Source organism: Streptomyces sp. MAI_2237, from assembly GCF_054189285.1.
In genome coordinates, this window is record NZ_JAJPGQ010000002.1 from 1 (window position 1) to 114,166 (window position 114,166).

Here is a 114,166-nt window from a genome sequence, read left to right on the forward strand (position 1 = left end):
CCGAAGCGCGTGCGTCGTCCGCCGTCTGTTGACGACCGTGCACGATCGCGCCGCGCGCGTGCAGCACCGTGGCCGCCGGGTATGCCGGAGACGCCGAGCCCGGCGACGGGTGACGTGCTTGCCCTGGAACTCCGAGGATCCTTCAGGCCACCGAGGAGTCACTTTCGCTTGCCCATTCCCCGCGAGAAGAGGCCCAGTCCGGACGATGACGCAATTGCCCTGGATGATCCAGAAGCGGACCACGACCAGGGACCTCGACCAGCCCTTGAGTTTCGAAGTGGTGCGGCAGGGGCGCCATCCGGAATGACGCGCTTGCGGTGAGGCCGAAGGAGCCGACTGGATGACGACCGACTCATGTGATGAGGACGAACAGACCGCCCATTGGATGCAACCAGCAGCTCCGTGCGGGATCAGATGGCCAGGACCGGTCAGGACCAACCGCCGAGGGCGATGCGAACCGGTTCGCCTATGAAGATCTTGGCCGGCGAGGTGTTCCACCACAGGAAGCCGAGACAGGGCGCCCATCAGCGCGGAGGCGATGACCGCGAGGTCCAGCGGGTCGCGCACCTCGTAGCAGGCGCCCGGGTTGGTGAGGGTCTGCGCGTTGGCGCAGGACTCCTGGAACTGCCAGACGCCGATGAAGGTGTAGGCACCGAAGACGAGCACGGAGGCGCCGGTGGCCAGGCCGTCCAGACCGTCCGTCAGGTTCACGCCGTTCGACATCGCGAGGATCATGAACAGCGCCCAGACCACGAACAGCACCGGCCGATGGTCCAGCCGAAGTCCGTGATGAACGACAGCTTGGTGGACGCCGGGGTGTTGCCGCGGGCGTCGGAGAACTGCAGCGCGAGCACCGCGAAGCTGATGCCGACGATGAGCTGGCCGGCCATCTTCGCCTTGGCCCGCAGGCCCAGCGAAACGCCGCTTGACGATCTTGATGTAGTCGTCCAGGAAGCCGACCAGACCCATGCCGCACATCAGGCCGAGCACCAACAGCCCGAGTAGGTGGGCGGCTGACCGGTGATCACCTTGGACAGGAAGTAGGCGGCGACGGTGGCCAGGATGAAGGCGATACCGCCCATCGTCGGCGTACCGCGCTTGCTGGCGTGCTCGCGCGGGCCGTCGTCACGGATGTACTGGCCGTAGCCCTTGCGCGCCAGCAGCTTGATCAGCAGCGGGGTGCCGACCAGCGTCAGAAAGAGACCGATGACGCCCGAGAACAGGATCTGCTTCATCATCGGGCATCAGCCCCACCCGCGGCACCGGTCTCGAGCAGCGCCTGCGCCACGCTCTCGAGCCCCACCGACCGGGACGCCTTCACGAGCACGACGTCCCCCGGGCGCAACTCGCTGCGCAACAGGTCGATCGCCGCCTGTGCGTCGGACACGTGCACCGACTCCTCACCCCACGAACCCTCGTTATATGCGCCCAGTTGCAGCCAGGACGCTTCCCTGCCCCCGACCGCGACGAGCTTGCCGACATTGAGCCGGACGGCGAGCCGTCCGACCGCGTCGTGCTCGGCGAGCGCCTCGTCCCCGAGCTCGGCCATCTTGCCGAGCACCGCCCAGGTCCGGCGTCCTTTGCCCATGGCCGCGAGCGCGCGCAGGGCGGCTCGCATGGACTCGGGGTTCGCGTTGTAGGCGTCGTTGACGATGGTCACGCCGTCCGGTCGCTCGGTGACCTCCATACGCCAGCGGGAGAGGGAGTCCGCCTCGGAGAGCGCGGTGGCGATCTCTTCCGCGGACATGCCCAGCTCATGGGCGACGGCGGCCGCGGCGAGCGCGTTCGACACGTGGTGCTCACCGTACAGGCGCATGGTCACGTCGCTTGCACCGGAGGGTGTGTGGAGCCTGAACGCGGGCTGTCCCGTGTCCGTGAGTCGCACGTTCTCGGCGCGTACGTCCGCTTCGTCGCTCTCACCGAAGAAGACCACCCTGGCCTTCGTGCGGGACGCCATGGCCCGTACGAAGGGGTCGTCCGCGTTGAGGATCGCGGCGCCGTCCTCCGGCAGGGCCTCCACGAGTTCGCCCTTGGCCTGCGCGATCTGCTCGCGTCCGCCGAACTCCCCGATGTGGGCGCTGCCGACGTTGAGCACGAGGCCGATCCGCGGCGGGGTCAGCTCGGTGAGGTAGCGGATGTGGCCGATGCCGCGGGCGCCCATCTCCAGCACGAGGAACTTCGTCTCCTCGGTGGCGGACAGGGCGGTGAGCGGCAGGCCGATCTCGTTGTTGAGCGAGCCGGGCGTGAACACCGTCGGCGCCTTGCGCTGGAGGACCTGGGCGATCAGGTCCTTGGTGCTGGTCTTGCCCGCCGAGCCGGTGAGGGCCACGAGGGTCGCGCCGAGCCGTCGTACGACATGCCGCGCGAGGGCGCCGAGGGCGCTCTGGACGTCGTCGACGACGATCGCGGGGACGCCGACGGGCCGGGACGCGAGGACGGCGACCGCGCCCGCCTCCACGACCTGCCGGGCGTAGTCGTGGCCGTCGACGCGTTCGCCGACGAAGGCGACGAACAGGCTGCCGGGCTCCACCTGGCGGGAGTCCCGGACGACCGGAGCGGTGACCTGGACGGCCGGATCCGGTATGTCGTGCGTCTGCCCGCCGACGACTTCTGCGATCTCGGCGAGAGAGAGGGCGATCACAAGTTCATCCCTGGGTCTGCTGGATGGCTTCTCGAAGCACCTGGCGGTCGTCGAAGGGACGGACCACACCGGCGATGTCCTGGCCCTGCTCGTGGCCCTTGCCCGCGACGAGCACGGTGTCACCGGGCTGCGCGCGGGCGACGGCTGCGGCGATCGCGGCGGCCCGGTCCTCGAAGACCTGCACCTCACCGCGTTCGTGTGCTGGTACGGACGCGGCGCCCTCGAGCATGGTTGCAAGGATGGCGAGGGGGTCCTCGGAGCGGGGGTTGTCGGAGGTCAGTACGGCGGTGTCGGCGAGGCGGGCCGCGGCGGCGCCCATCGGCGCCCGCTTGGTCTTGTCGCGGTCGCCGCCGCAGCCGAGCACGACGTGCAGCCTGCCCTCGGTGACCTTGCGCAGGGCGCGCAGGACCGATTCGACGGCGTCCGTCTTGTGGGCGTAGTCGACGACCGCGAGATACGGCTGTCCGGCGTCCACGCGCTCCAGCCGGCCCGGCACGCCCGGCACGGCGGCGATGCCGTCGGCGGCGGCCTGCGGGTCGAGGCCGGCCGCGGCGAGGGCGGCGATCGCGGCGAGGGTGTTGGCCACGTTGAACCCGCCCGGCAGGGGCGAGGTGGCCTCGATCCGCTCGCCCGCGGGGCCGACGACGGTGAACGTCGAGTCCATCGGGCCGATCCGGACGTCCTCGGCCCGCCAGTCGGCGTCCGGGTGGCCCTCGGCGGAGTAGGTGACGACCGGGACGGTGGCCTCCCTGGTCAGCCGGCGGCCGTACTCGTCGTCGACGTTGACCACGCCGAGCCTGCTGCGGCGGGGCGTGAACAGCTGCGCCTTGGCCCGGAAGTAGTCCTCCATGTCGGAGTGGAACTCCATGTGTTCCGGGCTGAGGTTGGTGAACACGCCGATGTCGAAGACGCAGCCGTCGACCCGGCCGAGGACCAGCGCGTGGCTGGAGACCTCCATGGCGACCGCCTCGACCCCGCGCTCGCGCATCACGGCGAACAGGGCCTGCAGGTCGGTGGCTTCGGGGGTGGTGCGCTCGGACTTGATGCGCTCGTCGCCGATGCGCGTCTCCACCGTGCCGATCAGGCCGGTGTTGTTCTTGGTCTTCAGACCACCCTCGACGAGGTAGGCGGTGGTGGTCTTGCCGGAGGTGCCGGTGATGCCGATCTGGAGCAGGTCCCGGCCCGGGTGGCCGTAGATCGTCGCCGCCAGCTCGCCCATCAGGGCCCGCGGGTCGTCGACGGTCAGGACCGGCAGGCCCGTGGCGGCGGCGCGCTCGGCTCCGGTCGGGTCCGTGAGCACCGCGACCGCGCCGAGGCCCGCGGCCTGGGTCACGAAGTCGGCGCCGTGCAGGCGGGCGCCCGGCAGGGCGGCGTACAGGTCGCCGGGGCGGACGGCACGCGAGTCATGGGTGATGCCCGTGACCTCGGCGGTGCTCTGCGGCGCGGCGGCACCCAGCTGATCGGCGAGTTCCGTCAGTGGTGTGGCGGAGACCTGAACCGGTCGTGGCGGCCCCGGGTATGTCACGGAAACGCCCTTCTGGGTGGTTTGGGACTGATCAGCGTGTGGCACGGCGGTGAGCGTACCGGGCGTACCCGCCTGCGGGCGAAGCGAGGGGCGGGGGGTGTCCGGCTTGCCGGAGTCGGGAGTGATCATGGTCACGGAGCGTTCCTGACTGGTTGCGCTGATCAGGGAGTGAAGGTGACGGGCAGGCGCGCGGGCTGGGCGCCCGTGGGCGGGACCTGGAGGGTCTTCAGTGCGAACTCCATCACCTCCTTGAAGATGGGGCCGCAGATCTGGCCGCCGAAGTAGTTGCCCTTGGTGGCGTTCTGGATGGCGCAGTAGACGGTCACGCGCGGGTTGTCCGCAGGGGCGAAGCCGGCGAACGAGGACGTGTATCCGCGGTACTTGCCGGTGGCCGGATCCACGCGGTTGGCCGTACCCGTCTTGCCCGCCACCCGGTAGCCGGGGATGCGCGCCTTGGCGCCCGTTCCCTCCTGGTCGTCCACGACCGACTCCAGCATCTGGGCGAGCGTCTTCGCCGTCTTCGCGCTCACGACCCTTGTCTTCCGGGGCTTCGCGGCCGGTACGAACCGTCCGTCGGGTCCCTTGGTGCCGCGTACGAGGGTGGGGGCGACGCGGACGCCGCCGTTGGCGATCGTCGAGTAGACCGACGCCGCCTGAAGCGCGTTGAGCGACATGCCCTGGCCGAAAGGAATCGTGTACTGCTGCGAGGTCGACCACTTGTCGGGCGGGGCGAGGATGCCCTTGGTCTCGCCGGGGAAGTCCAGTCCGCTGTAGTTGCCGAGGCCGAAGCCGCGCAGGTACTTGTAGAGGACCCTGTTGGCCTCGGCCTGCGTCTTGCCGAGCTGGCCGGTGGCCAGGATGGTGCCGATGTTGCTGGACTTGGCGAGGACGCCGTTGAGCGTGAGGTCCCAGGTCTTGTGGTCGATGTCGTCCTTGAAGAGGCGGTCGCCGCGGTGCAGCCGGTTGGGCACGACGACGTGCGTCAGCGGCGTGGCCACGTTCTCCTGCAGCACGGCGGCCATCGACATGATCTTGGCGGTGGAGCCGGGCTCGTAGGCGTCCTCGACGGCCCAGTTGTGCAGGGCGTTCGGGTTCGCCTTGGACAGGTCGTTGGGGTCGAAGCCGGGCGAGTTGGCCATCGCGAGGATCTCGCCGGTGCGGGTGTCCTGCACTATCACGTAACCGCGGTCCGCCCCGGACTTCTTCACCTGCTCGCTGATGGCGCTCTGGGCCGCCCACTGGATGTCGCGGTCGATGGTGAGCTCGACGTCGCTGCCGGGCACGGCGGGGGTCTCCGTGGAGCCCGCGGTGGGGACCAGCCGTCCGCCGGACTGGGCGTAGCGGATCTTGCCGTCCTTGCCGGACATTTCCTTGTTGAGCTCCTGCTCGATGCCGCCGCCGCCCTTGCCGTCGGCGTTGACCCAGCCCAGTATCCCGGCGGCGAGGGCGCCGTTGGGGTAGACCCGCTTGCTGCTGGGGGTGGAGAGGACGCCGGCCAGCACGTCGGCGGTGTCCGACTTCTTCGCCAGCGCGGCCTTCAGGTCCTTGATCTGCGTCCACACCTGCGGCGTCTGCCGCTGGGCGAGCAGGGTGTAGCGCAGCGCCTTGTTCTTCGGCCGGAGCTTGTTGACCAGGGTGTCCTGGTCCACGCCGAGGATGGGCGCGAGCAGCGCGGCCGCCTGCTCGGGACCGTCGTCGATCTTCAGCTGCTCGCGGGTGAACATCGTGGGGTCGGCGGTGATGTCGTAGGCGTCCACGCTGGTCGCGAGCGCCACGCCGGCACGGTCGGTGATGCCGCCGCGCTCGGCGGGCAGGACCTGGCCGACGTAGCGGTTCTGGTCGGCCTGGGCGGCGTAGGTGCTCGCGTCCACGGCCTGGACCTGCAACAGCCGTACGACGAAGGCGATCAGGACGAGGGCGAGGGCCAGGCCGACCAAGCGCAGCCGGGGACGGGGGCTGCCCAGGCGCAGCGGCTTGGGGGCGGCCGGGCGGGCCGGTGCGGGGCGGCGGGCCGCCGGGCGGGCGCCGGGGCCCGGGCGCTGCCGGCCGGCGGCGGGGCGGACGGGACGCGCGGGGCCGGGCACGCGGCGGCGCGGCGGTTCCCTGTCGGACACTTCCGTCACCTGCCGGGGGTCGTGGGGGTCAGGGAGGCCGTGGGGGTGCCGGCCTGCGGGACGGTGTCGGCGGGCGACTGGGCGACGGCCTCCGGCGGGCGCAGGACCAGCGGGATCTGGGCGGCGGACCGCTGGGCGGCGGCCGAGGGGACGCCCTTGACCTTGCCGTCGGGGCCGAGGAAGGCGGGGTCGCCGCCGGGGACCATGCCGAGCTCCCTGGCGCGGCGCTGGAGGGCGTCGGGCGCGGAGTAGGCGTCGATGTCCCGCTGGAGCGCCTGTTCCTCGTCGGTGAGGTTCTTGGTGTCCCTCTGCAGGTCGTCCTGCTTGAACGAGCCCTCGCTGAGCGCGGAGTTCAGCACCAGCAGCCCGATCAGACCGCCGCCGAGGAGAAGCACGACGAGGAGCACGAAGGGCGTGCGGGCCGCCTGCCCGGAGCTTCCCGGGCCGGGGAAGAGCCGGGCGAGACGAGCGGCCCGCCCCCTCAGTTCGGGTTTCCTACTCACTCGGCCTCCAGTGAGTACGGTTTCCCAACTCACTCACGCCCCTCATTGTTCGGCGTCCTCCCTGATGCGCTCGGCCCCGCGCAGCCGCGCCGGTGCCGCACGCCGGTTCTCGGCGACCTCTTCCTCGGTGGGAAGTTCGGCACCGCGCGTGAGCAGCTTGAGCCGGGGCTGGTACCGCTCGGGGACCACCGGCAGCCCGGGCGGCGCGGTGGTGGCCGCACCGGCCGCGAAGACCTGCTTGACCAGCCGGTCCTCCAGCGAGTGGTACGACAGCACGGCGATCCGCCCGCCGACGGCGAGCGCCTTCACCGCGGCCGGGATCGCCCGTTCCAGCACGGACAGCTCACCGTTGACCTCGATCCGCAGGGCCTGGAAGGTCCGCTTGGCCGGGTTGCCGCCGGTGCGCTTGGCGGCCTGCGGCAGGGCGTCCCGGATGAGCTCGACGAGCCGTGCGCTGTTGTCGAACGGCTCCTTCTCGCGCTCGCGCACGATGGCGGACACGATCCGCTTGGCCTGCTTCTCCTCGCCGTACGCGCGCAGAATCCGGACGAGTTCGCCGGGCGGGTAGGTGTTGAGGACCTCGGCGGCGCTGATGCCGGTCGTCTGGTCCATGCGCATGTCGAGGGGGGCGTCCTGGGCGTAGGCGAAGCCGCGGCCGGCCTCGTCGAGCTGCATGGAGGAGACGCCGAGATCGAACAGCACGCCCTGCACGCGCGCGATGCCGAGCCGGTCCAGCACGCCGGGCAGTTCGTCGTAGACGGCGTGCACCAGGGTGGCGCGCTCGCCGAAGGGCGCGAGCCGCTCGCCGGACAGGCGCAGCGCTTCCTTGTCGCGGTCGAGGGCGACGAGCCGGGCCTCCGGGAAGCGCCGCAGAAGAGCCTCGCTGTGACCGCCGAGTCCGAGGGTGCAGTCGACGACCACCGCTCCCGGCCGCTCCAGCGCGGGCGCCAGCAGGTCCAGGCACCGCTGGAGCATCACCGGGACGTGTCGACTCTCGCTCAAGGGGCCCTCTCAGATCCGGCTGGGCGATACGCACCGCCGGGTCCCCGCCCGCTCGTGAAGGGGAGGCCTGCCGGCGCCGGAAGCGTCAGCCGGCCGTGAGCGGGAGGAGGCCGAGCCGTACGTACGCGCCGCGCACGTGGGGAGAGCCCGGAAAATCGCCGGGTCTCCGGGATGTCAGTCCAGCAGGGAGAGCCTCGCCTCCCGCTTCGCGTCACTTTAGTCCACGGTGTCTCGCGGTCAATCAACCGGCCTGCGCGTCGCGCCCCGAGGTGCATGTGAAGCGGCATATCGGGGAAAATCACCCGTACGGCTTTCCGCCCGCCACCTGTGTGGGTTACCTCACACGAGGACCGTGATGACGCTCTTTTCCCTCTCCCACCCGCAGACCAGATCGGCGGTGACCAGTAACGTCATGAGTATGACGACTTCCGCATCCGTTTCCACCGAAACCGAAGGCGCCATACGAGGCGGCACGGTCACCGACCGCCTGGTCGAGGCGAACGAACACTACGCCGAGGCGTTCACCGACCCCGGGATGGACGCCCGTCCCGTGCTGCACGTGGCGGTCGTGGCCTGCATGGACGCCCGTATCGACCTGCACAAGGCGCTGGGTCTGCAGCTCGGCGACTGCCACACGATCCGCAACGCCGGCGGCGTGGTCACCGACGACGTGATCCGCTCCCTCACCATCAGCCAGCGCAAGCTCGGCACCCGCAGCATCGTCCTCATCCACCACACCGGCTGCGGCATGGAGACGATCACCGAGGACTTCCGCACCGAGCTGGAGGAGGAGGTCGGCCAGCGCCCCGCCTGGGCGGCGGAGGCCTTCGCCGACGTCGACCAGGACGTCCGCCAGTCCATGCAGCGGGTGCGCACCTCGCCGTTCCTGCTGCACACCGACGACGTGCGCGGCTTCGTCTTCGACGTGAGGACCGGCCTGCTGCGCGAGATCGACCCTGCGTGATCGGTCCCCGGCCCTTCTCGTTCCTCGCGCAACGCGCGCATGCTGGAGCCCAAGCACCGTAAAACCCGACATATCGCGGCCACTTGTCCACAGTCGAGTGACACGAATCGGTAACGGCAGCAAGAATGCGGGGTGTGGCGCCGCGCGGGACGTTTCCCGCGTGGTGTCCGTGATTCGGGGTGGGCCGGGGCGAGCAGCTGAGCATCGGCCCATGAAAGAACGGGCCGAGGAGGGCCGGGTGACGACCTATGACGATCGAGCGAGCCTTAGTGATCTGACTGCCACTGTGGAGCGCGTCCGCAGTTCGGTGGAAGGAGTGATCGAGGGCAAGCCCGAGGTCGTACGGCTTTCGCTGACCGTACTGCTCGCCGAGGGACATCTTCTGATCGAGGACGTCCCCGGCGTGGGCAAGACCATGCTCGCCAAGGCACTGGCGAGGTCCATCGACTGTTCCGTGCGGCGCATCCAGTTCACCCCGGACCTGCTGCCCTCGGACATCACGGGCGTGTCGATCTGGGACCAGCAGCGCCGCGACTTCGAGTTCAAGCCCGGAGCGATCTTCGCGCAGATCGTGATCGGCGACGAGATCAACCGCGCCTCGCCCAAGACCCAGTCCGCGCTGCTGGAGTCCATGGAGGAGCGCCAGGTCACCATCGACGGGCAGACCTACGAGCTGCCGAGCCCCTTCATGGTGGTGGCCACGCAGAACCCGGTGGAGATGGAGGGCACCTACCCGCTGCCCGAGGCCCAGCGCGACCGTTTCATGGCCCGCGTCTCGGTCGGCTACCCGAGCGTGGAGGCCGAGCTGCAGATGCTCGACGTGCACGGCGGCGTGTCCCCCCTGGAGGACCTGCAGCCGGTCGCGCACGCGCACGACATGGTCAAGCTGATCGAGGCGGTCCGCTCGGTGCACGTCGCCGAAACGGTCCGGCGCTACGCGGTCGACCTGGTCACGGCCACCCGTACCCACCCCGACCTCAGACTCGGCGCCTCCCCGCGCGCCACGCTGCACCTGCTGCGCGCGGCGAAGGCCTCCGCGGCCCTGAGCGGCCGGGAGTACGCCCTGCCGGACGACATCCAGGCGCTCGCCGTCGCCGTCCTGGCCCACCGGCTGCTGCCCACCGCGCAGGCCCAGCTCAACCGCCGCACCTCCGAGCAGGTCGTCCAGGAGATCCTGCAGCGCACGCCGGTGCCCGCGACGCCGCAGCAGGGCGGCTTCGGCGGCCTCGGGCGCGGCACGCCGGCCTACGGCCAGCAGCCGCCGCGGAGGCTGTGATGACCACCGGGGCGGGCGGGCCCGCGGACGCCGACCGCGGTGAGAAGGGCGGCATCCGCACCGCCCTGGCGGGTCTGACCACCCGCGGACGCTCCTTCCTGGCGGCCGGCATCGCGGCCGCGATCTGCGCCTACGTGCTCGGCCAGAGCGACCTGCTGCGGGTCGGCCTGCTGCTCGCCGCGCTGCCCCTGGTCTGCGCGGTCTTCCTCTACCGCACGCGCTACCGGGTGGCCGGCAGCCGCCGGCTCTCCCCCGCGCGCGTGCCCGCCGGCAGCGAGGCCCGCGTCCATCTGCGGATGGACAACGTCTCCCGGCTGCCCACGGGCCTGCTGATGCTCCAGGACCGGGTGCCCTACGTCCTCGGCCCGCGCCCGCGCTTCGTGCTGGACCGCGTCGAGCCGGGCGGCCGCCGCGAGGTCTCTTACCGCGTCCGCTCCGACCTGCGCGGCCGCTATCCCCTGGGCCCGCTCCAGCTGCGCCTGACCGACCCGTTCGGCATGTGCGAGCTGACCCGCTCCTTCTCCTCGTACGACACCCTGACGGTGATCCCGCGCGTGGAGGCGCTGCCTCCGGTGCGCCTCAGCGGGGAGTCCAAGGGGTACGGCGACGGGCGGCAGCGCTCGCTCGCACTGGCAGGCGAGGACGACGTCATCCCGCGCGGCTACCGCTACGGCGACGATCTGCGCCGGGTGCACTGGCGCTCCACCGCCCGCTACGGCGAGCTGATGGTGCGCCGGGAGGAGCAGCCGCAGCGCGCCCGGTGCACGGTGCTGCTGGACACCCGAGGCATCGGCTTCCGGGGCGCGGGCCCCGACTCGGCCTTCGAGTGGGCCGTCTCGGGCGCGGCGTCCGTCCTGGTCCACATGCTGGAACGGGGCTTCTCGGTACGGCTGTTGACCGACACGGGCAACTCGGTGCCCGGCGAGGGCGCCGACGGGTTCGCGGGGGCGAGCCAGGAGACCGCCGACGCGGCCGGGCTGATGATGGACACCCTCGCGGTCGTCGACCACTCGGACGGCGCGGGCCTGTCCCGGGCGTACGACGTACTGCGCGGCGGCAACGAGGGGCTGCTGGTGGCCTTCTTCGGCGACCTCGACGAGGAACAGGCCACGATCGCCGCCAAGATGCGCCAGCGCAGCGGGGGTGCGCTGGCCTTCCTGCTGGACGGTGACACGTGGGTGCGGGAACCCACCGATGTGCCCGGGCCGATGAACCGGCGTGCGGAGCGGCTGCGGATGCTGCGGGAGGCGGGCTGGACGGCCCTGAGCGTGCCGCGCGGCACCGCGCTGAGCGAGCTGTGGCGGCAGGCGGACCGCGAGCGCGCGGGCCTGGGCGTGGCCGCGGCCAACGCGGCGACCGCTGCGAACGCGGCCGATGCTGAGGGGGCGGGCTCATGAGCGGGCGGGCACGACTGGCACTGTGCGCCTGGGCGGCCACGCTGATGGCGTCCTGCGCCCTGCTGCCTCTGGTGACGCCCGCCACCTGGATCCTGCAGGCGGCCCTCATGCTAGGCGTGCAGAGCGGTGTGGGCGCGGCGACCCGGCGGGTGCCGCTGGCGCGGCCGCTGACGGTGGCGGCGCAGGCGCTCGTCACCCTGCTGATGCTCACCCTCGTCTTCTCCCGGCAGCAGGCGTTCCTCGGGATCGTCCCCGGCCCCGAGGCCTTCCGGCACTTCGCCGATCTGCTGCAGCAGGGCGGCGACGACATCGCGCGGTACGCGATACCGGCGCCGCTGGAGTCGCACGGCATCCGGCTGATGCTGCTCGGCGGTGTCATGATCATCGGGCTCGCGGTGGACACCCTGGCGGTGACCTTCCGCAGCGCGGCCCCCGCCGGGCTGCCGCTGCTCGCGCTGTACTCCGTCGCCGCCGGGCTGTCCGACGGCGGCACCGACTGGCTGTGGTTCCTGGTGGCGGCGGCCGGCTATCTGATGCTGCTCCTCGCGGAGGGCCGGGACCGGCTGTCGCAGTGGGGGCGGGTGTTCGGCGGGGCGCCGCGCACCCCGGGCGGGGAACCGGGCGCGGTGGCGCCGGTCCGTACCGGGCGGCGCATCGGGGTGCTCGCCCTCGGGCTCGCTCTCGTGGTGCCGGCCGTCCTGCCGTCGATGAGCGGCGGTCTGCTGGACGGCGCCGGGACGGGCGTGGGCGCCGGCAACGGCAGCGGGGGCACGATCTCCGCGGTCAACCCCCTGGTCTCGCTGCGCGACAGCCTGAACGTGGACGAGGACCGCCAGGTCCTGTCCCTGAAGACCAACGGCGACGTCGCCGACCTGTACCTGCGGATCGTGTCCCTGGACGACTTCGACGGCAGCACCTGGAAGCCGTCCAAGCGGCACGTCACCGGCGTGCCGGACAAGCTCCCCACCCCGACGGGCCTCGGCCCGGACGTCAAGCGCGCGGAGATCGAGACCCGTGTCTCGGCGGCCGACTGGTACGCCCAGGACTGGCTGCCGATGCCCTACCCGCCCAGCGGTGTGCAGGTCGGCGGCAAGTGGCGCTACGAACCGGTGGGCATGACGCTCGTCGGCGACCACGGCGAGACCACCCGGGGCAAGACGTACCTGGTCAAGAGCCTCGACGTGCAGCCGACGGCGGAGCAGCTGGCCGACGCGCCGGAGCCGCCCAAGGCGCTGAAGGACGAGTACACCCAGCTGCCGAAGTCGCTGCCCGACGTGGTGCGGACGACCGCCCGCAAGGTCACCGAGGGCTCGACGAGCCACTACGAACAGGCGGTCAAGCTCCAGGACTGGTTCGCGGTCAACGGCGGCTTCCAGTACAGCACCCAGGTGCAGGTCGGCACCGGCTCGCAGGCGATAGCGAAGTTCCTGAAGGACAAGGAGGGCTTCTGCGTCCACTTCTCCTTCGCGATGGCGGCGATGGCCCGCAGCCTGGGCATCCCGGCCCGGGTCGCGGTCGGCTTCGCGCCCGGCACCCCGCAGTCGGACCGTTCGGTGTCGGTGGGCCTGAAGGACGCCCACGCCTGGCCCGAGCTGTACTTCGAGGGCGTGGGCTGGACCCGCTTCGAGCCGACCCCCAACCGGGGTGTGACGCCCTCCTACACCCAGTCGGACACGCCGGGCAGCAGCCTTCCGGATCTGCCGCGGACCTCGCAGTCGGCGGGAGCGTCCGTGTCCGCGGCGCCGTCGGCGACCACGAGCTGCGGGGTGCAGCAGAAGAAGCTCCAGGAATGCGGCAACGCCCTTCCGGCGGACACGGCCATCCCCGGTGGCGGCGGTCCGGCCTGGTACGAGATCGCTGGGTGGACGCTGCTCGGTCTGCTCGCGCTCGTCGTGCCGCTGCTGCCCATGCTGTGGCGCATCCGCCGGCGCACGGTGCGGCTCGCCTCGGCCCAGCACTCGGCGTCCGGCACGGTGTCGGCCCGCGGCCGCGACGAGCGGGCGGCGGACGGCCTCGCTCCCGGTGAGGTCACGCTGACGGGCGCCTCGACGACGGTCGAGGCGGAGGCGCGGTACGCCGCCGAGATGGCCGCCGGGCATGTGCTGGCCGTCTGGCGCGAGCTCACCGACACGGCCTGGGACTACGGCATCGTGCCGGACGACGCCCTGACGCCGCGGAAGGCGGCGGCGCGGATCGTACGGCTCGGGGAGCTGGAACCGGCGGCCGCGGAGTCGGTGCACCGGGTGGCGAGCGCGGTGGAGCAGGTCCTGTTCGCGCCGCGGCCGCACGCCGCTCCAGGGCTGGCCGACGACGTCCGCGGGCTGCGGACGGCGCTGCGGGCACGGGCGAGCCGGACGACCCGGGTGCGTGCGGTGCTGGCGCCGCGGTCGGCGGTCCGCGCGCTCTGGGACGCCTCGGACCGCTGGAACGCCTTCAAGAGCCGCACGGCGGAACGCTTGACCGCACTGGTCCGCCGCCCGTCGGGCCAGCAGAGCGGCTGACGGGCGGCGCAGGCGGTGAGGGGCCGCCGCCGCGCATACGTGAAGGGGTGACCACCCGGTGGGTGGTCACCCCTTCATCGTTATGGGGAGCGCTAGTGGCCCTGCTCGTCGCGGCGCCGCTGCCAGCGCTCTTCGATGCGGTCCATCATGGAGCGCTTCGGCCGTCCCTGGCGACGCGCGTGCGGGGCGCCCGCGGCGGGCTGTTCACCCGGCTTGGGAGCCTTGCGCCAGCCGGTCACGGCCAGAACCGCACAGCCCAGCATGACGAGGAAACCCACCACGCTGAGCCAGACCTGCTTGGCGACCATTCCAGCCATGAGGAGCGCGATACCCACGAGGAAGCCCGCGACCGCCTGGTAGACCCGCCGCCGGGTGTACGTACGCAGCCCGCTTCCCTCGAGCGCCGACGCGAACTTGGGATCTTCGGCGTACAGCGCTCGCTCCATCTGCTCGAGCATGCGCTGCTCGTGCTCCGAGAGCGGCACGGAGTCCTCCTCATCGTGCAGTCGCCGGGGCGACCCGGGGGTCCCTTCAGGATAGGCAGGGAATCGCCCCCGTGAAACCCGCCCCTCTGCGCCAATTGGCCAACCGGATTCCGTCATCGACGTCCCGGCTCGTTGAATCTTCCATTCCCCAGCGGCCGACCCGTCATGCCGGGTGATCTGCCTCGATCATACGGCCCCGAGCCCCCGAACGGGGGGCCTGTGGCGTACTCCATGCGCCGCCAACGCGCTGATCAGCGGCGCGCCCCGGGAGGAGGCTCAGGCCCCGTCGGCCCCTCGCGTCTCACCGAACACATGAAGCTGGGTGGCCACGGAGTGGAACGCCGGGAGTTCGGCCGCCGCCTCCTCCAGCTTCAGCAGCGCCTCCAGGGCACCGGGCTCGGTGTCGACGAGCACGCCCGGGACGAGATCGGCGAAGACCCGCACGCCGTGCACGGCGCCGACCCTGAGGCCCGCGCCCTCGACGAGCGCGGTGAGCTGCTCGGCGGTGAACCGGCGCGGCACGGGGTCGCCCTCGCCCCACCGGCCGTTCGGGTCGCCGAGCGCCTGCCGGGCCTCCTTGAAGTGCCCCGCGAGGGCCCGCGCGAGCACGGCGCCGCCGAGGCCGGCCGCGAGCAGGCTGAGGACGCCCTCGGAGCGCAGGGCGGCGACCGCGTTGCGCAGGCCCTCCGCCGGGTCGTCGACGTACTCCAGGACGCCGTGGCACAGCACCACGTCGTGGCTGCCGCGCTCGACCACGTCGAAGAGGCCGTGCGCGTCGCCCTGCACACCCCGCACCCGGTCGGCGACGCCGGCCTCGGCGGCGCGGCGCTCCAGCGCGAACAGCGCGTTCGGGCTGGGGTCGACGACGGTGACGCGGTGGCCGAGGCGGGCCAGGGGCACCGCGAAGTTGCCGCTGCCGCCTCCGGTGTCGAGGACGTCCAGCGCGTCGCGGCCCGTGGCCTTGATCCGCCGGTCGAGGGCGTCCTGGAGGACTTCCCAGACCACGGCGGTACGGAGAGAGGCGCGAGGTCGTAGCGGGTCCGACACGGCAGTTGACTCCTCGGCGCGGCACCGCCTGTTGCACGGCGGAGCGAACGGGCTGCCTTCCCGGCCCGGGGGTCGCGGCGGGAAGACTTCAGGCGTTCTCCACCCTATTGCCTCGGACGCCCTGCCTGGTCACCGTGCGGCGTGCCCTGCGGAACGTTTCGTACGGCGCCCTCGATCGCCCCGCATCGGGCCCTTCGCGTCGGGCCCTTCGCGTCGGTATCTCGCGTCGGTCGCACCGGGGCGGTCAGCCCGTGTCGGGGAAGTCCCGGCCGGTGTCCGGGTCCGCCTCGGGGTGGTCGGCGTCCTGGCGGGGCTGGGGCAGGACCGGCTGGAGGACGAGCATCCGCTCGACGAGGCGCAGGAACATCGCCACGTCGCGTATGAGGTCGTCGGCGTCCCGGCGGGTGGCCGCGCCCTGGATGCCGGCCTCGGCCCGGGCGCGGCGCCGGGCCCCGGAGGCGAACAGCGCGCTCCACTCGGCGAGTTCGGGCGCGATCTCGGGGAGCACTTCCCAAGCGCTCCGGATGCGGGCCCGGCGCCTCGGGGTGAGCTCCGGGCGGCCTCGCGCGGCGAGGACCGCGGCGGCCGTGCGCAGGGCGGCGAGGTGGGCCGTGGCGTAGCGCTCGTTGGGCGTCTCGAGGACCGCCGCCTCGTCCAGTCCGGCGCGGGCCTGGGCGAGCAGGTCGAGGGCGGCGGGCGGGGCGGCGGCCCGGCGGAGCACCGGGTGCACGTCGCTGGCCGGTCCGGTCAGTGAGGGGGCAGGGCCGGTGGCGCGGCGCCGACGGGCGGCTGCTGCGTGGTAACTGGCCATGACGAACCTCCTGTCGTCTGCGTGACGGCATGCCCACATACGGGATGCCGTATGTGCCCATCGTGGGGTATGGCACTGACAATCCGTTCCGACCTGGGCTTTTGCTTCGATCGAAAGTTCGGAGTAGTTTTTGCACTGACCAGTCAGTTCAATTGCAGTACACATCGAGGGATGGGGGGAACCGTGCCCGGAATCGGTGTCACGGCCCGCGGACTCGGGCTCAAGGGCCCGCGCGGCTGGGCCTTCCGCGACATCACGTTCGACGCGGAGCCCGGCACGCTGATCGCGATCGAGGGCCCGTCCGGGTCCGGCCGCACCTGCCTGCTGCTGGCACTCACGGGCCGGATGAGGTCCACCGAAGGAGTGGCCACGGTCGGCGAGTGCAAACTGCCCAAGCACCTGGCGGCCGTCCGGCGCGTCGCGGCGGTGGCCAACGTCGCCGGGGTGACCGACCTCGACCCGGCCCTGACCGTCGGCGAGCACCTGCGCGAACGGGCCCTGCTGCAGCGCCGGTTCGGCGACTCGCTGCGGGAGCTGCTGCGCCCGCGCGCCGAGCGCCTGCTGGAGGCGCGGCTGCGGATCGACGCCGCCCTCGCGGCCGCCGGCCTGGACACGGAGACGCTGCCCAAGGGCTCGCGCACCGCCGTACGCGACCTGGAGCGGCTCGAGGCGCTGCGCCTGTCCGTCGCCCTCGCCCTCATCGGCGGCCCGCGGCTGCTGGGGGTCGACGACACGGACCTCAAGCTCTCGGACGCCGAACAGGCCGAGGTCTGGGCGCTGCTGGGGTCCGTGGCCCGGGCCGGGACCACGGTGCTGGCCGTCTGCAGCCAGGCCCCGCGGGACATCGTGACCGTGAGCACGTCGGGGAAGGAGAAGGCCGATGCGCTCGCCGAGACTGGCCGCTCTTGAGCTGCGGCGCTTCGGCAGGGGGAAACTGCCGCGCGCCGCGCTCGTCGCCCTGCTGGTGCTGCCGCTGCTCTACGGCGCCCTGTACCTGTGGTCGTTCTGGGACCCCTACGGCCGCCTCGACCGCATCCCGGTGGCGCTCGTGAACGACGACAAGGGGGCCACCGCCGACGGCAGGCGGATCACCGCGGGCGACGATCTGACGAAGGGGCTGCGCGACAGCGAGGTCTTCGACTGGCACGAGGTGAGCGACGCGCAGGCACGCGCGGGCGTGGAGAACGGCACCTACTACCTGTCGCTGACCATGCCGGCCGACTTCAGCCGGCGGATCGCCTCCAGCGCGGGCGACTCCCCCGAGACGGGCGCGCTCCGGGTGCGCACGAACGACGCCAACAACTACATCGTCGGGCAGATCTCCAAGACGGTCTTCAACGAGGTCCGCACGGCCGCGTCCACGAAGGCCTCGCGCTCGTTCCTGGACCGGATCTTCATCTCCTTCTCCGACATTCACGGCAAGACCGTGCAGGCCGCGAAGGGCGCCGACCAGCTCCACGGGGGCATCGGGAAGGCGAAGAAGGGCTCCAAGGACCTCGCCGACGGGCTGAAGGACGCCGAGGGCGGCAGCGGGAAGCTGGTCAAGGGGCTGACGAAGCTCCACAAGGGCGCCGGTGACCTGGCGGACGGCTCGCGGCAGGTCGCGGCCGGCACGCAGACGCTCGCGGACAAGGTGAACGCGGTCGACAAGAAGGTGGGCCCGTTCCTGAAGGGCAACGAGAAGACCATCGGGGACACCGCCCGCCTGGTGGCCCACTCCGCCCAGGGCATCCGCGACAACCTCGACGTCCTGGTGCGCACGGCCCCGGCCGCCGCCAAGGGCGCCCACACCGCCTCCGACGCGCTCGACGCCGTCTACCGGGCGCGCTGCGAGGACCCCGTGCTGCCCGATCCGGCGTGCTCCGACCTGAAGAAGGCCAAGGTCGCCGCCGCCGACGTGGCGACGATCGCCGACGACCTCAACACGCTGATCGACGACCAGGACGGCGACCTGAAAAAGCTCGACGCCAACCTCGCCACCCTCCAGAAGCAGGCTCAGGCGCTCGCCGACCGCGCGCCGCACCTGTCGGAGGACCTCACCGACGCCGTGGCCAAGATCAACAAGCTGAACGAGGGCGCCGGGAAGGTCGCCGCGGGCGCGAAGAAGCTGAACCAGGGGCTCGGTACGGCGGCCTCCGGAGCCTCGGCCCTGGACAAGGGCATCGGACAGCTCGAGACCGGCGCGCAGACCCTCAACGGCGGCATGTACAAGCTCGCCGACGGCTCCGGGAAGCTCGCGGGCGGCCTGCACGACGGTGCGGGCAAAATCCCCGACTACGACAAGAAGGACCGCGATCAGCGCACCGGGGTGATGGCCGACCCGGTCGGGCTGGTCTCCAAGGACCTGCACAAGGCGCCCAACTACGGCACCGGGTTCGCCCCGTACTTCATCCCGCTCTCGCTGTGGGTGGGCGCGATGGTGGCGTACATGCTGATCGCGCCGATGAACCGGCGCGCGCTCGGCACGGGCGCCCCGGCCTGGCGGATAGCGCTGGCCGGCTGGCTGCCGGTGGTGGCCGTCGGTGTCCTGCAGACGGTGGCCCTGATGTCCGTCCTGCACTGGGCGATCGGCCTGGAGATGGCCCGGGCGGCCGGCACGGTGGCCTTCCTGTTCCTGGTGACGGCGTGCTTCGCGGCGATCGTTCAGTGGCTGAACGCGCGCTTCGGGGCGGCGGGCCGGATCCTGGTGCTCGCCCTGCTGATGCTGCAGCTGACGTCCGCGGGCGGCACTTATCCGGTGCAGACCAGCCCCTGGTTCTTCAACGCGATCCATCCCTTCCTGCCGATGAGCTACATCGTGGAGGCCCTGCGCAGGCTCATCACGGGCGGCGGTCTGGTGCCCGTGTGGCACGCGTGCGTGGTGCTCCTCGCCTTCACGGCCGGCTCCCTCGCGCTGACCGCGCTGTCGGCGCGCCGCCGGCAGGTGTGGACGCTGGACCGGCTGCACCCGGAGCTGACCCTGTGATCCCGAAGAAGGCCCTGCACACGCGCGTACCTGTGACAATCGGGGCCATGGAAAGCAGCAGTCCCACGACGGGCGGCAGCACGCGCCGCGAGGCCACCCGGCAGAAGCTCTACGAGGCGGCCGTCACGCTCATCGCCGAGCAGGGGTTCTCCGCCACCACCGTGGACGAGATCGCGGAGCGGGCCGGGGTCGCGAAGGGCACCGTCTACTACAACTTCGCCAGCAAGTCCGTCCTCTTCGAGGAGCTGCTGCGGCACGGCGTCGAGCTCCTGACCGCCTCACTGCGCCAGGCGGCGGAGCAGACCGCGCGGGACGGCGGCGGCAAGGTCGACGCCCTGGACGCGATGGTCCGGGCGGGCCTGGTCTTCATCGAGCGCTATCCGGCCTTCACCCAGCTCTACGTCGCCGAGCTGTGGCGCACCAACCGGGCCTGGCAGTCCACGCTGATGGTGGTACGCCAGCAGGCTGTGGCCGTCGTGGAGGACGTGCTCCGGGACGGTGTGGCGGCCGGCGAGTTCAGCGAAGAGATCGATGTGCCGCTGACCGCGTCGGCCCTGGTCGGCATGGTCCTGGTGGCGGCCCTGGACTGGCAGTCCTTCCAGCCGGAGCGCTCCCTGGACGACGTCCACGCGGCGCTGTCCCGGCTGCTGCAGGGCCGGGTCAGCGGCCGCGACCGGGACTGAGGCACGACGAAAGCGCCGGTCCGTCGTGGCCGCGTCCCCCGCGGGCCACCTCGAACCGGCGCCTTTCCGTGCTCCCCCCGTCGGGACCCTCGTTACGGTCGTTCCCTCGGGCTCCCCCGTGCCTCGCTCCCGCCGACCTCGGCCGGCGGAAGGAGCGGATCGTGGGCCGCTGCGTTCCGGCGCCCCGTGTCGCCGGTGCCGCAGCCGCGCCCCTCTCCGTGCCTCCACCTTCTCGTTCGCGCAGGTCCGCCCCCATCCGCGCGCGTACTCATCTCGCCCACTAGGTACGGATACTCAGCTCTGCGTGCTCATCCCCAGGACGCGGTGCCGCCCACTGGTTACGATCGCGTCCGTGTCCGTACTCCCTCTCGTCTTCACCAGCGGCTGGGCCAGCGGCATCAACGCCTACGCCGTGGTGCTGCTGCTCGGCGTGTTCGGTGCCACCGGGGTGAGCGACGACGTCCCCGAGGCGCTCCAGCGGCCCGAGGTCCTCGTCCTTGCGGGCGTGCTGTTCCTGTGCGAGGCGGTCGCCGACAAGATCCCGTACGTCGACTCGGTGTGGGACTCGGTGCACACCGTGGTCCGCCCCGTCGCGGGCGCCTGGGTCGGTGCGCTGCTCGCCGGGCAGAGCGGTTCGCTGAACGACGTGGTCGCGGGCCTGATCGGCGGCTCCACCGCGCTGGCAAGCCACACCGTCAAGGCCGGAACGCGGATGGCGGTCAACACCTCGCCGGAACCGTTCAGCAACATCGTCATCAGCATCGCCGAGGACCTCGGGGTCGGCGGGATCGTGACGTTCGCGATGTTCCACCCCGTCGCGGCGGCCTCACTCGCCGGCGCCCTGCTGCTGACCGGTCTGGTGGTGCTGGTCTTCCTGGTCTCCCGGATCCGCCGTTTCCTGCGGCGCAGGGCCCAGCGGCGGGAGGAACGGCGGCTCGCCGCCGAGCCGGGACCACCTCCCGTTCCGTGACCGTCGGTGGCGGTCGATAAGGTCGCGGGCATGGGACGGATTGCGGTGATCGGCGCCGGGCTGGGCGCGATGGCGGCCGCCGCCCGGCTGGCCGTCGCGGGCCACCGGGTGACGGTGTACGAGCGTACGGAGACGTACGGCGGCGCGGTGCGCCGGTTCGAGCGCGACGGCTTCGGCTTCGACACCGGTCCCGGGTTGCTGACCCTGCCCGCGGTCTGGCGCGATCTGTTCGTCAAGACCGGCAAGGAGCCGCTGGAGGACCGCGTCGAGCTGGTCCAGGTCGACCCGTCCTCGCAGCACGTCTTCGCGGACGGCACGCGCGTCCGCCTGCCCAACGCCTCGCGCGCGGGCGTCGTCGCCGCCCTGGACGAGGCGCTCGGGGCGCCCGCGGGCGAGCGCTGGGGCGACTTCCTGGTACGGGCCCGCGAGGCCTGGGACCGCACCCGGCGGCCGCTGCTGGAGGAGCCGCTGTGGCCCAACTGGTCGGTGCTGGCGGAGCGCGAGCCCTATCCGGCGGTGGCCCACAAGCGGCTGCTGCGCACCCGGCGGGCGAGCACGCTCGGTGAGGTCGGCGCCTTCGAGCTGCGGGACGCCCGGCTCACGGCGCTGTTGGAGAGCCACGCCCTCGCGTACGGCCTGGACCCGCGCGTCACCCCGGCGAGCGCGACCGTCCTGCCGTACATGGAGCACGCCTTCGGCGTCTGGTATGTGCGCGGCGGCATGAGGGAGTTGGCGCGCGCCGTCCACGAGCGGTGCGTGGCGCGCAGGGTCGAGTTCCGCTTCGGCGCCGAGGTGACGGGGGTGCTGGAGAAGGACGGCCGGGCGACGGGGGTGGAGTTCGCGGACGGGACGGTCGCGGAGGCGGACTTCGTGGTCGCCGGTGTCTCGCCCGGAACCCTGAGCGGTTGTGTACGGGGTTCGGCCGTCCGGGGCGACGGCGAGGTCCTGCCGCGGCGCGGCCTGCCGAGCCGTCTCACGGTGCTGCTGGCGCTGCGCGGCGGCCGCCCGGAGGGGACGGCGCACCGGACCGTGGTGCACGCGGCCGACCGGGACGCCGAGTTGGACGCCCTGTTCGGCACCCCGGCGGCGATGACGGACCGCCCCACGCTCACCGTCCTGCGCCCCGACGACCCGCGGCTGGTCCCGGATGCCGGCCATGAGGCGATCACGCTCACCGCGGTGGTCCCGGCCGGGCCCGGGGGAAGCCGGGAGGACCACACCGATCTGGCCCAGAAGCTGATCACGGTTGCCGAGCGGGCCGTACCGGATCTGCGTGAACGGCTGCTGTGGCACGAGGTGCGCACCCCGGCCGACATCGCGGAGGCGACCGGCGCCGAGGGCGGCGCCGTCCCGCCGCCGGCGCTCGCCGCGGGCAAGGGGGGCCTGCTGCACCCGGCCAACACCACCGCCGTTCCCGGCCTGTTCACCGTCGGCGGGTGGTCGCACCCCGGTGGCGGGCTCCCGCACGCGGGCATGTCGGGCGCGCTGGTGGCCGGACTGATCGTGGAGGGGCCGGAGTTCCGGGGCTCGCAGTGACCGGCCTGCGCTGAGGAGTCCTCAGAAGCGGTACTGCTCGTCGTACCCGGCGCCGCCCTGCTGCTGGCCGTCGCCCTGGTACGGGTACTGCTGCTCCGGCGGGAGTTCGCCGCCGTAGGTCTCGTCGGTGCGCTGCTGCGGGACCCAGACCCCGGCGGACGGCGTCTCGCCGTACCCGCCGGTGCCGTACTGCTCCTGGCCGTAGCCCTGCTGGCCGTACTGGTCGTAGCTCGCGTCGTACCCGCCGCCGTAGGTCTGGGTGCCGATGTAGGGATCGGAGTAGGCGGCGTACTGCTGCTGGCCGGTGGTGTCGTAGCCGTACTGCTGCTGACCGTAGCCGGAGTAGTCGTAGCCGTAGCTCTGGTCGGCTCCCTGGGCGGCCGTCGCGTACTGGTCCTGGGCCTGGCCGGCGTTGGCGTACGACGGGTCGGCGGCGGCGTACGAGGTGTCGCCGTAAATGCCGTAGGAGCCGGTGTCGTCGGGCAGGGGCTGCGGCTCGTAGACGGCGGTGCTCTCGGCGGCCGCGGGGCGGGCGGGAGTGAAGACGTCGTCGCGGTCGTAGTCGTCGTCCGCGCCGTAGGAGGCGGGGTCCTGGGTGTAGGCGGCGCGCTCCGGGCCGTAGTCCGTGTCGGCCTCCGGCTCGGACACCTCCAGGGTCGGGTCGCGGCGCTCCGCCTTGCCGCGACGGCCCTTGAGGCCGGCGCCGAGGCCGTCGCCCTCGGGGCGCTTGACCGCCCAGCCCGCCGAGAAGCCGCGGCGGAACGACAGCGTGACGAAGGTCTGGCCGACCGCGAACGCCGCGGCGCCCAGGCCGATGACGATCACCGAGGGGATCAGCACGCCGAGCACGACGCCGAGGAATCCGGCGAAGGCGAGCAGCCGCCAGCGCAGCCGCGCCTTGTACTGCAGCAGCACCTCGCCCAGCAGCCACAGCGCGACGATGCCGAACGCGATGTAGAGGACCGTCCAGCCCATGTACGCCCCTCTCCCAGTCGCCGCTACGCAGTGTGTCGTATACCCGTGCGGCCGGTCTAGGCCTGCGGGGGGTGATGCAGGCCCAGGTTCTCGTAGATTTCCAGCGTCGCCGTGGAGTTGTTGAGCGTGATGAAGTGCAGTCCGGGCACTCCCTCGTCCAGCAGTCGCGCGCAGAACTCCGTGGCGAATTCGATGCCAATGGAGCGTACAGCGGCCGGATCGTCTTTTGCTGTGAGGATCCGCTCTTTCAGGACGGAAGGGATGCGAGCGTTGCTGAGCTGCGGCAAACGCTGCAGCATCTTCACACTCGTGACCGGCATCACTTCCGGGATGACGGGGGTCGCGCAGCCCGCCGCGGCCACCCGGTCGCGCAGCCGCAGGTACGACTCCGACTGGAAGAACATCTGCGTGATGGCGTAGTCGGCGCCGGCCCGGCACTTGTCGACGAAGCGGGCGACGTCGGTGTCCCAGTCGGCGGAGCGCGGGTGCATCTCCGGGAAGGCCGCCACGCCGACGCAGAAGTCGCCCGACTCCTTGATGAGCTGGACGAGTTCGGCGGCGTAGGTCAGGCCCTGCGGGTGCGGCACCCAGTCGCCCATGGGGTCGCCGGGCGGGTCGCCGCGCACGGCGAGCATGTTGCGGATGCCCGCGTCCGCGTACTGGCCGATGATGTTGCGCAGCTCGGCGATGGAGTGGTTGACGGCGGTGAGGTGGGCGACCGGCGTCAGCGTGGTGTCGGCGACGATCTGCTCGGTCTCCTTGACCGTGCCGGCGCGCGTGGAGCCGCCGGCGCCGTAGGTGACGGAGACGAAGTCCGGGGCCACGGCCTCGACCCTGCGCAGCGCGTTCCACAGGTTCCGCTCGCCCTTGGGCGTCTTGGGCGCCGAGAACTCGAAGGAGTACGTCGTCTTGCCCGCGGCGAGCATGTCGCTCACGGTGCGTGCGCGATCAGTCCTGGTGGATGCGGTTCCGAGGGCCATACTCGCAGGTTAACCAGGGGCGCCCGGTCCCCCAACCGAGAGCCGGGAATTTGCCCGTTTTGCCGCGCTGTTGTCCACCCCTTGGACACCGGGGCCGCTCAGGGGCCCGTCAGGGCTGCCGCAGCCGCTTCGCGAACTCCGCGGCGGCCGCACCGGGGTCGTCCGCCTCGGTGATGGCCCGCACGACCACGACCCGGCGGGCCCCGGCCTCGATCACCTCGTCGAGGTTGCCGAGGTCGATGCCGCCGATGGCGAACCACGGGCGGTCGGTGTTCAGGGCGGCGGTGTGCCGGACCAGGCCGAGCCCGGGGGCGTGGCGGCCGGGCTTGGTGGGGGTCGGCCAGCAGGGACCGGTGCAGAAGTAGTCCACGCCCTCCTGGACGGCGGCCGCCTCGGCCTCCGCCTCCCCGTGAGTGGAGCGGCCGACGAGTACGTCCTCGCCGAGGATCGCGCGGGCCGCGGGGACCGGGAGGTCGCCCTGGCCCAGGTGGAGGACGTCGGCGGCGGCCGCGTGGGCGACGTCCGCGCGGTCGTTGACCGCGAGGAGCCCACCGTGGCGCTCGCAGGCCGCGGCGAAGACTTCCAGGTGCTCCAGTTCCTCGGCCGCCTCCATGCCCTTGTCGCGCAGCTGCACGATGTCGACCCCGCCCGCCAGGACGGCGTCCAGGAACTCGGGCAGGTCGCCCTGGGCCCTGCGGGCGTCCGTGCAGAGGTAGAGCCGGGCGTCGGAGAGCCGGGCGCGGGCGTCGGCGCCGGACGTGACGGGCATGCGGGTGTCCCCCGGGTGTGGAAGGTGTACGGGCCGCGGGCCGGTGCGGCGGGCCGCGGTGGTCCGCGGCCGTGGCCTCACCGGCCACGGCCCGTACTCCGGACGGTGTTCGGTTCGTTCTGGCTGGTTCAGACGGCGAGCGCCTGGGCCCGGCGCTTCACCTCCGTGCCGCGATTCTCGCTCAGGGCCTGCGCGGGGGTGCCGGGCAGGCTCTCGTCGGGCGTGAAGAGCCACTCGAGCATCTCTTCGTCGGTGAAGCCGTCGTCCCGCAGGAGCGTCAAGGTGCCCGACAGGCCCTTGACAACCTTCTGCTCGGCCCCGTCGATGAAGGCGGCGGGGACGTGCAGCGCGCGGTTCTCACCCCGGCGTACGGCGATGAGCTGGCCGTCCTTGACCAGCTGCCGCACGCGCGTCACCTCCACGTCGAGCATTTCGGCGATGTCGGGCAGGGTGAGCCAGGCGGGGACGAGAGCATCGATCTTTGCGTCAATCTCGGTCACGGAATCAAGCCTGCCATCCGGGACCGACAGTCGGAAGTCGGGGCGCCCGAGCCGTGGCGTACGGGCTACGCCGTCGCCGCCTTCAGGGGCTTGGCCGGGTCGGCCAGCAGCGCCGCGTCCATCGGGGTGCCCGCCTCGATCAGCCGCCGCCCCTGGGCCAGGTCACGCGGCCTGCCGACGGCGAGCAGCGCCACCAGGCGGTTCTCGCGCAGCCAGCAGACCGACCAGGCCGGTCCGGCGGGGTCGCCCCGCCACACGGCCGTGTCGGCGGACGCGTGGTGCCCGGCGTACTGCACGAACCGGCCGAACTGCTCCGACCAGAAGTACGGGACCGGGTCGTAGACGGCCGGCGGTTCGTCGGTGGCCTCGCCGACGATGTTCGCGGCGACCGTGCGCGGGCCCTGGAGGGCGTTGTCCCAGTGGTGGACGAGCAGGCGCTCGCCGTACCGGGCGGAGGGGAAGGAGGCGCAGTCGCCGACGGCGTAGACGTCCGGCACCGAGGCGCGCAGGCGGTCGTCGGCCAGGACCTCGCGGTGCGCGCCGAACTCGACGCCGGAGCCGGCGAGCCAGGCGGTGGCGGGGCGGGCGCCGATACCGACCACGACCGCGCCCGCGGGCAGGCGTGTGCCGTCGTCGAGGACGACCGCACCGGGTTGGACGCGCGCCACGCGCGCGTGGGTGCGCAGCTCGACGCCGGCGTCCCCGTACCAGGCGGCCATCGGGGCGGCCACCTCGGCGGGCAGCGCGCCGGCGAGCGGCCGGTCCGCGGCCTCGACGACGGTCACCGCGCAGCCGGCCTCGCGGGCGGCCGTGGCGAACTCGGCGCCGATCCAGCCCGCTCCGACGACCACGATGTCGTGCTGCCGGGCGAGCACGGGCCGCAGCCGTTCGGCGTCGTCCAGGGTGCGCAGCAGGTGCACGCCGGGCACGCCCTCGGCGCCCGGCAGCATGACGGGTTCGGCGCCGGTGGCCAGGACCAGGACGTCGTACGGGACGGGGCCGGCCTCGGTGTCCAGCCGGTGCTCGGCGGGGCGCAGGCCCAGCGCCTCGCGCCCCAGCCGCAGTTCGATGCCGAGCGCCTCGAAGTCGACGTCGAACGCGGAGCCCTCGGACTTGCCGAGCAGGACGGCCTTGGACAGCGGCGGCCGGTCGTACGGCTGATGGGGCTCGGCGCCGATCAGGGTGACGGTGCCGGTGAAGCCCTGTTCGCGCAGCGCGACCGCGGTCTGCACACCGGCCATGCCGGCGCCGACCACGACCACACGCCGCTGCGCCTGCGTCGTCTGCTCGCTCACCTGATCACCATAGACACTGACTACCCGTCAGTCAGGGGTCGTGCTCCGTGAGCTGTTCCACACCGTCGGTGAGCGCGCCGGGCGCCGGAGGCTGTCTTACCGAGGCGCGCGGGGTCGGGCTAGGGTGGCCCCCGTACACGCACTCGCGGGAGCCCGGACGCACCGGGCTGAGAGGGAGGCTGGCGGCCTCCGACCGTACGAACCTGATCCGGGTCATGCCGGCGAAGGGAGGGGCTGGACGCCCATGTCGTCACGTACGTCAGACGTCCTCGTCATCGGGGGCGGGATCATCGGCCTGGTCACGGCCTGGCGGGCCGCGCAGCGCGGTCTCACGACAGCCGTGGTCGATCCCGAGCCGGGCGGCGGGGCCGCCCAGGTGGCCGCCGGGATGCTGGCCGCCGTCACGGAACTGCACTACGGCGAGCAGACCCTGCTGGGTCTCAATCTGGCCTCCGCCCGCCGGTACCCCGACTTCGCGGCCGAGCTCACCGAGGTCACCGGTCACGACGTCGGCTACCGCCGGTGCGGCACGCTCGCCGTCGCACTCGATGCCGACGACCGCGCCCACCTGCGCGAACTGCACGCCCTGCAGCGGCAGTCGGGCCTGGAGTCCGAGTGGTTGTCCGGGCGCGACTGCCGGCGCCTGGAGCCGATGCTCGCGCCGGGCGTGCGCGGGGGGCTGCGGGTCGACGGCGACCACCAGATCGATCCGCGACGGCTGGCGCACGCGCTGGTGGCCGCGTGCGAGCGGGCCGGCGTGGTGTTCCACCGGGTGTGGGCCGAGCGCTTCCACGTCGCACGGGAGCGGGCCGCCGGCGTCGCCACGGCCGACGGCACCGAGCTGGCCGCGGGGCAGGTGGTGCTGGCGGCCGGCAGCCTCAGCGGGCGCCTGCCGGGCGTGCCGGACGACGTGCTGCCGCCGGTGCGTCCGGTCAAGGGGCAGGTGCTGCGGCTGACCGTGCCGCAGCGGTACGCGCCGTTCCTGAGCCGTACCGTGCGGGCGCTGGTGCGCGGCAGTCACGTCTATCTGGTGCCCCGCGAGAACGGCGAGCTGGTCGTGGGCGCCACCAGCGAGGAGCTGGGCTGGGACACGACGGTCACCGCCGGCGGGGTGTACGAGCTGCTGCGCGACGCGCACGAGCTGGTCCCCGGGATCACCGAACTGCCGCTGACGGAGACGCGCGCGGGCCTGCGCCCGGGCTCCCCCGACAACGCGCCGCTGCTCGGGCCGACCGAGCTGCCCGGGCTCGTGCTGGCCACCGGCCACTACCGCAACGGCGTGCTGCTCACGCCGGTCACCGGCGACGCCATGGCCCAGCTTCTGGCCACCGGCGAACTGCCCGAAGAGGCCCGCCCGTTCACCCCGAAGCGCTTCGCGCGCGTGGAGCAGCCCGCATGAACGTCTCCGTCAACGGCCAGGCGCGCGAGTTCGCCCCCGGCACGGCTCTGGACGCCGTCGTCCGCACCCTGACCCCGGCCGCCTCCGGAGTGGCCGCCGCCCTGAACGAGACCGTCGTCCCGCGCGCGCAGTGGCCGGCGACGCTCCTCTCCGAGGGGGACCGCGTCGAGGTCCTCACCGCCGTCCAAGGAGGCTGACCCATGGCCGACGATCCCTTCGTCATCGGCGGTACGTCCTTCACGTCCCGCCTGATCATGGGCACCGGAGGTGCCCCCAGCCTGGAGGTGCTGGAGCGCGCGCTGGTCGCCTCCGGCACGGAGCTGACCACGGTCGCCATGCGGCGGGTGGACGCCTCGGTGCACGGCTCGGTGCTGTCGGTGCTGACCGGGCTGGGCATCCGTGTCCTGCCGAACACGGCCGGCTGCTTCACGGCCCAGGAGGCCGTCCTGACCGCGCGCCTGGCACGCGAGGCGCTCGGCACCGACCTGGTCAAGCTCGAGGTGATCGCCGACGAGCGCACCCTGCTGCCCGACCCGATCGAGCTGCTGGACGCCGCCGAGACCCTGGTGGACGACGGTTTCACCGTGCTGCCGTACACGAACGACGACCCCGTGCTCGCACGGAAGCTGGAGGACGTCGGCTGCGCGGCGATCATGCCGCTCGGCTCGCCCATCGGCTCCGGCCTGGGCATCCGCAACCCGCACAACTTCCAGCTGATCACCGAGCACGCGGGTGTGCCGGTGATCCTGGACGCGGGCGCGGGGACGGCCTCGGACGCGGCGCTCGCGATGGAGCTGGGCTGCGCGGGCGTGATGCTCGCCTCGGCGGTGACGCGGGCACAGGAGCCGCAGTTGATGGCCGAGGCGATGCGGCACGCGGTGGAGGCCGGCCGGCTCGCGTTCCGGGCGGGCCGCATCCCGCGCCGGCACTTCGCGGAGGCGTCCTCGCCGCAGGAGGGGCGCGCGCACCTCGATCCGGAGCGCCCCGCGTTCTGAACGCACGTTCGATCAGATCCGGACGGCGGTGCGAGGTCCGTCACAGCTCGGCTGCAGTACCGCCCCGATCTCACCCGAACCGACGGCTCCGTCAGTCTCGGCTCGTACACTCACCTGCGTGGATACGACCCTTCAGGACCCTCTGGTCGGGCAGGTGCTCGACGGCCGCTATCGCGTGGACGCGCGGATCGCGGTCGGCGGGATGGCCACGGTCTACCGGGCCCTGGACACCCGCCTCGACCGCGTGCTCGCGCTGAAGGTGATGCACCCCTCGCTGGCGGCCGACGGCTCCTTCGTCGAGCGGTTCATCCGGGAGGCGAAGTCGGTCGCCCGGCTCGCCCACCCGAACGTGGTGCAGGTCTTCGACCAGGGCACCGACGGGTCGTACGTCTATCTCGCCATGGAGTACGTCGCCGGGTGCACCCTGCGCGACGTGCTGCGCGAGCGCGGGGCGCTGCAGCCGCGCGCCGCCCTGGACATCCTGGAGCCGGTGCTCGCCGCGCTGGGTGCCGCGCACCGGGCCGGGTTCGTGCACCGGGACATGAAGCCGGAGAACGTCCTCATAGGGGACGACGGCCGGGTGAAGGTCGCCGACTTCGGGCTCGTGCGTTCCGTGGACACGGTCACCAACACCACCGGGACCGTCCTCGGCACCGTCTCCTACCTCGCGCCGGAGCAGATCGAGCACGGCACGGCCGACCCCCGGGTCGACGTGTACGCGTGCGGTGTCGTCCTGTACGAGATGCTCACCGGCGACCGGCCGCACGAGGGGGACTCCCCGGCCACGGTCCTGTACAAGCACCTCCACGAGGACGTCCCGCCCCCGTCGGCGGTCGTCCCGGGGCTGCCGTACGCGCTGGACGAGCTGGTCGCCTCGGCGACCGCGCGCACTCCCGACGTCCGCCCGTACGACGCGGTGGCGCTGCTCGCGCAGACCCGCGAGGTGCGCGCCGCACTCAGCGTCGAACAGCTGGACGCGGTGCCGCCGAGGGCGGTCCCGGCGGACCACCGGGACATCTCCGAGGACCGTACGAGCGTCATCCCGCGCGCGCTGACCACGCCCCGGCCGCTGCCGGCGGACGCGGAGTCCGCGCTGCACCGCACCAGCCGGCTGGAGTCTCCCCCGCCGCTGCCGCCGCGCCCGCGCGAGGGGCGCTCCCGGCGCGGGCCGCTGGCGATCGTCGCGGCGGTGCTGCTGATCCTCGGCGTCGGCACGGGCGTGTGGTACATCAACTCCGGCCAGTTCACCAAGGTCCCGCCGGTGCTGGCGAAGACCCGGACGCAGGCCGAGAAGAAGCTGAGCGACGCCGGGCTGGACCTGGGGGCGGTCAAGCACGCCTACAGCGACACGGTGGCCCGGGGCACGGTCATCAGCTCCGACCCCGAGCCCGGCGCCCGGGTCCGGGACAACGCCTCCGTGTCGATCACCCTCTCCGACGGCCCCGAGACCGTGAAGGTGCCCGACGTCCAGGGACGGGCCCTGGCCGAGGCCAGGGCCCAGCTCAAGAGGAGCGGGCTCGAGGCGGGCATGGTCACCCGGGAGTTCAGCGACAGCGTCCAGCGGGGCTCCGTGATCTCCACGGACCCCGGGACGGGCGTACGGCGGCACGCGGGCTCCGCGGTCGCGCTGACGGTCAGCAAGGGCAGCCCGGTGGACGTCCCGGACGTCACCGGCGAGGACCTCCAGTCCGCACGGTCCGACCTGGAGCAGGCGGGCCTCACGGTGAGGGTCGCCGCCGAGCGGATCAACTCCGACTACGACAAGGGCCAGGTCGCCGCGCAGACCCCCAAGGGCGACGGCCGGGCCGCCGAGGGCGACACGGTGACGCTGACGCTGTCCAAGGGCCCCGTGATGGTCGAGGTCCCGGACGTCACCGGTGACAGTGTCGACGACGCGCACAAGGCCCTGGAGGGCGCCGGATTCAAGGTCGACGAGGACCGCGGCCTGCTCGGCCTGTTCGGCGACACGGTCAAGGCGCAGTCCGTGAAGGGCGGCGAGACGGCGCCCAAGGGCTCGACGATCACCATCAAGATCCGGTGACGGAGGGCTGCCGGAGGCATGACACCCTGAACGGGTGAAGAGCCGGTACCCCTCCCTCCCCCGCAACCCCGTCGGCGGCCACGTGCCCGTGGCCGGCGGTCTGAACTCCGTCGGTCTGAGCTACGCCCGCGACCTCGGGGCCGAGACCGTGCAGGTCTTCGTCGCCAATCCGCGCGGCTGGGCCACGCCCGTCGGCAATCCGCGGCAGGACGAGGAGTTCCGCGCGGCCTGCGCGGCCGAGGCGATCCCGGCGTACGTCCACGCCCCCTATCTGATCAACTTCGGCTCTCACACCGAGGCGACGGTCGAGAGGTCGGTGGAGTCGCTGCGGCACTCGCTGCGCCGCGGGCGGGAGATCGGGGCGCTCGGTGTGGTCGTGCACACCGGCAGCGCGACCGGCGGCCGGGAGCGGTCCGTGGCCCTGAAGCAGGTGCGCGAGCATCTGCTGCCGCTGCTCGACGAGCTGACCCACGACGACGACCCGTTCCTGCTCCTGGAGTCGACCGCCGGCCAGGGCTCCTCCCTCTGCTCGCGGACCTGGGACTTCGGGCCGTACTTCGAGGCACTGGACGCCCATCCGAAACTCGGGGTCTGCCTGGACACCTGCCACATCTTCGCCGCCGGGCACGACCTGACCGGCCCCGCCGGCATGCACCAGACCCTCGACCTGCTGGTGGACACGGTCGGCGAGGGCCGGCTGAAGCTGATCCACGCCAACGACTCCAAGGACGTCGTCGGTGCCCACAAGGACCGGCACGAGAACATCGGCGCCGGTCACATCGGCGAGGACCCCTTCCGCGCCCTGATGACGCACCCCGCCACCGAGGGCGTTCCGCTGATCATCGAGACCCCCGGCGGCAAGGAGGGGCACGCGGCGGACGTGGAGCGGCTGAAGAAACTCCGGGATTCCTGACACAGGAAGGAATACCCCCCGGGGGTATGCGGTTCTGTCCGGTGCAGGCACCCGTCATCCGCCGTTGGGGGCAGACATGCAGCACGAGGCGCACACCGCACCCGCCCACCACCACGAGGGCCACGCAACCCACGGGCACGGCCCCGCGAGCTGGTCCATGGCCGCGCAGGCCACCCTCCACTGCCTCACCGGCTGCGCCATCGGCGAGGTGCTGGGCATGGTGATCGGCACCGCGCTCGGCTGGGGCAACCTCCCGACGATGATCCTGGCGATCGTCCTCGCGTTCTTCTTCGGCTACTCGCTCACCCTGCGCGGCGTACTGAAGGCCAGCGTCGGCTTCCGCACCGCCTTCCGGGTGGCGCTGGCCGCGGACACCCTGTCGATCGCCGTGATGGAGCTCATCGACAACGGCGTGATCGTGCTGTGGCCGGACGCCATGGACGCCGGGCTCGCCGACGCGCTCTTCTGGATCTCGCTGGCGATCTCCCTGGCGATCGCGTTCGTGGTGACCACGCCCGTCAACAAGTGGATGATCGGCCGCGGCAAGGGCCACGCCGTGGTCCACGGCCACCACTGAGCGGCCGGGGGCGGGCTCAGAGTTCGGGGCCCTCCCCCGGTTCCTCCTGGTAGGAGTACCGCTGCTCCTTCCAGGGATCGCCGATGTTGTGGTAGCCGCGCTCCTCCCAGAAACCGCGCCGGTCGGCGGTCATGTACTCGATGCCGCGCACCCACTTCGGGCCCTTCCAGGCGTACAGGTGGGGCACGACCAGGCGCAGCGGGAAGCCGTGCTCCGCCGTCAGGAGCTCGCCGTCCTTGTGGGTGGCGAACAGGGTGCGGTCGGAGGCGAAGTCGGCGAGGCGGAGGTTGGAGCTGAAGCCGTACTCGGCCCAGACCATGACATGGGTGACGGCGGGAGCGGGCGGGGCGATCTGCAGGATCGCGGAGGCGGGGACGCCGCCCCACTCGGCGCCGAGCATGCTGAACTTCGTGACGCAGTGCAGATCGGCGACGACCGAGGTGTACGGCAGCGCCGTGAACTCCTCGTGGTTCCAGCAGTGCTTCTCACTGTCCGCGGTGGCGCCGAAGACCCGGAACTCCCAGCGCTCGGGCCGGAACTTGGGCACGGGTCCGTAGTGCGTGACCGGCCAGCCGCGCTGCAGGCGCTGGCCGGGGGGAAGCCCCGGGTGCACGGGATCTCCGGTTTCTCCTGATGCGCGTTCCACCGGCTGACCCATGTCTCCATCCTGACAGACCCGGGGCGATGCCCATGACCGGCCTCCGCGCGATTCGGGCAACTCCTACTAAGCGTGAACTTACTGGACGGCCTCGCACACCGGTGCAATCATGCGGCGCAACCTGCCCGTTCCCCCGGTCGGAAGGAGCCTCTGCGATGCAGGGCGACCCCGAGGTCATCGAATTCCTCAACGAGCAGCTCACCGGCGAGCTGACCGCGATCAACCAGTACTTCCTGCACGCGAAGATGCAGGAGAACTTCGGCTGGACGAAACTCGCCAAGTACACCCGGCACGAGTCGTTCGACGAGATGAAGCACGCCGAGGTGCTCACCGACCGGATCCTGTTCCTGGAAGGACTGCCCAACTACCAGCGGCTGTTCCACGTACGGGTGGGCCAGACCGTCAAGGAGATGTTCGAGGCCGACCGGCAGATCGAGGTGGAGGCGATCGACCGCCTCAGGCGCGGCATCAAGGTGATGCGCGACAAAGGCGACATCACGTCCGCGAACATCTTCGAGTCGATCCTCGAGGACGAGGAGCACCACATCGACTACCTCGACACCCAGCTGGAACTGGTGGAGAAGCTCGGCGAGGCGCTGTACATCGCCCAGCTGATCGAACAGCCCGAGAGCTGAGCGGGCCGGGCTAGGCCGCTTCGTCGAGGTCCGCGAGCTCGGCGAGGACCGGGCGGCCCTGGTCCGCCGTCTCGCGGCGCGGGCAGGCGCCCCGGCCGAGGATGGCCTGGATGCGGCGTACGCACGAGCCGCAGTCGGTGCCCGCCTTGCAGGCGGAGGCTATCTGGCGGGGAGTGCAGGCGCCGTCGTCCGCATGCCGCTGGACCTGCGCCTCGGTGACGCCGAAGCAGCTGCACACGTACACGCGGACTCACCTCCCACCTGAATCACTAAGGATAACCTAACCTTACCCGGCACCCGGGGGCCGCAAAAGAGGGAAGGGGCGCGGATCGCATGTGATCCGCGCCCCACTTCATGCCCTGGTGACGGGCACCGCCGTCACTGGTCCCGGTACATCTCCGCGACGAGGAACGCCAGGTCGAGCGACTGGCTGCGGTTCAGGCGCGGGTCGCAGGCCGTCTCGTAGCGCTGGTGCAGATCGTCGACGAAGATCTCGTCGCCGCCGCCCACGCACTCGGTGACGTCGTCGCCGGTGAGCTCCACGTGGATGCCGCCCGGGTGGGTGCCGAGGGCCTTGTGGACCTCGAAGAAGCCCTTGACCTCGTCGAGCACGTCGTCGAAGCGGCGGGTCTTGTGACCGGAGGCCGCCTCGTAGGTGTTGCCGTGCATCGGGTCGGTGATCCAGGCGACGGTCGCGCCGGAGGCGGTGACCTTCTCCACCAGCTCGGGCAGCTTGTCGCGGACCTTGTCGGCGCCCATGCGCACGATGAAGGTCAGCCGGCCCGGCTCACGGTCCGGGTCGAGGCGCTCGATGTACTGCAGCGCCTCCTCGGCCGTGGTCGTCGGACCCAGCTTGATGCCGATCGGGTTGCGGATCTTCGAGGCGAACTCGATGTGCGCGTGGTCCAGCTGCCGGGTGCGCTCACCGATCCACACCATGTGCCCGGAGACGTCGTACAGCCGGCCGGTGCGCGAGTCGACCCGGGTCAGCGCCGACTCGTAGTCGAGCAGCAGCGCCTCGTGCGAGGCGTAGAACTCGACGGTCTTGAACTCCTCCGGGTCGGTGCCGCAGGCCCGCATGAAGTTCAGCGCGTTGTCGATCTCCCGCGCGAGCTGCTCGTAGCGCTGGCCGGAGGGGGAGGACTTCACGAAGTCCTGGTTCCAGGCGTGCACCTGGCGCAGGTCGGCGTAGCCACCGGTGGTGAAGGCGCGCACCAGGTTCAGCGTCGAGGCGGACGCGTGGTACATCCGCTTCAGCCGCTCGGGGTCCGGGATGCGGGCGGCCTCGGTGAAGTCGAAGCCGTTGACGGAGTCGCCGCGGTAGGTCGGCAGGGTCACGCCGTCGCGGGTCTCGGTCGGCTTGGAGCGGGGCTTGGAGTACTGGCCGGCGATGCGGCCGACCTTCACGACCGGCACCGAGGCGGCGTAGGTCAGGACGGCGCCCATCTGCAACAGCGTCTTGAGCTTGTTGCGGATGTGGTCGGCCGACACGGCGTCGAACGCCTCGGCGCAGTCGCCGCCCTGGAGGAGGAACGCCTCTCCCTTGGCGACGGCCGCCAACCGGGCGCGCAGCTGATCGCACTCGCCCGCGAAGACGAGCGGCGGATACGACTCGAGCTCCGCAACGACTGCGCGCAGAGCCTCAAGGTCGGGGTACTCGGGCTGCTGCGCCGCGGGCAGATCTCGCCAGGTGTTGCCAGCGCTCGCGCTGGTCTTAGCGTTCACGGTCACCCCCCAAACACTACGGGGTCGTGTCACGGCTCCAGGACCATGCCCAACAAATGAGACACCGCGTACACGGTACGGACATGGGGTAGGGTGCGTCGCATGTTCGCGCACTCGACCCAGAACTGGTGGTGGACCGCTCATCCGGCGGCCCACTGACTGCGCGTACGCAAGACTTCGCGAAGGCCGCCCGAGGGGCGGCCTTCGGCGTTTCCCGGGGGTCCGTTCCTCTCCAGCGAGAAGGAAAACGGACTCATGCATCTGGCCGACCTGCTCGACGATCCCCGACCGTTCGCCCTGCTGCGCCGCCGCACGCCGGGCCACGACGAGAACACCGTGGAGGTGCTGCTCGGCCCGGTCGCCCCGTACGACCGGCTCGCCGACCTCCCCGACGAGGGCCTGGCGCTCGTCCCCTTCCGGCAGATCCGCGAGCGCGGCTTCGACGTGCGGGACGACGGCACGCCGCTGCTGGTGCTGACGCCCGAGGTGGTGGGTGCCATGCCACTCGACGAGGCGCTCGCCGCCCTCCCCTCCCACGACGTCCGCGTCGACCGCGGCGGCTTCGACGTGGACGACGCGGAGTACGGCGAGATCGTCGGGCGCGTGCTGCGCGAGGAGATCGGGCAGGGCGAGGGCGCCAACTTCGTCATCCGGCGCACCTACGAGGGCGAGATCGCGGGGTTCTCCCGGGCCGACGCCCTGGCGCTGTTCCGGCGGCTGCTGGAGGGCGAGCGCGGGGCGTACTGGACGTTCGTCGTGCACACCGGGGACAGGACGCTGGTGGGCGCCAGCCCCGAGGTGCACGTGCGGATGTCCGGCGGCACGGTTGTGATGAACCCGATCAGCGGGACGTACCGCTATCCCGCCGAGGGACCCTCCCCGGAGCACCTGCTCGGCTTCCTCGCCGACTCCAAGGAGATCGAGGAGCTGTCGATGGTCGTCGACGAGGAACTGAAGATGATGTGCACCGTCGGTGACATGGGCGGGGTCGTGATCGGGCCGCGGCTGAGGGAGATGGCCCATCTCGCGCACACCGAGTACGAACTGCGCGGCAAGTCCTCGCTGGACGCGCGCGAGGTGCTCAGGGAGACCATGTTCGCGGCGACCGTGACCGGCTCGCCCGTGCAGAACGCCTGCCGGGTCATCGAGCGGCACGAGGTCGGGGGGCGCGGCTACTATGCGGGCGCGCTGGCCCTGCTCGGCCGCGACTCCGGCGGCGCCCAGACCCTGGACTCCCCCATCCTCATCCGTACCGCCGACATCGACGCCGACGGCCGGCTGCGGGTGCCGGTCGGCGCCACCCTGGTGCGGGGTTCGGACCCGGCGAGCGAGGTCGCGGAGACCCACGCGAAGGCGGCGGGCGTGCTGTCGGCGCTGGGCGTACGTCCCTCCCGGCCGCGTACGGAGCACACGCGCGCGCGGCTCGCCGAGGACCCCCGCGTGCGTGCCGCCCTCGACGGGCGCCGGGCCTCGCTCGCCCCCTTCTGGCTGCGGATGCAGGAGCAGGCCGCGGAGTTGAGCGGGCACGCCCTGGTCGTCGACGCCGAGGACACCTTCACGGCGATGCTCGCGCACGTCCTGCGGGCCGGCGGGCTGGAGGTGACGGTCCGGCGCTACGACGAGCCGGGTCTGCGGGAGGCCGTGTCCGCGCACGCGGGGCCCGTGGTGCTCGGGCCCGGCCCCGGCGACCCCCGCGACCTGGACGATCCCAAGATGCGGTTCCTGCGCGAGCTGACCGCCGAGGTGATCGGCACGCACCGGCACGGCGTGCTGGGCGTCTGCCTCGGGCACGAGCTGATCGCGGCCGAGCTCGGGCTGGACATCGTCCGCAAGGAGGTGCCATACCAGGGCGCGCAGACGCCGATCGACCTGTTCGGGCGGGAGGAGACGGTCGGCTTCTACAACAGCTTCGTGGCGCACTGCCCCGACGAGGCGGCCGAGGAACTGGCCGCGCACGGCGTCGAGGTCGCCAGGACCGGCAACGGCGAGGTGCACGCCCTGCGCGGGCCGGGCTTCGCGGGCGTGCAGTTCCACCCGGAGTCGGTCCTGACGCTGAACGGCGCCTCCGTCGTCCGCGATCTCGTCGGTCAGCTGCGCGGCACCAGCACGTTCTCCGAGCGGCGGCCCGCCCGGTAGTCGAGGACGTTCTGCACGGTGGCCTCGATGATCTGGCCGACGGCGTCCCGGGTGTAGTACGCCTGGTGCGAGGTGACCAGGACGTTCGGGAAGGTGACCAGGCGGGCCAGGGTGTCGTCCTCGATCGCCTCCAGCGAGCGGTCGACGAAGAACAGGCCCGCCTCCGCCTCGTACACGTCGAGGCCCACGCCCGTGAAGCGGCCCTCGCGCAGTTCGGCGACGAGGGCCGCGGTGTCGATGAGGCCGCCGCGGCTGGAGTTGACCAGGATCGCGTCGTCCTTCATGCCCTTGAGGGCGTCGGCGTCGATGAGGTGCTGCGTCTGCGGCATCAGCGGCACGTGCAGGGTGATCAGGTCCGACTCGGCGAGGAGCTGCTCCTTGGGCACGTACTCCATGCCGAGGTCCACGCAGGCGGGGTTCTCGGCGACGTCCCAGCCCAGCAGCCGCATGCCGAAGCCGTGGGCGATCCGGGCGAACGCCTCGCCGATCTTGCCGGTGCCGAGGACGCCGGCGGTGCGGCCGTGCATGTCCCGGCCCATCAGCCCGTCGAGGCGGAAGTCGAAGTCACGCGTACGCGTGGAGGCGCGCACGATACGGCGGTTGACCGCCATGGCGAGCGTCCAGGCGAACTCGGCGACGGCGTAGGGCGAGTAGTACGAGACGCGGGCGACGGTCATGCCGAGCCGCTCGGCGACCTTGAGGTCGATGTTGTTGAAGCCGGTGGAGCGCTGGGCGATCATCTGCGTGCCGCCGACCGTGAGGGTCTGCAGGACGCGGTTGCCCAGGCCGCAGTTGACGCTGGTGCAGACGATCTCGTATCCGGCGGCGATCGGGGCGGTGTCCTCGTTGAGGAAGACGTCGAGACACCGGACCTCGTGGTGTCCCTCGAAGGCCCGCTCGATCAAAGGCTTCTCGTCCGCCTGCACACCGAAGGCAAGGATCTCCACGCGCCGCTCCTGCTGTGATGGGTTATGGGCCGAATATACGACCCATAACCCCAGGATGCCGGTTCAGCCGAAGAAGACGCCGACCTCCTCGTACAGCTTCGGGTCCACCGTCTTCAGCTTGGCCGTGGCGTCCCCGATCGGGACGCGGACGATGTCGGTGCCGCGCAGGGCGACCATCTTGCCGAAGTCGCCGTCGCGGACCGCGTCGATGGCGTGCAGGCCGAAGCGGGTGGCGAGCCAGCGGTCGAAGGCGCTCGGGGTGCCGCCGCGCTGGATGTGCCCGAGGACCGTCGTGCGGGCCTCCTTGCCGGTGCGCCTCTCGATCTCCTTGGCCAGCCACTCGCCGACACCGGAGAGCCGGACGTGCCCGAAGGAGTCCAGCGACTCGTCCTTGAGCACCAGGTGGCCGTCCTTGGGCATGGCGCCCTCGGCGACGACCACGATCGGCGCGTAGGAGGACTTGAAGCGGGAGGTGATCCAGGCGCAGACCTGGTCGAGGTCGAAGCGCTGTTCCGGGATGAGGATGACGTTGGCGCCGCCGGCGAGGCCGGAGTGCAGGGCGATCCAGCCGGCGTGACGGCCCATCACCTCGCAGACCAGGACGCGCATGTGGGACTCGGCGGTGGTGTGCAGGCGGTCGATGGCCTCCGTGGCGATGCCGACCGCGGTGTCGAAGCCGAAGGTGTAGTCGGTGGCGGACAGGTCGTTGTCGATGGTCTTCGGCACGCCGACGCACGGCACGCCGTACTCGTCGGACAGGATCGCGGCGACGCCGAGGGTGTCCTCGCCGCCGATCGTGATGAGCGCCTCGACCTCCTGCTTGGCGAGGTTCTCCTTGATCCGCCGGATGCCGTTGTCCTGCTTGAGCGGATTGGTGCGCGAGGAACCGAGGACGGTGCCGCCGCGGGGCAGGATGCCGCGCACCGCGGGGATGTCGAGGGGAACGCTGTCGCCTTCGAGCGGACCCCGCCAGCCGTCCCGGTAGCCGACGAAGTCGTAGCCGTACTCCTGTACGCCCTTGCGAACGATGCCCCGGATGACGGCGTTGAGCCCGGGGCAGTCGCCGCCTCCGGTCAGTACTCCGACCCGCATGGAAATGTCCCTTCGCCGCGGTTGCCTGGTGCAGCCACGCTAATGGTGATCCAGGTCACACAGGGATGGGTCGGAGCGGCAATTCCGGTGAATCACCGGGCGGTCGGTTTACTCGTCGTCAAGTCCGCGTTCGATGGCGTACCGGACTAGTTCCACCCGGTTGTGCAGCTGCAGCTTGCCGAGGGTGTTCTGCACGTGGTTCTGGACCGTGCGGTGGGAGATGACCAGGCGCTCGGCGATCTGCTTGTAGCTCAGGCCCTTGGCGACCAGGCGCAGCACCTCGGTCTCGCGGTCGGTGAGCTGCGGGGCTCCCGGCTCGTCGGTGCCCGGGGCGGGGCCCGGCTCGGAGGCCAGGCGGCGGTACTCGCCGAGGACGAGCCCGGCCAGGCCCGGCGTGAAGACCGGGTCGCCGACGGCTGTACGGCGGACCGCGTCCAGCAGGTCCTCCGTGGACGCCGACTTCAGCAGGTAGCCGGTGGCGCCCGACTTCACGGCCTCCAGCACGTCGGCGTGCTCACCGCTGGCGGACAGCACCAGGACGCGCAACGCGGGGTTGTGGCCGACGAGTTCCTTGCAGACCTGCACGCCGGGCTTCAGCGGCAGGTTGAGGTCCAGCACGAGGACGTCGGGGGCGGCGGCCCGGGCGCGGCGGACGGCCTGCTCGCCGTCGCCCGCGGTGGCGACCACGTCGAAGCCGGACTCGGTCAGGTCGCGGGCGACGGCGTCGCGCCACATCGGGTGGTCGTCGACCACCATGACCCTGATCGGGCCCTGCTGCTCACTCATCTGTGCCCCGCCTTCGCGTTCTTGGGTACCTTCAGCTCGACCTCCGTGCCCTGTCCCGGGATCGAGATCAGCTCGGCGCTGCCGCCGAGGTCGCGCAGCCGGCCCCGGATCGACAGGGCGACACCGAGCCGCCCCTCCCCCTCGGCCTGGGCGAGCCGCCCCTCGGGGATGCCGGGCCCGTCGTCGCGGACGGTCACCACGACCTCGTCCGGCTCGTCCTCGACGAGGATCCAGGCGCGCGCGTCCTCGCCGGCGTGCCTGCCGACGTTGTCCAGGGCGGCGCCGACGGCGGCGGCCAGCTCCTTGGCGGCGGGCGCCGGCAGCAGCACGGGGGCGCCGGGTTCGGCGAGGGCGACCTTCGCGGCGGCGTACTGCGCGAGCAGCGCCCGCAGGTCCACCGGGCCCTCCTCGTCGTACGACGGCTCGTCCACCGCCCGGACCAGCGCGCCGTCGGCCGCGTCCTCCGAGACCCGCGACACCGGCAGCAGGCCGCCGGAGACCAGGGTGCGCAGGGCGACCTCCTGCTCGCCGGCCATCCGGCCGAGCTCGGCCGCCTCGCCGCCGAGGACCGCGCCGCGGCGCTGCACCATGGCCAGCACCTGCAGCACGCCGTCGTGGATGTCCCGGGCCAGCCGCTCGCGTTCGCGCGTGGCGGCCTCGATCTCCAGGGCGCGTGCGAGGGTGCGCTCGGAGGCGCGGGCGACCTCGACGACATAGCCGATGGCGATCGAGGCGACCCAGACGAGGATCACGTTGTGGACGGTGTCGCGGGCCGGGGCGCCGCGCTCGACGAGGTTGGCGACGGCGACCGGCGTGGAGGCGAAGGCCGCCCAGCGCCAGCCGCCCTTGATGGCGTAGGCGAGGACCGAGCCGGCGGTCCATATCGACGGCAGGGTGGGCCCGCCGTTCTGGATGTGGTGGTCGTTGACGGCGATCGGGGTGAGCAGGATGCCGGTGAGGGCGACGGCGAGGTCGACGGCGAGGAAGCGCTTGGTGCAGGCGGCGGCGTTCTGCACGCGGGGCAGGGTGGCGAGCGTCCAGACGAACAGCACGGCGTAGTAGCCGACGGCGACGCCCGCGTGGTCGTACTCGTCGTAGGCGGTGGCGAACAGGCCGACCGCGTACAGCATCGTCAGCACCCGGTACGCGGTCAGGGCACGCCACAGCGGCTGCTCGACCGACATGCGCATGACGCGCTCGCGCTTGGGCACGTCCCCCACCCCCCTCGACCGGAAGCCTAGGCCTCGGGCTTCTCCTCGGTCGCCTGTTCCCCCGACTGCTCCTTGGCCTGTTCCTTGGCCTGCTCCTTCTCGGCCTTCGCCGCCTCCGCGATCTGCCGCTTGGCGGCCGTCGCGTACATGTCGACGTACTCCTGGCCGGAGAGCTTCATGATCTCGTACATGACCTCGTCGGTCACCGCGCGCAGCACGAACCGGTCGTGCTCCATGCCCTGGTAGCGGCTGAAGTCCAGTGCCTTGCCGATGCGGATGCCTGGCCGCATGAGCTTCGGCATGACCTTCCCCGGCGGCTGGATCTTCTCCGTGTCGATCATCGCGACCGGGATGACCGGGGCGCCGGAGGCGAGCGCCACGCGCGCGAGGCCGCCGGGCTTGCCGCGGTAGAGCCGGCCGTCGGGCGAGCGCGTGCCCTCGGGGTAGATCCCGAACAGCTCACCGCGCTCCAGGACCTCCAGGCCGCTGCGGATCGCCGCCTCGCCCGCGCCGCGCGCGCCGGAGCGGTCCACCGGCAGCTGGCCGACACCCTTGAAGAAGGCGGCCGTCAGACGGCCCTTCACGCCGGGCGTGGTGAAGTACTCGGCCTTGGCGATGAACGTGACCTTGCGGTCGAGCACCGCGGGCAGGAAGAACGAGTCCGAGAAGGACAGGTGGTTGCTCGCCAGGATCGCGGCCCCCTCGGCGGGGATGTTCTCCAGGCCTTCCACCCAGGGCCTGAAGGTGACCTTGAGCGGTCCCCCGATAGCGACCTTCATCGCGCCGTACAACACCCGTGTGCCTCCAGTTTCCGTCGATCAGACCTTAACCCGGCCCGCCGTCAAAGGCGCCGACGGCCCTGGTCGGTGTCAGTGCGGTCGCGTACGGTGAAGCACAACCTGGACTTCACGCCACTTCCCGAACCGTCCCTCTCATGAACAGGAGACCGATGGTGCCGGTCCTCCCTGGAGCCGAGCCGTTCCGCCACGAAGGCGGCGAGGTCGGTGTCCTCCTCTGCCACGGCTTCACCGGTTCACCCCAGTCGCTGCGCCCCTGGGCGGAGTATCTGGCCGAGCACGGCCTCACGGTCTCGCTGCCTCTGCTGCCGGGCCACGGCACCCGCTGGGAGGACATGCAGCTCACCGGCTGGCAGGACTGGTACGCGGAGGTGGACCGCGAGCTGCGCGCCCTCGTCGAGCGCTGCGAGCAGGTCTTCGTCGCCGGCCTGTCCATGGGCGGCGCGCTGGCGCTGCGGCTGGCCGCGAAGCACGGGGACGCGATCAGCGGCGTCGTGGTCGTCAACCCGGCGAACAAGGTGCACGGCCTGTCCGCGTACGCCCTTCCGGTGGCCCGGCACTTCGTGCGGACGACGAAGGGGATCGCCAGCGACATCGCCAAGGAGGGCAGCACGGAGCTGGGGTACGACAAGGTGCCGCTGCACGCGGCCCACTCCCTGCGCATCTTCTTCCGGCTGGTCGACTCCGAACTGCCCCAGGTCACCCAGCCGCTGCTGCTTCTGCACAGCCCGCAGGACCACGTCGTGCCGCCGGTCGACTCCGCACGCATCCTCGGCCGGGTCTCGTCCCGGGACGTACGCGAGATCCTGCTGGAACAGAGCTACCACGTCGCGACGTTGGACCATGACGCGGACCGGATCTTCGAGGAGAGCCTCGCGTTCATCGGCCGGCTCGCAACCGGTGTCGGCAAGGAAGGGACGGCCGCAGGTGGCTGAGCACGACTCGGAGCGCGAGGACCGCGAGCCGGAGGAGCAGGGCGTCCCCTTCGACGAGGACGCGGCCTGGGCGGCGATCGTCGCGGGGTACGGCGAGGAGCCGAAGGACCCGCCGGGCACGAAGCCGTTCAAGTCGGTGGAGGACCTGGCGCTGCTGGAACCGGAGCCGAACGACTCCGGGGCCGCGACCGCTCCGAAGCCGGAGAAGCCCGTGAAGCCGCTGGGCGGCTCGGTCTCCTTCGCGCCCGGCGTCGGCCCGCGCGACCACACGGCGCCGGAGGCGTCCGAGGACGACTTCGACGAGGACGACGAGGGCCACTTCGAGCCGCCGGAGCCGCCGCCGCTGCCGACGGCCGATGCGACCGCCAAGTTCGCCTGGCTCGGCGTGGTCGGCGGGCCGGTGCTGCTTCTGCTGGCCGTGATCCTCGGCTGGGACATGACGTGGTGGCTGGCCACGCTCGGCGTCGGCGGCTTCCTGGGCGGCTTCGCCACGCTGGTGATGCGGATGCGCACGGACGACGAGGACGACGGCGACCCGGGACGCGGGGCCGTCGTCTGACGGGGTTCGGCGCGCGGGGCACAGGGCCCGTCCGGAGATCTTCCGGACGGGCCCTCGCATGTCCGCGCGCGCCGCGGGCGCCGAAAGGGAACTCGACCGCGGCGAACGGCGGAGGGTGAACACCCTGAACGAGCCCAAGCCTTCGAGACGTTCGGACGAACGAAAGGAGCCCCGATGACCGTCGGACCACCGGGGCACCGGAACCCGCGAGAAGGATCGCGAGGACAGCGACGCCCGCGTGATCGCGCGGTCCCGGGACGAGCCCGAGCAGTTCGCCGGTCTCGCCGGGCTGCTCAAGCTCGTCCCCGTGATGCCGGAGGGGCTCCGGCCGGCGGCCTACGAGGCGCTCGGCATGGTGCCGGGGGTGAAGGTCGTCCCGAACCAGAAGGACGCCAGGGGCCGCGTCGGCGTGGCCGTCACCTATGACGACCCGACGCTGCCGAAGGGGTCGGCGGGCTTCGGGCTACTTCGTCTTCGACCCGGTCACGTACCGGTTCCTCGGCTTCCGCGACACCCGTACGTCGGGTGACGGGGCGGCGAGGAAGACGTACACCCCGCTGTCGTACCTGGACAGCTGGGCCGTCGTGGACAAGGTGAAGCAGCGCCCCTGACTCAGGAGGCGGCGGGCACCCTGAGGGCGGCCAGGACGGGGAGGTGGTCCGTGGCCGCCCTCAGGTCTTCCTCCGTCACGCCGGGCAGCCCCAGGGGGACGCCGCAGCCGAGGACGTCGACGCCCTTCGTCGCGAAGATCGCGTCGATGCGCTGGAAGGGCGCGGCGGGCGCGAAGGTGAACTCGCCGCCCCAGGGGGCGGTGGCCCAGCAGTCCTGCAGCCCCTCGGTCAGGCGGGCGAAGGCGCCTCCGGTGGGCCGGTCGTTCAGGTCGCCCCCCGCGATCGCATGGTCGACGCCCATGCCCGCGAGGCGGTCCAGGAGCATCCCGGCCTGCTCGTGGCGCTCCTCCCGCTGCAGGGAGAGGTGGCAGCTCAGGACGCCGAGGCGGGCCGCGCCGAACCGGACGACGGCGGTGGCGAAGCCCCGGCGGTGCTGGCCGGGAACGAGGGGCAGGAGCACGTCCTCGGTGCGCTCGACGGTGGCCCGCAGATGGCACAGGATCGCCGGTCCGGCGGCCGTCGCGCCCCCGGTGAGCAGGACCTGGCCGGAGGCGGCGGCGAGGCGGGCCAGCTTCTTGCGCCAGCGGAAGAACCGCGGAGCCTCCTGGACGAGGACCAGGTCGGGGGCGCAGGCGCCGATCACCCGGGCGAGGGCGTCGGTGTCGTCGCGCATCGAGCGGATGTTGTAGCTCAGGACCCGGATGACGGCCGAACCGTCGGGCTCGGTGTGGGAGTTGGGCAGGTTCTCGCTCGTCTCCATGAGATCAACATACGACGATGCCCGCCGTCCCGAGGTGGGGCGCGGCGGGCTCATCACGTACGTGGTCCGGTCGGCTACATGATCGGGTCGGGTTCCCGGGCCAGGTCCGCCGCGCCCACCAGGCCCGCCTCGTTGCCGAGCTTGGCCGCGATGACGTCGGCCACCGGGCGCCAGTTGCCGCCCACCAGCCAGCGCTTGTAGGACTTGCGGATCGGGTCGAGGACCAACTCGCCCTCGTCGGACAGACCGCCGCCGACGATGAACGCGGAGGGGTCGAACAGGGAGGCGAGGTCGGCGAGGCCGGCGCCGACCCAGCGGGCCAGCTCTCGGTAGGAGTCGACGGCGACCGGGTCGCCCTGACGGGCGGCGATGGAGATGTGCTTGCCCTCGATGCCGTCGGGGGTGCCGTCGCCGAGGGCGAGGAGGGTGTCGGCGCGCTCGGGGGTGGCGTTGGCGCGCTGCTTGGCGTACCGGACGAGGGCGCGCCCGGAGGCGTACTGCTCCCAGCAGCCCTGCGAGCCGCAGCCGCACAGCAGGCCGTCCGGGACCATCCGGATGTGGCCGAACTCGGCGGCCACGCCGAAGTGCCCGCGGCGCAGCTTGTTGCCGATGATGATGCCGCCGCCGAGGCCGGTGCCGAGGGTGATGCAGATGACGTTGCGGTGGCCCTTGCCGGCGCCGAACTTGTACTCGCCCCAGGCGGCCGCGTTGGCGTCGTTCTCGACCACGACGGGAAGGCCGACGCGGGCCTCGACCTTCTCCTTCAGCGGCTCCTGGCGCCAGTCGATGTTCGGCGCGAAGTAGACGGTGGAGCGCTGCCGGTTGACGTAGCCGGCGGCGCCGATGCCGACACCGACGATCTCGTGCCCGGCGCGCGCGCCCTCCACGGCGGAGGCGATGGCGTCCACGATCGCCTCGGGCGTGCCCGGGGTCGGCACCTTGTGCGTGGAGAGGATGTTGCCTTCCTCGTCGACCACGCCGGCCGCGATCTTGGTACCGCCGATGTCGACGCCGATGGTGAGTCCCATGAATCCCTCAGTTCGGTCGAGCCCCGCTACGGCCAACCGTACCCGAGGCCCCGGCACCGGGGTTCCGGCCGTCCGCCCGGCGGACAGCCCGTGAGACGCGCCGGGGCGTCAGTCGAGGTCGATCCGCTGGCCGGGTCCGGTGCCCTCGTCGTCCCCGCGGTTGTCGTCCAGGTCCTTGTGCAGGTCGGCCGGGCGGCTGGTCCAGCGCCGTTCCTGGGCCTGGACCGCGGAGCGGTAGGCGGCGAGCAGTTCGCCGCCGGCCGCGGCCAGGTGGTCGAAGACGTCGGGGTTGCGCTCTATGACGGGTTCGACGGCGGCCTTGGCCTGCTGGACGACCTGCTTGACCACCTGCTGGGCGGCCGGTCCGGCGACCGCGCCGAGCAGCGGCGACTGGATCGACGACAGCTTCTCCGACACCACGTCGACGATCTTGCGCAGTTCCTCCGCGGCCGACACCGGCGGCTGGCCGTGCTCGGCCCGGCGGCGGGCCTTCTCCGCGGCGAGGTCCTCGGCGCACGCCGTCGACCAGGCGTCGGCGTCGGTGGCCCGCACCTCGTCGACGGCATCCTTCTCACCGGCATCCGACGGGGGGAGCTCTTCGCTCATGACGGACTCCTGACTACGGTTCGTCCCTCCGACGTTACCCGAACGGGCGTATGTCCTTCACCGCCTGCCGGGCCACAGTGCCGGGTCCGGCGCGAAACGGATGCGCAGCTCGCCCTCGCGCAGCGCGGCCCCGTCGACGGTGCAGCGGCGCAGGGCGGAGGGCAGGGACACGATCCGGCGGAAGGCGCCCGCGCTGACGACGAGTTCGTCGCCGCGCCGGATCAGGTCCAGGTCACCCCGTATCGCGCCGGGCAGCGGGATGTGCCAGACGAGCACGCCGTCCGCGGCGAGCCGGTCCACGACCGGCCACTCGACGGTGGAGGTCGCGTCGTTGACGCCGGGCACGGGCAGCGCGGTGAGGTCGTCGGTGCCACGCGGGTCGCGGCCGAGGTGGTGGACCGGCCGGACGTCGTACGACTCGCGCCATTCCTCCAGTGCCTTGCGCTGCTGGGCGAGGGGCCCGGCCAGCCAGCCGTCCGCCGCGGACTCGGGCAGCACCCGGTTGGCGACCAGCGCGTCGGGGCGCAGCCCGCGCAGGGCGAGGGCGAGGGTGGCGGCGCGCACGGCGTCGGCCCCGGCAGGTCCCGGCTCGGCGACGAGCCGTATGACGGTGCCCCGGTCGGCGAGCACGGCCTCGACGGCGCCGAGCTCCAGGTCCCACCGGGCGGCGGTCTCGTACAGCCACTCCGAGGGCATGGGGACCCCGGCCAGCCGGCCGAGCATGGGCCGCAGGGCGCGGGCCGCCTGCCGTTCGGGCGGCAGCAGCCGGCGCAGGTAGCGGCGCAGTTCCTCGGGCAGCGAGAGCAGGGCGAGGGCCTGGGCGGTGGCGGGGAGGTCGACGACCAGCAGGTCGTGCGCCTCGGCGAGGGTCGCGTCGCGCAGCGCCCGCAGCAGGGTCAGCTCCTCCGCCCCGGGCAGCGGGGTGACCTCCTCGGCGTCCAGCCGGGAGGCGCCGAGCAGGTCCAGGACGTTGGCCGCGCGCTCCTGGAAACCGGTGAGGTCGTCGCGGAAACCGGCGGTGGCGTCGGGGCGCCAGGCGGTGAGGTTCGGGGCGACGGTGGTGGGGGCCGGGCCCGTGGCCGCACCGAGGGCCGTGCCGAGGGCGTCGGTGCGGTCGGCACTGAGCACCAGGGTGCGGGTGCCCTCGCGGGCGGCGGCCAGGGCGGTGGCGGCCGCGATGGTGCTACGACCGCTGCCGCCAGGGCCCGTGATCAGGATGGTGCGCATGATGGTGAACGGTACCGTCGCGCGCCCCGGGCAAACCGCCGCGTCTACTTCTCCCCGGCCTCGACGCGCTTCTTCAGTCCGGCCAGCGCCCGGTCGATGATGACCTTCTCGGCCTTGCGCTTGATCATCCCGAGCATCGGGATCTTCACGTCGACGGTGAGCCGGTAGGTGACCTCGGTCGCGCCCGCGCCGGCCGGCTTCAGGAGGTACGACCCGTCGAGCGAGCGCAGCATCTGCGACTTCACCAGCGTCCAGGAGACCTCGTTCTGCCCGGTCCACGTGTAGGCGAGCACCTGGTCGTCCTTGATGGCGCCCGCGTCCATGACGAGGCGGACCTGCTCGGCACGCCCCTGGGCGTCGGTCTGCAGGACCTCCGCCTCCTTCACCTCGCCGGTCCAGTCGGGGTAGCGCGCGAAGTCGGCGATCACCCCCATGACGTCGGCCGGTGCCGCCTCGATCGTGATGCTCGAGCTGGTGTGTTCCGCCATCGCCGTGGCTCCTCCAGATGCGGGCCGGTAAAGAGGTCTGCGTGCGCACGTGTGTGCAGCGTGAAGGCTACCGCGCACGTGAGCGCCCGAGTTCACCCCCTGCCCGCGTGCACCGGCCATTCCAGCGCCCAGGGCCGGCCGGTCCCCGCGAAGTGCCCCACGTTCACGCACTCGGTGGCCCCGATCCGCATGCGCCGTACCAGCGGCTGGTGGACGTGGCCGAACAGGGCGTAGCGGGGCCGGGTCCTCCTGATCGCCTCCAGCAGGGCCACGCTGCCCCGCTCGAAGCGCCGGGCCACCGTGTCGTAGACGAGTTCGGGCACCTCCGGCGGGATGTGCGTGCACAGCACGTCGACCTCGCCGACGGCCTCGATCTTCGCCGCGTACTCCTCGTCGTCGATCTCGTAGGGCGTGCGCATCGGGGTGCGCAGGCCGCCGCCGACGAAGCCGAACGTCCAGCCGCCGATCTCCACGCGCTCGCCGTCGAGCACGGTCGTCCCCGGTCCGGCGTACTCGGGCCAGAGGGCCGGCATATCGACATTGCCGTACGTGGCGTACGTCGGCGCCGGAAGGGCCGCGAACATCTCGGCGTACTGCTTGCGCACCGCCTTCTCGATCGCGGTGCGCCGGTCCGTGCCGATGCCCGCCCACAGCCGGGCGCCGAACGCGCGGGCCTCCTCGAAGCGGCGGGCGGTGCGCAGTTCGACGAGGCGGTCGGCGTTCTCCGCGCCGAACAGGTCGGGGAAGATCCCGCGCGAGTGGTCGGCGTAGTCCAGGAAGAGGACCAGGTCACCGAGGCAGATCAGGGCGTCCGCGCCCTCGCCGGCGCGGGCCAGGTCGCGGGCGTTGCCGTGCACGTCGCTGACCACGTGGACCCGGGTGGTGCGCCTGCCGGCCGGTGTGGATGCCATGACGATCAAGGGTAGGCGTGTGCGGTGTACGTGAACAGTGCCGGGCCCGCCTGCGGTTACTGGCCAGTCAGTTAGCGGGTGGACTACCGTACGCGGAGGAACACCAAACCGTGTGACGCAGCGAACATCTCGTCGGGACCCCCTGTCGAAGAAGCCATACCGGCGGGTAACGTCCGGGCAGTCCAGTCGTGCTCAGGATTTCAACCAGTGATCACCTGAGTACCTGCCCGAGCCTTGGACCGACCGTCGCATCACACAACGTCGTGGCGCCGGCGCCCTATGAGGAGCAGCAGTCTTGCGCGAGTTCAGCCTTCCGGCTTTGTACGAGGTCCCTGCGGACGGCAATCTCACCGACATCGTCCGGAGAAACGCCGCGCAGCACCCCGATGTGGCCGTCATCGCCCGCAAGGTGGACGGGGCGTGGCAGGACGTGACGGCCACCGCCTTCCAGGCCGAGGTGCGGGCGGCCGCTAAGGGCCTCATCGCCTCGGGCGTCCAGCCCGGCGACCGGGTGGGCCTGATGTCGCGCACGCGCTACGAGTGGACGCTGCTGGACTTCGCGATCTGGAGCGCGGGCGCGGTCACCGTGCCGGTGTACGAGACCAGCTCGCCGGAGCAGGTGCAGTGGATCCTGTCGGACTCGGGCGCCACGGCGGTCGTCGTCGAGCTGGACACCCACGCGGCCGCGGTCGAGTCGGTACGCGACCGGCTGCCCGCCCTCAAGCACGTCTGGCAGATCGAGGCCGGCGCGGTCGAGGAGCTGGACGAGCTCGGCAAGGGCGTCACCGACGCCATGGTCGAGGACCGCAGCTCGCTGGCGAGAGCCGACGACCCGGCGACGATCGTCTACACCTCCGGCACCACCGGCCGCCCCAAGGGCTGTGTGCTCACCCACCGCAGCTTCTTCGCCGAGTGCGGCAACATCGTCGAGCGCCTGCGGCCGCTGTTCCGCACCGGCGAGTGTTCCGTGCTGCTGTTCCTGCCCCTCGCGCACGTCTTCGGCCGGCTGGTGCAGATCGCCCCGATGATGGCGCCGATCAAGCTGGGCTGCGTCCCGGACATCAAGAACCTCACCGACGAACTGGCCTCCTTCCGGCCGACGTTGATCCTCGGCGTCCCGCGCGTCTTCGAGAAGGTCTACAACTCGGCGCGCGCCAAGGCCCAGGCCGACGGCAAGGGCAAGATCTTCGACAAGGCCGCGGACACCGCGATCGCGTACAGCAAGGCGCTGGACACCCCCTCGGGCCCGTCGCTCGGTCTGCGGATCAAGCACAAGACGTTCGACAAGCTGGTCTTCAGCAAGCTGCGGGCCGTGCTGGGCGGGCGCGGCGAGTACGCCATCTCCGGCGGCGCCCCGCTCGGCGAGCGGCTGGGGCACTTCTTCCGCGGGATCGGCTTCACGGTCCTGGAGGGCTACGGCCTGACCGAGTCCTGCGCGGCGACCGCCTTCAACCCCTGGGACCGTACGAAGATCGGCACGGTCGGCCAGCCGCTGCCGGGCTCGGTGATCCGGATCGCGGACGACGGCGAGGTGCTGCTGCACGGTGAGCACCTGTTCAAGGGGTACTGGAACAACGAGGCCGCCACGGCCGAGGCGCTGACCGACGGCTGGTTCCACACCGGTGACATCGGCACCCTCGACGAGGACGGCTACCTCAGGATCACCGGCCGCAAGAAGGAGATCATCGTGACCGCGGGCGGCAAGAACGTCGCCCCGGCCGTGATCGAGGACCGCATCCGGGCGCACGCGCTGGTCGCGGAGTGCATGGTGGTCGGCGACGGGCGGCCGTTCGTGGGCGCGCTGGTCACCATCGACGAGGAGTTCCTGGGCCGTTGGGCGGCCGAGCACGGCAAGCCCGAGGGAGTGACCGCGGCGTCGCTGCGCGAGGACCCGGATCTGCTCGCGGCGATCCAGGACGCGGTCGACGACGGCAACGCCGCGGTGTCGAAGGCGGAATCGGTGCGGAAGTTCCGCATTCTGTCCTCCCAGTTCACGGAGGAGTCGGGCCACCTGACGCCCTCGCTGAAGCTGAAGCGGAACGTGGTGGCGAAGGACTACGCGGGCGAGATCGAGGCGATCTACGCGAAGTAGGTCGCCTGTTGGCGGAGTGTCATGGCGCGGTGTCCTCGGCGAGGACCCGCGCCATCGTCCGTTCGGCGAGCGCGGTGATGGTGACGAACGGGTTCACGCCGATGTTGCCCGGCACGAGCGAGCCGTCGGTGACGTACAGCCTCGGATACCCCTTCACCCGGCCGTAGTCGTCGGTGGCCTTGCCGAGCACGCAGCCGCCGAGCGGGTGGTAGCAGAAGTCGTCGGCGAAGACCTTGCTGGAGGAGCCGAACAGGTCGTAGCGGTAGATCGTCGCGTTGGCCGCGTTGATCCGGTCGAACAGTTTCTTGGCCATGGCGACCGAGACGGCGCTCTGGGCCGCCGTCCAGCCCAGCTTGACCCGGCCGCTCGCGGAGTCGTAGCTGAAACTCGCCCGCTCCGGGTTCTTGGTGATCGCCAGATAGAGGCTGACCCAGGTCTCCAGCCCCGTCGGCAGCGGGGCGATCTCGGCGAACACCGGGTTGTCGGCGTTGGCCCAGTCGTCGATGCCCATGACGGGCATGGTCGACTGGTTGGCGCCGGTGGTGTCCCACAGGTGGTTGGCGCGGCCCACCATGGTGTTGCCGTTGGGTCCCCAGCCGGCCCCGACGCCGGCGTTCAGCGCGGGCAGCGCTCCCGTGTCGCGGGCCCGCACGAGGAGTTCGGTGGTGCCGAGGCTGCCGCCGCCGAGGAAGAGGTACGTGCAGGCGTACTGCTTGGTCTCCACGACCGTGCCGGTCAGGTCGATGCGGTCGGCGGTCAGCACCCAGCTGCCGTCGCTCGCCCGGTTGATGGAGCGCACCTTCTCCAGGGTGTTGATGGTGACGTTCCCCGTGCCGAGCGCCGCGGCCAGATACGACTTGTCCAGGCTGCGCTTGCCGTAGTTGTTGCCGTAGATGACCTCCTGGCCGAGCGCGGACTTGGTGGCCGTGCCGGCCGCCTCGCGCTGCATGTAGGCGAAGTCGTAGACACTGGGCACGAAGGTGGTCTTCAGCCCGGTGTTCTGGGCGTGCTTGCGGGACACGCGCGTGAACCGGTACCACTCCGTCGACTCGAACCACGTGGGGTCGACGGTGTTGACGCCGAGCATGGAGTTGGCCCGCGGGAAGTACGTGCGGTACATCTCGTCCGCGTCGACGGTGGGGAACTGCTCCGCGAAGTACGACTTCAGGGGCGTGACGGCCATCGAGCCGTTGACCAGGGAGCCGCCGCCGACCCCGCGCCCGACGTAGACGGACATGTTGTCGTAGTGCACGCGGTCCAGGGCGCCGGGGTAGGGGCTGATGTCCTTGTTGACGACGTCCAGCCACAGGAAGGTGGCCAGCGGGGCCTCGGTGCGGGTGCGGAACCACATGGAGCGCTGGTCCGGGTCGGCGGTGGAGCAGAACACCTTGCCGTCGGGGCCCGGGGTGTTCCACAGGCGGCCCATCTCCAGGACCAGGGTGCGGATGCCGGCCTGGGCGAGGCGGAGGGCGGCGACGGCGCCGCCGTAGCCCGAACCGACCACGATGGCGGGCGCGTTGTCGACGGCCGCCGCCTCCTCGGCGGCCTGCGCGGACGTGAGGCCGATGCGGGTGAGTCCGGCCGCGGCGGCGGTCTGGAGGGCTGCCATGCCCAGTATGTGACGTCTCGTCAGCTGACGCTGCATCAGTTTTGCTGTCATGCGCGCAGCATGGGCGGATTATCGGGTTCCGGCCAGGGCTCTACAGCAGCGTCTTCAACTTTTCCGCGAGCAGGTCCCAGCGCCACTTCTCCTCCACCCACTCGCGCCCCCGCTCCCCCATCCGGCGCCTGAGTTCCGCGTCCCCGAGGAGGACGACGATCCGCTCGGCCGCCTCCTCCGCGGAGCCGCCGCGCACCACCCAGCCGGTCTCGCCGTCGAGCACGGCGTCGGGGGCGCCGCCCGAGTCGCCGGCGACCACCGGAAGGCCGGTCGCCGACGCCTCCAGGTAGACGATCCCGAGCCCCTCGACGTCGAGGCCGCCGCGCCGGGTCCGGCAGGGCATGGCGAACACGTCCCCGGCGCCATAGTGCGCGGGCAGCTCGGACCAGGGCACGGCGCCGGTGAACCGCACGGAGCCGGCGACGCCGGTCTCCTCGGCCAGCCTGCGCAGGTCCTTCTCGTAGGGGCCGCCGCCGACGATCAGCAGCACCGCCGCCGGCTCGGCGGCCAGGATGCGGGGCATCGCGAGGATGAGGGTGTCCTGGCCCTTGCGCGGCACCAGCCGGGACACGCACACGACCACCGGCCGGTCGGTCAGTCCCAGCCGGGCCCGTACGGCGTCCCCGCCCGAGGCCGGGTGGAAGACCTTCTCGTCGACGCCCGGCGGCAGCTGCACCATCCGGCCGGCCGCCGCGGGCGTCAGGGCGGAGGCGATCCGCGAGCGCGTGTACTCGCCGAGGTAGGTGACGGTGTCCGTCGCCTCCCCGATCCGGCGCAGCAGCTGCCGTGCGGCGGGCAGCTGGGCCCAGCCCGCCTCGTGCCCGTGGGTGGTGGCCACCAGCCGCTCGGCACCGGCCTTCCTGAGCGCCGGTGCCATCAGCCCGAGCGGCGCCGCCGCCCCGAACCACACCGACGTGCAGCCGTGCTCCCGCAGCAGTCCGACCGCCGTACGCGTCGCCGCGGGCGTCGGCAGCAGCATCGTCGTACGGTCGCGTACGACGGTGAAGGGCTGCTCGGCGTCGAAGGCGGCGGTCGCCTCGACGCCCTCCCTGCTCCGCTTCCACGTGGACGCGTAGACGACCAGCCGCTCGGGGTCGAGCCGCAGCGCCATGTTGTGCAGGAACGCCTGGATGCCGCCGGGGCGGGGCGGGAAGTCGTTCGTCACGATCAGGGTCTTGCGCACGCCGCCGACCCTATCCAAAGGCCGCCGCGCCGGCCGGTCCGGCCCGTCCGCTCGGCCGCGCGCGGCCACGTGTGTGGCACGCACACAGCTGGGCAGGACATCATGTTCCCCTCAAGACGATGCGGACAGGCAGGGGCTCAGGTGGACGGTACGGGTGCGAGGCGGTCTTTTGCGGGCCTGCTGATGACCTGGGGTCTGACCAGGCTGCCGCTGCTGTTGTGGGTGTTCAAGGTGTGGGTCTTCCCGGGCCCCGACGTCACCAGCGACGTCTCCGTGATCTACCAGGGCTGGTACGACGTCCTGCGGACCGGAACGTTCCCGCTGGGCGACGTCACCTGGCAGTACCCGCCCGCCGCCGCCCTGGCGGTCCTCTCCCCCGCGCTGCTGCCGTTCCTGCGGTACGCGCAGGCCTTCTTCGTCCTGGCCTGCCTCGCCGACCTGGTGGTGCTGTGCCTGCTCGCGTACGCGGGCAGGCGCCCCGGCAGGACGCTGCGCGGGGCCTGGGTGTGGGTGGTGGGCGTGCCGCTGCTCGGACCGACCGTGTACGCCCGCTACGACGTCATGGTGACCGCGGTGGCCGTGGCGGCGCTGCTCGCCGGGGCCCGGCATCCGCGGGCGGCGGGCGTGCTGGTGGGCTTCGGGGCGATGCTGAAGGTGTGGCCGGCGGTGCTGCTGCTCGGCGTCCGCAGGCGCAGCACCTGGGGCTGGGCCGCGGGCACCGTCGCCGTGCTGGCGGGGCTGTTCGCGATGTTCATGCCGGGCGCGTTCGAGTTCCTGACCTTCCAGAAGAACCGGGGCACCGAGGTCGAGTCGCTCGGCTCGCTGGTCGTCCACGTCGCGCGCCGCTTCGGCTCCTGGGACGGGCAGGTGCTGCTCAACTACGGCTCCATCGAGTTCCTCGGCCCGTGGGTCACGGCCATCAGCACCGGCGCCCTGTTCCTCACCGGCGTCGCCTTCGGCTGGCTGGTGCTGTGGCGGCTGACGGCGACCCGCTTCCTGCCGCACACGCTCGCCGACGCGGCGTTCGTGGCGGTGCTGATGTTCACCGTCACCAGCCGGGTGATCAGCCCCCAGTACATGGTGTGGCTGGTCGGCACGGCCGCCGTCTGCCTGTGCTTCCGCGGCAGCCGGATGCGCGCGCCCGTCCTCCTCGCGCTCGCCGCGTGCTTCGTGACGGTGCTGGAGTTCCCGCTGTGGTTCCAGCACGTCGTCGCGAGCGACACCCGGGGCATCACCCTGCTGTTGCTGCGCAACGGCCTGCTGGTGCTGGCCGCCGTGCTGGGCGCGCGGGAGCTGTGGCGCTCCACCGTCTCCCGCGAGCCCGTGCCCTCCGTGCCGGCTCAGGCGACCCGCGCGAAGGAGCCCTCGACCCCCGCCTGACCCGGGGGCCGGCGCCAGGGCCCGGTGCCGTTCCCGCGCCGCGGCCACAGCCGCCTCCGTCACGTGGCGGCCCCGTGCGAGGGTGCCGCCGGCTCCCCCGGCTCGACCCGCCCGGCGAAGGCTCCTCGCAGTCGCCCGGAGCCGCTGCCGAGCCGCCGTGCGCCCCGTACGAAGAGCGCCCCCGCCACCGCGCACTGCACCGCCATCGCGAGCGCCAGCGCCAGGCACACGCCGGGCAGGCCGAGCCCCGACAGCCCGTAGGCGAGGGGGAGTTGGAGCGCCGTGCCGAGCAGCGTCACGCGCAGCAGCACCGGTGCTCCCCCGCCGCCCTCGAAGACCCCGCCCAGCGCGATGAAGCAGGCCATCAGCAGCAGGTACGGTCCGACGCAGCGCAGGAACAGCACCCCGGCGTGCGCGACCTCGGGCCCGGCGCCGAAGGCGGCCATGACCCAGGGGCCCGCGGCAGCCAGCAGGACGACGGCGACCCCCGCGACCGCCCCGGAGAGCAGCACGGCCTCCCGCCCGATGGCCCGCCCCTCGTCCCGGCCCGCTCCCCGGGTGTGGGCGGTGTGGATCGACGCCGCCTGCCGCACGGAGTAGAACGCCATGGTGGCGACGTACATGACCTTGTAGGCGATCGCGTAGGCGGCCACCGCCGTCACGCCGAGCCGCGCCACGATGGCGACCAGCACCAGCGCCCCGCCCTGGCGGACGGTGAAGTCGGCGGACATCGGCAGCCCGGTGGTGAGCGTCCGGCGCAGGGCCCTGCCGGTCCCCTCGGCGGGCCGGGCCGAGGCGGCCGTGCGCAGCAGGGCGTCGCGCCGCAGCACGAGCAGCCCGGCCGCCAGCGCCACGCACCGGCACAGCACGGTCGAGGCGGCGGCGCCGCGCACCCCGTAGAGGTGGATCAGGAACGGGTCGCAGACGAGGATCAGCCCGTTGGCGAGCAGCGCCAGCCGCATCGGGGTCCTGGTGTCCCCGGCGCCCTTGAGGATGCCGTCGACGAGGTTCTGCGCGAAGAAGACGGCGATGCCCGGCAGGGAGATCGCGAAGTAGGCGACGGCGAGCGGGACGGCCGCCCCGTCACCTCCGCCCAGCACCAGCCCGGCCAGCGGCTCGCGCAGCAGCAGCCCGGCCACCACGACCGCCGGCGTCACCAGCGCGCACAGCGCCCAGCCGCCGCGCACGGCCGCCCGGACCGCCCCCGGGTCCCGGGCTCCCCTGGCGTGGGCGACCAGCACGGTCGTACCCGAGGCGAACACCAGCGAGACGCCGAGCAGCACGTTCTCGGTGTTGGTCGCGACAGCCACGGCGGCCACGGCCGCGCCGCCGAGCCGGGAGACCCAGACGGTGTTGATGATCCCGGCGGCGACCGTGGCGAGGAGCGAGAAGTAGACCGGGCGGGCGAGAGTGACGAGCTGCCTGCGATGCGCGTTCATGAGACGACCCCCCTCGATACGAGCTACATCGATTAGAGGTAGCTCGATAAGAGGTACCATGGCGTCATCGTGCCCGCAAGGAGGGAAAAGACGTTGCTGGAGCTGTCGATCCTCGGCTTCCTGGCCGAACAGCCGCTGCACGGCTACGAGTTGAAGGAGCGCATCAAGGCGCTGAGCGGCCACGTCCGCCCGGTCAGCGACGGCGCCCTCTACCCGGCCCTCAACCGGCTGGTCGCCTCCGGCAAGCTCGACCAGCACACCGAGCCCGGCGCGAGCGCCGCCCCGCGCCGCATCCTCTCCCTCACCGCGCACGGCCGCGAGGACCTGCTGGAGCGCCTGCGCCACCCCAAGCAGGCGGAGATCACCGACCAGGTCCGCTTCAACACGGTCCTGGCGTTCCTGCGCCACCTGCCCGACCGGCGGGAGCAGGCGGCCGTCCTGCGCCGCAGGCTGGACTTCCTCCAGACCCCGTCCAGCTTCTTCTACGACGGCGAGCGGCCGGTGCGCGCCGAGGAGACGGACGACCTGTTCCGGGAGGGCATGCTACGGGTGGCGCGGGCCACGGGCGAGGCGGAGCGGACCTGGCTGCGGGAGGCCATCGACCGCCTGGAGGAAGGCGGTTGAGAGCACCGCGGCTCAGCCGAGCTCGGTGCGCAGATAGTCCCGCCACTGCTCGGTGAACTTCTCCGGTGTCGTCCCGAGCACCTTCCGCATGGCGCCCTCGACCGACCCGTCGCGCACCTTGTGGTCGCCGACCGCGCGGTAGAACTCCCGGAGCCGCACCTCGCCCCATCGGGCGGCGATCAGCCGGCAGGCCAGCCAGCCGCCCTCGTAGGCCTGGGCGAGCTTGGTCGCGTCGCCGCTGAAGCCGAAGTCCTTGTCGCTCGGCAGCGCCGACGGCACCTGCCCGTCGTCGACCGCGTGCGCCAGCTCGGGCGCCGCCTGCACCGGGGTGCGGCCGGTGCCGAGGTAGCCGATCCAGTCGGCGTACCCCTCGGACAGCCACAGCGGCGTGGCGGGGGTGGTGTGGGCGCGGGTGGCGACATGGGTGGTCTCGTGGGTGAGCACCACCTGCTTGCCGAGGGGGCCGAGGAGGGCGTACGCGTCCGGGTTGACGATGACGCGGTCCGCGGGCGCGCTGGGCGGGCCGCCGACCTCGCCCGTGGTGACCGCCGCGATCCCCCGGTACTGGGAGGCGGGCGAGCCGAGCAGCCCCGCCATGCCCTGCAGCGACTTCGGCGCCTCGACGACGACGCGCCGGGTCCAGTCGGAGCCCCACGCCCCCGACACGGCCGGTACGGCGTGGTCCGCGAGGTCCGCGTACATGTGCAGCTGCTCGCTGGAGCGGCCGGTGCCCAGGACGAGGCTTCGCTTGCCGCGGACGACGGTCACCGCACCCTGGTCCCACAGCTGCTGGGGGGCCTTTACGGCGGGCACGTCCCGGCTCACGGACCACTGCCCGCCCGGGCGCCGGGACAGGGTGAGGGTGCGGCCTACGGTGACGGGGGCGTTGTCGTAGCCGAGGATGCGGTAGCGCAACTCGGCGTCGGCGGTGGCCCCGTCGCCGCCGCGGTGCAGGCCGGTCACCCGGTACGACCAGGAGGCGAGCGGCACCCCGCGCAGGTTCTCGAACCAGCCGAGCGCGCCGGTCCTCAGGAAGGCCGCGCGGTCGCGGTCGAGGACGGCGGTGGAGCGCCGGTCGAGGACGCGCTGCAGGTCGGCCCGGCCGCTGTCGTCGGCCGACTGCCCGGCGCAGGCCGCCAGCCAGACGAGCAGCAGCACCAGCGCCACCGCCCGCCACCTCGACACCCGCCCACGACCAGCCACTTCCCGATCGTAAGGCGGATTCGGCGCCGTGGTCAGACCCTGGTGACGGACGACACCGGCATCATGTTGACGGGGTCGTAGCGCACGGGGGCACCCGGATAGGGCGCGTGGATCACCTGACCGTTGCCGACGTACATCGCCACATGGCTGGAGTCGGACCGGTAGACGACCAGGTCACCGGGTTGTGCCTGGGAGAGCGGCACCTGATGCCCGGCGAACCGCTGCTCCTGCGAGGTGCGCGGCAGATGGACGCCGGCGTGCGCGTACGACCACTGCATCAGGCCCGAGCAGTCGAAGCCGGAGGGGCCGGTGGCGCCCCACACGTACGGCTTGCCGAGCGCGGAGCGGGCCGCGGCGATGGCGGCGGCCGCACGGCCGTCGGGCGGGACGACACCGCTGAGGTCGGGGATGTCGTCGCGGCCGGAGCGGGAGGCCCGGTCGTAGGCGGCACGTTCCGCGTACGGCAGGGAGTTGAGCAGTTCGCGGGCCCTGGCGAGCTTGTGCTCGACCGTCCTCTTGTGCGAGATGACCGCCTTGCGGCTGCGCTCCAGTTCGGCGAGCTTGTGGGCGGCCTCCCCGCGTTCCTGGGCGAGTTGGCGCATCGTGGACTGCAGATCCTTGAGCTGCCCGGCCTGGCGGGCACTGATCCGGTCGAGGACGGAGGCCTTGTCGAGGTAGTCGGCCGGGTCGTCGGAGAAGAGCAGGGCGACGGTCGGGTCGATGCCGCCGGAGCGGTACTGGGCGCCGGCCAGCGAACCGAGCTCCTCCCGCATGGAGTTGACGCGCAGCTGGCGGCGGGCGATCTGGTCCTGCGCGGCGCGCACCTCGCGGCGCAGGGTGTCGACGGTCTCGTCGGCCTTGTCGTAGGCCTGGGTGGCCTTCTCGGCCTCCTCGTAGAGACGGTCCACCTCGGCCCTGGTGTCGTCGTGCGGCGCGGCGTTCGCCGGTACGGCGCCGAGGGCGGCGGCCGCGGCGGACAGGACACACAGAGCGGCGCCGGCGCCCCGGTTGAACCCGGACGACGGTGCAAGGCGGCGATGGGACCCCACGCGACCCGCGCTCCTTCCGTTGGCGACAGGGACTGTCTCCCCGCGCTGCGGGGAAACGCGGCAGACAGTAGCCGCGCGGAAGGGCCCCGGCCAAAGACCTCCACGGCCACGCACAGTGACGCCCCGCCTCTGACGCAGGTCATAGGCGGGGCGTGGGGTCGGCGCAGGTTGCCGTAATTCGCCCGTTCGGGGGTCGTGTTGCGACCCGACCGACGGGGTACCGGCGTCAGATCCGGACGCCGAACTGGAAGGGCATGTTGCCGATCGACTCGTAGCGCACGTTGGTGCCGGTGCGGGGGGCGTGCAGGACCATGCCGTTGCCGGCGTAGAGACCGACGTGGTGCTGGTCGCTGTAGAAGATCACCAGGTCGCCGACCTGGAGCTGGCTCTGGCTGTAGATCCGCGTGCCCGCGTTCGCCTGTTCCTGGGACGTGCGGGGGATGGTGACGCCGGCCTGGGCGTAGGCCCAGGAGGTCAGGCCCGAGCAGTCGTAGGCGGCGGTGCCGGTGGCGCCGTAGGAGTACGGCTTGCCGATCTGGGTCTGGGCGGCGTGGAAGGCGGCGAGGGCCCGGCCGGAGGCGGCCGGCGTGTTGCCGAGGTCCACCCGCTCGCTCGCGCTGCGGCTGGCCCGCTGGTCCGCGGCGGCGAGGGCGGCGCGCTCGGCGGCGGTCAGGGAGTTGAGCAGCTTCTGCGCCTGGGCGAGCTTGCCCTGGACGTCCTTCTTCTGCGCGGCGAACGCGGCGCGGGTGGCGGCGAGGTCCTTGAGCTTGTCGGAGGCCTCGGAGCGCTGCTGCGCGAGCTCGCGCTGCTTCTCCTGGATCTTCTTCAGCGCGTCGACCTGCTGGGCGCTGAGCTGGTCCATGGTGGACGCCTTGTCCAGGTAGTCGTCGGGGTTCGACGACAGGAACAGCTGGACGGAGGAGTCGATGCTGCCGGTGCGGTACTGCGCGGCGGCCGCCATGCCTATGGAGTCACGGAGCTCGTTGAGCTCCTCCTGGCCGCGGGCCACGTTGTCCTGGATGGTGGAGATCTCCTTCTGGAGCTTCTCCTGCTTCTCCTTGGCGCCGTTGAGCTTCTCGGTGGCCTGCTCGGCCTGCTCGTAGAGCTTGTCGACCTTCGCCTTGACCTCGTCCTTGGAGGGCTTCTCGCTCGGCGCCGCGTTGGCGGCGTTGGCGCTGAAGGCTACGGCTGCAGCGGCTGCGGTGGTGAGCACGGTCACGCGCGCTCGGCTCGGCTGCTTGGGTCGACGGTGGGACGCCACGGAGGTGAACTCCTTCTTTTGAGTGATCACCCGCTCGGAGGTTCGAGGCCAGACCCTAGTGACCTACTCGTGATCAGTTCAAATCCTCAGGAGCAAAATCTCGTCACGGCATGCATTCTTTACACACAACTCACATGCAGTGATGCGCGGTTGACACTACGTTGCGTGACGATACCGCCAATTCGGTCATTGAGACCGCAACTTCGACCTTCAGGACAGCCGCCGCAGAAGCATGGCAGACGCGACCGGCCGGGCGCCTGCCCGGGCCACCCCGTCGGCGACCTCCCGGTCGGTGGAGGCGACGATGACCGGCCGTCCCGGCGGCTCGGCGCGCACCAGCTGCCGGATCAACTCGTCGGCGGTGACACCCGGTTTGGAGAACAGCACCCGCACGCCCCGCGGCGGCGCCAGCAGCACGGGAGCGGCCAGCTCGGCCCCGTCGAAGACGCAGGTCACCTCGGCACCGGTCTGCGCGGCCAGCTGCGAGAGCTGCCCCAGCAGCCGCAGGCGCTGCTTCTCCAGCGGCATCTGGGGATAGCCGGTCTTGGTCACGTTGTAGCCGTCGACCACCAAGTGCGCCTGTGGCAGGGCCAGGAGCTGGTCGAGAACGGCCGGATCGTGCTCGGACAGGGCGCGCGCGGCGATGTCCTTCGGGGTCATTCGTCCCGGTTCGACCGCGTCCACGGTTTCCGCGGGCCGCACGGACACCGGAGGCAGGGCCAGTTCACGCCGCAGACCCTGCGCCGCGTCCAGAACGGTGTCCAGAAGCAGACGGACGCGCATGTCCTCGACACTGCGCCCCTCCCGCGCTGCTTTGCGCGTGGCCTCCAGGGCCGCCTCGGCCTCCCCGAGCCGCGCCTTGAGCCGCCGGGCCTCGGTCTCGGCGAGGGACACCTGCGCCTGCCCCTCGGCGCGCGCGGCCTCCATCTCGCCCTGCACCTTGCGCAGGGCGGCCTCGCCGCGCTTGACGTCGCTGAGGGCGGCCCGCAGCTTGCGGTGAAGCGATTCCGCTTCCTTCTTGGCGGACTCCAGCTCCAGGCGCAGCCGCTCGGTCTCGGCGCGCGTCTGGTCGCGGGCGGCGGCGAGCTCCTCGCGCAGCCGCTCCAGCTCGGCCCGGCTCTCCTCGTCGGCGCGCTCGGCGTCGGCCCGCTGGGCCTCCTCGCCGGCCGCGGTCACCAGCTTCACCCAGCCCGCGGGGCGCAGCACATAGGCCGCGGCCGCCACGTCGAGCGGATCCGCGGCCGGGGGCGGCGAGCCGGAGTCGAGGGCGCCGGCGAGCTCCGGCTGGGCCTCTCTCAGCTTCTCTCCGATACGCTGCCTGAACAGCGGTTCGGTCTCCAGCGCGGCCGCCATGGCGTTGCCCGCGAACTTGGCCCGCCGGTTCGGGGCGAACCGGGCGTACTGCCTGAGCTGTGCGGGCAGTTCGGCGACGGTCAGCGAGCCGAAGCCGTCGGAGACGATCTGCACGACTCTGCGGCGCACGCCGTCGGGCAGCGGACGGTCGAGCACCTCGGCGGCGCCGTCGCCCGGCCCCCCGCCTTGTGTCTCCACCATCCGTCACACCCCATCACCTGTGCGAGGCCGCTCCGCTCAGGAGTCGGCGCCCGGCCTGTCCACGAGTTCCACCTGATCCACGGCGTTGCACCAGCGGCAGCGCACCGACTCGATGGTCTCACTGACCACCTCGCGCTCCTCGATCTTCGGCTCACCGGCGAGGTCGAGGTGGACGTACTCGACGACCTTCGACGAGCGGGTCACGTCGAAACGCGTGAGGTTGCCGCAGAGGGTGCAGCGCCACCGCGTCGTGGCGGTCGGCAGGGGAACCGTCATCGTGACTGTGCTCTTCCTTCTAGTGTCCGTGACGCGCCAGTTTCCCTGACACGTGTGGCCGTAACCCTAAGGCCTGGCGGCGACCCGCCGCTGGTCCGTCCACGGCGGCGAGGCGGTCTGTGCTGCTGCATCCTGTTACGTCATGCTCTGTCCATGATCGGCAACCGGAGCACGACCGTCAGCAGATCGTTCCGGCGTCCCTCGGCGCCGGTGACCTACGCGCTGATCGCGCTGTGCTGCCTGGTCTTCGTGGCCGGCCCGGCGGCGGGCCTGAATCCCGCCTACGGCTCCGGCGACGCGATCCTCGCCGCGCAGCGCGCCTATTTCCACCGCTGGGGCGTGGTCCCGGCCGAGCTCTTCGCGGGCTCTCCCCGGGCCGCCCTGACGCCCGCCACGGCCCTCTTCGTGCACGGCAGCTGGGTGCACCTGCTGGGCAACATGCTCTTCCTGTTCGTCTTCGGGGTGATGACCGAGGAACGCATGGGCCGCGTGCGGTTCACCGTCTTCTACGTCGCCTGCGGCTACCTGGCCCTGCTGGGGTACGCGGCGGCCAATTCCGCGTCCGGGCAGTCGCTGGTCGGCGCGTCCGGGGCGGTCTCGGCGGTCCTGGGCGCCTTCCTGTACCTCTTCCCCGGGGCCCGGGTCACAAGCCTGCTCCCGTTCCTCTTCTTCCTCCCGCTGCGCTTCCCCGCCTGGGTCGTGCTGCCCTTCTGGGTGAGCCTGCAGTGGCTGGCGGCGGGGCGGGCCCCGCAGGGGCCCGGGGTGGCGTACCTGGCGCACCTGCTGGGCTTCGGGCTGGGCTTCGTCTGCGCGTGGGCGGGTGTGCGCCGTACGACTAAAGTGAGGGCCGCCCCAGCTCCGGCCCCCGAGGGAGAGAACCAGCCGTGATCACCGCGATCGTCCTGATCAAGACCAGCGTGGACCGGATCCCCGAGATCGCCGAGCGGATCGCCGGGCTGGACTCCGTCAGCGAGGTCTTCTCCGTGACCGGCACCTACGACCTGATCGCGATGGTGCGGGTGCGCCGGCACGAGGACCTGGCGGAGGTCATCCCGGGTTCGATCAGCAAGATCCCCGGTGTCGAGGCCACGGACACGCACGTCGCGTTCCGCACCTACTCCCAGCACGACCTGGAGGCGGCGTTCGCGATCGGCCTCGACTCCTGAGCGCCGTCCGCCGACCCGGTCAGACCGCCGGCACGCAGCGGCCGTCCTGCGTCCGGTAGGTCCACTTCGCGCCGGCGCTCACCAGTTCCTTCACGGCGCCGACGAAGCGCTCCACGTGCTCGTCCGGGGTGCCCGCGCCGAAGCTCACCCGGATCGCGTTCAAGGACTTCTCCCCAGGCGCGGCCTCGGGAGCGCCGCACTCGCCCTGCGCCCGGGGGGCGGAGCCGAGCAGGGTGCGGACCAGGGGGTGGGCGCAGAAGAGGCCGTCGCGGACACCGATGCCGTACTCGGCGGAGAGGGCGGCGGCGAAGTGGGAGCTGTTCCAGCCCTCGACGACGAAGGAGATGACGCCGACCCGCTCGGCGTCGTCGCCGAAGAGGGAGAGCACCTTCACCTGCGGGACCTCGGCCAGTCCCGCCCGCACCCTGCCGATCAGGTGCCGCTCGCGGGCCACCAGGGAGTCGAAGCCGGCCTCCGTGAGGGCCTTGCAGGCCGACGCGACGGCGTAGGCGCCGATGACGTTCGGGGAGCCGGCCTCGTGGCGGGCCGCGCTCTCGTGCCACTCCACATCCACTCCCCCGTCCTCGCGCCGGGTGACCTTGCGGCTGGCGCCGCCGCCCGCGAGGTAGGGGTCGGCCTCGCGCAGCCAGTCGGCACGGCCGGCCAGCACCCCCGCCCCGAACGGGGCGTACAGCTTGTGGCCGGAGAAGGCGACCCAATCGACGTCCAGGTCACGGACGGAGACGGGGTGGTGCGGGGCGAGCTGGGCGGCGTCCAGGACGATGCGGGCGCCGTGCGCGTGGGCCGCCGCGGCCAGCTCGCGCACCGGCCACAGCTCCCCGGTGACGTTCGAGGCGCCGGTGACGCAGACCAGGGCCGGGCCGCGCGGGTCGCGCTCGGCGAGGGCGCGCTCCAGGGTCGTCACGGCCTGGGCCGGGGTGCGCGGGGCGTCGAGGTAGGTGACGTGGGCGTCCTGCCAGGGCAGCAGGCTCGCGTGGTGCTCGGTCTCGAAGACGAAGACCCGGCAGTCGGCGGGCAGCGCGCGGGCGAGGAGGTTGAGGGAGTCCGTCGTCGAGCGGGTGAAGACCACCTGGTCGTCGGCGCGGCAGTCGAGGAACTCGGCGACGGTCCGGCGGGCGTTCTCGAAGAGGTCGGTGGACAGCTGGGAGAGGTAGCCGGCACCGCGGTGGACGCTGCCGTAGTACGGGGCGTAGGCCGCGACGTCGTCCCAGACGCGCTGGAGGGCGGGCGCGCTGGCGGCGTAGTCGAGCGCCGCGTAGGTCACCTCGCCACCGGTGACGAGCGGGACGGTGACATCCCTGCCCAGAACGGGCAGATGGGTGCAAACGGTCTGGGTGGAGGCAGCGGTGGAGACGGACATGGGAAACTCCCGTGACAAGAGAAGAGTGAAAAGGGGCGTGCGGAGGCGGGGCTCGGCGCCCTATCGCATTCGCTTGCTCACGGAAGACTCCCTCGGAGACCAGGACCCCTGGTGTGCGAGGGGTCCGCGCTTGCCGTAGACCTCAGTGCCTACGGCCTGGTCCTCACCCGGGGCACCCCGCCACGGACGGAGGGTTGCCGGACAGTCGGCCGGGGCCTCATGACTGTCACTCATGACCTGGTACAGGAACGTACGGGAAGTGATCGCGGTCCCGCAACCCGTGTCCGGATGACGGGACCGCGCTCGGCACCCGTCCTAGGCGTTGCTGGCCGCCACCCAGCGCTCCAGTGCCCGCTTGGCCGCGCCGGAGTCGATGGACTCGGCGGCCTTCGCCATGCCGGCCCTCAGCTGGTCGGCCAGGGGGGCCTCCGTCGGCTCGAGCGCCACCAGGGCGGCCGCCGAGTTCAGCAGGACGGCGTCCCGTACGGGGCCCTTCTCGCCGTCGAGCAGCCGCCGGGCGACCTCCGCGTTGTACGACGGGTCCCCGCCCCGCAGCGCCTCCACCGGCACCAGGTCGAGGCCGACGTCACGGGGGTCGAAGGACTCCTCGGTGACCTTGCCGTCCCGGACGATCCACACGCGCGACGTGGCCGTCGTCGTCAGCTCGTCGAGACCGTCGTCGCCGCGGAAGACCAGGGAGGAGTTGCCGCGCTCGGCGAAGACCCCGGCCACGATCGGCGCCATGCGCGGATCGGCCACGCCCACCGCCTGCGCCCGCACCTTGGCGGGGTTGGTCAGCGGGCCGAGCGCGTTGAACACCGTGCGGATGCCCAACTGGCCGCGGGCGGCGCCCACATGGCGCAGCGCCGGATGGAACTTGATGGCGAAGCAGAAGGTGATCCCAGCCTCCTGGGCGACCTCGGGGACCCGCTTCACGGGCAGCTCCAGGTTGACGCCCAGCTTCTCCAGGACGTCGGACGCCCCGGACGCCGAGGACGCGGCGCGGTTGCCGTGCTTGACCACCCGCGCGCCGGTGCCCGCGACGACGATCGACGACATGGTGGAGATGTTCACCGTCTTCGCGCCGTCGCCGCCGGTGCCGACGATGTCCACGGTCGGGCCCGGCACCTCGATGACGTTCGCGTGTTCGTACATCGTGCGGACCAGGCCGTTGATCTCCTCGACCGTCTCGCCCTTGGCCCGCATCGCCACCACGAAGCCGGCGATCTGCGCGTCGGTCGCCTCGCCGCGCATCATGAGGTCCATCGCCCAGGCGGTGTCGTCGGTGGACAGGTCCCTGCCGGTCAGCAGGCCGTTCAGCAGCACGGGCCAGGAACGGCCCGCCGCGGTGTCGCCTCCAGCGGGGGTCACAGCGCTCATGGGGCCGCTCCTGATGGTCGTAGACATGTCGTGGATGTGACGCAGTGTGTGCCCACCCTATCCAGGCCGGGGCATCGCGAAGGGCCCCCGTCCGGAGATCGGACGGGGGCCCTCGGGTGCGCGTGGCGAGCGCAGCGATCAGTGGTGGCCGTGGCCGCTCGTGATCTCCTTGTACTCCTCGACGGTCGGCTTCGGAATCTGCGACTCCTCGCCGTAGTACGCCTCGCTGAGCTTGGCGCGCAGCTTCTGGGAGCCCTTGACCTTGCGCTCGACGCCGTTCTCGTCGACCGCCGGGCCGAGCTCGAGCGGCTTGTACTGGTCGTGCGCCGTGAGGGTGTGCAGCGCCTCCTGGCTGAGCGGCTCGTGCACCTCGATGAACTCACCGTGCGGCAGGCGCTTGATGATGCCGGACTCGCGGCCGTGCAGCACCTTGTCCTTGTCCCGGCGCTGCAGGCCGAGGCAGATCCGCTTGGTGGCGACGAAGGTGAGCACCGGCACCACGAAGAAGCTGACCCGCACGAACCAGGTGATCGCGTTGATCGACAGGTGGAAGTGCGTGGCCCACAGGTCGTTGCCGCCACCGACGAGCAGGACGAAGTACCAGGAGATCCACGCGGCACCGAACGCGGTACGCGTCGGGGCGTTACGCGGACGGTCCAGGATGTGGTGCTCGCGCCGGTCGCCGGTGACCCAGGCCTCGATGAACGGGTAGACCGCGATCGCGACCAGGACCAGCGGGAAGATCACCAGCGGGATGAACACGCCCAGGACGAGCGTGTGGCCCCAGAGGTTGATCTCCCAGCCCGGCATCGTACGGATCAGGCCCTCGGAGAAGCCCATGTACCAGTCGGGCTGGGCGCCGGTGGACACCTGGTCCGGACGGTAGGGGCCCATGGCCCAGATCGGGTTGATCGAGGCGATCGCCGCGACGGGCCGCGATGACACCGAAGACCAGGAAGAAGAAGCCGCCGGCCTTCGCCATGTACACCGGCAGCAGGGGCATGCCGACGACGTTGTTGTTCGTCTTTCCGGGACCCGCGAACTGCGTGTGCTTGTGGTAGAAGACCAGGATCAGGTGGCCGACCACCAGGCCGAGCATGATGCCCGGCAGCAGCAGGATGTGGATCGAGTAGAAGCGGGCCACGAAGTCGCCGCCCGGGAACTCGCCGCCGAAGAGGAAGAACGACAGGTACGTGCCGACGACCGGCACGGACAGGATCGCGCCCTCCATGAAGCGGACACCGGTGCCGGAGAGCAGGTCGTCCGGGAGCGAGTAGCCGGTGAAGCCGGTGAACATGCCCAGGACGAACAGCAGGAAGCCGAACAGCCAGTTGACCTCACGCGGCTTGCGGAACGCGCCGGTGAAGAACACGCGCATCATGTGCACGAACATGCCCGCGAGGAAGATCAGCGCGGCCCAGTGGTGGATCTGCCGGATCAGCAGACCACCGCGCACATCGAAGGAGATGTGCAGGGTCGAGTTGAACGCCTCGGACATCATCTGGCCCTGCAGCGGGATGTAGCTGCCGTGGTACTCCACCTCGTTCATCGACGGGTGGAAGAACAGCGTCAGGTACACACCCGTGAGGATGATGATGATGAAGCTGTAGAGGCAGACCTCACCCAGCATGAACGACCAGTGGTCGGGGAAGATCTTGCGCATGTTGGACTTGGCCAGGGAGTAGATCCCCAGCCGGCCGTCGGCCCAGTCGGCGACGCGCTCGCCGGCCGGCGCTTTGCCACGCCGGGCCTCGGTGTTTTGGTTGGTGCTCATCCGCGCTCCCAGAAGGCAGGACCGACGGGCTCCTCGAAGTCGCCGAGCGCTTCGAGGTAGCCGTCACTGTTCACGCCGATGCGCAGCTGCGGCAGGGCGTGACCGGCGGGGCCGAAGATCACCCGGGCACCGTCGGAGAGGTCGAAGGTGGACTGGTGGCAGGGGCACAGCACGTGGTGCGTCTGCTGCTCGTACAGGGAGATCGGGCAACCGACGTGGGTGCAGATCTTCGAGTACGCGACGATGCCCTGGTAGGACCAGTCGAGCTCCTGCTTGTCCTTGATGTTCTCCGGCTGGAGCCGGACGATCATCAGGGCCGCCTTGGCGATCTCGGTCTGGAAGTTCTCGTCCTTCTCCTCCAGGCCCTCGGGCTTGGCGAAGGTCAGCGAGCCGACGGCGACGTCGGAGGGACGCAGCGGCTCGTTGGTGTTCATGTTGACGAGGAGCTTGCCCTTGGACCAGAGCGTGTGGCGGAGTTTGGTGCCCGGCAGCGGACCGAGGTCGCGCAGCAGCATGACGCCGGAGAGCGGGAACAGGGCCAGCGCGCCGAACATCGTGTTGCGGATCAGCTTGCGACGGCCGAGCGCGGACTCCTTGGCACCCTGCTTGAAGTCGGCCATGACCTTGGCCTTGACCTCGGGCGAGGCCCTCGATCGGGTGCCGCTCGTCGGCGATCTCCACGTCGGACATCAGGGTGCGGGCCCAGTGGACCGCGCCCGCGCCGATCGCGAACAGGGCCAGACCGAGGGTCAGGCCGAGCGCGAAGTTCAGCGCGTTGATGTGGCCGATCGGGAAGACGTAGATGGCCTTGTCGTGCGGGATCGCCACGTAGGAGGCGATGAAGCCGATCGTGGCCAGCATCGACACCGTGAACAGCATGGCCACCGTGCGCTCGGACCGCCGGGCGGCCCGCTCGTCGATGTCCTGGATCCGGTGCTCGTGGGGCGGCAGGCCGGGATCGGCGAACGGGTCCTTCTCGTCCGCGATGCCTACGGCGCCGTGCGCGTCCTGCTCAGCGGGCAGGTTCTCTTCTGGAATGTCTTGGCTACTCATGACTTCTTGGCCTTTGCGGTCCGAGCGGCGACCCAGACGGCGACCGCGATCAGCGCGCCGAGTCCGAAGATCCAGGCGAACAGGCCCTCGGAGACCGGGCCGAGTCCGCCCAGCTCAAGGCCGCCGGGGCTCTCGGTGTCGTCTCCGTTGACCGCGTTCAGGTACGCGATGATGTCCTTCTTGTTCTGCTCCGACAGCGTGGTGTCGGGGAACGACGGCATGTTCTGCGGGCCGGTCTGCATGGCCTCGTAGATGTGCTTCGGGGCGACACCCTCGAGCGGAGGCGCGTACTTGCCGTGCGTCAGCGCACCGCCCTTGCCGGTGAAGTTGTGGCACTGCGCGCAGTTGGTGCGGAACAGCTCGCCACCCTTGGCGATGTCGGCGCCGTCGGGGCCGTACTGCGCCTTCGTCGGGACGGACGGGCCGGCGCCCAGGGAGGAGATGTACGCGGCCAGCTGGTCGATCTCGGCCTGCGTGTAGATGACCTTCTTCTTCGGGACCTGCGCGCCCGGCTGCTGGGCCGGCATACGGCCGGTGCCGACCTGGAAGTCGACGGCCGCGGCGCCCACACCCACCAGGCTCGGACCGTCGGTGGTGCCCTGACCGCCGGTTCCGTGGCAGGTTGCGCAGCCCACGGAGTAGAGCTTCTTGCCTTCGTCGATGGCAAGGGACTGGGCGGTGTCATCGGCCTGCGCCTTGCTCGCGGGCGCGAACACGGCGTACAGCCCCCCGGTGCATGCCAGCGCGAGGAGTAGGACGACGAGTGCCGCCATCGGATGGCGTCGTCGTGCGGAGAGCTTTTTCACGGATTACCCCGGTGTCAGGATCTTCTGCGTCGATGCTTTTGGGTTGTGCGCCGCGCGGGCGCACGCGGGACGGGCCCCGCTACTTGATCAGGTAGATCGTGGCGAAGAGGCCGATCCACACGACATCGACGAAGTGCCAGTAGTAGGACACGACGATGGCCGCGGTCGCCTGCTCGTGGGTGAACCTCTTGGCCGCGTAGGTGCGGCCGAGGACGAACAGGAAGGCGATGAGGCCGCCTGTCACGTGCATGCCGTGGAAGCCGGTGGTCAGGTAGAACACCGAGCCGTACGGGTCGGAGGACAGGGAGAGCCCGTCCTTCTTCACCAGCTCCGTGTACTCGTAGATCTGACCGCCGATGAAGATCGCACCCATGACGAAGGTGATGATGAACCAGCCCCGGAGCTTCTTCACGTCCCCGCGCTCGGCCGCGAAGACGCCGAGCTGACAGGTCAGTGAGGAGAGCACCAGGATCGTGGTGTTCGTCGCGGAGAACGGAAGGTTGAGATGGCTCGCCATCTCCTTCCAGTGATCCGGACCGGTCACCGATCGCAGGGTGAAGTACATCGCGAAGAGGGCCGCGAAGAACATCAGCTCGGAACTCAGCCAGATGATGGTTCCGACGCTGGTGAGGTTCGGCCGGTTGACCGACGGGTGCGCGTGCCCGGTATCTACTGTCGTTGCTGTCGCCACGACCGACATTATGTCGGTCGCTTATCCCGCCCTCACTCCGGGGGGTGCCGTTCGGAGTGTTGCTGCCGTCAGGACCGGTGTTGACGTGGTGTTGAACGGAGTAACATCCGCCGCAACGGGCCTTTCCGTACGACGCAGACGTCTCGGAGGAACAATGCAGCCGACCGCCACGGTGCTGGTCTACAGCGACGACTCCAACACTCGCGAGCAGGTTCGGCTGGCGACCGGGCGCAGGCCCGCGCCGGACGTCCCGGTGGTGGAGTTCATCGAGTGCGCCACTCCGGCCGCCGTCCTCAGCGAGCTGGACAAGGGCGGCATCGACATCTGCGTCCTGGACGGCGAGGCCGTGCCGATGGGCGGCATGGGCGTGTGCCGGCAGATCAAGGACGAGGTCTTCGACTGCCCGCCCGTGCTGCTGCTGATCGGCCGGCCGCAGGACGCCTGGCTGGCCACGTGGAGCCGCGCGGACGCGGCGGTGACGCTGCCCGTGGACCCCGTGGAGTTCGCCTCGGCCCTCGCCTCCCTGATGCGCGGCAGGAGCCTGAGGCAGAGCGCCTAGGGGCCCGGTGGCCCGCGGGAGCCCGGGGGCGTGTGGAAGCCCGGTCCTCCTCAAACGTTCTCCGGCCGCAGCCGGGCCCGCTCCGCCGGGCTCGGCCCGTCCGGTGTCCCGGCGACCAGCGCGCTGCCCTTGCGCCAGTTCGCCCAGGCCATGTTCCAGTCGCCGAAGCCGTTGCCGAAGGGCTCCATCGTGTCGCCCTGGGAGTTGACGACCTTGACGACGTCGCCCTGTCGGACGTGGTCGAAGAACCACTCGGCGTTGTCGGTGCTCATGCCGGTGCAGCCGTGGGAGACGTTCGCGTAGCCCTGCGAGCCCACCGACCAGGGGGCGGCGTGCACGTACTCGCCGCTCCAGGTGACGCGGGTCGCGTAGTAGACGGGCAGGTCGTACGAGTCCGCCGAGCCCTCGGCGATGCCGACGGTGGTGCCGCGCATACGTACGTACTGTTGCTTCTCCAGCACCACCTTGACGCCGTTGCGGGTGTCGAAGCCCGGCTTGCCGGTGGTGACCGGGATCTCCCTGACCTCCTGATCGTTCTTGTAGAACGTCAGGGAGTGCGCGGCGGCGTCGGTGACGGCGATGACGCGGTCGCCGATGGTGAGCCTCAGGGGCTTGGACTTGTCGCCCCTAAGCCGGTCGCCGATCTTGACGCCGTCGAGGTCGCTGCGGACCGAGACGGTGGCGTGGGCGGGCCAGTAGTCCTTGGGCCGGTAGTGGAGCTCCTTGTCGTCCACCCAGTGCCAGGCGCCCTGCACGGCGGGCACGGAGTCGACCCTGAGGGCCCGTTCGACGACGGCCCGCTGCGCCTTGTCCGCGACCGGCTTGCTCAGCTTGGCGGTGATGGGCTGGCCCACGCCGTACGTGCCCGAGTCCGGGCCGAAGGCGACCGTCAGCCGCTTCTTGGTGGTCGGTGTGCTGGTGTCGAAGGCCAGGACCTTGCGGCCGGGCGCCCCGTCGCCGTCCTCGGTGCTCACGCGGAGCGTGTAGTGGGCGTTGGCGGCCAGCGGAGAGGTGCTGTGCCACCGGGTGCCGTCGGCGGAGAGTTCTCCCGTCACATAGCGCCCTGTGGCGTCCACGGCGGTGACGTCGGTGATACGGCCGTCGTCGTCCTGGGCGGTGACCTCCAGGGGCTTGTCCGGGTCGGCCTTCTTCCCGTCACCGGAGGGCCCGTTGAAGGAGATCTGGTCCGACGCGTCGTACGGCTTCGAGGTCAGCGAGTTGCCGCCGCTGCCGCAAGCGGTGACGCCCGCGCCGAGGGCGATCACCAGCAGCGTGCAGCTGACGACGGTGCGGGTGCGCGGAGATGTGTTCATGCCCTCGACGCTAGGGAGCGGGGTCGGCCACGGCGCGTCGGGTGAGGCGTACGGGGGAACGGCGCTGCTGCAAAAGAGGGAGCCCGGACCCTCCTGACGGAGTGTCCGGGCTCCTGACGCGTTCCTCGCGTGCTACTGGGTGCGGTTCTCACCGCGGTAGTACTCGAAGACCCAGCCGTACAGGCCGATCATGATGATCGGCGCCGAGAAGTACAGCAGCCACCAGCCGATCGCGACCGACAGGAAGGCCAGCGCGCCGCCCACGCCGAGAGCCAGCGGCTGCCAGCTGTGCGGGCTGAAGAACCCGACCTCGCCGGCGTCGTCCGCGACGTCGGCATCCCTGTTGTCCTGCGCGCCCACGTCGACCCGCCGGGCGGTGAAGCCCAGGTAGAAGCCGACCATGATGCTCAGGCCGAAGGCCAGGAAGAGGGCCGTGGTGCCGGCCGGCTCCTTCGACCACACGCCATAGACGACCGCCATGACGAGCAGGAAGACGCTCAGCCACATGAACATCTTGCCCTGGATCTTCACTTGCCGGCCTCCTTGCCACCAGCCAGGGCCTTCTCACCGTGAGGCGCGTTCTCGAGCTGGTCGAGAGCGGCGATCTCAGGGTGGTGAAGGTCGAACGCCGGGGATTCGCTGCGGATCCGCGGCAGGGTGAGGAAGTTGTGGCGCGGGGGCGGGCAGGACGTCGCCCACTCCAGCGAACGGCCGTAGCCCCAGGGGTCGTCGACACCGACCGGCTTGCCGTACTTGGCCGTCTTCCACACGTTGTAGAGGAACGGCAGGATCGACATGCCGAGCAGGAACGAGCCGATCGTCGAGACCGTGTTCAGGGCGGTGAAGCCGTCGGCCGCCAGGTAGTCGGCGTAGCGGCGGGGCATGCCCTCGGCGCCCAGCCAGTGCTGCACCAGGAACGTGGTGTGGAAGCCGATGAACAGCGTCCAGAACGTGATCTTGCCCAGTCGCTCGTCGAGCATCTTGCCGGTCATCTTCGGCCACCAGAAGTGGAAGCCGGAGAACATCGCGAAGACGACCGTGCCGAAGACGACGTAGTGGAAGTGCGCCACCACGAAGTACGAGTCGGACACGTGGAAGTCCATCGGAGGCGAGGCCAGGATGACGCCGGTCAGGCCGCCGAAGGTGAAGGTGATGAGGAAGCCGGTCGCCCACAGCATCGGGGTCTCGAAACTCAAGGACCCCTTCCACATCGTGCCGATCCAGTTGAAGAACTTCACACCGGTCGGGACCGCGATGAGGAACGTCATGAACGAGAAGAACGGCAGCAGCACACCACCGGTGACGTACATGTGGTGCGCCCACACCGTCACCGACAGGCCCGCGATGGCGATGGTCGCGCCGATCAGGCCCATGTAGCCGAACATCGGCTTACGGGAGAAGACCGGGATGACCTCGGAGATGATGCCGAAGAACGGCAGCGCGATGATGTACACCTCTGGATGGCCGAAGAACCAGAAGAGGTGCTGCCAGAGCAAGGCTCCGCCGTTGGCCGAGTCGAAGACGTGTGCCCCGAACTTCCGATCCGCCTCCAGCGCGAACAGCGCGGCGGCGAGCACGGGGAAGGCGAGCAGGACCAGCACCGCGGTCAGCAGCACGTTCCACACGAAGATCGGCATGCGGAACATCGTCATGCCCGGCGCGCGCATGCAGATGATCGTGGTGATGAAGTTGACCGCGCCGAGGATGGTGCCGAAGCCGGAGAAGGCCAGACCCATGATCCACATGTCGGCGCCGACGCCCGGCGAGCGGACCGCGTCCGACAGCGGGGAGTAGGCGAACCAGCCGAAGTCGGCCGCGCCCTGCGGGGTCAGGAAGCCGCCCACCGCGATCGTCGAGCCGAACAGGTACAGCCAGTAGGCGAACATGTTCAGCCGGGGGAAGGCCACGTCCGGGGCGCCGATCTGCAGCGGCATGATCCAGTTCGTGAAGCCGGCGAACAGCGGCGTCGCGAACATCAGCAGCATGATCGTGCCGTGCATCGTGAACGCCTGGTTGAACTGCTCGTTCGTCATGATCTGCAGACCGGGGCGGGCGAGCTCGGCGCGCATCAGCAGCGCCATCACCCCACCGATCAGGAAGAACGCGAACGACGTGACCAGGTACAGCGTGCCGATCGTCTTGTGGTCAGTGGTCGTCAGCCACTTGATCACGACACCGCCGCGGTTCTGGCGCCGGACCGGCAGCTCGTCCGTGTAGTGGGACCCTGCTGCCGCGGCACCCTGGGGTTCGTTGAGGATGCTCACAGGTTGTTCGTCTCCCGGTTCTTCTCGTGGCTCGTCTGCGCGATGCCGGCGGGAACGTAACCGGTCTGCCCCTTCTTGGCGAGGTCCTTGAGGTGCTGCTCGTAGCGGTCCGGGGAGACGACCTTCACATTGAACAGCATCCGGGAGTGGTCGACGCCGCACAGCTCGGCGCACTTGCCCAGGAAGGTGCCCTCCTTGTTGGGGGTCACCTGGAAGGAGTTGGTGTGGCCCGGGATGACGTCCATCTTCATCAGGAACGGCACCACCCAGAAGGAGTGGATGACGTCACGAGAGGTCAGGACGAAGCGGACCGTCTTGCCCTTCGGCAGCCACAGGGTCGGCCCCGGGTTGCCGGTCTGCGGGTTCCGGGTGCCGGGGGTACCGGTGTCGTAGACACCGCCCGCGTTCGCCGGGAACTCGTTCTTGAACCGGTCCGGGATCGCCGCGAGGTTCTTGTCGGTCTTCGCATCGCCGGACACACCGGGAACCGGCGCGATGTAGTTGAAGCCCCAGCTCCACTGGTAGCCGACGACGTTGACCGTCACGTCGGGCTTCTTGTCCGTGAGGCTGAGGAGCTTCGACTCGTCACGGGCCGTGAAGTAGAAGAGCACCGAGACGATGATGAGCGGGACGACCGTGTACAACGCCTCGATCGGCATGTTGTACCGGGTCTGCGGGGGAACCTCGACCTTGGTCCGGCTGCGCCGGTGGAAGATCGCGCTCCAGATGATCAGACCCCACACCAGCACGCCGACGGCGAGCGCGGCAGCCCAGGAGCCCTGCCACAGCGAGAGGATCCGCGGAGCCTCTTCCGTGGTCGGGGTGGGCATACCAAGGCGGGGGAAGTCCTTGTATGTGCAACCGGTGGCGGTCGCCAGGACCAGGCCCGCGGTCATTGCCTGCAGCAGCTTCCGCCGCATCGGGCGCCGCGGCGAGCGGTCGGAGCCGTTGGGACTCACGTAGCGCCTTCCCGAGAGTCTCGCCCGCGCGTATTGGCTGCGGCCTGCCTTCTTCGGTGGTCGGTCGCCGCCCTGCGTCGGGCAGGGGTTTGGATGTTTATGCGGACCAAACCCTAGCCGACGCTCTCCGAGGGTTCGCGGGGAGGGGTGCCTAGTGGGCGGGGTGGTTCGCTGGATTGGCGGCTGCGGCTGGGATTGTGGCTTGTCGCGCCGTTCCTCGCGCCCCTGGGACGCTGCTCCGAGGGACGTCTTAGCGTGTGCGTATGCCCTACTTCGATGCCGCTTCCAGTGCTCCCCTTCATCCCGTCGCCCGTCAGGCGCTGTTGGCCTCGCTGGACGAGGGATGGGCCGACCCCTCCCGGCTCTACCGGGAAGGACGCCGGGCGCGGATGCTGCTGGACGCCGCGCGGGAGGCCGCCGCCGAGGCCGTGGGGTGCCGGGCCGACGAGCTGGTCTTCACCTCCTCCGGGACCGCGGCCGTACACACCGGCGTCGCGGGCGCGTTGGCCGGGCGACGGCGGGTCGGACGTCACCTGATCGTGTCCGCCGTCGAACATTCCTCGGTGCTCCACGCCGCCGGCACGCACGAGGCAGCGGGCGGGACGGTCACCCATACGGGGGTGGACCGGTCGGGGGCGGTGGATCCGGCGGCCTTCGCGGCAGCGCTCCGGGAGGACACCGCGCTGGCGTGCCTGCAGTCGGCCAACCACGAGGTGGGGACCGTGCAGCCGGTGGCGGAGGTGGCCGAGGCGTGCCGGGCGGCGGGGGTGCCGCTCTTGGTGGACGCGGCGCAGTCGCTCGGGTGGGGGCCGGTCGACGGTGACTGGTCGCTGCTGACGGCCAGCGCGCACAAGTGGGGCGGCCCGGCCGGAGTGGGGCTGCTGGCCGTCCGCAAAGGGGTGCGGTTCGCCGTCCAAGGGCCTGCCGACGAGCGGGAGTCCGGGCGGGCCGCCGGGTTCGAGAACCTTCCGGCGATCGTGGCGGCGGCCGCCTCGCTGCGGGCGGTGCGGGACGAGGCGGCTCAGGAGGCGGTACGGCTGCGGGAGCTGACGGAGCGGATCCGGGTGCGGGTGCCGGAACTGGTGCCGGACGTGGAGGTGGTGGGCGACGCCGTACGGCGGCTGCCGGGGATCGTCACCTTCTCCTGTCTCTATGTCGACGGGGAGACCTTGCTGCACGCGCTGGACCGGGAGGGTTTCTCCGTCTCGTCCGGATCGTCCTGCACGAGCAGCACGCTGACGCCCAGCCATGTGCTGAAGGCGATGGGCGTGCTGAGTGAGGGGAATGTGCGGATCTCGCTGCCGCCGGAAGCGGCGGCGGAGGACGTGGAGCGGTTCCTGGAGGTGCTGCCGGGCGCGGTGGCGGCGGTGCGGGAGAAGCTGGGGGCGCCGACGCCCACGACCGTGCGGCACCGGGACGCCCTGGTCGTGGACGCCCTGGGCAAGCTGTGCCCGCTGCCCGTCATCGAGCTGGCGAAGGTCATCGGCGAGGTCCCGGTCGGCGGCACGGTACGGGTGCTGGCGGACGACGAGGCGGCCCGGCTGGACATCCCGGCGTGGTGCGAGATGCGCGGGCAGGAGTACGTCGGCGAGGAGCCGGCGGACCACGGTGCCGCGTATGTGGTCCGCCGGGTGTCCTAGTCAGGCCAGGTGCTTGCGGACCTCGGTGGCGGCGTCGTCGCCGTAGGCCTTGGTGAAGCGGTCCATGAAGTGGGCGCGGCGCAGCTGGTACTCCTGGGTGCCGACCGTCTCGATCACGAGGGTGGCGAGCATGCAGCCGACCTGGGCGGCGCGCTCCAGGGAGACGCCCCAGGCGAGGCCGGAGAGGAAGCCGGCGCGGAAGGCGTCGCCGACGCCGGTGGGGTCGGCCTTGCGCTCCTCGTCCGGGCAGCCGACCTCGATCGGGTCCTCGCCGATCCGCTCGATGCGGACGCCGCGCGCGCCGAGGGTGGTGACGCGGTGGCCGACCTTGGCCAGGATCTCGGTGTCGGACCAGCCCGTCTTGGCCTCGATGAGCCCCTTCTCGTACTCGTTGGAGAACAGGTACGTGGCGCCCTCCAGCAGTATCCGGATCTCGTCGCCGCTCATCCGGGCGATCTGCTGGGAGAAGTCGGCGGCGAAGGGGATGGACCTCGAGCGGCACTCCTCGGTGTGGCGGAGCATCGCCTCGGGGTCGTCGGCGCCGATCAGGACGAGGTCGAGGCCGCCGACGCGGTCCGCGACGGTCTTCAGCTCGATCTGGCGGGCCTCGCTCATCGCGCCCGTGTAGAAGGAGCCGATCTGGTTGTGGTCGGAGTCGGTGGTGCACACGAAGCGGGCGGTGTGCAGCGTCTCGGAGATGCGCACCGAGTCGGTGTCGACGCCGTGCCGCTCCAGCCAGGCCCGGTACTCGTCGAAGTCGAAGCCGGCGGCGCCGACCAGGATCGGGGTCGTGCCGAGCTGGCCCATGCCGAAGGCGATGTTCGCGCCGACGCCGCCCCGGCGTACGTCCAGGTTGTCGACCAGGAAGGAGAGCGAGACCGTGTGCAGCTGGTCCGCGACGAACTGGTCGGCGAAGCGGCCGGGGAAGGTCATGAGGTGGTCGGTGGCGATGGAGCCGGTGACTGCGATGCGCACGGCGTTGACTCTCCTGTGGGGAGACGAATTGACGCTTCACGCTACCGGGTCGTAGCGGCGCGCTCCAGCGGGCCGGGACCCAGGCGGTGAACTGGCTGGAACTACCCGATAGTAGATCTTTCTCGACGGGCGGGTCCGTGCTTACGGTTCCGGTATGACGAACCTCAAGGTCCATGCCCCGGCCCCGGTCGACCTCGAAGGCGACATGGCGTCGCTGTGGGGCGACTGCGCCCGGATGGCCCCGCACTGGGCCGCTCCCGACCGGGCTCTTCCGCTTCCGGTCTCCCCGTCGCGCATCCACGGGGTCACGGTGCCCTCCACGTCGGCGCGGCTGCTGGAGGCGATGTCCGAATACGGCGACTGAGCCGGACGCGGTGGTCCGGAGGCCGGCGCGGCGGTCGGGAGACCGGCGTGGTGGGTCCGGATCGGCGCGTGCGAGGGAACCGTGCGCTCCCCCGGCACGTCCCATCGCCGTCCCCCCTTGAGGGGATGCGCGATACGACCCTTCTCCGCCCGTTTTGACAGGGCCGGGTCAGGGTTCTGGGACAGCACGTGAAGGAGCGATGCGGTGACTACGGAGCGACCCGACAAGGACGCCGAGGAGCAGGGCGCCGTGGCGGAACAGGGCCCTGGGACTCCGGACGCCGCTTCTGAGGGGACGAAGGCGGCCGAGCCGGCGGAAGACGTCACCGAGGCGGGGGACGAGCAGGAGGCCGCCGAGGAGACCGAGGCCGACGCGGCTGACGGGGCCGACGCGGCCGCTGACGGGGCCGACGGGAGCCACGGGGCCGACGGGGCGGATGACGGTGTGCCGGATGCCACCCCCGATCCCGATGCCGAGCACCCGCGTCCGTCCCGTCGCCGCTCGCCCGCGCTCGTCGCCTCCGTCGCCGCCGCCGTCCTGCTCGTCGGCGGTGGCGGGGCCTACCTCGCCGCGTCGGCCTCCGGCGGGTCCGGTGGCCGTACCGGCTCCGGGGCCTCCGGGGACGGCACCCCTCCCCCGCCGCTCGCCCTCGACGGCTACGGCGACAGCGGTTCGAACGGGATCGCGCCCGGGGAGCCCAACCCGTACGGCACGACGTACAAGGTCGTCGGCAGCCTGCCCGGCGGGCCGGATTCGGCGCCCGTGTACCGGGCGGGCGGCGAGGTCACCAAGGAGGAGGTCGCCCGGCTGGCGAAGGCGCTCGGACTGGACGGGGCGCCGGTGGCGCAGGGGCAGGCCTGGCGGGTGGGGCCCGCCAAGGACCCGTCGGGACCCGGCCTCGTCGTCGACAAGCAGGCGCCCGGGACGTGGACGTACCACCGGTACGCGGCCGGGACCGACGACTGCCGCGACGTCGCCGTGTGCCACAAGGACCCGGCCAACCCGGCCGTCGACACCGTGAGCGAGGCGGCCGCGAAGAAGGCGGCGGCGCCGGTTCTGAAGGCGGCGGGTCAGGACGACGCGAAGGTGGACGCCAGCCAGGTGATGGGCGCCCAGCGGATGGTGAACGCCGATCCGGTGGTCGGCGGACTGCCCACCTACGGCTGGACCACGGCGCTGACGGTGGGCGCGCAGGGCGAGGTGGTCGGGGGCAGCGGCCGGCTGAAGGCGCCGGTGAAGGGGGACACGTATCCCGTGCTGGGCGCGCGCAGGACGCTGGAGCTGATGAACGCGGCGCCCGTCACCGACCACCGCATGGGCATCGGCGGCTGCGCCAGCCCCGTACCGCTGAAGGACCGTCTCGAGGCTCCCTGCGGCGAGGCGACCCCGGGGGCGACGGCGACGCCGGCGAAGCCGACCGCCACCGTCGAGAAGGCCGTCTTCGGGCTGGCCGCGCACACCGTGGCCGGGCGGCCGGCGCTGGTTCCGTCCTGGCTGTTCGAGGTGCGGGCGGCTGGCGCGCCGGACGCCTTCACGGTGACGTATCCGGCGATCGATCCGAAGTACCTGGGCTCGGGCACGCCCTCCGGGCAGCCGACCCCGTCCTCGACCTCCGCTCCGGCCACCCGGGATGTGAAGGTGGAGGGCTACATCGCCGAGGACAGGACGCTCACCGTGTCCTTCACGGGCGGGGTGTGCGGCGACTACGCCGCGACGGCGAGCGAGAGTCCCGAGAAGGTGACCGTGACGGTGACCGAGACGCCGTACAAGAACAAGGTCTGCATCATGATCGCCAAGGAGATGGTGCGGACGGTGCAGCTGAAGGAGCCGCTGGGCGACCGGAAGGTCGTGGGCTCGGACGGCAGCGAAATTCCGCGGATGAAGCCGGGCGCGCGGCTGCCGCGGACGTCGGCCGGGGTGCGGTAGGCCGCGGACGCGCGAAGGCGGCGGCCCGGTCGGAGGGGGCCGCCGCCTTCGCGGTGTTCGTCAGAGCCGTGCGGGACGGCTCAGCTGAAGGAGTCGCCGCAGGCGCAGGAGCCCGTGGCGTTCGGGTTGTCGATCGTGAAGCCCTGCTTCTCGATGGTGTCGACGAAATCGATGGACGCGCCGCCCAGGTACGGGGCGCTCATCCGGTCGGTGACGACCTTGACGCCGCCGAAGTCCTTGACCACGTCGCCGTCGAGGGAACGCTCGTCGAAGAACAGCTGGTAACGCAGGCCGGAGCAGCCACCGGGCTGAACGGCGACGCGCAGGGCCAGGTCGTCACGGCCTTCCTGGTCGAGCAGGGCCTTGACCTTCGCCGCGGCGGCGTCGGACAGGATGATGCCGTCGGTGACGGTGCCGGTCTCGTCCGATACGGACATCTACATCTCTCCCGGGTTGTACGGAGACTGCTTGCCGACGGTTTCAACCGCCGGGGCCGCGGATTCATTCCGGGCCGAGCGACTGCTTCGTCATTCGCCCTGTCTCTTCATGCTCGCACACCCGCGAGGAAGCGAACAGCGCCCCGAAGGCCATGCGCCGCTGCGGCACCGGGATTCATGTCACATCGACGCTATGACCATCGTCAAAGTGACGTGAACCGGGTTATGATAGATAGCGTCAGTTCGACGAAAAGCACTCCGCAGAGAACATCCGCAGAACAGAAAGGGTGCGTGTCGTGACCACCGCCCAGACCCCGGAGCTCGACGTACAGCCGTCTCCGCTCGCCCTGCTGCTGCTCGGCCGCGAGGCCGACCCGAGGAGCGAGCGGGGTGTCGAGTGCCCCGGCGACCTCCCCTCGCCCTCCGACCCCGACCTGGTGGAGCGCGCCCGCGCGGCCAAGGAGAAGCTCGGCGACAAGGTCTTCGTGCTCGGCCACCACTACCAGCGCGACGAGGTCATCCAGTTCGCGGACGTCACGGGCGACTCCTTCAAGCTGGCCCGGGACGCGGCCGCCCGCCCGGAGGCCGAGTACATCGTCTTCTGCGGTGTGCACTTCATGGCCGAGTCTGCCGACATCCTGACCTCGGACGACCAGAAGGTGGTCCTGCCCGACCTCGCGGCCGGCTGCTCGATGGCCGACATGGCGACCGCCGAGCAGGTCGCCGAGTGCTGGGACGTGCTGACCGAGGCCGGCGTCGCCGAACAGGTCGTGCCCGTGTCGTACATGAACTCCTCCGCCGACATCAAGGCCTTCACCGGCCGGCACGGCGGCACGATCTGCACCTCCTCCAACGCCCAGCGGGCCCTGGAGTGGGCGTTCCAGCAGGGCGAGAAGGTCCTGTTCCTGCCCGACCAGCACCTCGGCCGCAACACCGCCGTCCGGGACATGGGCATGTCCCTGGAGGACTGCGTCGTCTACAACCCGCACAAGCCGAACGGCGGGCTGACCGCCGAGGAGCTACGCGCCGCGAAGATGATCCTGTGGCGCGGGCACTGCTCGGTGCACGGCCGGTTCTCGCTGGACTCGGTGAACGACGTGCGCGAGCGCATCCCCGGCGTGAACGTCCTGGTCCACCCCGAGTGCCGGCACGAGGTCGTGGCCGCCGCGGACTACGTGGGCTCGACGGAGTACATCATCAAGGCGCTGGAGGCCGCCCCGGCCGGCTCCAAGTGGGCCATCGGCACGGAGCTGAACCTGGTCCGCCGCCTCGCGAACCGTTTCGCCCCCGAGGGCAAGGAGATCGTCTTCCTCGACAAGACGGTCTGCTTCTGCTCGACCATGAACCGCATCGACCTGCCCCACCTGGTCTGGACGCTGGAGTCGCTGGCCGAGGGCAAGCTGGTCAACCGCATCGAGGTCGACAAGGAGACCGAGAAGTTCGCGAAGCTGGCGCTGGAGCGGATGCTGGCGCTGCCGTAGGCACCACCTCCCGTGTCACCCCGAGACGGGTTTCCGCTCGGGGTGCGCGGGGTCGAGGGTGACGAGGGTGCCGTCGGGGGCCGCCACCAGCAGGGCGCCCCGGTGCGGGACCGGGTCCGTGAGCGGGCCGCCCAAGCTGTTCACGCGGCCCGCGCGCGGGTACGACTCCCACAGCAGCGTCCCCGCACGGGCGTCCAGGGCGGCCACCCGTCCGCTGGCGCTGGCGACGAACAGGCTGCCGCGCCCGTCGGAGGTCGGCCGGCCCGGCTGCTCCAGCGTCGTCGCGGTGCTCCACAGGGGCTTGCCGGTGAGCGGCGAGAAGGCCGCCAGCCGGCCGTTGGAGGTGACGAAGCACAGCACCCCCTGTGCCAGACCGACGTCCCCGTCCTGCTGCTGGGCCAGTTCGACGGTGCGGGTCCGGCCGCCCGCGGGGTCGATCACCACCACCCGGACGAAGGGGTTGTCCTCCGTGTTCGGATCGGAGCTGCGCCGTTCGACGAACACCAGGCGCCCGTCCAGCGTCCCGGCGTAGGCCGCGACGACCGAGGGGGCGGAACCCAGTCGTCGCAGCCCTCCGTCGGCGGGGTCGAGGGCGAACAGCCGCCGCTGGGCGCCGGTCGGGGTGTGGTGGTCGAGGCAGTCCACGAAGGCCCGGTCGCCGTCGAGGACGTACGAGCAGTTGTAGCCGGAGGGCAGCGTCATGCTCCACCGTGCGGCGCCGTCCCGCGGGGAACGGGCGGTGACGCCGGAGCCGTCCGGGACGAGGACCAGGCCGCCCACGAGTGCCGTGGCGACCCACTGGTTCGACACCTGCCTGGACCACAGCCGCCTGCCGCTGTCCGCGGCGAGGGCGGAGACGGTGATCGTTTCGTCGTCGCCGGCGGCGTTCCCGATGGTCTCCCGCACGAGCAGCACGCCGTCGTGCGCGCCGAGGACCTGGGCCCCGTAGCGGTCGAGCGGGGTCTTCTCGGGCCGGGCCGCGGCCCGCCAGAGGGTCCGGCCGGTGGCGGCGTCGACACGGATCGGCAGGGCGTTCTGACCCGCGCAGTAGAAGGACGCGCCGCCCGGCACACACGTCGGATGCGGCCCGGAGCCGTAGCCGCGCATGTCCGGCGCCCCGCTCTTCCGCACCCCCTGGGCGGCGTCCGCGTACACGGTCGTCCGCCAGGGCCGCCAGCCGGCCGGGTAGGCGGCCCAGCGGGTGGCCGAGGCACTGGGCGAGGCACCCCCCTGGACCGTGCCGCCGCCGCCCTTGAACGGTCCCAGCAGATAGGCGGTGAGCGCGACCGCCAGTACGCCGGCCACCGCGACGAGCACCCGCAGCCGCCGGTTGCCGGCTCTCGGCGGGCGCGGCGCGGCCTGCGCCTCGACGGGAGGCGCGGGGGCGGCTGCCGGCGGCAGCGTCGGCTGCGGGTCCGGCCGCCGGTGGGGCAGCGTGGGCATCTGGCCGGGCGCGGCGTCCGGCAGGGCGGTGGTGAAGGCGTGGGAGAGCTCGTCCAGCCCGGGGCGGGCGGCCGGCTCCTTGGCCAGACAGCGGGACACGACCGCGCGCAGCGGCGGGGGCACGGCGTCCAGCGCCGGTTCCTCGCTCATCACGCGGTACGCCGTCAGGTAGGGGCTGTCGGTGTCGAAGGGGCCGCGGCCGGTGGCGGCGAACACCACCAGCGAGCCGAGCGAGAAGACGTCGGAGGCCGGTCCCACCGAGCGGGCGTCCGAGAGCTGTTCGGGAGACATGAAGGGCGGGGTGCCCATCATGTGTCCGGTCTCGGTCAGCGTCTGGTTCTCCGCGGCGCGCGAGATGCCGAAGTCGATGACCCGGGGGCCGTCCTCGGCCATCAGGACGTTGGCCGGTTTCAGATCGCGGTGCACGACCCCGGTGCGGTGGATGTCGCTCAGCGCCTCCACCAGGCCCAGGGCCAGGTTCCGCAGCTGCGCGCCCGTCATCGGACCGTGCGCCCGCAGATGGTCGGCGAGCGAGCGCCCGGGCACGTACTGCGTGGCCATCCACGGCAGTTCGGCCTCCGGGTCGGCGTCCACGACCGGCGCGGTGAAGGCTCCGCTGACCTTGCGGACGGCCGCGATCTCGTGGCGGAAGCGGGCGCGGAAGACCGGGTCCGCGGCGTACTGGGCGTGCACCACCTTGACGGCGACCTCGCGTCCGGACCGCGATCTCGCCCGGTACACGACGCCCATGCCACCGGCCCCGAGCCGGTCGACGATCCGGTACTCGCCCCGCGCCCCGGGATCGCCCTCGTGCAGTGCCACCGCTCTGTTCCTCTCCCCCGAAGAGCAGTTCGAGGTCAGAGGATACGGAAAGGGCAGGAGGCGCCCCGGGGCACCGGCCTGCCGCCGTCCTTGTCCGAAACGCGAAGGCCGGGCATCTCCTGGACCCGGCTCACTGGCAGAATCGATCATTCTGGCGATGACCGACTGGCTGTACTACGGGGGCTGAAGTGGAAGCCGACGAACTGCGACCGCGGCCGGCGGATCCGGCGACGTCCCGGCCCGGGGACCTGCGGCGGGCCGTAGGGCGGTTCCGGCGCAGTGAGGTGCTCGTTCCGGTCGTGGACGACTCGGTGCTGTCGGTCGAAGCCGGCGGAATCCGCTGGCTGTTCGCCTTCACCGACGACGCGGCCCTGGAGCGTTTCGCGCGGGCGCGCGGTGAGGCGGTGCCCGAGCGAGTGCCGGTGTTCGGGGCGCGGTTGCTGGATCAGGTGATCCCGCGGGTGGGCGGGCCGGCCGGGATCGCGGTGGACGCGGGCAGCCCGGCGGGGATGGTGCTGCCGCCGGTGAGAGGAATCGTTCCGGACGAGGTGGCCGTGGACGCCGCGGAGGTGACGGCGTGAGCGAGGGCGGCGGCTACCAGGTCGATCCGGAGGCGCTTCAGCGGATCACCAAGGGCATCGACCAGGCGATGGACGAACTGAAGACGCAGGGCTTCGACGTCGAGGCGAATCTCGGGCGCGGCTTCGACGACTTGGAGCTGGACGGTCTTGAAGTGGGGGACGGCAGCCTGCGGCAGGTGTTCGCGGACTTCTGCGAACGATGGAGCTGGGGCGTGCGGTCGCTGATGCAGGACGCCAACGACTTCGCGTACGGCCTGGGCCTGTCGGCGGGGCTCTACCACGACCAGGAGCAGTACGTCTCCGGCCTCCTGAAGAACGTGTGGACGGCTGCCGCGGGCAATCCGAACCTGACCGAGGAGCAGGCCCGGCAGCGTTCCTGGTCCCAGACGTTCGAGGACAACAACTACTCCGACGCCGTGAACGCGGACTACAGCATGGGGTCCTTCGTCGAGGGCGACCGGGAGGTGGCGGCGGCCTGGGCGCAGACGGGCAAGGACCTGGACACCTCGACGGTGACGCCGGACGCGCTGTTCGATCCGCGCACCGAATGGCAGTGGGGCGGGCCGCCTCCGGCCGGCCCGGAGTCCGGCGAGGGTGAGAGCTGATGGGCATCGGGGGTTTCGTCGACGATCTCGGAGACGGTCTGGAGAGCGCCGCCGGCAGTGTGAAGCGGGGCGTCGGCGAGGCCGTCAACTGGGGCACGGACCAGGCGGCGGACGGCCTGTCGGCCCTCGGCGCGGACGGCATGGCCGAAGGGGTGCGCGACCTCGGCGAGGGCGTGAACAACCGGCTGGGCGGCGAGGTCGCCGAGCGGCGCCTGGGCGAGACCGAGGATCCCAGGGAACTGGTCCACGGCAGTCCGGCGGCGCTGGAGGAGCGGGCAGGTCATCTGGGGAAGTTCTCCCGGGCGTTCGAGAACGTCGGGCAGGGGCTGCGGTCCCTGGACGCCGGCAGTTGGCGGGGCGAGGCCGCGGACGCCTTCCGCGCGAAGTTCGAGCCGCACCCCAAGCAGTGGCTGACGGCGGCCGACGCCTGCGAGACAGCGGCCAAGGCCTTGGAGGCGTACGCGAGCACGGTGCGCTGGGCCCAGCAGCAGGCGCAGCTGGCGATCGACGCCTGGCGGGATGCGCAGCGACTCAGCAAGCAGGCGGCGGACGCGTACGACGCCGACGTCAGGGCCTACAACCAGGCGGCCGAGCAGTACAACGCGAAGGCGCTGACCGGGCAGGACCCCGGGCAGAAGCCGACCGAGCCGGGCGAGTTCGCCGACCCCGGAGCGGCGGGCCGCTCGACGGCCGAGAGCATTCTGGCCGAGGCCCGCCGTCAGCGCACCGACGCGGCCCGCGACGCGCAGCGGCTGGTCGCGGCCGCTCTGGAACAGGCCCCGGCGAGGCCGGAGTTCACCGACCGGATGGGCGCCGACGCCAAGGACGCCCTGGCCGGCACCGAACTCAACATGCTGCACGGCATGGGAGGTCTCGTCAGAGGCGGCGTGGACGCGGTGAAGCTGGCCCGCTCGGTCAACCCCATGGACCCCTACAACGTCACCCACCCGGCCCAGTTCATGGCGAACAGCAACATGCTGCTGGCCGGTCTTGTGGGCACCGCCGCCCACCCCGAGCGCCTGCCGAAGGCGATCCTGGGCAGCGGCTGGAGCAGCGATCCGGCCGACGCGGGCGGGTACCTGATCTCCAATCTGATCGGCGGCAAGGGGGCCGGCGGGCTGGAGAGGGGCGCGATCGGGGCGAGCAGCCGGGCGGCCGCCAGGGACGCCATGACGGCGACGGCACGGCGGAGCGTGAGCGAGCGGCTCGCGGACACCGCCCGGAGCATCAAGTGCAAGGTGTTCGGCGGCGACCCAGTCGACATGGCGACCGGACGTGTGTCGCTGCCGCAGACGGACGTGACGCTCCCCGCCAAGCTGCCTCTGCTGTTCACCCGGCAGTTCGAGTCGTCGTACCGGGCGGGCCGCTGGTTCGGCCCGGCGTGGACCTCGACGGCCGACCAGCGGCTGGAGATCGACGCCGAGGGCGTCGTCTTCGTCCGCGAGGACGGCTCGCTGCTCGCCTACCCGCATCCGGCTCCGGGTGTTCCGGTGCTGCCCCTGGCCGGCGAGGGCCACCCGCTGACGGTCGACGCCTGGGGCGACTACACCGTCGACGACCCGGCCTCGGGCCGCACTTGGTTCTTCGCCGCACCGGGCGGCGACGGCGACGGCATCGCGCTCCTGGCCCAGATCTCCGACCGGTCGGGCCAGTGGCTCTCCTTCGAGTACGACGACCGGGCCGCCCCGACCGCGATCGTCCACTCGGCCGGCTACCGCCTCGGCATCGAGCACGCCGGGAACCGCATCACCGCTCTGCGTCTGGCGGACCGCGGCCAGGACATCGAACTGGTCCGCTTCGGCTACGACGCTCAGGGCCACCTCGCCACGGTCACGAACTCCTCCGGCATCCCGACCCGGTTCACGAACGACGCCATGGGCCGGATCACCGCCTGGACGGACACCAACGACTCGTCGTACACGTACGTCTACGACGACCGGGACCGCTGCGTCTCCCAGTCGGGCGAGGCCGGCCACCTGCGCAACACCTTCGTCTACGGCGACCCCGGTCCGGACACCGGTGACCGAACTGTCTCGGCCACCGACTCCCTCGGGCAGACCACGCGTTACCAGGTCAACCGTGACCTGCAGGTGGTGGCGGTGACGGCCCCGGACGGCGCCGTCACCCGCACGACGTACGACCGGCACGACCGACCGCTGACGGAGACGGACCCACTGGGCCGGACGGTGAGCCACGCCTCGGACGACGCCGGCCGCGTGGTGATGGCCGTACGCCCGGACGGCGCTTACACCAGCGTCGGCTACGACGATCGCGGCCTGCCCGTTTCGATCCGCGGCGCCGACGGGACCTACACCAGCCAGCGGTTCGACGAGTTCGGCAACCGCACCGCGGTGACGGACACCTCCGGTGCGACGACCCGCTTCACCTACGACGCCCTGGGCAACCTCGCGGCGATCACGGACGCGCTGGGCGCGACAACCACGGTCCGCTGCGACGCGGCGGGCCTGCCGCTCGAGGTCACGGACCCGCTGGGCGCGGTCACCCGCTACGCACGCGACGCCTTCGGCCGCCCGACGACGATCACCGACCCGCTCGGGGCCGTCACCCGGCTGGAGTGGACGGTCGAGGGCCGGCTGTCCCGCCGTACCGCCCCGGACGGCACGACCGAGTCGTGGACGTACGACGGCGAGGGCAACTGCACCAGCCACACCGACCCGTCGGGCGCGGTCACCCGGTACGAGTACACGCACTTCGACCTGATGTCGGCTCGCACGGGCCCGGACGGCGTGCGGTACGAGTTCGACCACGACACGGAACTGCGCCTGACGAAGGTCACCAATCCGCAGGGTCTGACGTGGAGTTACGAGTACGACCGGGCAGGCCGGCTGGTCGCGGAGACGGACTTCGACGACCGTGCGGTGGCGTACGCCCATGACGCGGCGGGCCGGTTGACCGCCACCACGACGGCTTCCGGCGAGGTCGTCCGCTTCGAGCGGGACGTGCTGGGCCGTGTGGTGCGCAAGGACGCGGCGGGCACGGTCACGACGTACGCGTACGACATGACGGGCGGCCTGGCGCGGGCGGCCGGCCCGGATGTGGTGCTGGAGCTGCGGCGAGACGACACAGGCCGTCTGACATCAGAGACGGTCGACGGCCGCACCCTCACCCACACGTACGACGTTCTGGGCCGCCGCACGAGCCGGACGACGCCGACCGGGGCGAGTAGCGTGTGGTCGTACGACGCGGCCGGCAACCGCACCGCGCTGACCACCGCCGGCCGCACCCTGACCTTCACCCATGACGCGGCCGGCCGCGAAGTGACCCGGCACATCGGCGAACTGGCCACCCTGGAGCACAGCTTCGACCCGCTGGGCCGCCTGACGAAACAGGAACTCACCGGCCCGGCCGACCGGCGTCTGCAGCACCGTGTCTACACCTACCGGGCCGACGGCCACCTGATCGGCGTCGACGACGACCTGAACGGCAGCCGCCGTTTCACCCTGGACGCGGCCGGCCGGGTCACGGCGGTCCGGGCGGCCGACTGGACGGAGTCCTACGCCTACGACGCCGCGGGCAACCAGACCCACGCGAGCTGGCCGGCCTCCATGCCGGGCCAGGAGGCCACGGGCGAGCGCGCCTACACGGGCACGCGCATCACCCGCGCGGGCGGCGTCCGCTACGAGCACGATGCCGCGGGGCGCGTCACTCTGCGCCGGAAGACGCGCCTGTCCCGCAAGCCGGACACCTGGCGCTACACCTGGGACGCCGAGGACCGCCTCACGTCGGTGGTCACCCCGGACGGCACGACCTGGCGCTACCGCTACGACCCGCTCGGCCGCCGCACGGCCAAACAACGCGTGGCCGCGGACGGCGAGACGGTCCTGGAACAGGTGGACTTCACCTGGGACGGCACCACACTGGCCGAACAGGTCACGCACGTCCCGGGCACCACCGAGCCCGCCTCGACGCTCACCTGGGACCACGACGGCCTCCGTCCCCTGACGCAGACCGAACGCAGGCTCCTCCCGGACGCGCCGCAGGAGGAGATCGACTCCCGCTTCTACGCGATCGTCACCGACCTGGTCGGCACCCCCACGGAGCTGGTCGACGAGGCCGGCACGATCGCCGGGCACGCCCGGACCACCCTGTGGGGCACCACGACCTGGCACAACACCCCCACCCCCCTCCGCTTCCCGGGCCAGTACGCCGACCCGGAAACGGGCCTCCACTACAACTACTTCCGCCACTACGACCCAGAATCAGCCCGCTACACCACTCCTGACCCTCTCGGCCTCACCCCCACACCCAACCCCGCGACGTATGTCGACAATCCGCATACGTGGAGCGATCCTCTCGGTCTCAGCCCCTGCACGACCCGCATCGAAGGCGGCGGCTGGGACCTGAGAGGACGGGACCCCCTCGGCATCGTCCCGGACGATGCCGAAATGCGGGTTCTCACGCCGCACCCCGACGGAGGATCTCAGAAGGGTGTCGAGTACAAATGGACGGATCCTGTGACAGGCAACACGGTCCGGCTTCGCGTCCACGACAAAGACGGAACCGCACCTGCGGGTTCGAACGCCGCCAACGGCGACGTCTATCGACTATCCATAGGCGGGAAATACCAAGACGAAGCAGGCAGTCTGCATCACAGAAACGTTCACAATCCGAACAGCCCCCACTACAATCCGGACGCCGCCAACGCCACTCATATTCCCTGGCCGATTCTCTTCTTGCTCCCCTACTAGGCCGCGACAGGTTTGCTGAATGAACGCGACAGACTTGCTGGATCTCGTTCGGAAAATCACCGATACCGAGCCGCGTGTGCGTGAGCGCGGCGCGGACGAAGCCACAGACTGGGTGAGCGCCTACACCGCTGCCGAGGCCGGCGCTACGGCGACTGTCCTCGCCGTGACAGCGGCCGCCGAAACGGACCATGCGGCCTTGGAAGCTCAGCTGCACGCCATCCTGGAAATCATGTCGAGCGGCCATGTTCAGGGCTCTCATATCTCACAGATCCGAGATATCGATCTGCAAGATCTGCCGACCCAGATCCGGGAGTACATCTCCGACCTGCTTGAGGACTAGCGGGGGGCTCAGTCCGCCCTCGGGCGTACCAGGCCCGACTCGTAGGCGATGACCACCAGTTGGGCCCGGTCACGGGCGCCCAGTTTGGACATGGCTCTGTTGACGTGGGTTTTGACCGTCAGCGGGCTTACTTCCAGGCGGTCGGCGATCTCGTCGTTGGAGTGGCCGCCGGCGACCTGGACGAGGACCTCGCGTTCGCGGACGGTGAGGGCGTCGAGGCGTTCGGCGCGGGCCGGGTCGTGGTCGTCGTCGCCCGGCCCGCCCTGCGCGAGGAAGCGGGCGATCAGGCCCTTCGTGGCGGCCGGGGAGAGCAGCGCCTCGCCGCCGGCCGCGACCCGGATGGCGGCGAGCAGTTCCTCCGGCTCGCTGCCCTTGCCGAGGAAGCCGGAGGCCCCGGCGCGCAGCGACTGCACGACGTAGTCGTCGACCTCGAAGGTGGTGAGGATGACGATGCGGACGTGGGCGAGGGACGGATCGGTGCTGATCATGCGCGTCGCGGCCAGCCCGTCGGTGCCGGGCATGCGGATGTCCATGAGGACGACGTCGGCCCGCTGCTCCTTGGCCAGCCGCACCGCCTCCGCGCCGTCGGACGCCTCGCCGACGACCTCCATGTCCGGCTCGGAGTCGACGAGCACCCGGAAGGCGCTGCGCAGCAGGGCCTGGTCGTCGGCGAGCAGGACACGGATCGTCATGCACTTCCCCCGGTGGCGGCGGTACGGGTCTTGACCGGCAGGATCGCATGGACGCGGAAGCCGCCGCCGTACCGGGGGCCGGTGGTGAGGGTGCCGCGCAGGGCGGTGACGCGTTCGCGCATGCCGAGCAGTCCGTGGCCGCCGCCCTCGGAGGGGTCCGGGTCCTCCCCGCTGCCGTTGTCGAGGACCGTGATCTCGATGTTGGGGCCCACGCGGACGACGCTGACCTCGGCCTTCGCTTCGCCGCCCGCGTGCTTGCGGACGTTGGTGAGGGCTTCCTGGATGACGCGGTAGGCGGCGAGGTCGACGGCCGCGGGGAGCGTGGTGCCGTTGTCGGCGCGGGCGACCTCGACATGCAGCCCGGCGCTGCGGAAGGTGCCGACGAGTTCGTCGAGGCGGTCGAGGCCGGGGGCCGGTTCGGTGGGCGCCTCGGGGTCGCCGGACTGCCGCAGCAGGCCGACGGTGGCGCGCAGTTCGTTGAGCGCGGAGCGGCTCGCCTCACGCACGTGGGCCAGGGCCTCCTTGGCCTGGTCGGGCCGCTTGTCCATGACGTGCGCGGCGACACCCGCCTGGACGTTGACCAGGGCGATGTGGTGGGCGACGACGTCGTGCAGGTCGCGGGCGATGCGGAGGCGCTCCTCGGCGACCCGGCGGCGGGCCTCCTCCTCGCGGGTGCGTTCGGCCCGCTCGGCACGGTCGCGGATGGCCTGGACGACGGCTCTGCGGCTGCGTACGGCGTCGCCGGCGGTGGCGCCGATGCCGGTCCAGGCGAAGATCGCCAGGTTCTCCTGGGCGTACCAGGGCAGGGGCCCGCCGAGCATCGCGGCGCCGGTCAGGACGGTCATGGTGAGCAGGCCCAGGCGCCAGGTGGTGGGGCGGTCGGTGGTGGAGGCGACGGTGAAGAGGGCGATGACCGCGGACATGGCGACGGGGGCCCGGGGGTCGCCGACGACGCACTCGACGGCGGAGACGGTGCCCGTGAGGGCGAGGACCGTCCTGGGGGCGCGGCGGCGGAAGACCAGGGCGAGGGCGCCGAGGGTCATCAGGACCAGGGCGAGCGGGTCGGGGGTGCGCACGCCCCAGCTGACGCCGTTGTCGCCGCGCGGGTCGACGAAGGAGCCGGCGATCATGCAGGCCAGTACGCCCGCCGCGAGGGCCGCGTCCAGCGCGAGGGGGTGCGCCGCCAGCCGGCATCGGGTTCGTTCCAGGGTGCCCACGTCTTGAACAGTACGGGTGCCTGCTCCGGGCCGGAACCGAAGGTGGCCGTAGCTCCGGGTGCCGTCCTTCTGGGGGCCTGCGACCCCCAGGCCTCCGCTGTCGGCCCTTCGGGCCTCGTCCTCAAACGCCGGACGGGCTGAGTCCCGGAACCCTCAGCCCGGGATCAGGCCGTCGTCGCTCAGCAGTTCCCGGACTTCCTCCAGGGTCGCGTCCGGGGACGGCAGGATCAGTTCGGAGGGTTCCAGGGAGTCGTCGGGCAAGGGGGTGCCCAGCTCCCTGACCTTGGACAGCAGGGCCTGCAGGGTGGCGCGGAAGCCCGGGCCGTCGCCGTTCTGCATTTCCCGCAGGAGCTCGTCGTCCAGTGTGTTGAGCTCGGTGAGGTGGCTGTCCGCCAGCCTCACCTGGCCCTCCCCCATGATCCGTACGACCATGTCGCCCATGTAGGCCTCCTGGATGTGGCCCCTACTGCTTGTCGAAGCGCGGGGTGTCCTGCGGCTGCTGCTGGGACTGCGACTGGCCGGTGCCGGGTTCGATCGCCTGCTGGGGCGAGCCTCCGGCCAGCTCGGCCTTCATGCGCTGCAGTTCCAGCTCTACATCCGTACCACCGGAGATCCGGTCCAGCTCGGCGGCGATGTCGTCCTTGTGCATGCCCGTGGGGTCGTCCAGGGCGCCGGAGGCGAGCAGTTCGTCGATGGCGCCCGCGCGGGCCTGGAGCTGTGCCGTCTTGTCCTCGGCGCGCTGGATCGCCAGGCCGACGTCGCCCATCTCCTCCGAGATGCCGGAGAAGGCCTCGCCGATGCGGGTCTGGGCCTGGGCGGCGGTGTACGTGGCCTTGATGGTCTCCTTCTTCGTGCGGAAGGCGTCGACCTTGGCCTGCAGCCGCTGGGCCGCCAGGGTGAGCTTCTCCTCCTCGCCCTGGAGCGTGGCGTGCTGCGTCTCCAGGTCCGTCACCTGCTGCTGGAGGGCGGACTTGCGGGACAGTGCCTCGCGGGCCAGGTCCTCGCGGCCCAGCGCGAGCGCCTTGCGGCCCTGGTCCTCCAGCTTGCCCGACTGCTGCTGCAACTGGTTGAGCTGGAGCTCCAGGCGCTTGCGCGAGGTCGCCACGTCGGCGACGCCCCGGCGGACCTTCTGAAGCAGCTCCAGCTGTTTCTGGTACGAGTAATCGAGGGTTTCGCGCGGGTCCTCGGCCCGGTCAAGGGCCTTGTTCGCCTTCGCGCGGAAGATCATCCCCATACGCTTCATGACACCGCTCATGGGCTTCGCGCGCCCCCTTCTGACGGACTTCCAGCTCCAGCTCTGCGACAGAACCCACAGTACGGGCCCTGCATCCATTGACGCACTGTTCGGGGACGGATGCGCTCATCCCCAAGGACGACTGCTTCCCCTCCCGCTCCGGCGTAGGGAGTAGGTGTCCCCCTGGGGAAACGGCCCCCTCTGTCCCTTACATGACGACTGGCGTTGCCGGATCGTTCCCCGCGGGGCTGGGGTCCAACCCCGGGCACCCCGTACCCTTGGGTTTTGTGTTCCGTAGCCGTGCCAAGGATGAGAAGGCCCCCGCCGACAAGGCGGCCGTGACCGACTCCAAGCAGACCCGTGATCCGCAGGCCCCCAAGGGCCGCCCCACGCCCAAGCGCAGCGAGGCCCAGTCGCAGCGCCGCAGCGTGGCCAACACGTCGACGTCGCGCAAGGACGCCGCCAAGCGCCAGCGCGAGGACCGTCGTGCCGCGCTGGAGCGGCAGCGCCAGGCGCTGGCCGGCGGCGACGAGCGGTACCTTCCGGCCCGTGACAAGGGGCCGGTCCGCAAGTTCACGCGCGACTGGATCGACTCGCGGTTCAACGTGGCGGAGTTCTTCCTGCCCATGGCCGTGGTCATCCTCGTCCTCAGCGTGGTGCGGGTGGCCTCGCTGCAGAACATCGCGCTGCTGCTGTGGCTGGTCGTGATCGTCCTCATCGTGCTCGACTCCTTCGTCAGCGGCTTCAGGCTCCGCAAGGCGCTCGGCGAGCGGTTCCCCGACCACAACCGCAAGGGCGCCGTCGCCTACGGCCTCATGCGCTCCCTGCAGATGCGCCGGCTCCGGCTGCCGAAGCCGCAGGTCAAGCGCGGAGAGCGGCCCTGAGCACGGAGGCGTTCACCGGGGGTGCGGCCGACGCCTGGCTCAGCAGGCTGGGCGGGCTGCGTGACGTCGTACGGCAGGAGCTGGTGGCCCGGCAGCTCGACGAGCAGATAGCCGGGCGGTTCCCCGTCGGGCAGCGGCTGCGGGTGCTCGACGTCGGGATGGGCCAGGGCACCCAGGCGCTGCGCCTGGCCCGGGCCGGGCATCAGGTGACCGGACTGGAGCAGGACGCCACGATGGTCGCGGCCGCCCGGGCCGCGCTGGCCGCCGAGCCGGAGGGCATCCGGGAGCGGGTGCGGATCATCGAGGGCGACGGCCGGGACACCGGGGTGCACTTCCTGCCGGGCAGCTTCGACGTCGTGCTGTGCCACGGCGTGCTGATGTACGTGGAGGAGCCGGACGCGCTGCTGGCGGGGGTGGCGCGGATGCTGGCCCACGGCGGGCTGCTGTCGCTGCTCGTGCGCAACGCCGACGCGCTGGCGATGCGGCCGGGGCTGTACGGCGACTGGGGCGGGGCGCTGGCCGCCTTCGACACCGTGGCGTACCGCAACCGGCTGGGGCTGGACGTGCGGGCCGACCGGCTGGAGACCCTGACGGCGACGCTCGCCGGGATCGGGGCACCGCTGCACACCTGGTACGGCGTGCGGGTGTTCACCGACACGGCCGCGGACGACGCGGAGCCACCGGCCGACGTGGAGATGCTGCTGGCGGTGGAGGAGCGGGCCGGCCGGACCGACCCCTACCGCCGGGTGGCGGCGCTGCTGCACCTGTGCGGAGTGCGTGACTGAACCCGTTCGGGTGTGCAGCACGGGCCGGACGTTCACTCTCTGGAGAGACTCGGCGCATGGAGACCACCCGTGTCCGCGCCCTTCGTCTGCTCGGCCCGCTCGCCGTTCTGGTGCTGCTCGGCGGGTGCTCCGGCGGCGGTTCGTCCGGCGGCGGGCGGCAGGCGTCGAGCACACAGGCCGCGCCGGCCGTCGTACGGAAGTCCGGCAGTGATCTGCAGAACGACTACCAGCGGGTGATCAAGGACGTGCTGCCGTCGGTGGTGCAGATCCAGGCCGCGGGCGATCTGGGGTCGGGCGTCGTGTACGACGACAAGGGGCACATCGTCACCAACGCGCACGTGGTCGGTGACGGCAAGAGCTTCAAGGTGACCACCGCGCACAGCGAAGCCACGCTCACGGCGCATCTCGTCTACGCCTACCCGGACCAGGATCTCGCCGTCGTCAAGCTGGACACGGTGCCCAGCGGGCTGCGGGCGGCCGCGTTCGCGGACTCCTCAAAGGTGCAGGTCGGACAGATCACGCTGGCGATGGGCTCGCCGCTCGGGCTGTCGTCCAGCGTCACGCAGGGCATCGTCTCGGCGACCGGGCGGACCGTCAGCGAGGGCAGCGGCGTCACGATCGCCAACATGGTGCAGACGTCCGCGGCCATCAACCCCGGCAACAGCGGTGGCGCCCTGGTCGACCTGAACAGCAAGGTCATCGGCATCCCGACGCTGGCCGCGGTGGACCCGAGCTTCGGCAGCGCGGCGCCCGGCATCGGGTTCGCCATCCCCGCCTCGATGGTGAAGACGGTCGCCGACCAGATCATCAAGAGCGGCAAGGTCACCGACTCGGGCCGGGCCGCGCTCGGCATCACGGGCCGGACGGTCGTGAACGACGGTCTTCAGCCCACGGGGGTCGCCGTGGTCGACGTGAAGAAGGGCGGGGCGGCCGACAAGGCCGGGATCGAGCCGGGGGACGTCATCGTCAAGCTCGGTGACACGGCCATCACCACCATCACGTCCCTGACCGAGGCGCTGGCGGCGCAGAAACCGGGAGACAGCACGTCGGTGACGTTCACCCGGAACGGAGGCCGGAAGACGGCCGACGTCACCCTGGGCGAGCAGTGACGGCAGGGGGCGGCCGTCGGCGACGAGCGGGCCGCCCCCTGCCCGCGTCGGCCTAGGCCTCCGCGGAGTGCAGGTTCATCGGGCCGTAGATCTCCGTGGAGTCCTCGAACAGCCGGACCTGGTCCGCGCCGCCCTCAAGGAGCGCCTTCCAATGCTCCCCGATCCAGGACTCGGCGTCTCCCTGCGTGGTGAACTCCTCGGGCTGCACCGCGGGCTGGACCTCCCCGCCGTCGGCCTTCTCGAACCGCCACGTCCATGCCACCATGTACGCCTCCCGTCTCCGATCACCTGCAAAGCAGAAGCCGGATCTTGGTCCGGCTCCGGTCAGAAGACTAGTCGGATGGGCAGCACCTGCGCAGACACGCGAAAATCACTTCTGTGGAAGTGACGTTGCTCGGTACCGGTGCCCCCGCGGGACTCCCCCGCCCGAACTGCCCGTGTGCCGCCTGCGCGGTGGCCCTCGGCGAGAACGCGCGGGCGGCCACCGCCGTGCTGGTGGACGGGATGCTGCTGCTCGACCTGACGCCCGGTGCCGCGTTCGCCGCCGCCCGGGCCGGACATTCGCTCGGCGGGGTACGGCAGGTGCTGCTGTCGCATCCGCACGACGGGCCGCCGGTGGAGGTGCCGGCGGGCCTGCCGCAGCCGGTGCGGGTGCCGGACGGGCGGGAGTCGACGCTGCTGACGGGGCATCGGGTGCGGGCGGTGGCCATGGACGCGCCGGGGACCGGGTACGCGGTGACCGGGCCCGAGGGGCAGCGACTGCTGTATCTGCCGCCCGGCGGGTCGCCTGCCGGGCTGGAGAACGGGGCGGCGGAGTCGTACGACATGGTGCTGGCCGATGTCGTGGGCCGGCCGGACGCGCTGGCCAGGCTGCGCGCGGCCGGCGCCGTCGGCCCGGCCACGGACGTCGTCGCCGTGCACCTCGACCACGACGTGCCGCCCGGCGCCGAGTCGGTGCGGCGGCTCGCGGCGGCGGGGGCGCGGGCCGTGCCGGACGGGGCGACGCTGACGGTGGGGGTGTACGAGAACGTGCCCGACGTGCCGCGGCGGACGCTGGTGCTGGGCGGGGCGCGTTCGGGCAAGTCGGTGGAGGCCGAGCGGCGGCTGGAGGCGTTCCCGGACGTGCTGTACGTGGCGACCGGCGGGACGCGCGGCGGGGACTCCGAGTGGGCGTCGCGGGTCGCCGCGCACCGGGAGCGGCGGCCGGGTTCGTGGCGTACGACGGAGACGTGCGACCTGGTGCCGCTGCTGGCGCAGGACGGGCCTCCGTTGCTCATCGACTGTCTGTCGCTGTGGCTGACGGACGCGATGGACGCCGTCGGGGCGTGGGACGACGCGGTGTGGGCGGACGCCGGCGAGCGGGACCTGCGGCAGCGGGTGCGGGAGTTGGTGGAGGCGGTGCGCGGTGCGCGGCGGACCGTGGTCGCCGTGTCGAACGAGGTGGGGTCCGGGATCGTGCCCGCGACGGCGTCGGGGCGGCGCTACCGCGACGAACTGGGGCGGCTCAACGCGGCGTTCGCGGGTGAGTGCGAGCAGGTGGTACTGGTGGTGGCCGGGCAGGCGGTGGTGCTGCGGGGATGAGGGGCCGGGTCTCGGCGCCTTCCCCGGGCGCTGTGGTTCAGGGGCTGGGTCCCGGCGCCTTCCCCGGACGCTGCGGTTCAGGGGCTGGGGGAAGGGCCGCGGGCGAGCAGGCGGTGGCCGGGCAGGCGGTGGTACTGCGGGGATGAGGGGCGGGGTCCCGGCGCCTTCCCCGGACGCTGCGGTTCAGGAACTGGGTCCCGGCGCCTTCCCCGGGCGCTGTGGTTCAGGGGCTGGGGGAAGGGCCGCGGGCGATCAGGCGGTGGGCGTTGGTGGCGAAGCGGTCCAGGACCAGCCGGGTCGTCGCGAGGATCAGGCAGCCGTGCGCCTCCAGTTCGGCGCGCAGGGCTTCGCTCCGCGGGTGCGGGGTCTCCAGGAGGAGCAGGCCCGCGGGGCGCAGGGGCGTGAGGGCCGCGTGGAGTTCCTCGCGGGAGTCCGGGGCGCGGAGCAGGGTGACGACGTCGTAGCGGGCCCGCAGGGGCATCGCCACCTGAGGGTCCGTCAGGGTGCCGACGTACGCCTCCTCCAGGCGCTCCACCGCGCGCGCCCACAGGACGCGGGGGTCGGGGTCGACGCCGTCGAAGGCCGTGTAGGGGAACAGCTCCCGTGCGGTGTCGGGGAAGTGCGCCTCGCCCGTGCCGATGTCCAGCCAGCTCTCCGGTTCGGGGCGGAGCCTGAAGACGGCGCGGGCCGTGGAGCGGTGGCGTCGTTGCCGGTCGAGGTCGCTGACGCGGGTGCGGAGGCGGTTCATGGCAGCTCCCGAAGACGTGCGGCAATTGCCCATAAATGGGACACAACAGGGAACGTAGGGGATCCCGATGCGGGGGGCAACGACGTCAGCGGCTCGTGGTGGCCATGTGGCGCCGCCCTGTTCGACCGGTGCCGGTACTGTTCGGCGAATGAGCTCGCTTAATCTCGACGACTTCACCGATCTGATCGAGCGCCCCGACGGCGGGGTGCGGCGCGACGCCGAGGCGCGCCGGGAGCGTCAGATCGTGCCGCCCGGGTCGCTGGGCCGCCTCGACGACCTGGGTGAGTGGCTGTCCGCGGCGCAGTCCGCGGTGCCGGTGCGGCCGATCGAACGGCCGCGGGTGGTGCTCTTCGCCGGTGACCACGGGATCGCCGAACTGGGCGTCTCGGCGCGGCCGGCGGGCGGTGCCGACCGGCTGGTGCGGGACATCCTGGAGGGCGGCCGGCCGGTGTCGGTGCTGGCCCGGCGGCTCGGCGTGCCGGTGCGGATCGTCGACATGGCGCTCGACTGCGACCCCGGGTCCCTGCCCGACGAGGTGGTCCGGCACCGGGTGCGGCGGGGCAGCGGACGGATCGACATCGAGGACGCGCTGACCCTGGAGGAGGCCGAGGCGGCCTTCCGGGCGGGGATCGCCGTGGCCGACGAGGAGGCGGACTCCAGTACGGACCTGGTGGTGCTCGGCGATGTCAGCGTGGGCGGGACGACGCCGGCGGGCGTGCTGGTCGCGGCGCTGTGCGGGACCGACGCCTCGGTGGTGACCGGGCGGGGCGGCGAGGCGATCGACGACCTGGCGTGGATGCGCAAGTGCGCCGCGATCCGGGACGCGCTGCGGCGGGCCCGGCCGGTGCTCGGGGACCAGCTGCAGCTGCTGGCGACGGTGGGCGGGGCCGACCTCGCGGCGATCACCGGGTTCCTGCTGCAGAGCGCGGTGCGCAAGCTGCCGGTGATCCTGGACGGGGTCGTGGTGGCCGCGTGCGCGCTGGTGGCGCAGCGGGTGGCGTTCCGGGCGCCGGACTGGTGGCTGGCCGCGCACGACAGCGGGGAGCCGGGACAGGCCAAGGCGCTGGACCGGATGGCGCTGGAGCCGCTGCTGGCGCACGGGGTGACCGTGGGCGAGGGAACGGGCGCGCTGCTGGCGCTGCCCCTGGTCCAGGCCGCGGCGGCGCTGGCGGCGGAGCTGCCGGAGCGGCCCGAGGCCGCGGCGGAGCCGGAGAAGGCGGAAGAGGGAGCGGAGTAGCAGCCGCGCCCGGTTCGGCACCGCCGGAACACGCCGTCGCGGACGGGGCCGTCGCGGCGGGCCGGGAACGCGGCGCCACCATGCCGGAAGTGGGTGCGGGAGCAGCCGAAAGTTGTGCCGTCGCAGACCAAGGTTGGACGATTGTGGCGGGCATCCCCCATATGATCCTCATCCATGGGAGATGCCCGAATTGCCTCGCGGCGGGCAGCCGCTTTCGCCGTCTGGTACCTGCGGGTCGTCGCGTTCGTCAACTTCCTCAGCGCCGTGTGGGTCTCCCTGGGGCAGGACGTGCGGCGGCACAACCAGGAGAACTTCTTCACGCCGTACCTGCTGACCGCCGGCTTCGCCTCCGGTGTCTTCACCGCGTTCCTCGCCATCACCATGCGGCGCCGCAAGCGGGCCGCCTGGATCCTCAACCTGGCGCTGGCCGGGCCGTTCCTGGCGCTGTTCTCGTTCGCCCTGACCTTCGCCGAGATCCGCCAGTACGCCCAGAACTGGATCTCCCTGGCCCTCACCGCCGCCTTCGTGGCCGCGCTGCTGGTGGGGCGCAAGGAGTTCTACGCCAAGGGCGACCGGTCGAACCCGAAGCTGGCCGCCGCCGTGGCCGTCGGCGGCACCCTGGTCGCCTCCCTGCTCGCCGGGCTGCTGGTGACGGTCACCAACCAGGCGCCGGACGCGGCGCGTTCGACGTTCCTCGAGCGCTGGCACTACGGCACGTTCCGGCTGATCTCCGTCGCCGTGGACGAGTCCCGCTTCCCCGGGGTCGACGTCCCGAACTGGGTGAACGTCGCCATCAACGTGCTCAGCACCGTCCTCGTCCTCGCCGTCCTCTACGCCGCCTTCCGCTCCCGGCGTGCCGTCGACCCGCTCACCGAGGACGACGAGAAGCGGCTGCGGGAACTGCTCGACCGGCACGGTGAGCGGGACTCGCTCGGGTACTTCTCGCTGCGCCGGGAGAAGAGCGTGGTCTGGTCGCCGAGCGGGAAGGCGGCCGTGGCCTACCGGGTGGTGGGCGGCGTCTCGCTGGCCTCCGGGGACCCGATCGGTGATCCCGAGGCGTGGCCCGGCGCCATCGAGCCCTGGCTGGCCGAGGCCCGCGCGCACGGGTGGATCCCCGCCGTGATGGGCGCGAGCGAGGAGGCCGGGTGCGTGTACGCGCGGCACGGGCTGGACGCGCTCGAGCTCGGGGACGAGGCCCTGGTCGAGGTCGCCGACTTCACCCTGGAGGGGCGGGCCATGCGGACCGTGCGGCAGGCCTACAACCGGGTGAAGCGGGCCGGGTACAGCGTCCGCATGCGGCGGCACGAGGACATTCCGGCCGCCGAGATGGCGTGCCTGCTCGAGCGGGCCGACGACTGGCGTGACGGGGCGACCGAGCGCGGCTTCAGCATGGCGCTCGGGCGGCTCGGGGACCCCGAGGACGGGCGGTGCGTGATGCTCGAGTGCACCGACGGCGACGGGGAGTTGCGGGCCCTGCTCTCCTTCGTGCCGTGGGGGCCGCACGGGCTCTCCCTCGACCTCATGCGGCGCGACCGGGACTCCGACAACGGACTGATGGAGTTCATGGTCCTCGAACTGCTGCGCCGGGCCGGGGAGATCGGGGTCACCCAGGTCTCGCTGAACTTCGCGATGTTCCGCTCGGTCTTCGAACGCGGTGCGCGCCTGGGCGCCGGGCCGGTGCTGCGGCTGTGGCGGTCGCTGCTCAGCTTCTTCTCGCGCTGGTGGCAGATCGAGTCGCTGTACCGCGCCAACGCCAAGTACCGGCCGATCTGGGAGCCGCGCTTCCTGCTCTTCGAGAAGAGCGCGGACCTGCTGCGCATCGGCATCGCGTCCGCGCGGGCCGAGGGCTTTCTGGAGGCGCCGGGCCTGCCGAAGTGGATGCATCGCAAACATCTGGAAACATACAGATAAGCACTGTAAGCGGACAGATGGGGGCCATCCGGATGAACAGGCTCGCCCGCTGGGCCCGTGCCGAATGGGTGCTCCTGTACGTCATGGTGCGCGACGCGCTGGTCCGGCGGCGTCTGCGGGCGATCCCGATGACCCTCGCGGCGATGGCGCTGACGGCGCTCGTGCAGGTGGTGCAGAACCAGTCCTGGGGGTACGGGCCGGTGCAGCGCCTCGGGGGCGTCCGGGCCGAGGACCCGCTCTGGCCGGCCCTGCTGCGCACTCCGCTGTCGCTGTTCGTGCCGGCGCCGGATCTTCCCGTGTGGGGCGCCCTGATCCAGATCCTCTTCGTGTTCGGCGTCGCGGAGATCTGCCTCGGCCGTCCGCGCACCCTCGCCCTCGCGTACGCCGCGACCCTCACCGGGACGCTGTACGCCCGCCTGGGCATCCGGCTGGGCTTCGACAGCCTGCTGGGCCTGCCCGCGTCGGACGCCCGCGTCGTGGACACCGGCCCGTCGGCGGCCGTGGTGGGCCTCGCCGTGTACGTCGGCTGGCGCTACGGCGCCCGCTGGACGGCCGGCACGGTGACCGCTGCGATGGCGGTGGAGGTGCTGCTCAAGGGCAACCTCGCCGGCAAGGAGCACCTCGCGGCGATCTTCGCGGTGGTGGTGCTGATCGCCGTCTCGCGGCTTCGACGGTCCCCACACCGTCGCCCGGGGCGCCTGGCGGTTCCGGGCGCCTACTCCCCCGACCCCGACCCGCACCGGTCGGCTCCGCTCCCGGTGTCCGCTCGCGCCAGGCGCTGACACGCCCCTCCGTCAGTGCGGCGGCAGGGCCTGGGGGTCGGGCTTTCCGCCGATCAGGTCCTGGAGTCTGCGCCGGGGGCCCGCCCAGCGGCGGTCGTGGCGGTAGGCACGCAGCGTGGCCCGGGCCCGGGCCTTGGGGCGGCGGCGGTAGAAGCGGCGGGCCCAGGGGGAGCCGGGGCGGGCGAGGCGGACCAGGCCGATCAGGCCGACGACCGGCACGATCACGCTGAAGATCGCCATCCGGGTCTTGCCCTTGCTGAGGACGCCCAGCGCGAACAGGAAGTTGACGGCGACCGTCGAGATGACACCGCCGCGGTCGTGCAGTTCCTGCTGGCTCATGTCGTTGACCCCGAACGGCGAGAAGCCGGCGAGGACCAGTCCGACGAGGGCCGCCGTGAGGACCACGACCTCGACGCTCTTGCGGCCCTCCTCGGTCCAGTAGACGTCGTCGAGGTGCAGGATCAGCGCGAACTCGTCGAGGACCAGCCCGGCCCCCATGCCGAAGAGCACCGCGAAGGCTCCCGTCCCGAAGCCGTGCCGGCCGCTGGCGACCGCGCCGAAGCCGCCGACGATCGTGAGCACGACCCCGGGGACCACGTGGTGGATGTGCAGCCCGCCCGCCTTGACGTTGCCGAAGGGCCCCTTGCCCGCCCGGATGAGGCGGGTGACGACCCGGGTGATCAGGAACGTCAGCACGAACGCGGTGAGCGCGAGCAGCAGCGGCAGTTTGCCCGGCTCGATGATGTTGCGTTGCAACCAATGTCCCATACGCGCACTTTATTCGCAGGTGCCTCGGCCGCTCTCCCGACCGCCGGGTAACCTGCGCCGGTGCCCAAGACCCCACCCCTCGACGGCCTCCGCTTCGCCTTCGGCACCCTCACCGTGCTGCCGGTGAGGGTGACCCGCTGGGACCGCGAGGCGGCCCGCGCCGGCATGCTGTGCGCCCCGGTGGCCGGGCTGGTCGTCGGCGGCTGCGCGGCCCTGGCCGGCCTCCTGCTGCTGGCGCTCGGCGCGGGGGCGCTGCTCGCCGCCGTCGCCTCCGCCGCCGTACCGGCCGTACTGACCCGGGGGCTGCACCTCGACGGTCTCGCGGACACCGCGGACGGTCTGGGCAGCGGGAAGCCCGCCGAGGACGCGCTGCGCATCATGAAGCGGTCGGACATCGGGCCGTTCGGAGTGGTCACCCTCGTGTTCGTGCTGCTGGCCCAGGTGGCCGCGCTGGCCCAGGCGTACGGCGGCTCGTGGGGGCGCGGTGCGCTGTCCGCCGTCGTCTCGGCGGTCGCGGCGCGGCTGGCGCTCACCCTGGCGGCGCGGGCCGGGGTGCCGGCCGCCCGCCCGGAGGGGCTGGGCGCGGCGGTCGCGGGCGTCGTGCCGGTGCGGGGCGCGGCGGCGGTGGCGGCCGCCGTGACCGTGGCGGCCGCGGCCGCGGGGGCGCTGCTCGGGACGTACGACGCGGTGCGTACGGCGGTCGCGGTGCTCCTCGCGCTCGCCGCGGCCGAACTCCTGCTGCGGCACTGCACGCGCCGTTTCGGCGGGGTGACCGGCGATGTGTTCGGCGGGCTGGCCGAGACGGCGGCGACGGTCTGCCTGCTGGTGCTGTCGCTGGGGCAGTAGTCTCGTCCGCCGTACACGGACAAGGGATCGTGATCGGGGGGCGTTCGTGCCGAAGCTTCGTCGTGCCGTGGCCTGGTTCATCGACTTCTCGCTGGTGCTGGCACTCGCGACGGGGCTCGCGGTGCTCACCTTCCACCGCATGGCCGCGCTCGTCACCGACGTGCCCGACCTCGCGACCCACGGCGGCCTGGACCTGCTGACCTCGCGCGGCGACGTCGTCGGCGCCTCGGAGCAGCTGGGTCTGTCGCTGTGGAACCAGGCCGTCCTGGACGTGGAGGAGGCCTTCGGGGCGCTGATCGCGGCGACCTTCCTCTACCAGTGGGGCTGCCTCGCCCTGGCCGGGCGGACCGTCGGCAAGGGGCTGCTCGGGCTGCGGATCGCCCCGGTCCCCGCGCGCCGGGCCGCGGTGCGCGCCGCGGTCACCACGGCGGCCGACATCGCGATCTACGCCGTGGCCTGCGTGCTGCTGGTCGAGGGGTACTTCGTGGCGTCGGTGATGGTGTGGGCGCTCGCGGTCCTCGTCTTCCTCCTCAACGCCCTTCCCGTGCTGGCCCCGACGCGCCGCTCCTTCGCCGACCGGGTGGCCGGCACGACGGTCACCGGGTTCGGGATCAGCACGCCCGCCGCCACGCCCCCAGTTCGTACTTTTTGAGCATCGAGCTCAGTCGCAGGCGGCGGGACTGGGCGCAGAAGCGGCTGGTCGGCAGCTCGTACTCGACGTGGAAGACGGCCTTGTCCGCCGCGACGAAGGGCTTGAGGGCCGCGCACTCGCCGTACTGCGCACACTGTTCGTTGACCGCGAAGTCGAAGTCCTTCACCAGCCGCGGGATCTGGTCCAGGTCGTTCTTCAACCCGACCGCCATGCCCCGGTCGTGGGCCAGCCTCGCGAGCAGCCGGTTGTAGCGGAGCTGGTCGGCGGCGGTGAGGCGGAAGCCGGTGGTGTTGCGGTAGCCGTCCATGTTGTCCGGTTCCACCGCGTCGAAGCCCTTGTCGCGGCACATGTCGAGGCGGGCCGCCATGAGCGGCTCCAGGACGTCCGTGCGGCGGATGTCCAGCCAGCGCTCGCCCTTCCAGCCGTTGCCCTTGCCGATCACCGAGCGGGGGAACTTCTTCGCGTCGGGCCGCCAGTCCTCCCAGGCGCCGGTGGACAGGTAGCAGATGACCTTGCGGCCCGCGCGGTGCAGGGCGGCGACCGTGGCCGCGGACCGGTCGAAGCCGTCGATGTCGTAGACCGGCACGTCGACCGACGTGTCGAGGCGGCCGCTGAGCTGCCACTGCCAGGCCACCCCGGGTCGCGGTCGCCAACGCGGGCCGGACGCACCGGAGTCGGAGCCGGAGCCGGAGGTGCAGCCCGCCAGCAGCAGGAGCAGGGCGAGTAGGAGGGGCGGGCGTCTCAACGGGCTGGCTCCTGGGTGGGCGACGGCGTCCCTCAAGGATGAACACCGCGCGCGTGGCGGGGGTCACCGGGTCCCGGGACCGGAGCACGACCACGGCGCGACCGCCGGGTGAATGGACATGGGCATGAGCGAATCGGCGCAACGCGCGTAGGCTCGTCCGCAGTGTTCGACGTACCGGGGAAGGCCCCGCGGAAACCGCACCCTGCCGCCGCATCTAGGGTCGGCTGTCGGGCCCGGTCGACCCACACGTATCGGCCACTGGAACTTCACATCGGAAGCGAGATTTCACCACCGTGACTGCTCTCACTCTCAGCACCGCCGCGGCGCCCGGCCTGCGGGCCGACGCGATCGTCGTCGGTGTCGCCAAGGGCGCCGCCTCCAGGTCCGGGGACCTCGTCGTCGCACCCGGCGCCGAGGCCGTGGACAAGGCCTACGACGGCAGGCTCGCCGGCGTCCTGGAAACCCTCGGTGCCTCCGGCGCCGAGGGCGAGGTGACGAAGCTGCCCGCACCGTCCGGGTTCAAGGCCCCGCTGGTCGTGGCAGTCGGCCTGGGCGCCGAGCCCGAGAAGGACTCCGGCTACGACGGCGAGGCCCTGCGCAAGGCCGCCGGCGCCGCCGCCCGCGCGCTGGCCGGCAGCAAGAAGGCCGCGTTCGCGCTGCCGGTCGGGGACGCCTCCGACCTCGGCGCGATCGGCGAGGGCGTGCTGCTGGGCGCGTACTCCTTCGACTCCTACAAGGAGAACGGCAAGGCCGCCAAGGACAAGAACGGCAAGGCGCCGCTCGCCGAGGCCACCCTGCTCGGCGGCAAGCCGCGGGACGCCGCGCACAAGGCGGCGCTCACCCGCGCCGTCGCCGTCTCCGAGGAGCTCAACCGCGCCCGGGACCTGATCAACACCCCGCCCAACGACCTCAACCCCGAGTCGTTCGCCGCGATCGCGCAGGCCGCGGCCAAGGAACACGGCATCAAGGTGCAGGTGCTCGACGTCAAGGCGCTGGAGAAGGGCGGCTACGGCGGCATCCTCGGCGTCGGCGCGGGCTCCGCCGCCGGGCCGCGGCTGGTGAAGCTGTCGTACACCTCCTCCAAGGCGAACAAGCACCTGGCGCTCGTCGGCAAGGGCATCACCTACGACTCGGGCGGCATCTCGCTCAAGCCAGCCGGTCACAACGAGACCATGAAGTGCGACATGAGCGGTGCGGCGGCGGTCTTCGCGGCCGTGGTCGCCGCCGCGCGCCTGGGCCTGCAGGTGAACGTCACCGGCTGGCTGGCGCTCGCCGAGAACATGCCCTCGGGTTCCGCCACCCGCCCCGGTGACGTGCTGCGCATGTACAGCGGCAAGACGGTGGAGGTCCTCAACACCGACGCCGAGGGCCGCCTGGTCCTCGCCGACGCGCTGTGGGCGGCCTCGCAGGAGAAGCCGGACGCCATCGTGGACGTCGCGACCCTCACCGGCGCGATGGTGCTGGCGCTGGGCAGCCGGACCTTCGGGATCATGGCGAACGACGACGCCTTCCGCACCGCGGTGCACGAGGCCGCCGAGGAGGTGGGCGAGCCGGCGTGGCCGATGCCGCTGCCGGAGCACCTGCGCAAGGGCATGGACTCCCCCACCGCCGACATCGCCAACATGGGCGAGCGGATGGGCGGCGGCCTGGTCGCCGGCCTGTTCCTGCGCGAGTTCGTGGGCGAGGGCATCACCTGGGCCCACCTGGACATCGCGGGCCCGGCCTTCAACGAGGGCGGCCCGTTCGGGTACACCCCGAAGGGCGGCACGGGTACGGCGGTGCGCACGCTGGTCCGCCTCGCGGAGCTGACGGCCTCCGGCGACCTGGGCTGATGCGGCCGTGAGGGAAGGGGGCTCCGCGCGCGGGTAGGGCGGAGCCCCCTTTTCCACGGGCGCTCAACCGAACGTGGGACGTCTCACACACCGGCCCGGCGTCTCGTTCACCTCCGACAAGTGCGAAGATGGGCCACGGCAGGACAGGGCCCCCACCACAGGGCCGAAGAAAGAGCGGCCGGACACCAGCCGCCGCCCGGTCAGGGTTGACCGGCGTACGGCGCACATGCATGGAGGACGTGACGTGGCGAACGACGCCAGCACCGTTTTCGACCTAGTGATCCTCGGCGGTGGTAGTGGCGGTTACGCCGCGGCCCTGCGCGGGGCGCAGCTGGGCCTGGACGTCGCCCTGATCGAGAAGGACAAGGTCGGCGGTACCTGCCTGCACCGGGGTTGCATCCCCACCAAGGCCCTGCTGCACGCGGGCGAGATCGCCGACCAGGCCCGCGAGAGCGAGCAGTTCGGCGTCAAGGCCACCTTCGAGGGCATCGACGTCCCCGCCGTCCACAAGTACAAGGACGGCGTGATCGCCGGCCTGTACAAGGGTCTGCAGGGTCTCATCGCCTCCCGGAAGGTGACGTACATCGAGGGCGAGGGCCGCCTGTCCTCCCCCACCTCCGTCGACGTCAACGGCCGGCGCGTCGAGGGCCGCCACGTCCTGCTGGCGACCGGCTCCGTGCCGAAGTCGCTGCCGGGCCTGGAGATCGACGGCAACCGGATCATCTCCTCCGACCACGCCCTCGTCCTGGACCGCGTGCCGAAGTCCGCGATCGTCCTGGGCGGCGGCGTCATCGGCGTCGAGTTCGCCTCCGCCTGGAAGTCCTTCGGTGCGGACATCACCGTCATCGAGGGCCTCAAGCACCTCGTCCCGGTCGAGGACGAGAACTCTTCGAAGCTTCTTGAGCGCGCGTTCCGCAAGCGCGGCATCAAGTTCAACCTCGGCACCTTCTTCCAGAAGGCCGAGTACACCCAGGACGGCGTGAAGGTCACCCTCGCCGACGGCAAGGAGTTCGAGGCCGAGATCCTGCTCGTCGCCGTCGGCCGCGGCCCGGTCTCGCAGGGCCTGGGCTACGAGGAGCAGGGCGTCGCGATGGACCGCGGCTACGTCCTGGTCGACGAGTACATGCGTACCAACGTCCCGACGATCTCCGCCGTCGGTGACCTCGTCCCGACGCTCCAGCTCGCGCACGTGGGCTTCGCCGAGGGCATCCTGGTGGCGGAGCGTCTGGCCGGTCTGAAGACCGTCCCGATCGACTACGACGGTGTCCCCCGCGTGACCTACTGCCACCCGGAGGTCGCCTCCGTCGGCATCACCGAGGCCAAGGCCAAGGAGATCTACGGTGCGGACAAGGTCGTCGCTCTGAAGTACAACCTGGCGGGCAACGGCAAGAGCAAGATCCTGAACACCGCGGGCGAGATCAAGCTCGTCCAGGTCAAGGACGGTGCCGTGGTCGGCGTCCACATGGTCGGCGACCGCATGGGCGAGCAGGTCGGCGAGGCCCAGCTGATCTACAACTGGGAGGCGCTGCCGGCCGAGGTGGCCCAGCTCATCCACGCCCACCCGACGCAGAACGAGGCGATGGGCGAGGCCCACCTGGCGCTGGCCGGCAAGCCCCTGCACTCGCACGACTGACCCTCGGTCGACGAAGCGACGACTCAGACTTCCGCAATTCGTAAGGAGCAACCGAAACCATGGCGGTTTCCGTAACCCTTCCGGCGCTCGGCGAGAGCGTCACCGAGGGCACTGTCACCCGCTGGCTGAAGGCCGAGGGTGAGCGCGTCGAGGCCGACGAGCCGCTGCTCGAGGTCTCGACCGACAAGGTCGACACCGAGATCCCCTCGCCCGCCGCCGGTGTGCTGGCCTCCATCAAGGTCGCCGAGGACGAGACCGTCGAGGTCGGCGCCGAGCTGGCCGTCATCGACGACGGCACCGGCTCTCCCGCCGCAGCGCCCGCCCCGGCCGCCGAGCCCGCTCCCGAGCCCGCCGCGGCTCCGGAGCCGGCCGCTGCCGCCCCGTCCACCGAGCAGGCCGCCCCGGCCCCGGCGCCCACCGCCGAGGCCGCGTCCGGCGGCGGCTCCGCCGAGGGCACGGACGTCGTCCTGCCCGCTCTCGGCGAGTCCGTCACCGAGGGCACCGTCACCCGCTGGCTGAAGTCGGTCGGCGACTCCGTCGAGGCCGACGAGCCGCTGCTCGAGGTCTCCACGGACAAGGTCGACACCGAGATCCCGGCGCCCACCTCCGGTGTGCTGCTGGAGATCACGGTCGGCGAGGACGAGACCGCCGAGGTCGGCGCCAAGCTCGCCGTCATCGGCGCCCCGGGCGCCGCTCCGGCCGCTGCCCCGGCGCCCGCCGCCCCGGCTCCGGCCCCGGCCGCCCCCGCGGCTCCGGCGCCGGCTCCGGCCGCCGCCCCGGCTCCGCAGGCTCCGACGGCTCCGGCTCCGCAGCAGGTCACGACCCCGGCCCCCGAGCCGGTCCCGGCCGCTCCGGCGCCCGCTCCGGCGCCGGCCCCCGCCCCGGCCGCGGCGCCCGCCGCCGCCGCTCCGGCCGCCGCCCAGGCGACCGACGAGGGCGCCTACGTCACCCCGCTGGTGCGCAAGCTCGCCGCCGAGCACGGCGTCGACCTGGCCGGCGTCAAGGGCACCGGCGTCGGCGGCCGTATCCGCAAGCAGGACGTCATGGCAGCCGCGGAGGCCGCCAAGGCCGCTGCCGCCGCTCCGGCGCCCGCCGCCGCTGCCGCCCCGGCCGCCAAGAAGGCGCCCACGCTGGAGGCCTCGCCGCTGCGTGGCCAGACCGTCAAGATGCCGCGCATCCGCAAGGTCATCGGCGACAACATGGTCAAGGCGCTGCACGAGCAGGCGCAGCTGTCCTCGGTCGTCGAGGTCGACGTCACCCGCCTGATGCGCCTGCGCGCCCAGGCCAAGGACTCCTTCGCCGCGCGCGAGGGCGTCAAGCTCTCCCCGATGCCGTTCTTCGTGAAGGCGGCGGCCCAGGCGCTGAAGGCCCACCCGGTCATCAACGCCAAGATCAACGAGGCCGAGGGCACGATCACCTACTTCGACTCCGAGAGCATCGGGATCGCGGTGGACTCCGAGAAGGGCCTGATGACCCCGGTCATCAAGCACGCCGGCGACCTGAACATCGCGGGCATCGCGAAGGCCACGGCGGAGCTGGCCGGCAAGGTCCGCGCCAACAAGATCACCCCGGACGAGCTGTCCGGAGCGACCTTCACCATCTCCAACACCGGTTCGCGCGGCGCGCTCTTCGACACGATCATCGTGCCGCCGGGCCAGGTCGCGATCCTCGGCATCGGTGCCACGGTCAAGCGCCCGGCGGTCATCGAGACCGAGGAGGGCACGGTCATCGGCGTGCGCGACATGACCTACCTGACCCTCTCCTACGACCACCGTCTGGTGGACGGCGCCGACGCGGCCCGTTACCTGACCGCGGTCAAGGGGATCCTGGAGGCGGGCGAGTTCGAGGTCGAGCTCGGCCTGTAGGACACAGGGTTCGTACGACGGCGCCCCCGCCCGGAGCTTCCGGGCGGGGGCGCCGTCGTACCGGCCGGGCGCCACCACGGACGGCCTTCCCCGGCATGGCGTGTAAGTCTCGTCTCACCTGCACGAAAGCGCCCCCGTGCGCCTCTCCCGAAAGCGCTCGCGGCCTTATTGTCTAAACGTCGAACGCCCTTAAGGAGCTCTCATGACCGCGCCCGTCGTCCACTCGCTGCGCGAACAGATCCGCGAGCACATCGTGGAGGGGATCGTCAGCGGGCGCTGGAAGCCGGGCGAGCGGATCGTGGAGCGCCGTATCGCCACCGAGCTGGAGGTCAGCCAGACGCCGGTGCGCGAGGCGCTGCGGGAGCTGGAGTCGCTGCGGCTGATCGAGTCCGCGCCGAACAAGGGCGTTCGGGTGCGGAATCTGACGGCGGCCGACCTGGAGGAGAGCTACCCGGTCCGAGCGGGTCTGGAGGCGATCGCGGCGGAGCTGGCGGCGGAGAAGCTGGCGCAGGACTGCTCGGCGCTGGAGCCGCACGTGGCCGCGCTGTACGAGGCCGACCGCAACGCCGACGGCACGGGCCAGGTGCGGCACACCGTGGCCTTCCACCGCGAACTGGTGCGGGCCGCGGGCAACTCCGTGCTGCTGCACACCTGGGAGGGCCTGGGCATCGAAGTCTTCACGGCGCTGTCGATCCGCTGGCTGGGCACCGTTCAGCAGTCGTACGCGGAGGAGCACGAGGAGCTGGTCCAGGCGTTCCGGCGGCGGGACCCGAGAATCGCGGAACTGGTCAAGGCGCACGTGCTGGGCTGCGCTCCGCGAGCCTGAGCGCAGCCCCGCTCACCTGCGGAAACCCGGCCAAAACGCGGCACCGGGTGCCTGCCCGAAAGACACCCCGTGCCTACTTTCTCGGAATCGAGAAGTTTTGCCCTTGAACCCTTTGATCGATCATCGATCAGGGAGTTATTGTCGCCGACGGGCCTGAACCGAGGCCCCGCGCCCTGTCCTGCCAAAGACAAAGGGCACCCCCGAACCCTTGCCGATGAGGGAACCCCCTTCGACTGAGGAAGGCGGCGACATGACCGACCCCAACGCCATCCAGCCGAGCGAGCTCGACCAGCTCCCCGACCGGGACCCGGAGGAGACCGCCGAATGGCAGGCCTCCCTGGACGCGGTCGCCAAGGCGGCCGGCCCGCACCGCGCCGCGTACCTGATGCGCCGCACGCTGGAGAGGGCCGAGGGCACCGGCATCGCGCTGCCCAAGCTCCTCGAGACCGACTA

General features: G+C 71.7%; 105 protein-coding genes, 2 pseudogenes and 2 riboswitches (1 of these 109 cut by a window edge). Of the genes and pseudogenes, 49 read left to right on the forward strand and 58 right to left on the reverse strand.

Features of this window, described 5'->3' with window-relative positions; genetic code table 11:
- From LN251_RS04805 to rsmH, 7 genes are all read right to left on the reverse strand, one after another.
- Nucleotides 1–978: hypothetical protein (locus tag LN251_RS04805; RefSeq protein WP_458244127.1), on the reverse strand; the 978-nt coding region annotated here is incomplete at its 3' end.
- Nucleotides 978–1,238: a hypothetical protein gene (locus LN251_RS04810; RefSeq protein ID WP_458243267.1), complete on the reverse strand. Its 261-nt coding sequence runs from the start codon at nt 1,236–1,238 to the stop codon at nt 978–980. The genes LN251_RS04810 and LN251_RS04805, both read right to left, overlap by 1 nt.
- Entirely contained in the window at nt 1,235–2,641 is a 1,407-nt protein-coding gene (locus LN251_RS04815; protein ID WP_458243223.1) for a UDP-N-acetylmuramoyl-tripeptide--D-alanyl-D-alanine ligase, read from the reverse strand. The genes LN251_RS04810 and LN251_RS04815 overlap by 4 nt, the downstream gene beginning before the upstream one ends.
- Before the next feature lie 4 nt (nt 2,642–2,645).
- Complete coding sequence (locus LN251_RS04820) at nt 2,646–4,301, reverse strand: UDP-N-acetylmuramoyl-L-alanyl-D-glutamate--2,6-diaminopimelate ligase (RefSeq protein ID WP_458243224.1); 1,656 nt, start codon at nt 4,299–4,301, stop codon at nt 2,646–2,648.
- Between the two features lie 26 nt (nt 4,302–4,327).
- Nucleotides 4,328–6,280 (reverse strand): peptidoglycan D,D-transpeptidase FtsI family protein, encoded by a 1,953-nt coding sequence (locus LN251_RS04825; RefSeq protein ID WP_458243225.1) that lies wholly within the window; start codon nt 6,278–6,280, stop codon nt 4,328–4,330.
- Between the two features lie 5 nt (nt 6,281–6,285).
- Nucleotides 6,286–6,783, reverse strand: a complete 498-nt coding sequence (locus LN251_RS04830; protein WP_458243226.1) for a hypothetical protein — start codon at nt 6,781–6,783, stop codon at nt 6,286–6,288.
- A 42-nt stretch (nt 6,784–6,825) separates the two neighbouring features.
- Nucleotides 6,826–7,785, reverse strand: a complete 960-nt coding sequence (gene rsmH / locus LN251_RS04835) for a 16S rRNA (cytosine(1402)-N(4))-methyltransferase RsmH (protein ID WP_383679248.1) — start codon at nt 7,783–7,785, stop codon at nt 6,826–6,828.
- A 355-nt stretch (nt 7,786–8,140) separates the two neighbouring features.
- On the opposite strand from rsmH, the gene LN251_RS04840 reads away from it, so the two are divergent.
- The 4 genes from LN251_RS04840 (at nt 8,141) to LN251_RS04855 (ending at nt 13,923) form a co-directional block, all read left to right on the forward strand.
- The gene (locus tag LN251_RS04840; RefSeq protein WP_458243227.1) at nt 8,141–8,749 is read left to right on the forward strand and encodes a beta-class carbonic anhydrase; all 609 of its coding nucleotides are present in this window, start codon (nt 8,141–8,143) and stop codon (nt 8,747–8,749) included.
- Nucleotides 8,750–8,987: 238 nt separating this feature from the next.
- Entirely contained in the window at nt 8,988–10,025 is a 1,038-nt protein-coding gene (locus tag LN251_RS04845; RefSeq protein WP_383679254.1) for an AAA family ATPase, read from the forward strand.
- Nucleotides 10,025–11,422: a DUF58 domain-containing protein gene (locus LN251_RS04850; protein ID WP_458243228.1), complete on the forward strand. Its 1,398-nt coding sequence runs from the start codon at nt 10,025–10,027 to the stop codon at nt 11,420–11,422. Before LN251_RS04845 ends, LN251_RS04850 begins: the two co-directional genes overlap by 1 nt.
- Nucleotides 11,419–13,923 (forward strand): transglutaminase TgpA family protein, encoded by a 2,505-nt coding sequence (locus LN251_RS04855; protein ID WP_458243268.1) that lies wholly within the window; start codon nt 11,419–11,421, stop codon nt 13,921–13,923. The genes LN251_RS04850 and LN251_RS04855 overlap by 4 nt, the downstream gene beginning before the upstream one ends.
- 92 nt (nt 13,924–14,015) lie before the next feature.
- Here LN251_RS04855 and LN251_RS04860 read toward each other — a convergent pair whose 3' ends face one another.
- The 3 genes from LN251_RS04860 to LN251_RS04870 form a co-directional block, all read right to left on the reverse strand.
- The gene (locus LN251_RS04860) at nt 14,016–14,408 is read right to left on the reverse strand and encodes a DUF3040 domain-containing protein (protein WP_058925830.1); all 393 of its coding nucleotides are present in this window, start codon (nt 14,406–14,408) and stop codon (nt 14,016–14,018) included.
- A 276-nt stretch (nt 14,409–14,684) separates the two neighbouring features.
- Complete coding sequence (locus LN251_RS04865) at nt 14,685–15,455, reverse strand: methyltransferase (protein WP_458243269.1); 771 nt, start codon at nt 15,453–15,455, stop codon at nt 14,685–14,687.
- Between the two features lie 244 nt (nt 15,456–15,699).
- Nucleotides 15,700–16,266 carry an SAV_6107 family HEPN domain-containing protein gene (locus LN251_RS04870; RefSeq protein ID WP_458243270.1) on the reverse strand — a complete coding sequence of 189 codons (567 nt, stop codon included), beginning with the start codon at nt 16,264–16,266 and terminating at the stop codon, nt 15,700–15,702.
- A gap of 171 nt (nt 16,267–16,437) precedes the next feature.
- Between LN251_RS04870 and LN251_RS04875 the strand changes: the two genes are divergently transcribed.
- The 5 genes from LN251_RS04875 (at nt 16,438) to LN251_RS04895 (ending at nt 22,420) form a co-directional block, all read left to right on the forward strand.
- The gene (locus LN251_RS04875; RefSeq protein ID WP_458243271.1) at nt 16,438–17,175 is read left to right on the forward strand and encodes an ATP-binding cassette domain-containing protein; all 738 of its coding nucleotides are present in this window, start codon (nt 16,438–16,440) and stop codon (nt 17,173–17,175) included.
- Entirely contained in the window at nt 17,147–19,231 is a 2,085-nt protein-coding gene (locus LN251_RS04880) for a YhgE/Pip family protein (RefSeq protein ID WP_458243272.1), read from the forward strand. Before LN251_RS04875 ends, LN251_RS04880 begins: the two co-directional genes overlap by 29 nt.
- 47 nt (nt 19,232–19,278) lie before the next feature.
- The gene (locus tag LN251_RS04885; protein WP_458243273.1) at nt 19,279–19,914 is read left to right on the forward strand and encodes a TetR/AcrR family transcriptional regulator; all 636 of its coding nucleotides are present in this window, start codon (nt 19,279–19,281) and stop codon (nt 19,912–19,914) included.
- Nucleotides 19,915–20,266: 352 nt separating this feature from the next.
- Nucleotides 20,267–20,884, forward strand: a complete 618-nt coding sequence (locus LN251_RS04890) for a DUF4126 domain-containing protein (protein ID WP_458243274.1) — start codon at nt 20,267–20,269, stop codon at nt 20,882–20,884.
- 30 nt (nt 20,885–20,914) lie between these two features.
- On the forward strand, nt 20,915–22,420 hold the full coding sequence (locus tag LN251_RS04895) for a phytoene desaturase family protein (RefSeq protein ID WP_458243275.1): 1,506 nt from the start codon (nt 20,915–20,917) through the stop codon (nt 22,418–22,420).
- A gap of 21 nt (nt 22,421–22,441) precedes the next feature.
- Here the strand turns inward: LN251_RS04895 and LN251_RS04900 are convergent, their stop codons facing one another.
- The 5 genes from LN251_RS04900 to LN251_RS04920 all read right to left on the reverse strand — a co-directional run bounded on the left by LN251_RS04900 (nt 22,442) and on the right by LN251_RS04920 (nt 26,939).
- Complete coding sequence (locus tag LN251_RS04900) at nt 22,442–23,395, reverse strand: SCO2102 family sporulation regulator (RefSeq protein ID WP_458243276.1); 954 nt, start codon at nt 23,393–23,395, stop codon at nt 22,442–22,444.
- Between the two features lie 56 nt (nt 23,396–23,451).
- Nucleotides 23,452–24,375: a methylenetetrahydrofolate reductase [NAD(P)H] gene (gene metF, locus LN251_RS04905; RefSeq protein ID WP_458243277.1), complete on the reverse strand. Its 924-nt coding sequence runs from the start codon at nt 24,373–24,375 to the stop codon at nt 23,452–23,454.
- 109 nt (nt 24,376–24,484) lie between these two features.
- Nucleotides 24,485–25,144: a thiamine phosphate synthase gene (thiE, locus tag LN251_RS04910; RefSeq protein ID WP_458243278.1), complete on the reverse strand. Its 660-nt coding sequence runs from the start codon at nt 25,142–25,144 to the stop codon at nt 24,485–24,487.
- A gap of 128 nt (nt 25,145–25,272) precedes the next feature.
- A complete protein-coding gene (locus tag LN251_RS04915) occupies nt 25,273–25,644 on the reverse strand; it encodes an Rv2175c family DNA-binding protein (protein WP_058925820.1) in 372 nt (123 codons plus the stop codon).
- 65 nt (nt 25,645–25,709) lie between these two features.
- A complete protein-coding gene (locus tag LN251_RS04920) occupies nt 25,710–26,939 on the reverse strand; it encodes an NAD(P)/FAD-dependent oxidoreductase (protein WP_458243279.1) in 1,230 nt (409 codons plus the stop codon).
- Nucleotides 26,940–27,074: 135 nt separating this feature from the next.
- Nucleotides 27,075–27,186: riboswitch (TPP riboswitch) on the forward strand.
- Here LN251_RS04920 and thiO point away from each other — a divergent pair.
- From thiO to LN251_RS04950, 6 genes are all read left to right on the forward strand, one after another.
- Nucleotides 27,184–28,338 carry a glycine oxidase ThiO gene (thiO, locus tag LN251_RS04925; protein WP_458243280.1) on the forward strand — a complete coding sequence of 385 codons (1,155 nt, stop codon included), beginning with the start codon at nt 27,184–27,186 and terminating at the stop codon, nt 28,336–28,338. Its footprint overlaps the riboswitch before it by 3 nt.
- A complete protein-coding gene (thiS, locus tag LN251_RS04930; protein WP_458243281.1) occupies nt 28,335–28,535 on the forward strand; it encodes a sulfur carrier protein ThiS in 201 nt (66 codons plus the stop codon). The genes thiO and thiS overlap by 4 nt, the downstream gene beginning before the upstream one ends.
- Nucleotides 28,536–28,538: 3 nt before the next feature.
- Nucleotides 28,539–29,333, forward strand: coding sequence for a thiazole synthase (locus LN251_RS04935; RefSeq protein WP_458243282.1), 795 nt, complete (start codon nt 28,539–28,541; stop codon nt 29,331–29,333).
- Nucleotides 29,334–29,451: 118 nt separating this feature from the next.
- The gene (gene pknB / locus LN251_RS04940; RefSeq protein ID WP_458243283.1) at nt 29,452–31,374 is read left to right on the forward strand and encodes a Stk1 family PASTA domain-containing Ser/Thr kinase; all 1,923 of its coding nucleotides are present in this window, start codon (nt 29,452–29,454) and stop codon (nt 31,372–31,374) included.
- A 34-nt stretch (nt 31,375–31,408) separates the two neighbouring features.
- On the forward strand, nt 31,409–32,287 hold the full coding sequence (locus LN251_RS04945) for a deoxyribonuclease IV (protein ID WP_458243284.1): 879 nt from the start codon (nt 31,409–31,411) through the stop codon (nt 32,285–32,287).
- A gap of 76 nt (nt 32,288–32,363) precedes the next feature.
- The gene (locus LN251_RS04950) at nt 32,364–32,864 is read left to right on the forward strand and encodes a DUF4396 domain-containing protein (protein WP_458243285.1); all 501 of its coding nucleotides are present in this window, start codon (nt 32,364–32,366) and stop codon (nt 32,862–32,864) included.
- Nucleotides 32,865–32,880: 16 nt separating this feature from the next.
- Here LN251_RS04950 and LN251_RS04955 read toward each other — a convergent pair whose 3' ends face one another.
- Nucleotides 32,881–33,522: a sulfite oxidase-like oxidoreductase gene (locus LN251_RS04955; protein WP_458243286.1), complete on the reverse strand. Its 642-nt coding sequence runs from the start codon at nt 33,520–33,522 to the stop codon at nt 32,881–32,883.
- 155 nt (nt 33,523–33,677) lie between these two features.
- Between LN251_RS04955 and bfr the strand changes: the two genes are divergently transcribed.
- Nucleotides 33,678–34,157 carry a bacterioferritin gene (bfr, locus tag LN251_RS04960; protein ID WP_133042876.1) on the forward strand — a complete coding sequence of 160 codons (480 nt, stop codon included), beginning with the start codon at nt 33,678–33,680 and terminating at the stop codon, nt 34,155–34,157.
- 10 nt (nt 34,158–34,167) lie between these two features.
- On the opposite strand, the gene LN251_RS04965 is transcribed toward bfr, so the two are convergent.
- Both LN251_RS04965 and LN251_RS04970 read right to left on the reverse strand, forming a co-directional pair.
- Nucleotides 34,168–34,401, reverse strand: a complete 234-nt coding sequence (locus LN251_RS04965) for a (2Fe-2S)-binding protein (protein ID WP_458243287.1) — start codon at nt 34,399–34,401, stop codon at nt 34,168–34,170.
- Nucleotides 34,402–34,535: 134 nt separating this feature from the next.
- Nucleotides 34,536–35,888 carry a class II 3-deoxy-7-phosphoheptulonate synthase gene (locus LN251_RS04970; RefSeq protein ID WP_458243288.1) on the reverse strand — a complete coding sequence of 451 codons (1,353 nt, stop codon included), beginning with the start codon at nt 35,886–35,888 and terminating at the stop codon, nt 34,536–34,538.
- A 96-nt stretch (nt 35,889–35,984) separates the two neighbouring features.
- On the opposite strand from LN251_RS04970, the gene LN251_RS04975 reads away from it, so the two are divergent.
- Entirely contained in the window at nt 35,985–36,041 is a 57-nt protein-coding gene (locus LN251_RS04975; RefSeq protein ID WP_071528813.1) for a trp operon leader peptide, read from the forward strand.
- Between the two features lie 96 nt (nt 36,042–36,137).
- The gene (locus LN251_RS04980) at nt 36,138–38,018 is read left to right on the forward strand and encodes an anthranilate synthase family protein (protein ID WP_458243289.1); all 1,881 of its coding nucleotides are present in this window, start codon (nt 36,138–36,140) and stop codon (nt 38,016–38,018) included.
- On the opposite strand, the gene LN251_RS04985 is transcribed toward LN251_RS04980, so the two are convergent.
- From LN251_RS04985 to LN251_RS05005, 5 genes are all read right to left on the reverse strand, one after another.
- On the reverse strand, nt 37,970–38,965 hold the full coding sequence (locus LN251_RS04985) for a 2-hydroxyacid dehydrogenase (RefSeq protein WP_458243290.1): 996 nt from the start codon (nt 38,963–38,965) through the stop codon (nt 37,970–37,972). The genes LN251_RS04980 and LN251_RS04985 overlap by 49 nt on opposite strands.
- Nucleotides 38,966–39,028: 63 nt before the next feature.
- Nucleotides 39,029–40,057, reverse strand: a complete 1,029-nt coding sequence (locus tag LN251_RS04990) for a 6-phosphofructokinase (protein WP_458243291.1) — start codon at nt 40,055–40,057, stop codon at nt 39,029–39,031.
- Nucleotides 40,058–40,165: 108 nt separating this feature from the next.
- On the reverse strand, nt 40,166–40,843 hold the full coding sequence (locus LN251_RS04995) for a response regulator (protein WP_458243292.1): 678 nt from the start codon (nt 40,841–40,843) through the stop codon (nt 40,166–40,168).
- Nucleotides 40,840–42,054 carry a MacS family sensor histidine kinase gene (gene macS, locus LN251_RS05000; protein WP_458243293.1) on the reverse strand — a complete coding sequence of 405 codons (1,215 nt, stop codon included), beginning with the start codon at nt 42,052–42,054 and terminating at the stop codon, nt 40,840–40,842. Before macS ends, LN251_RS04995 begins: the two co-directional genes overlap by 4 nt.
- Before the next feature lie 26 nt (nt 42,055–42,080).
- Entirely contained in the window at nt 42,081–42,833 is a 753-nt protein-coding gene (locus tag LN251_RS05005) for a lysophospholipid acyltransferase family protein (protein ID WP_239015383.1), read from the reverse strand.
- A 173-nt stretch (nt 42,834–43,006) separates the two neighbouring features.
- Between LN251_RS05005 and LN251_RS05010 the strand changes: the two genes are divergently transcribed.
- The 3 genes from LN251_RS05010 (at nt 43,007) to LN251_RS05020 (ending at nt 44,874) form a co-directional block, all read left to right on the forward strand.
- On the forward strand, nt 43,007–43,786 hold the full coding sequence (locus tag LN251_RS05010; protein WP_458244128.1) for an alpha/beta hydrolase: 780 nt from the start codon (nt 43,007–43,009) through the stop codon (nt 43,784–43,786).
- The gene (locus LN251_RS05015) at nt 43,779–44,345 is read left to right on the forward strand and encodes a hypothetical protein (protein ID WP_458243294.1); all 567 of its coding nucleotides are present in this window, start codon (nt 43,779–43,781) and stop codon (nt 44,343–44,345) included. The genes LN251_RS05010 and LN251_RS05015 overlap by 8 nt, the downstream gene beginning before the upstream one ends.
- Before the next feature lie 238 nt (nt 44,346–44,583).
- On the forward strand, nt 44,584–44,874 hold the full coding sequence (locus LN251_RS05020) for a hypothetical protein (protein ID WP_458243295.1): 291 nt from the start codon (nt 44,584–44,586) through the stop codon (nt 44,872–44,874).
- 83 nt (nt 44,875–44,957) lie between these two features.
- Here LN251_RS05020 and LN251_RS05025 read toward each other — a convergent pair whose 3' ends face one another.
- The 6 genes from LN251_RS05025 to LN251_RS05050 form a co-directional block, all read right to left on the reverse strand.
- The gene (locus tag LN251_RS05025; RefSeq protein WP_458243296.1) at nt 44,958–45,716 is read right to left on the reverse strand and encodes an endonuclease/exonuclease/phosphatase family protein; all 759 of its coding nucleotides are present in this window, start codon (nt 45,714–45,716) and stop codon (nt 44,958–44,960) included.
- A gap of 74 nt (nt 45,717–45,790) precedes the next feature.
- Entirely contained in the window at nt 45,791–46,744 is a 954-nt protein-coding gene (locus tag LN251_RS05030) for an ROK family glucokinase (RefSeq protein WP_362989276.1), read from the reverse strand.
- 108 nt (nt 46,745–46,852) lie between these two features.
- Nucleotides 46,853–47,350 (reverse strand): DUF5304 domain-containing protein, encoded by a 498-nt coding sequence (locus tag LN251_RS05035; protein WP_458243297.1) that lies wholly within the window; start codon nt 47,348–47,350, stop codon nt 46,853–46,855.
- Between the two features lie 57 nt (nt 47,351–47,407).
- Complete coding sequence (locus tag LN251_RS05040) at nt 47,408–48,577, reverse strand: ArsA family ATPase (protein ID WP_458243298.1); 1,170 nt, start codon at nt 48,575–48,577, stop codon at nt 47,408–47,410.
- A 44-nt stretch (nt 48,578–48,621) separates the two neighbouring features.
- Nucleotides 48,622–49,065, reverse strand: a complete 444-nt coding sequence (locus LN251_RS05045) for an SRPBCC family protein (protein WP_404150577.1) — start codon at nt 49,063–49,065, stop codon at nt 48,622–48,624.
- Between the two features lie 92 nt (nt 49,066–49,157).
- Nucleotides 49,158–49,976 (reverse strand): metallophosphoesterase family protein, encoded by an 819-nt coding sequence (locus LN251_RS05050; RefSeq protein ID WP_458243299.1) that lies wholly within the window; start codon nt 49,974–49,976, stop codon nt 49,158–49,160.
- A gap of 295 nt (nt 49,977–50,271) precedes the next feature.
- Here LN251_RS05050 and LN251_RS05055 point away from each other — a divergent pair, with 295 nt between their 5' ends.
- Entirely contained in the window at nt 50,272–52,068 is a 1,797-nt protein-coding gene (locus LN251_RS05055) for an AMP-dependent synthetase/ligase (protein WP_458243300.1), read from the forward strand.
- A gap of 19 nt (nt 52,069–52,087) precedes the next feature.
- Here the strand turns inward: LN251_RS05055 and LN251_RS05060 are convergent, their stop codons facing one another.
- Nucleotides 52,088–53,713, reverse strand: a complete 1,626-nt coding sequence (locus LN251_RS05060) for a GMC oxidoreductase (protein WP_458244129.1) — start codon at nt 53,711–53,713, stop codon at nt 52,088–52,090.
- Nucleotides 53,714–53,768: 55 nt separating this feature from the next.
- A complete protein-coding gene (locus tag LN251_RS05065) occupies nt 53,769–54,911 on the reverse strand; it encodes a glycosyltransferase family 4 protein (protein ID WP_458243301.1) in 1,143 nt (380 codons plus the stop codon).
- A 141-nt stretch (nt 54,912–55,052) separates the two neighbouring features.
- Here LN251_RS05065 and LN251_RS05070 point away from each other — a divergent pair, with 141 nt between their 5' ends.
- Nucleotides 55,053–56,291: a glycosyltransferase 87 family protein gene (locus tag LN251_RS05070; protein ID WP_458243302.1), complete on the forward strand. Its 1,239-nt coding sequence runs from the start codon at nt 55,053–55,055 to the stop codon at nt 56,289–56,291.
- Between the two features lie 59 nt (nt 56,292–56,350).
- Here LN251_RS05070 and LN251_RS05075 read toward each other — a convergent pair whose 3' ends face one another.
- Nucleotides 56,351–57,730, reverse strand: coding sequence for an MATE family efflux transporter (locus tag LN251_RS05075; protein ID WP_458243303.1), 1,380 nt, complete (start codon nt 57,728–57,730; stop codon nt 56,351–56,353).
- A 93-nt stretch (nt 57,731–57,823) separates the two neighbouring features.
- Here LN251_RS05075 and LN251_RS05080 point away from each other — a divergent pair, with 93 nt between their 5' ends.
- Complete coding sequence (locus tag LN251_RS05080) at nt 57,824–58,354, forward strand: PadR family transcriptional regulator (protein WP_458244130.1); 531 nt, start codon at nt 57,824–57,826, stop codon at nt 58,352–58,354.
- A gap of 12 nt (nt 58,355–58,366) precedes the next feature.
- Here LN251_RS05080 and LN251_RS05085 read toward each other — a convergent pair whose 3' ends face one another.
- The 5 genes from LN251_RS05085 to LN251_RS05105 form a co-directional block, all read right to left on the reverse strand.
- Entirely contained in the window at nt 58,367–59,557 is a 1,191-nt protein-coding gene (locus LN251_RS05085; protein ID WP_458243304.1) for a hypothetical protein, read from the reverse strand.
- Nucleotides 59,558–59,589: 32 nt separating this feature from the next.
- Nucleotides 59,590–60,606, reverse strand: coding sequence for an NlpC/P60 family protein (locus LN251_RS05090; RefSeq protein ID WP_458243305.1), 1,017 nt, complete (start codon nt 60,604–60,606; stop codon nt 59,590–59,592).
- A gap of 226 nt (nt 60,607–60,832) precedes the next feature.
- Nucleotides 60,833–61,867 (reverse strand): NlpC/P60 family protein, encoded by a 1,035-nt coding sequence (locus LN251_RS05095; RefSeq protein WP_458243306.1) that lies wholly within the window; start codon nt 61,865–61,867, stop codon nt 60,833–60,835.
- 210 nt (nt 61,868–62,077) lie between these two features.
- Entirely contained in the window at nt 62,078–63,421 is a 1,344-nt protein-coding gene (locus tag LN251_RS05100) for an NYN domain-containing protein (RefSeq protein WP_458243307.1), read from the reverse strand.
- A 36-nt stretch (nt 63,422–63,457) separates the two neighbouring features.
- The gene (locus LN251_RS05105) at nt 63,458–63,697 is read right to left on the reverse strand and encodes a hypothetical protein (RefSeq protein WP_189781655.1); all 240 of its coding nucleotides are present in this window, start codon (nt 63,695–63,697) and stop codon (nt 63,458–63,460) included.
- A gap of 153 nt (nt 63,698–63,850) precedes the next feature.
- Here LN251_RS05105 and LN251_RS05110 point away from each other — a divergent pair, with 153 nt between their 5' ends.
- The gene (locus LN251_RS05110; RefSeq protein ID WP_458243308.1) at nt 63,851–64,585 is read left to right on the forward strand and encodes a rhomboid family intramembrane serine protease; all 735 of its coding nucleotides are present in this window, start codon (nt 63,851–63,853) and stop codon (nt 64,583–64,585) included.
- Nucleotides 64,582–64,863: an Lrp/AsnC family transcriptional regulator gene (locus LN251_RS05115; protein WP_058925786.1), complete on the forward strand. Its 282-nt coding sequence runs from the start codon at nt 64,582–64,584 to the stop codon at nt 64,861–64,863. Before LN251_RS05110 ends, LN251_RS05115 begins: the two co-directional genes overlap by 4 nt.
- Before the next feature lie 19 nt (nt 64,864–64,882).
- Here LN251_RS05115 and LN251_RS05120 read toward each other — a convergent pair whose 3' ends face one another.
- The 6 genes and pseudogenes from LN251_RS05120 to ctaE all read right to left on the reverse strand — a co-directional run bounded on the left by LN251_RS05120 (nt 64,883) and on the right by ctaE (nt 71,957).
- Nucleotides 64,883–66,244, reverse strand: a complete 1,362-nt coding sequence (locus LN251_RS05120) for an aminotransferase class V-fold PLP-dependent enzyme (protein WP_458243309.1) — start codon at nt 66,242–66,244, stop codon at nt 64,883–64,885.
- Between the two features lie 121 nt (nt 66,245–66,365).
- A riboswitch (SAM riboswitch) is annotated at nt 66,366–66,482 on the reverse strand.
- A gap of 77 nt (nt 66,483–66,559) precedes the next feature.
- Nucleotides 66,560–67,624 (reverse strand): anthranilate phosphoribosyltransferase, encoded by a 1,065-nt coding sequence (trpD, locus tag LN251_RS05125; protein WP_458243310.1) that lies wholly within the window; start codon nt 67,622–67,624, stop codon nt 66,560–66,562.
- 138 nt (nt 67,625–67,762) lie between these two features.
- Nucleotides 67,763–69,398, reverse strand: a pseudogene (gene qcrB / locus LN251_RS05130) (cytochrome bc1 complex cytochrome b subunit).
- A pseudogene (gene qcrA, locus LN251_RS05135) lies at nt 69,395–70,451 on the reverse strand (cytochrome bc1 complex Rieske iron-sulfur subunit). The pseudogenes qcrB and qcrA overlap by 4 nt, the downstream one beginning before the upstream one ends.
- Nucleotides 70,448–71,257 carry a cytochrome bc1 complex diheme cytochrome c subunit gene (gene qcrC, locus LN251_RS05140; RefSeq protein WP_458243311.1) on the reverse strand — a complete coding sequence of 270 codons (810 nt, stop codon included), beginning with the start codon at nt 71,255–71,257 and terminating at the stop codon, nt 70,448–70,450. Before qcrC ends, qcrA begins: the two are co-directional and overlap by 4 nt.
- A gap of 79 nt (nt 71,258–71,336) precedes the next feature.
- On the reverse strand, nt 71,337–71,957 hold the full coding sequence (gene ctaE / locus LN251_RS05145) for an aa3-type cytochrome oxidase subunit III (protein WP_058925780.1): 621 nt from the start codon (nt 71,955–71,957) through the stop codon (nt 71,337–71,339).
- Between the two features lie 145 nt (nt 71,958–72,102).
- Between ctaE and LN251_RS05150 the strand changes: the two genes are divergently transcribed.
- The gene (locus LN251_RS05150; protein ID WP_458243312.1) at nt 72,103–72,507 is read left to right on the forward strand and encodes a hypothetical protein; all 405 of its coding nucleotides are present in this window, start codon (nt 72,103–72,105) and stop codon (nt 72,505–72,507) included.
- A gap of 50 nt (nt 72,508–72,557) precedes the next feature.
- Here LN251_RS05150 and LN251_RS05155 read toward each other — a convergent pair whose 3' ends face one another.
- From LN251_RS05155 to ctaC, 4 genes are all read right to left on the reverse strand, one after another.
- Nucleotides 72,558–73,820 (reverse strand): Ig-like domain-containing protein, encoded by a 1,263-nt coding sequence (locus LN251_RS05155; protein ID WP_458243313.1) that lies wholly within the window; start codon nt 73,818–73,820, stop codon nt 72,558–72,560.
- Nucleotides 73,821–73,952: 132 nt separating this feature from the next.
- A complete protein-coding gene (locus LN251_RS05160) occupies nt 73,953–74,351 on the reverse strand; it encodes a cytochrome c oxidase subunit 4 (RefSeq protein ID WP_458243314.1) in 399 nt (132 codons plus the stop codon).
- A complete protein-coding gene (gene ctaD / locus LN251_RS05165) occupies nt 74,348–76,084 on the reverse strand; it encodes an aa3-type cytochrome oxidase subunit I (RefSeq protein ID WP_142151452.1) in 1,737 nt (578 codons plus the stop codon). Before ctaD ends, LN251_RS05160 begins: the two co-directional genes overlap by 4 nt.
- Nucleotides 76,081–77,043 (reverse strand): aa3-type cytochrome oxidase subunit II, encoded by a 963-nt coding sequence (gene ctaC / locus LN251_RS05170; protein WP_458243315.1) that lies wholly within the window; start codon nt 77,041–77,043, stop codon nt 76,081–76,083. The genes ctaD and ctaC overlap by 4 nt, the downstream gene beginning before the upstream one ends.
- A gap of 263 nt (nt 77,044–77,306) precedes the next feature.
- Between ctaC and LN251_RS05175 the strand changes: the two genes are divergently transcribed.
- On the forward strand, nt 77,307–78,683 hold the full coding sequence (locus tag LN251_RS05175; RefSeq protein ID WP_458243316.1) for an aminotransferase class V-fold PLP-dependent enzyme: 1,377 nt from the start codon (nt 77,307–77,309) through the stop codon (nt 78,681–78,683).
- Here LN251_RS05175 and LN251_RS05180 read toward each other — a convergent pair whose 3' ends face one another.
- Entirely contained in the window at nt 78,684–79,658 is a 975-nt protein-coding gene (locus LN251_RS05180; protein ID WP_458243317.1) for a carbohydrate kinase family protein, read from the reverse strand. It lies immediately after the preceding gene.
- A gap of 154 nt (nt 79,659–79,812) precedes the next feature.
- Here LN251_RS05180 and LN251_RS05185 point away from each other — a divergent pair, with 154 nt between their 5' ends.
- Both LN251_RS05185 and LN251_RS05190 read left to right on the forward strand, forming a co-directional pair.
- Nucleotides 79,813–80,022 carry a hypothetical protein gene (locus LN251_RS05185; protein WP_458243318.1) on the forward strand — a complete coding sequence of 70 codons (210 nt, stop codon included), beginning with the start codon at nt 79,813–79,815 and terminating at the stop codon, nt 80,020–80,022.
- Between the two features lie 204 nt (nt 80,023–80,226).
- Nucleotides 80,227–81,948 carry a hypothetical protein gene (locus LN251_RS05190; protein WP_458243319.1) on the forward strand — a complete coding sequence of 574 codons (1,722 nt, stop codon included), beginning with the start codon at nt 80,227–80,229 and terminating at the stop codon, nt 81,946–81,948.
- 80 nt (nt 81,949–82,028) lie between these two features.
- On the opposite strand, the gene LN251_RS05195 is transcribed toward LN251_RS05190, so the two are convergent.
- Entirely contained in the window at nt 82,029–82,385 is a 357-nt protein-coding gene (locus LN251_RS05195; protein ID WP_020137379.1) for an iron-sulfur cluster assembly accessory protein, read from the reverse strand.
- Between the two features lie 296 nt (nt 82,386–82,681).
- Here LN251_RS05195 and nadA point away from each other — a divergent pair, with 296 nt between their 5' ends.
- Nucleotides 82,682–83,866 carry a quinolinate synthase NadA gene (nadA, locus tag LN251_RS05200; RefSeq protein ID WP_458243320.1) on the forward strand — a complete coding sequence of 395 codons (1,185 nt, stop codon included), beginning with the start codon at nt 82,682–82,684 and terminating at the stop codon, nt 83,864–83,866.
- A gap of 15 nt (nt 83,867–83,881) precedes the next feature.
- Here nadA and LN251_RS05205 read toward each other — a convergent pair whose 3' ends face one another.
- Entirely contained in the window at nt 83,882–86,131 is a 2,250-nt protein-coding gene (locus tag LN251_RS05205) for a protein kinase domain-containing protein (protein WP_458243321.1), read from the reverse strand.
- A gap of 188 nt (nt 86,132–86,319) precedes the next feature.
- On the opposite strand from LN251_RS05205, the gene LN251_RS05210 reads away from it, so the two are divergent.
- From LN251_RS05210 to LN251_RS05225, 4 genes are read left to right on the forward strand one after another with little or no spacing between them, the layout of a single operon-like run.
- The gene (locus LN251_RS05210; RefSeq protein WP_458243322.1) at nt 86,320–86,712 is read left to right on the forward strand and encodes an SseB family protein; all 393 of its coding nucleotides are present in this window, start codon (nt 86,320–86,322) and stop codon (nt 86,710–86,712) included.
- Nucleotides 86,709–87,317: a hypothetical protein gene (locus LN251_RS05215; protein ID WP_458243323.1), complete on the forward strand. Its 609-nt coding sequence runs from the start codon at nt 86,709–86,711 to the stop codon at nt 87,315–87,317. The genes LN251_RS05210 and LN251_RS05215 overlap by 4 nt, the downstream gene beginning before the upstream one ends.
- Nucleotides 87,317–92,026 carry a putative T7SS-secreted protein gene (locus LN251_RS05220; RefSeq protein WP_458243324.1) on the forward strand — a complete coding sequence of 1,570 codons (4,710 nt, stop codon included), beginning with the start codon at nt 87,317–87,319 and terminating at the stop codon, nt 92,024–92,026. Before LN251_RS05215 ends, LN251_RS05220 begins: the two co-directional genes overlap by 1 nt.
- A gap of 19 nt (nt 92,027–92,045) precedes the next feature.
- On the forward strand, nt 92,046–92,366 hold the full coding sequence (locus tag LN251_RS05225) for a hypothetical protein (RefSeq protein ID WP_458243325.1): 321 nt from the start codon (nt 92,046–92,048) through the stop codon (nt 92,364–92,366).
- 8 nt (nt 92,367–92,374) lie between these two features.
- Here LN251_RS05225 and LN251_RS05230 read toward each other — a convergent pair whose 3' ends face one another.
- From LN251_RS05230 to LN251_RS05245, 4 genes are all read right to left on the reverse strand, one after another.
- Nucleotides 92,375–93,058, reverse strand: coding sequence for a response regulator (locus LN251_RS05230; RefSeq protein ID WP_458243326.1), 684 nt, complete (start codon nt 93,056–93,058; stop codon nt 92,375–92,377).
- Entirely contained in the window at nt 93,055–94,275 is a 1,221-nt protein-coding gene (locus LN251_RS05235) for a sensor histidine kinase (protein ID WP_403952890.1), read from the reverse strand. Before LN251_RS05235 ends, LN251_RS05230 begins: the two co-directional genes overlap by 4 nt.
- Before the next feature lie 153 nt (nt 94,276–94,428).
- The gene (gene pspAA, locus LN251_RS05240; protein ID WP_058928463.1) at nt 94,429–94,707 is read right to left on the reverse strand and encodes a PspA-associated protein PspAA; all 279 of its coding nucleotides are present in this window, start codon (nt 94,705–94,707) and stop codon (nt 94,429–94,431) included.
- Between the two features lie 31 nt (nt 94,708–94,738).
- Nucleotides 94,739–95,530 carry a PspA/IM30 family protein gene (locus LN251_RS05245; RefSeq protein ID WP_458243327.1) on the reverse strand — a complete coding sequence of 264 codons (792 nt, stop codon included), beginning with the start codon at nt 95,528–95,530 and terminating at the stop codon, nt 94,739–94,741.
- A gap of 191 nt (nt 95,531–95,721) precedes the next feature.
- On the opposite strand from LN251_RS05245, the gene LN251_RS05250 reads away from it, so the two are divergent.
- The 3 genes from LN251_RS05250 to LN251_RS05260 all read left to right on the forward strand — a co-directional run bounded on the left by LN251_RS05250 (nt 95,722) and on the right by LN251_RS05260 (nt 98,287).
- Nucleotides 95,722–96,393, forward strand: a complete 672-nt coding sequence (locus tag LN251_RS05250; protein ID WP_458243328.1) for a DUF3043 domain-containing protein — start codon at nt 95,722–95,724, stop codon at nt 96,391–96,393.
- An 83-nt stretch (nt 96,394–96,476) separates the two neighbouring features.
- Nucleotides 96,477–97,178 (forward strand): class I SAM-dependent methyltransferase, encoded by a 702-nt coding sequence (locus LN251_RS05255; RefSeq protein WP_458243329.1) that lies wholly within the window; start codon nt 96,477–96,479, stop codon nt 97,176–97,178.
- A gap of 56 nt (nt 97,179–97,234) precedes the next feature.
- A complete protein-coding gene (locus tag LN251_RS05260) occupies nt 97,235–98,287 on the forward strand; it encodes a S1C family serine protease (protein ID WP_458243330.1) in 1,053 nt (350 codons plus the stop codon).
- Between the two features lie 52 nt (nt 98,288–98,339).
- Here LN251_RS05260 and LN251_RS05265 read toward each other — a convergent pair whose 3' ends face one another.
- Entirely contained in the window at nt 98,340–98,552 is a 213-nt protein-coding gene (locus LN251_RS05265) for a hypothetical protein (RefSeq protein WP_058925761.1), read from the reverse strand.
- 113 nt (nt 98,553–98,665) lie between these two features.
- Between LN251_RS05265 and LN251_RS05270 the strand changes: the two genes are divergently transcribed.
- On the forward strand, nt 98,666–99,868 hold the full coding sequence (locus LN251_RS05270) for a bifunctional adenosylcobinamide kinase/adenosylcobinamide-phosphate guanylyltransferase (RefSeq protein WP_458243331.1): 1,203 nt from the start codon (nt 98,666–98,668) through the stop codon (nt 99,866–99,868).
- A gap of 223 nt (nt 99,869–100,091) precedes the next feature.
- On the opposite strand, the gene LN251_RS05275 is transcribed toward LN251_RS05270, so the two are convergent.
- The gene (locus LN251_RS05275) at nt 100,092–100,616 is read right to left on the reverse strand and encodes a methyltransferase domain-containing protein (protein WP_458243332.1); all 525 of its coding nucleotides are present in this window, start codon (nt 100,614–100,616) and stop codon (nt 100,092–100,094) included.
- A 148-nt stretch (nt 100,617–100,764) separates the two neighbouring features.
- On the opposite strand from LN251_RS05275, the gene cobT reads away from it, so the two are divergent.
- The 3 genes from cobT to LN251_RS05290 all read left to right on the forward strand — a co-directional run bounded on the left by cobT (nt 100,765) and on the right by LN251_RS05290 (nt 104,546).
- On the forward strand, nt 100,765–101,853 hold the full coding sequence (gene cobT / locus LN251_RS05280) for a nicotinate-nucleotide--dimethylbenzimidazole phosphoribosyltransferase (RefSeq protein ID WP_458243333.1): 1,089 nt from the start codon (nt 100,765–100,767) through the stop codon (nt 101,851–101,853).
- A gap of 174 nt (nt 101,854–102,027) precedes the next feature.
- Complete coding sequence (locus LN251_RS05285; protein ID WP_458243334.1) at nt 102,028–103,764, forward strand: phosphatidylglycerol lysyltransferase domain-containing protein; 1,737 nt, start codon at nt 102,028–102,030, stop codon at nt 103,762–103,764.
- Nucleotides 103,765–103,796: 32 nt separating this feature from the next.
- The gene (locus LN251_RS05290) at nt 103,797–104,546 is read left to right on the forward strand and encodes a hypothetical protein (protein WP_458243335.1); all 750 of its coding nucleotides are present in this window, start codon (nt 103,797–103,799) and stop codon (nt 104,544–104,546) included.
- Between the two features lie 12 nt (nt 104,547–104,558).
- Here LN251_RS05290 and LN251_RS05295 read toward each other — a convergent pair whose 3' ends face one another.
- Nucleotides 104,559–105,314, reverse strand: a complete 756-nt coding sequence (locus tag LN251_RS05295) for a hypothetical protein (RefSeq protein ID WP_458243336.1) — start codon at nt 105,312–105,314, stop codon at nt 104,559–104,561.
- A 60-nt stretch (nt 105,315–105,374) separates the two neighbouring features.
- Here LN251_RS05295 and LN251_RS05300 point away from each other — a divergent pair, with 60 nt between their 5' ends.
- Together LN251_RS05300 and LN251_RS05305 are read left to right on the forward strand one after the other, a co-directional pair.
- Nucleotides 105,375–106,160 (forward strand): adenosylcobinamide-GDP ribazoletransferase, encoded by a 786-nt coding sequence (locus LN251_RS05300; protein ID WP_458243337.1) that lies wholly within the window; start codon nt 105,375–105,377, stop codon nt 106,158–106,160.
- 46 nt (nt 106,161–106,206) lie between these two features.
- Complete coding sequence (locus tag LN251_RS05305; RefSeq protein WP_383676458.1) at nt 106,207–106,812, forward strand: RDD family protein; 606 nt, start codon at nt 106,207–106,209, stop codon at nt 106,810–106,812.
- On the opposite strand, the gene LN251_RS05310 is transcribed toward LN251_RS05305, so the two are convergent.
- Nucleotides 106,772–107,557 carry an endo alpha-1,4 polygalactosaminidase gene (locus LN251_RS05310; RefSeq protein WP_458243338.1) on the reverse strand — a complete coding sequence of 262 codons (786 nt, stop codon included), beginning with the start codon at nt 107,555–107,557 and terminating at the stop codon, nt 106,772–106,774. The genes LN251_RS05305 and LN251_RS05310 overlap by 41 nt on opposite strands.
- A gap of 293 nt (nt 107,558–107,850) precedes the next feature.
- On the opposite strand from LN251_RS05310, the gene LN251_RS05315 reads away from it, so the two are divergent.
- The 5 genes from LN251_RS05315 to aceE all read left to right on the forward strand — a co-directional run.
- Entirely contained in the window at nt 107,851–109,389 is a 1,539-nt protein-coding gene (locus LN251_RS05315) for a leucyl aminopeptidase (RefSeq protein ID WP_458243339.1), read from the forward strand.
- A gap of 244 nt (nt 109,390–109,633) precedes the next feature.
- Entirely contained in the window at nt 109,634–111,022 is a 1,389-nt protein-coding gene (gene lpdA / locus LN251_RS05320) for a dihydrolipoyl dehydrogenase (protein WP_058925751.1), read from the forward strand.
- Between the two features lie 59 nt (nt 111,023–111,081).
- Entirely contained in the window at nt 111,082–112,887 is a 1,806-nt protein-coding gene (gene sucB, locus LN251_RS05325; RefSeq protein ID WP_458243340.1) for a 2-oxoglutarate dehydrogenase, E2 component, dihydrolipoamide succinyltransferase, read from the forward strand.
- 202 nt (nt 112,888–113,089) lie between these two features.
- Nucleotides 113,090–113,713: a GntR family transcriptional regulator gene (locus LN251_RS05330; protein ID WP_200705735.1), complete on the forward strand. Its 624-nt coding sequence runs from the start codon at nt 113,090–113,092 to the stop codon at nt 113,711–113,713.
- A 250-nt stretch (nt 113,714–113,963) separates the two neighbouring features.
- Nucleotides 113,964–114,166 carry the 5' portion of a pyruvate dehydrogenase (acetyl-transferring), homodimeric type gene (gene aceE, locus LN251_RS05335; protein ID WP_458243341.1) on the forward strand. It continues 2,500 nt past the right edge of the window, so only the first 203 of its 2,703 coding nucleotides appear in the window; its start codon is at nt 113,964–113,966; the stop codon falls past the right edge of the window.

Bases quoted from the DNA above. Each gene is read 5' to 3' on its own strand.
- LN251_RS04810 (WP_458243267.1), bottom strand. From the start codon at position 1,238: ATGATGAAGCAGATCCTGTTCTCGGGCGTCATCGGTCTCTTTCTGACG.
- LN251_RS04840 (WP_458243227.1), top strand. From the start codon at position 8,141: ATGACGCTCTTTTCCCTCTCCCACCCGCAGACCAGATCGGCGGTGACC.
- LN251_RS04850 (WP_458243228.1), top strand. From the start codon at position 10,025: ATGACCACCGGGGCGGGCGGGCCCGCGGACGCCGACCGCGGTGAGAAG.
- LN251_RS04855 (WP_458243268.1), top strand. From the start codon at position 11,419: ATGAGCGGGCGGGCACGACTGGCACTGTGCGCCTGGGCGGCCACGCTG.
- LN251_RS04870 (WP_458243270.1), bottom strand. From the start codon at position 16,266: ATGGCCAGTTACCACGCAGCAGCCGCCCGTCGGCGCCGCGCCACCGGC.
- LN251_RS04875 (WP_458243271.1), top strand. From the start codon at position 16,438: ATGGGGGGAACCGTGCCCGGAATCGGTGTCACGGCCCGCGGACTCGGG.
- LN251_RS04880 (WP_458243272.1), top strand. From the start codon at position 17,147: ATGCGCTCGCCGAGACTGGCCGCTCTTGAGCTGCGGCGCTTCGGCAGG.
- LN251_RS04885 (WP_458243273.1), top strand. From the start codon at position 19,279: ATGGAAAGCAGCAGTCCCACGACGGGCGGCAGCACGCGCCGCGAGGCC.
- LN251_RS04895 (WP_458243275.1), top strand. From the start codon at position 20,915: ATGGGACGGATTGCGGTGATCGGCGCCGGGCTGGGCGCGATGGCGGCC.
- LN251_RS04900 (WP_458243276.1), bottom strand. From the start codon at position 23,395: ATGGGCTGGACGGTCCTCTACATCGCGTTCGGCATCGTCGCGCTGTGG.
- metF (WP_458243277.1), bottom strand. From the start codon at position 24,375: ATGGCCCTCGGAACCGCATCCACCAGGACTGATCGCGCACGCACCGTG.
- thiE (WP_458243278.1), bottom strand. From the start codon at position 25,144: ATGCCCGTCACGTCCGGCGCCGACGCCCGCGCCCGGCTCTCCGACGCC.
- thiO (WP_458243280.1), top strand. From the start codon at position 27,184: ATGTCGTCACGTACGTCAGACGTCCTCGTCATCGGGGGCGGGATCATC.
- thiS (WP_458243281.1), top strand. From the start codon at position 28,335: ATGAACGTCTCCGTCAACGGCCAGGCGCGCGAGTTCGCCCCCGGCACG.
- LN251_RS04935 (WP_458243282.1), top strand. From the start codon at position 28,539: ATGGCCGACGATCCCTTCGTCATCGGCGGTACGTCCTTCACGTCCCGC.
- LN251_RS04950 (WP_458243285.1), top strand. From the start codon at position 32,364: ATGCAGCACGAGGCGCACACCGCACCCGCCCACCACCACGAGGGCCAC.
- LN251_RS04955 (WP_458243286.1), bottom strand. From the start codon at position 33,522: ATGGGTCAGCCGGTGGAACGCGCATCAGGAGAAACCGGAGATCCCGTG.
- bfr (WP_133042876.1), top strand. From the start codon at position 33,678: ATGCAGGGCGACCCCGAGGTCATCGAATTCCTCAACGAGCAGCTCACC.
- LN251_RS04980 (WP_458243289.1), top strand. From the start codon at position 36,138: ATGCATCTGGCCGACCTGCTCGACGATCCCCGACCGTTCGCCCTGCTG.
- LN251_RS04990 (WP_458243291.1), bottom strand. From the start codon at position 40,057: ATGCGGGTCGGAGTACTGACCGGAGGCGGCGACTGCCCCGGGCTCAAC.
- LN251_RS04995 (WP_458243292.1), bottom strand. From the start codon at position 40,843: ATGAGTGAGCAGCAGGGCCCGATCAGGGTCATGGTGGTCGACGACCAC.
- LN251_RS05005 (WP_239015383.1), bottom strand. From the start codon at position 42,833: ATGAAGGTCGCTATCGGGGGACCGCTCAAGGTCACCTTCAGGCCCTGG.
- LN251_RS05025 (WP_458243296.1), bottom strand. From the start codon at position 45,716: ATGGAGACGAGCGAGAACCTGCCCAACTCCCACACCGAGCCCGACGGT.
- LN251_RS05030 (WP_362989276.1), bottom strand. From the start codon at position 46,744: ATGGGACTCACCATCGGCGTCGACATCGGCGGTACCAAGATCGCGGCC.
- LN251_RS05035 (WP_458243297.1), bottom strand. From the start codon at position 47,350: ATGAGCGAAGAGCTCCCCCCGTCGGATGCCGGTGAGAAGGATGCCGTC.
- LN251_RS05040 (WP_458243298.1), bottom strand. From the start codon at position 48,577: ATGCGCACCATCCTGATCACGGGCCCTGGCGGCAGCGGTCGTAGCACC.
- LN251_RS05045 (WP_404150577.1), bottom strand. From the start codon at position 49,065: ATGGCGGAACACACCAGCTCGAGCATCACGATCGAGGCGGCACCGGCC.
- LN251_RS05050 (WP_458243299.1), bottom strand. From the start codon at position 49,976: ATGGCATCCACACCGGCCGGCAGGCGCACCACCCGGGTCCACGTGGTC.
- LN251_RS05060 (WP_458244129.1), bottom strand. From the start codon at position 53,713: ATGCAGCGTCAGCTGACGAGACGTCACATACTGGGCATGGCAGCCCTC.
- LN251_RS05075 (WP_458243303.1), bottom strand. From the start codon at position 57,730: ATGAACGCGCATCGCAGGCAGCTCGTCACTCTCGCCCGCCCGGTCTAC.
- LN251_RS05100 (WP_458243307.1), bottom strand. From the start codon at position 63,421: ATGGTGGAGACACAAGGCGGGGGGCCGGGCGACGGCGCCGCCGAGGTG.
- LN251_RS05105 (WP_189781655.1), bottom strand. From the start codon at position 63,697: ATGACGGTTCCCCTGCCGACCGCCACGACGCGGTGGCGCTGCACCCTC.
- LN251_RS05110 (WP_458243308.1), top strand. From the start codon at position 63,851: ATGATCGGCAACCGGAGCACGACCGTCAGCAGATCGTTCCGGCGTCCC.
- LN251_RS05120 (WP_458243309.1), bottom strand. From the start codon at position 66,244: ATGTCCGTCTCCACCGCTGCCTCCACCCAGACCGTTTGCACCCATCTG.
- trpD (WP_458243310.1), bottom strand. From the start codon at position 67,624: ATGAGCGCTGTGACCCCCGCTGGAGGCGACACCGCGGCGGGCCGTTCC.
- ctaE (WP_058925780.1), bottom strand. From the start codon at position 71,957: ATGTCGGTCGTGGCGACAGCAACGACAGTAGATACCGGGCACGCGCAC.
- LN251_RS05150 (WP_458243312.1), top strand. From the start codon at position 72,103: ATGCAGCCGACCGCCACGGTGCTGGTCTACAGCGACGACTCCAACACT.
- LN251_RS05155 (WP_458243313.1), bottom strand. From the start codon at position 73,820: ATGAACACATCTCCGCGCACCCGCACCGTCGTCAGCTGCACGCTGCTG.
- LN251_RS05175 (WP_458243316.1), top strand. From the start codon at position 77,307: ATGCCCTACTTCGATGCCGCTTCCAGTGCTCCCCTTCATCCCGTCGCC.
- LN251_RS05185 (WP_458243318.1), top strand. From the start codon at position 79,813: ATGACGAACCTCAAGGTCCATGCCCCGGCCCCGGTCGACCTCGAAGGC.
- LN251_RS05195 (WP_020137379.1), bottom strand. From the start codon at position 82,385: ATGTCCGTATCGGACGAGACCGGCACCGTCACCGACGGCATCATCCTG.
- LN251_RS05220 (WP_458243324.1), top strand. From the start codon at position 87,317: ATGGGCATCGGGGGTTTCGTCGACGATCTCGGAGACGGTCTGGAGAGC.
- LN251_RS05225 (WP_458243325.1), top strand. From the start codon at position 92,046: ATGAACGCGACAGACTTGCTGGATCTCGTTCGGAAAATCACCGATACC.
- LN251_RS05230 (WP_458243326.1), bottom strand. From the start codon at position 93,058: ATGACGATCCGTGTCCTGCTCGCCGACGACCAGGCCCTGCTGCGCAGC.
- pspAA (WP_058928463.1), bottom strand. From the start codon at position 94,707: ATGGTCGTACGGATCATGGGGGAGGGCCAGGTGAGGCTGGCGGACAGC.
- LN251_RS05245 (WP_458243327.1), bottom strand. From the start codon at position 95,530: ATGAGCGGTGTCATGAAGCGTATGGGGATGATCTTCCGCGCGAAGGCG.
- LN251_RS05250 (WP_458243328.1), top strand. From the start codon at position 95,722: ATGACGACTGGCGTTGCCGGATCGTTCCCCGCGGGGCTGGGGTCCAAC.
- LN251_RS05260 (WP_458243330.1), top strand. From the start codon at position 97,235: ATGGAGACCACCCGTGTCCGCGCCCTTCGTCTGCTCGGCCCGCTCGCC.
- LN251_RS05265 (WP_058925761.1), bottom strand. From the start codon at position 98,552: ATGGTGGCATGGACGTGGCGGTTCGAGAAGGCCGACGGCGGGGAGGTC.
- LN251_RS05275 (WP_458243332.1), bottom strand. From the start codon at position 100,616: ATGAACCGCCTCCGCACCCGCGTCAGCGACCTCGACCGGCAACGACGC.
- cobT (WP_458243333.1), top strand. From the start codon at position 100,765: ATGAGCTCGCTTAATCTCGACGACTTCACCGATCTGATCGAGCGCCCC.
- LN251_RS05285 (WP_458243334.1), top strand. From the start codon at position 102,028: ATGGGAGATGCCCGAATTGCCTCGCGGCGGGCAGCCGCTTTCGCCGTC.
- LN251_RS05290 (WP_458243335.1), top strand. From the start codon at position 103,797: ATGAACAGGCTCGCCCGCTGGGCCCGTGCCGAATGGGTGCTCCTGTAC.
- LN251_RS05295 (WP_458243336.1), bottom strand. From the start codon at position 105,314: ATGGGACATTGGTTGCAACGCAACATCATCGAGCCGGGCAAACTGCCG.
- sucB (WP_458243340.1), top strand. From the start codon at position 111,082: ATGGCGGTTTCCGTAACCCTTCCGGCGCTCGGCGAGAGCGTCACCGAG.
- LN251_RS05330 (WP_200705735.1), top strand. From the start codon at position 113,090: ATGACCGCGCCCGTCGTCCACTCGCTGCGCGAACAGATCCGCGAGCAC.